This is a genomic window from Erwinia sp. S43 (assembly GCF_016624745.1).
GTDB lineage: Bacteria > Pseudomonadota > Gammaproteobacteria > Enterobacterales > Enterobacteriaceae > Erwinia > Erwinia coffeiphila.
Map to the genome: position 1 here is coordinate 1 of NZ_JACVTX010000006.1, position 112,219 is coordinate 112,219.

Sequence of the window (112,219 nt, forward strand, 5' to 3'; positions counted from 1 at the left end):
GGCGAAGAAAGCCCGCCAGAAGGCTTATTGCGAAGGTTTGCGGAGGGGTTCGGCGTGTGGGACACCTTAATGAAAAGCCCTATCAGTGGGCAATTCATCACCAATATCCTCGATGCACTTCCGTTCGGCGTGTCATGGGCGACGCTGCCAGGCGCTCATATCCAGTACAGCAACAGGGCATTCGACGAGCTGTTCGGTTATCCGTCCGGCCATTTCCAGACTGCAGAGCAGCTAATTGAGGAAACCTACATCCACGAGAAACAACGCGTTTTGTTGGAGCAGCACTGGCAAGGTTTCGAACTTGTTTCGAATACCACAGACATCATCCTTGTGCCGGAAGTCGAAATAGATATTTTGGGCGGGGATGGGCAGATTCACTCTGTCCAGCATTTTGGTTTGATCATCCCCGAGCAGAAAATCGGCATCGCCTTCTACAAAGATGTCTCTCATACCAAGCGTTACAATAAAACGCTCAAGGAGTATGCGTTTCTCGATCCATTGACGGGGGTGGGCAACCGCCGGGCGCTGCAGGAGCGCTGGCGTGACGTGCAGACCCTGAACCCGTCGTTGCCACTGGCACTGCTGATGATAGACCTGGATGGCTTCAAGCCTGTCAATGACACTTATGGCCATCAGGTTGGGGACGCGGTGTTGTGCGTGATCGCCAGCCGCCTGAAGGAAGTCATTCGGAAGTCAGATGCGGTCTACAGGTTGGGCGGCGATGAGTTTTGCCTGCTGCTGGAGGTGCATGATGAGAACCCCGATGTTATATACGATATTTGCCAGCGCATCATCGAAACAATCAAACAGCAAATCATCGTCGAAGGTCATTCGATATACGTCTCTGCCAGCGTGGGTGGCTGTTTCTATCCGGACCAAGCCGTGAGCAAACAGGAGTTATTGCGGCGTGCGGACATCGCGTTATATCAAGCCAAAAGAGCAGGCAGAGGAATTTGGAAGTGGTGGGACATGTCTATCAAGACCGGCTCAACTCATCTTCCAGGCGGAACGAGAGAGCATCGTCGTTGCGCCGGGGAAAATCAAATCGGCAGATGAGTGGGAAGCAGGCGATGTATTAGCTGACGTAGCAAGAGGCTCGGAAAAAATCTCGCCGCCCAGGATATCAGTGAACACGGGCGGCGGCACTCATCCGATTGGCATGCAACACGATCGTAGACCATAGTTCCTGGTCAGCGAATCAGCTTACGACCATCTGATTGAGCATGCGTGCTCGTCTGATCAGGCGTTCTGCGGGCAAGGAAGGTGCGATCTGTGTGCGAAGCAGATAGATATTGAGTTCTTTCGGTGGGCCAGCTAATGGACGCATAACGATGCCCAGACTACGTGCGGCGTAAATGCGTTGTTTCCCCGCAAAACCAATCCCATAACCCGCTGCAACCAGAACGGCCATCAATTCAAATGATTTCACGTAATCAACAACGTTAATCGCTGAATTCGCCAAATCCAACAGATCCATGACCTGTTGGCCGAGGGGGTCACAGTGTTCTGTCGACCAAAGGATCACCGGGTATTCCATGACCTTCTGCAACGGAATTTCTGCGAACTCCAGTAGCGGCGAACGAACAGGAAGCGCTACGGCGATCTGGTCGCGCCATAGAACCTCTGCATGCAGCGTTGCCCTCGCAGCCGGACCGATAGCAAACGCCAGGTCGTAGCGGCCATCTTCCAGGCCTTGAGCTTGGTCAAAAAAGGACGTCTCGGTCAGATGGATCTCTGTACCAGGCTCTTCGGCGCGTTGCTTTGCCAACAGATCTGCAAATGGTGCGCTGAACGCCCCGAAGGACACGGCAATCCTCAACGAAGCAGGGGCGTGTTGGCAGATCATGGCTGGTTCTCCCGGCAAGAAAAACACGATGTGACAGTGTTCAATCATAGCAGCCCGCGTTTAATTAAGCGTGGTTTAATTTGTGGCCATACTTCACGCTTTTGTAGATGCAAAAGCGTGAAATAAGGCGAGGCCGGCCAACAGGCAGTAAAAGTTATGAAGCGGAGCCAGCCAAGGCATTTGGCATGGCGGTTAAGGCGTTGAGAATGGAACGCGGGACGGCACAGGAAGCTTTGGGAAATTTAGCCGGTATCGAACGGGCGCACATGGGAAGGATCGAGCGGGGTGAGCACATGCCAACCTTGGCACTGATACTACGGATTGCGAATGCCCTGGAGTGCAGTGCGGCTCTTCTTATCGCAGAGACAGAGAGCAGCCTGGAGCTTGTCCGGGCAGGTATCCTGGCAGACGGAAACAATTCCAGCGCATCTGAATAGAGCGTCTTCAGGCGCCCAAAAGAAGGTTGGGAGTGAGTTACCCATACATTCAACGCCAGGAATGGCTCTGCGTATCTAGCTTAGGTTTTCCATGCTGACGCAGGCACTTTGCCCCACAATTTCCCATGGCTAATTTGTATTAGATCATACTGGACCTGACAGTTTTATAGAACAACGCGCAATCAAATCGGACAGTCTGACTTAAGCGAGAATCGGACATACATCTGCTGCTATAATATTGGCTTCCATTCTTTTTTGAGAAGGGCGTAGACAAAGGTATCGTCGTATTTTTTTTCACCTTTTTCCGTCATGAAAGAGACAAACTCTTTAAAGCAGCCTTCCTGACGCATATGAAGGCGGGCACAAAGCTTCTGAGAACTCAGGTTGTAATCTTCAACGTAGGCATAAATGCGTCTGGCTTGTTTTTCCGAAAACAAATATTGAAACAGGGCCGCGACGGATTCTGTAGCATAACCCTGACCTCCGTATCGCTGGTTAAAGTGCCAGCCCACTGACCAAGTGCTACGGTCTGGTTCATCACTATTGTCTGCAAATAGATGACCAATCAACCCATCAGTCTCTTTAAGGCATACCGCAAACTGGCTGGTATCACGGGCTCTTTTGTAGACATCTTTTTTTGCCTCTGCCAATGAATTGAGTTTCTCATCATAAAAGCAAGGTGTGCGCGGTGAAGACAGGTACTCGAACAATGCAGAAGCATCTTTATCGTTGAATGCGCGAATAATCAGACGCGCTGTTGTGATGACGATCATGAAACCCTCATTTTATCTGGCGAGTATTGCCACATTCTAAAAAACACCCTGATATCACGCCAAATTTGTCTCGGCCGCCTTTCAACGCCAGGAGTGGCTCTGCCTATCTAGCTTACGTTTCTCCATGCTGACGCAGGCACTTTGTCCCACAATTTCCCATGGATAATTTCCGCGCGGCGATGGTCGCATGCTCCTTCGAATTCACCAAGTTCGGAAGATGGGATATGGCCCTGCATATGTTCATAAACCTGTTCCAGCGTACGCAAGGTTTGGCACTTTCGAAATTTCAGCAGATATTTCTTTCTTATCATCAATTTTCACCTTCTGATCTGCCGCATAAGAACTGGCAATGACGGACTTCCAAATAACAGAAGGTCAATAACTGAGACTTCCTGTTGCCGTTATCAAATGACCAGAACTGGTAATTTTTAACTCATAATAAGAATATATTCTTATGTTGTTGGTGCGCAAGAGGTATTGAGTTGAAGTAAATAGTGTTTTTATTTGCGGTGGGGTAATTATAGGGAGAGGAAAGCCGTCCTGCAGATCGCAGCTTCGTCATCTACGGCGATCAGGCTACCCATTTACTGAGTGTTGCAAGCCTGCCTGATGAGTTGTCATGAATAGCAGAGATTGCTGCCCTGCTGTATACCGTCACCGAAACAGCTGCGGCTCTCACGGTTAAATGGAGTGAGTCGCATTGGTTCTGCTCAATCATCCCACGGTGCCTGTTGCCATCGCTTGAGCAGGAAGTCGCTAAATGCAGTCAATCTGTGTGGCACGGGTTCCCTGCGTGCTCGCACAAGGCTGATTTTTGATGCTACACCCTCCCATTCGGGCAGTATGCGAACCAGATGGCCGTTACGTAGCTCTTCGTGGATATCCCAGGTTTCACGCATCGAGATTCCCAACCCGGCAAGGCACCACTCATGTAGAACATCGCCATTGTCGCTACAGAGCGTGCCACCGATCAGCACGGACTTCTCGTGCCGCCCCTTTCGAAGCGGCCACGTGTTTTGCAGTAGTCCGGGATAGGTGAACACCAGGCAGTTGTGATGTTCCAGGTCCTCCGGCCGCGCGGGATTTCCATGCGCTTCAACGAAGGCTGGTGAAGCCACCAGGATACGGCGATTGTCCGCCACCCTGCGAGCGAGAAGCCTTGAATCGGCCAGTTCACCCATACGTATAGCCAGATCCAAATCGCCGCTATAGAGGTCCTGGACCTGGTCGGAGAGGCGCAGATCAAACCCAACCCTGGGATGTAGCCGGCAAAAGTCAGTGATTGCTGATGCCACAAATTTGCGCCCGAACGGTGCTGGTGCGGTCAGTCGTATGTTGCCGGTCAGTTCCTGGCTCCCTCCTCTGGCTAGCTCTTTCACCTCAGCGAGGACAGACAGGGCGACGCGCGCCCTCTCGGCGATGGCGCGTCCCTCGTCGGTGATACGCAGGTTACGCGTGTTCCGTTCGAACAAGGTGGTTCCGAGAGCACTTTCCAGCCTTGCGATCTGCTTGCTGACAGCTTTGGGAGCGACTTGAAGGTCCCTCGCCGCAGCCGAAAAGCTGTGACGGTCAACCACATGCAGAAAGACGGCGAGATCATCGTTGCGCACTTGATTTGGTCCTTTCTGGGGAAAGTGTTTGTCAATTTTAGGCACTTTGAAGGTTAAAGTAAATTGTCCAGAATGAGTGTCGAGCATGCTCATCCAGCCATGCTGTCCGAGGCTGCAATGGATGCCATATGCACTTTCAAATCTTCAAAGGAGCCAGAAAATGTCACAGCGCGTACTCTTTGTGTTGACCAGTCATGACAGGAAAGGTCTCGCAGACGCACCGGATGCCGCGCCCAGCGGCTTCTATCTGTCAGAGGTGAGTCATCCATACAAAGTTCTTGTGGAAGCGGGTTTCACCGTCGATTTCGTAAGCCCGAAGGGTGGAAAAACCCATGTCGACGGGTTGAACCTGGATGATCCGATCAATGCTGAATTCTGGAATGATGCGACGCTTCGCGGAGCTACGGAAAACACGTTGGCGCCGTCACAGATCGACCCTGACGTTTATGCCGCAATCTTCTATGCCGGTGGTCACGCGACGATGTGGGACTTTCCCGACAACGCTGAACTGGCAGCCATCGCAGCACGAATTTACGAGCGTGGTGGCGTGGTTTCGGCAGTTTGCCACGGGCCAGCTGGATTGGTGAACATCAAACTCTCTGATGGTAGCTATCTGGTAGCTGGTAAGGAGGTCTCGGCTTTCACCAACGATGAGGAGCGTGCAGTCGGTTTATATGACACCGTACCATTCTTGCTTGCCGACGTTCTGCAGAACCGAGGGGCCAACCATCTGCCGGCGGCAAACTTTGAGGCTCAGGTCGTGGTGAGCGAGCGGCTGGTGACGGGCCAGAATCCTGCATCGGCCAAAGGCGTAGCTGAAGCGATGCTGCCGCTATTGACGTCCAGTGTTGATGAGCGAGCATAAATCATGAGCGAGCGCATGCCATTTGTTATCTACGTTTTCGCGCTCTGCGCCTTTGCACTAGGTTTCACTGAGTTTGTCACCATCGGTCTGGTGTCGAACATTTCCACGGACTTGCACACCAGCGTCAGTCAGGTGGGAACGGCGGTGACGGCCTATGCGCTGGGAGCGGTGATCGGTGCACCAGGATTGACCGCTCTTGCAACGCGTTGGCCCCGTAAACGTCTGCTGTTGGTGGCCATGGGATTGTTCACTGTTGGCAATGCAATAGTGAGCCTCTCGGATGCATTGATGCCGATGTTGGCGGCACGTTTCGCTTCGGGACTCGGCCATGGGGTATTCCTTGCTGTTGCATCGAGTGTTGCCACCCAACTGGTCGGGCGCAATCGTGCTGGAGCCGCCGTCGCTGTTGTATTCGGTGGGTTGACTCTCGCCCTGGCTCTTGGGGTGCCGCTGGGAACTTACCTCGGCAGTATCCTGAATTGGCAGGTGATTTTCATGGCGGTGGCAGCCAGTGGTGCGATCGGTTTCTTAGGGTTGCTCATCTTGATGCCAACCGACCATAACGATGCCTCGGCCCAGGCCAACGCAATGGACGGTCTCAAGGCTATGTTCAATCCGCGGCTGTTGGCTGGTGCTGGTATCACTGTTCTGGCCTATGCCGGTTCGTTTGCACTGTATACATACATTTCTCCGATCCTCTTGCAGGTCACGTTGGTCACTGAAAGCACCAGCAGTTTGCTGATGCTCGGGTACGGCGTTATGGCCGCTATTGGCAACATCTGGGGCGGCCGTCTGACCGACAGCAAAGGTGCAAACTATGCAGTTATGGTGGTATTGGTTGGATTGGCCGTGGTATTGCTTGCAATGTGGGCATCGGCATCTTCGCTCGTACTGATGGCAATGCTAATTGGCTTGCTGGGTGCTCTGACCTATGCTGCTGTTCCTGCGCTTCAGGCTAGGGTGATAGGCCTGTCTCATGACTACGCACCACAGGCGCCGGCAGTAGCGGCTGGTTTGAATATCGCGGGTTTCAATGGCGGTATTGCCCTGGGCTCGATTTTGGGCGGTGTTGCTCTGGAGATTACCGGCCTTGTGAGCACTGCATGGGTGGGGGCGGCTGTCGTTGTCCTGGGCATACTCTGGATGCTCATACAAATGGCTGAGTCCAGGAGAAGAACGGCCCAAGGGGCTTCATCGAACTGATTTCAACCTCATACGCAGTATTCTTTGGAGCCAGCGGTATCTTCGACCGTTGGCTTCCCTATTTTTACGTCAACTTATATCGGCGTTCGAAATGTCCATATTGTTATTTTCACGGAACCAATACTGCCCTCTGGATATGGCTGGCTAAAAAACATTATTTATTCTTATCTTTCTGGTGTTTATCGCTTTTGAATACTAAAACTTTACTGCGGGCTTGATTGAATTTTCGGCCTTGAATATGGACTTCAGCGCTCTTGGGGGTGTGCAGTATGAGTTATCTCATTCAGATAAGAAGTTTTGTTGATGTATACAGAGCGGGTTCAATATCGAAAGCGGCGACACGATTGGGAATAAGCCAGCCCGCCGTTTCCTCTCATATCCATTCACTGGAGTCCTTTACTGGGACTACTCTGTTTAAACGCAGCTCTCATGGCGTCGTGCCGACAGCCGAAGGGGATGAATTGGCGAGGTTAATAGCTCACGATCTGGACACGATCGAGTCCAAGCTGGCAACGCTAAGAGGATATGCCAAAAGGGCATCAGGCACGATATCAATCGTTGGCCCCGCAGAACTACTGTGGGCTACGTTGGCATCGGTGATCAAGCCGATTATTTCGGATGATCTTCGCTTTCAGGTGGTTACTGGAAACAGGAAGAAAATATACGCGAGCCTAATTGAAGGTACTAGCCAGATCGGTTTCACGACGTCACGACCAGATCAGCAACGATTCGGTTATGAGGAGATTGGAAAGGAGAAATTGGTAATCGTCGCATCTGCTTCCGCTGCACGTGAAATATCGCAAAGCAAAAATGTCTTGGATGCGCTGTGTAAACTGCCATTGATAACGTACGACGAGCAATTACCTCTGATCCGCGAGGTATTCCAGGGGATGCCTCAAATTTTAGCGGCACTTCGTCCATTTCTGACTGTGCCGGATCTCCGGATTCTGGAGCGGATGATAAAACAAGATGTCGGTTGGACTGTAATGCCTGAGTATCTCTGTGCGCAGAGTATCAAGGATGAGCAAATATTGGAGGTGAGCCTGTTCAACGATTTTCCGATGAACTCAATTTATTTGGTGTGGAATGAGAGCGCATTGCGCAATCCACTCGTTATGTATGTGAAGAACAGAATAGTCGAGATAGCAAAACGAGGTGATTTTGGTGGTCAAACGGCATGATTTCGCCCATAGAACCAAAGACCCTGAGGATAGCGAAAAGGCAGCCATCTGGCTGCCAGAAAATATTATACCTTCCGTGGTGAGCGCTTCGCAAAGTCATCAGCGATATCATTTAGCTTCATAAATTTTACGCCGGGATGCCCGAGCATATGGGTCAGCAAGCGCTCAAGCATCATTAGCACATGCGGCCGGCCCGAAACATCTGGGTGAATCGTGAAGGTGAAGATCGCATAATCGTGTTCGCGGTATACCCAGTCGAATTGATCCCGCCATAGCTGCTCGATGTCACGTGGGTTCATAAAACCCTGGCTGTTAGGCTTTGTCTTCATGAACATGAACGGGGGGATGTCGTCGATGGTCCAGCTTGCCGGCAATTCAATCAGATCCGTTTCTTCTCCCCTGACAAGCGGTTTCATCCAGTCTGTTGGAGTTTTGCTATAGTCGATCTTGGTCCAAGTATCGCCTTTTCTTACATAGTAAGGTTGGTGATCATGATGCATCAATGAATGGTCGTACTTGATGCCATTCTCAAGTAAGAGATCCGTCGTCACCGGAGAGAACTCCCACCATGGTGCAACATACCCCGTGGGTCGTCTTCCGCTGAGTTGAGTGACCATTTCAATGCCTTTCAGAAGAACTTCCCGCTCCTGTTCGGGGGACATCGATATGGGATTCTCGTGACTATAGTTGTGTACACCGACCTCATGACCGGCTTTCACGACCGCCTCCATCTGGCGTGGGAATGTCTCGATTGAGTGTCCCGGCATAAACCAGGTTGTCGGAATAGCGAACTGATCAAACAGGTTGAGAAGTCGTGGTGTTCCAACTTCGCCAGCAAACATGCCGCGTGAAATATCGCTGGGCGAGTCTTCGCCTCCGTATGAGGAAAGCCAGCCAGCAACCGCGTCAACGCCCACCCCAAAACCGCAGAGTATTTCTTTCGCCATGAGTTACTCCTTATCTACAAGGTTAGATGGATCTTGATTCAATCCGAGGTTCTCAGAAAATCGAACAGGCTGTCAGCGGTGACTTCTGTTACCGCGTTAGCTAACGCCACGGCCTGATGGTCTGGGCTTCGGCAGCCCCAGTTTGCCCAGAGGGCATTGATCCCGATTCCGAGCTGTTTTGCTTCAACTACATTTTCGATGTTGTCATCCAGGAAGGTCATGCTCTGACCTTTGTCGTCTGCCTCTTTTTTAAGTTGTGCGAGTACCTCTCTTTTATCCGTCATCCTGCCAAAAACATGGGCTTCTGCGAGATTTACGCCATGTTGTCGTAGGATCGAACAGATCGATGGTGTGTCTTTTCCAGATACGATTCTCACCTCATGCCCGACAGAAAAAAGGCGCTCTATGTCGATAAGCGGTACATGCAGTTCTGCCCAGAATGCGGGATGGGACCGACGAGCTGCCTCCCTGTACGCCACGAATGCTTGCCTGAACTCGTGCCGGATATCTGATGGTATCGTTTCGTAAGATTCAGCAAAGCTACGGCTGTTGGTCGGCGCAGCGCCGCCGCCATGGAATGGGACAATAAAATGTCCGTCATGCCTGACATAGCTTCGAAGTAGTTTGAATCCGTCCTTAAATTTCTCTGGAATCGACCGTAGTGTTTCACGATTGAAATAATCGGCTGGGTTGTCGTGAAATACATTCCAGGCGACCAGAAGGCATTCATCTATTCCGTCAACCACAACTCCATCAAAGTCCAATGCAAGTAGCATAGCGTCAGACCACGCGAGGTTCGGGCAGGCTTTCACCGTTTTTCAGCCGTGCAACGGCATCAAACGCTTCGCGCATAAACTTGCCGCATTCTGCGTAGTAGGAGCATGTGATTATGTTGCCGTCGACAACGACGTCGGCTTCTATCACCTTTGCTCCGCAGTTGATCATGTCGTCTTTTAGTCCAACATATGCACAAGCGAGTTTGTCCTTGAGGACGCCCGCAGAGATCATGATCCAAGGACCATGGCAAAGACCCGCTACGATCCGGCCCTGCAGTGCCATTTGCAGAACGAAATCTTTTACTCGCTGATCCTGTCTGACTCGATCAGGTGCCTCGTGTCCGCCGGTAAGAATGACCAGATCAAAGTCATTTGGTTTTAGTTCGTCAAAGCTGATGTTCGCCTTTGAGCGTTTGTCCATCGGGACTGTGATCCCGTATTTTCCCGTTACCGGCTCGCCATTTTTTGTAGCGACGGAGATATCTATGCCTTCTTCTTTAGCTCGATAGTAGGAGTAAACAACGTCATGATCCTGAAAGCCTGGTCCGGTAATAATTACTGCGCGTGTTTGGTTGATCATAAATATATTCTCCGGTAAGTTATTTCAGTTTTTAACTATCAATAAAACATTCTGGCCGTGGTAATTACCTGCGAGTGTGTCGTTTGTGTTTAATATGTGTATTTTTCCGCTCAAGTGATGCCTAATGTCGAGGGCTATGAATAATGAGTTTTTGTTCGAGCGCACTTCATCGTTATTCAATTTCAATATTTTGAAAGAAACGTTTTTATGGATGTCGTGTGGTCTGATGAAAATACCCGGACCAATTTTCTCAAGTGGGGCCAACAGGTCATGGTCCTGGGATTTTTTCTCATATGCAGTGTTTTGCCTGCCGTATTTGTCCTGAAGCCTGAGTAAATCGAATTTATTTCGAGGGTTTTCAATCTCCAGCAACTCAACGCCCGACTTGCCAGCGGTTGTCTGGTGAAATACGCCTTTATTGATATAAATGCTTTCGCCTGGCTGGAGTGGATATTTGCTTCCATCCAAGAACTGGGTCAGGCCACTCCCCTTCAGGCAAATTAGAACGGTGTCTTTCTGAATATGGCAATGCATCGACGTTGATTCATCCGGAGATATATGGAGTTTCCAAGCATCGAAGATTGAATCGCAATATATCCGATACTCGAATCCCCATGGCTTCTCGATAAAGCCATTTAGATGAACATCTTTTTCAAAAGACTCCCCGTTATTTGGGGTTGATAGAAGTATTCTGCTTATTTCTGACTCGTCAGATGCATCTGGTGTCCTGCTGCGTATTTCCATAGCTTTCCCTCCCGGGGAATCTAGTCATGCATACATAGTTAGGTCACATCATGTCTTTGGATATTCAGTCTATCTTTCAATATTTCAAATCGTGAAATATTAAAATTTAAGTTGTGCCATATTAAAATTTGCGATCACAAGGCAGCGATGCGTAGATTGATAAATAAGTCGTTGATCCATTTGGTGTGTTTCTGGTTTCGATTCCAAACTCTCTTCGAGGAAATAGTAGATAAATATAGTAATTTGTTATTTATGAAGGTTTTGACCCTTCGAAAAATGGGGTGGACTACTTAAAAAGTCGTCGCTCATGATCGCGGAGACCTTTATGGATGCTGAAGTGAACTCGTAACGCTCCTTGGCGTTACACCGTCGTAGTTGGTGTATTCAACACCGTCAGGTAGGGATTGTTTATTGGGACTTCATCGAACAAGTGCCGAGGATCAAGCAGCAGATATCCATGCAGTCGGCGCGATTTCCGCGGCCCAGTGACTTCACAGGTCCAGATGTTCAGGCCGCTGTCCTGTTTGCGGTGCAACTGCAATTTCTCGAAGCGCTTCTGCACCCACTGCCAGTCTGAGATCTGTTCCTGCCTGGCCAGGAACGCCGTCTGCGGGTGCTCCTGAGCGTAGCGCTGGAATACGCCGGGACTGACCAGATACACCGTATCGGCCACCGTATGTACCAGGGCTTTGGCATCGTTGATGATCAGCTTGCGGGCTTCGATATGCCGCCGTAGCCAGGCAATGAAATGCTCCCCGGATGGAGACGTTCGGGCATCTTCCGCCTCGATCTTCGGCTGCGGCGCTGCAGGTTTGGGCGCGCTCGGCTCAGGAGCCTGAGCGGGCGCGGTTAGCTCGTTCAATGGTGCCGCGATAGGCGGTGGCTCGATGTCTGGCGTTCCGAGCAAATCGAGCAAGGCGTCGACGCCATCATTGCCGACTGCTTGTGCCGCAGGCGCAAGCGGTGAGAGCGCGGGAGTGGGTGTCACGCTGGCAGTCGAAGGCGGCTCCGCGGTGGTCGATGTAGCGGGGGATGCTGCTGCGTCCTCTTCCTGGACCACCTCCACGGTTCCCTGAAACGCCGGCGGACGCTCGCTGCCTTCCCATATCAGCGCCGGTGCAAGCCGAAGCAGCGTGAACGTGTGCGTCCAGCCTGCCTCGCTGGTGACGATCGCTTTCCAGATGGCTTTGTCGTCAGGTGTGGCCTGCAGCATGCCGTGGTCTTGCAGGATGTTGAAGACGGCCGTGTTGTTGGCCGGAATCCCCTCGATCCCCTGCGACAGCAAATGCGCGCGCAGTTTGTCCGAAACCGTCTTGGAGACGAGCCACAAGGAATCCTGTGTCAGCCAGCCATCCGATGCCTGCGGCTGGTTCAGCTTCAGCTCTTCCTTGAGCAGATAGCGAAGCCCCTCCAGCAATTTACGCTGCAAAGCGTGCTTCGGCGCGGCCATTGCCTTGGCGGGATCACCGCCCAGTTCCTGCGCGACTGAGGCGCGGTCAGCTTGCGTGACCAGCTCGCCCAGCACGCCGGCGTGCTCGTACTGTCCGGCCAGCACATAAAGCAGTGCCGCCCATAGTTCACGGTAGCCACTGAGCCAGTCGAGGATGTCGCGATCGAGCAATCGGTTGTAGAGCAATCCGCTCGCTGCACTGTGCAGGCGGTATTCGCGGTCCTTGCGGTAGCGGAAGCGGTACGGATGCAGCAACGGTCCGTGCCAGGGGTGCCACACGCTGCCATCGCCCATCTCGACATGCAGGTCGACGGCGATCTTGCCAATATCATGGAGCAGCGCGGCATAGGCCGTTGCAGCCGTCCAGGCTTCGGCTTGTGCGGCCTGGTCCTCGGGTGTCGTTCCCGCCGGAAGAAGGTGGGACTGCCTTAGCTTGAGTGCATAAGCGACGATCTCAAGCCCGTGATCGAGCAAGCCCCCTGGATAGGCGTGATGATGCGATTCCGATGCTGGGAACTGCTGGACCAGCTCGGCGTACCGTTCGAGTGGAGCAAGGTACAGGGCCGCGAACTGCGCACGTGAAAGCGATGTCCGTTGCCAGATGTGTTCCAGCAGCTTCTGTCGGCGGGGCGTGGCCAGCAGAGACGCGGCCGGCTCCGGCCGCGTCAGCCCTTTGCCTTTTGTTGCAGTAGCAGGCGATACGGTAGCGGCCTGCACTGGTCGTTTTCGTTGGAACAGCGCGAACATGTAAGCACCTGTAATTGCGGTCGCAGGAGAGCCTTTTCCTTTTCAGGTAGGCCCATTTCCCTTGGGCACCATTCCCTTGCCCCTTGCCGACCTTTTGCCCTTGCCAAGCCCTTTTATATGGCCCGCGGGCTAGTGCCAGCGAGCAAGAATGCGGCACTGGATGCGTCCCTTTGTCGTCCTGCGCTAATGGTCAGGCTCGTGCATTCCTCGCTGAGGCAACGGGGTTGTGACGGAGTTATCTATCGGAAAAAGCTGAACTTTTGATTGATCCAGCAAATTGCGATGTGCAATCCTTGCTGTGCGCCGCTCATCGGCGCCGGGTGTGAGAACCCGAATTGATACCAGCGGGTCGCTTTATGGCGATCCGTAGGGCAGACGCATGCGTCTGGCCGGTCTGGTATCAGCCGGTTTCTCACCCCTGCGGGTCGCCGCCATCTGTCGGATTCCATTCCGAATGGCGCGGAAATTAAAGCCATGGAGGGGACGGTATGGATCAGTCGGACAGCAATAAGAAAACCAGCATTCATGCGCAGCGTGCGTACGCACTCATTTTGTCGGGCGTAGCCGAATGCGATACGGCGCTGGACCAGCGCCTGTTACTCGATTCCCTCATCTGTCAGTGTGCGATGTTCACTCGTATTCTCGGCGGGGAGCAGGAGTTCTACGATTTGCTGGAGAAGTTGAAGCGCGTTGATCTTGATGTGGCCGGCGATGTGATGCTGGCAACGCAGCACTAGGGTTTGACTTCATTGGGTGCGGCGACACATGGCAGGGTCTTGCATTTTTGAATCTTGGATATACAATGAGAACGTATATCCATATAGGAGGTTCAGGATGCAAGTCGCAAAATGGGGCAACAGTCTCGCCGTTCGTCTCCCGGCCACGCTGGTGGAAGCGCTGGAACTGCGTGAAGGGGACGATATCGAGATCATCGTGGATGATCCGCGCACCTTCGCGGTTCGCAAGAAGCCCGGTGCTGATGCCTTGTTGGAGCGCCTGCGCGCTTTCCGCGGCAAGCTGCCGGCAGATTTCCGCTTCAGCCGTGACGAAGCCAACGCCCGTGGCTAAGTTCAAGCACTTCCTCGACAGCAATGTAGTGCTTTACCTTCTGTCCAGCGATTCCGACAAAGCGGACAACGCGGAGGCGTTGCTGAAGGCTTCCCCGGTCATCAGCGTGCAGGTGCTCAACGAAGTGACGAACGTGTGCTTGCGCAAGCTACAGATGAGCTGGGACGAGATCGCTCAGTTCCTGGAACTGGTGCGCAGCTTTTGCCGGGTCGTTCCGCTCACGGAGACGATTCACGATCAAGCCCGATGGGTGGCCGAGCTGCATCGCCTGTCGTTCTACGACGCCTGTATCGTTGCGGCCGCAGCAGCAGCCAATTGCAGCACGCTCTACAGTGAGGACATGAACCACGGGCAGATACTGGAAGACAGTTTGACCATCAGAAATCCGTTCGTAGTGAAATGAATGCAGCAGGCAAGAAGGAACCAACTGGAGCAACTGTGTGACGTAGACAACAGGTGATCAACATGAACACGACAACCCGCAGCAGTACCGCAGAACGTTTCGGCCGCAGGCTCGGCCGCATCTGGCATGCGTATAAGCACCAGGAGCGTAGGGCTGTCGCGTGGCTGGTTTCGGTTGGCGCACCAAGTGCTGTCGCAACCGCTCTGGTGTGGGCCGTCAAGCTCGTTCTGCTGGGCGTTCTTCTCTACGCCACCTTCTGGCTGGCCTTGTTGCTCCTGTTCGCTGTCGCAGCCGTGTGGGCGACTGGGCGTGGTGACGCCCCAGAAGAGAAGATGTGGGTGTTTACCACGCAGGAAGATCTCCGAGAGACACCAGGGTACGATCCGGTGCCCTACAACGATACTGATCATCCTGACTTTCCCGATGAAAAGGACCTCTGAACGCCAGCTACTTCAGCTTGCTTGAGATGACGGCAGGTCCTTTCCCTCCAGCCGATGCTGCGTCTTTGGTGCTGTTTGAAAAGGCGGAAACTATTCCAGCCGCGCGCACGCCAACCCATGTCAACGCGGCGAGCCAGAACCCAGGCAACACCAGGAACATTGTTGCCATGACGAAGTTCAACAGCAGATCCCCGAACGCGTTGTTCAGCCCCATCACCGGGTCGAAATTGGTCATCGGACGGTTGTAGCCCCATCCCCAGCCATAGAGTGCGTCGAGGATCGTGGAGTCGACCCAGCGCGCCAGTTGGAACCAGAAGTCGACGAAGAACAGTGCGAACTGCACCACGCTCACCGTCACGAGGGTTTTCAGGTCGTAGGTGCCGATCACCAACACGAGCGGAATGCAGATCACCAGCGCCATCTTGAGCAGCGATAACGTCATGGGCAACGCCTGGCGCATGACATCCATCGCCGGGAACAGCCCGATCGCGCCGACCGCCATTCCCACATCGCCCGCGGCTCGCGTAACGACATTCGGCAGGGTCTTGTCGATCTGTCCGCCGTAATCGGTGTAGACGGCGCCCTGATTCAGCTTCTGTTGCCGAGGCGCGGCGATGGCGCGGATCACGGAATTGTCCAGTTCGGTCCTGGAGATGAAGCCGGCCCAGTTCGCCATGCGCGTAAGCAGATTGGGATCGACCTGAGCCAGCAGGCGCGCGCGCAGGCCGGTTGAGCCATCCGACCACCATTCCCGGCAGTTCGGGTATCCGGCCCCACTCGGCACTTCGGTCAACCCCGCATCCCGGCTCTCATCGTAAGGCCAGGACTCGCGAGGTGTACTAGAGCGATAGGTGTCATAGAAGCCAGGCGTGTCGACAAAGTAGTTGGAGCCGATCCAGCTGACATCCGCCATCTGCTCCTCGCTGAGGGTCGGCCGGTTCATGAACAGCTTGGCCCGCGCCGGGCCGTAGCAGTTGAGCGCGAAATCCGTCACCTCCTGAGCCAGCAGTGGATCGTCGATGCGGGTGTTGTCGATGTCCATCCTCATTTGCCGCAGGTCGGTTCCGCACGGGATCGCCGCGACGGCGGCGCTGGTAACGGCCTTGGAAATCGAGTGCATAAAGAACCACCAGACCGGCACCTTGGCGGACTGGTTGTTGAGCGTGGTGAATGACTGCCCCCAGCCGGTATCACTGGGCGCGGGAACGTTCACCTGGCACTGCCTGGAACGGGACTGGTCGAAATTGATGGTGTTGAGATCCACGTCGATGAAGGGAATGCCGGCGAACATGATCACGACGATGGCGACGAACACCCTGTTTTCTATCCGCATCGAGGAGAGCACGCCCTTGTTGCCTTCGTCGGCCCCTTCCGCGCGCGCTTTCAGCCATTCCTGAATCACGATGGCGAGAAACGGCAGCGCGAACAGGCCGCTGGCAACCAGAACCGACCAGATGCCGTTGTGGACGATCCACCCGACGAGGGTGAGGTAATACTCCAGATAGTCGGACGTGTAGAGCGTCATCGTGTCCTCCGCCCTAAATGGATTGCAGCAACAAGCTGCCTTCGAGAACGGCCAGAGCCGCCACACCGGCGATTTCGACACGGATGAGGCGTTCATGCGATTCCGTGTCGGGTTCGCGCGCCAGAACCCGTTTGCGCATCCATCGCCATCCGCAGGCGATGCCCAGGTAGAGCAGCAGGCGCCAGGCCAGGAAATAGCCGCTATGGTCGTCCATCCAGCGCTCCCAGCTCTCGATGCTGCCCAGCACACGGATGCCAACCACATTGATGGCGATCGCCACAAACAGCAGCAGGGCCGTCCAGAGCAGTGCGTAACCGACACGGCGATTGAACAGCCACCGCATGCGAAGCCAGACCGGGATCATGGATTGCTTCCTCCCGATTGCGAACGCTGCAACTCATCAAGGCGATTGGGAATAGGATCGCCCTGGTAGACGCCGCGCGAACCTGCGGCCCGGGTGCTGTGGCGCTGGATGATCTGCATCGGGGAGTTGTTGGCCAACTCACGGCGCAGTTCGAGCTCGGTCTTGAGGTTGTTGATCTCGCGGTCGAGAATGTCGCTCTCCTGCGTGACCGCCTCCTGGGCCATTTCGTTCGCTGCCACATTCGGCTCCATCCGTCCGGTCAGCAGCGTGCGCTGAAGCAGCAAGGCTTTTTCCAGCACGCTGGCGAGAGCCACCTCGGAAGCGAGGCGCCTTGCGAGGATGTCCTGATCCGGCTCATCCCGCAGCGCTTCGATCACGCCGCGGGTGATCGGCAGGGACGTGCTGCTTGCTTTCTGCAGATTGTCGAAGCTCATCGACTGGCTGCCTGAGATCAGTTCCTGCAGGCTTTCCAGCTTGGTCTCGTACTCTTCCTGGATGAGCGGGGTCAGCCCGACGCCCGGCGTGGTCTGCGTCTTGGTGCAGCTTTCGCAGGTGCGCTGCTCCTGCTCGCCCAGGACCCGAGTGGCCCAGGTGACCGCAGCCTGCGGAGAACTCCAGGTCTGGCACGTCAGCCGGTCGCCGCAACTGCCGGAGTCGATGGACGAGGTGTCATCGACGCTGCGGCCGTTGACAAGGTTGTAGCCGGCGCGTGTCACGTCAGCGACCACCCGGATAGGCGCCTGGCCCGAACCGCCGGCATTGTCGCCACCGACCCACGGCACGCCCTCATTGCCCTTGCTGCTCTCCGCCTCTTCGATCGCGGAAACCGCATCGGTGCTGGCAACCGCCTTCTTGAGCGCCATTCCTTCCGCGAGCTGGTCCCAGCCGAGCTGACCACCGGCCATGTCGGCCATCCTGTTCGCGATCGCCCTGCAGGTGAGTTTCGAGCGGTCGAAATCGAGCCTGGCTTGCAGGACACCGTTGGTGAGCAGGTTATAGAGACCGGGATCGGCGCGCTGGATGATCAGCGCAGGCAGCGAAGCCACCGCGCTGGTGGCGTTCTGGATCACGTTCGACATGATGGTCTGGAACCCGTTGGTGATGCCGTTCAACTGGTTCTGCAGCGTAGTGGTGAGGCTCATATCGCCGCAAATGAGATTGCTGTTCCAGCCAACGCCAACGCCGATCGAGCGCATGTTGGCCGCGCCCGTCATCGATACGGCCCGGCCGCCGCCGATGCTGTACAGCACATCGTCGCCAATCACGCTGCCACGATGTTGCAGGCCATATTCGTTGACGCTCGTCTGGGCGACGGCGCCGGAGCATGCCGCCGTCAGGGCGCAAACGAGCAGGCTCCGGCGCAGATGTTTGTGGACGGCAGGAGCAGGAGAACGTGAAGTCATCTCAGGAGCCTCCACCGAAGTCGACGCTGCCAAGGAAGATCTGACCCCGGCGCTGGCAGCAGCTGTAGGGCCGCCAGAGCGCCCAGGCATAGTCACCCTGCTGGGCCTGGACGCGCTGGTTCGAATGCGGGAAGACGGCGCACGAACTGGACATCGTGGGCGTCAGTTCCTGCCACTTGCCCGTGGAGGCATCGCCTTCGACAAGCTCGCCTGCGGGCCAGTAGCCGTCGCGAGCGGTGGCAAGCAGGGGCTGGTAGATGTGGATCTGGCCACGGCGGGTGACGATATCGCCGGCGCGCTGCGCGACAACGGCACCGCTCTTGTAGTCGTCGGTCTGGTGCAGGAATCCGCCGCGCGGATAGACCGCACCCCAAAGGTTCACAGAGGTTCGTGCCCCGATTTCGCGCATGCCGGGGACCAGAGCCTCCGGATAGACCGCCTCCGGCACGTTGTAGCGCCAGGCCACCGTGTCGAGCGTGCTCAGCAGGTATGGCATGAAGGCCGTACCGGCACCTTCGCAGGAATAGCCCGAAGCGCTGGCGAGCCTCCCCAGGACCGCGCCGCCGGGGTGGCCGATCACGTCAGCGTTCTTGAACTTCGACAGGTTGTTTTCGTGATCCTGGTTGGTCGTGCCATCACCGCCGGCCTGCGCAGTGGTGTTCGGCATGCTCATGGCCCGCACGTCGAGCCACGGGTTCTCACCCGTATTGGCGTAGCTGGACACCACGGCATCCGGCACGTAGTGGCGCACTTTCACCGATGTCCGCACCGAGCAACCGAATGTGGTGCAAAAGAGCCAGTAGCAGATCCCGACAACCCTGTATTCGAGGCAATCAGGGGATAGAGCCGAAGCCGTGATCGTTGCCGTGTTGAGCGCAAAGGCCGACGAAGCTGACCCAAGCATGAGGGCCGCGATGGCGGCGCGGAGGCGACGGGAGCGCTTCATGGCTGGGCCCTCCGGTATGCCTCGATGCGAGCAACCGCCCTGGCTACGTCCGGCTCGCCGTAGATGACGTAGCGCCGGTCGACCACGACAGCGGGAACGGTGGAAACGCTAAGGCCCCAAGCATCGGCCACGCCCTGCCAGGCGGAAGCGAGATCGCGTTGCAGCCGGGCGCCGCCCTGTTTGAGGCGTTCCTGGACGATGGCCTGGGCCCGATGCGGATCAGCGGGTAGATTGGCCGCGAGACTGGCCTCGATTTCCTGTGCTGCGTCGAGGTGGACGACGGTGGCGCTATCCACCGATTTAAGCGTGATGGATCGGTCGGTGAATACCGTTACCTCGGCAGCGCTGGCCGCCTGGCTGGCCAGGCCTAACGCCACGCACAAGGTGCTGGCTACCGCCGATGGAAAGCGCATCGGCCCGGATTGGGTGCGAAACGGGGTGAGCATGTCCGGACTCCTGAAGCATGTTGCCGTTGTGGAGTCTCAGAGTTCACCCTGAACCAGTCTGCAGGTCAGTCAACAATCGGAATCGCGGAGTGCCCGTATTCACGGCTCTATCCCAAAAGGGTGCAGCAGTGTCTCGTTTTCAAAAAAAGCCGTCATCGATATTATTTCTGATGAAAATGTAAATCATTACCATTAAAGTCAGGTTTTAGATATTATTCGAAATATCATCGTTGATGTCAGCCACACGGTGACAGCGTGCCGGCATTACTTAGAGAATTGATCATATGGTACGCGCCTACGCCATAATTCGCCGATGGAGGTCCGCTTTTTTGATCGATGCCAGCGCACGTAGCGTTAGCGCTTGCTCAGCGTCAGAAGTGGTGCATCAGAAATTGACAAAGAGGTTTCGCTGATGTGGAACCCAAAAACTCTTTTTGAAAAGCACGCTCGGGAAATTCAGCGTTTCCTCCAGCAACGAGGGCATCGGCCTGACGTTGCGGCCGATCTGACCCAGGATGTCTTCGTTCGGATATTGAATCAGACGACAATTCGCGGTTGCGATAATCCGAAAGCCTATCTCCATAGAATAGCAAGGAACCTGTCCGTTGATCTTCATCGACGTGAACAGATCGTTGCAGTTTCAGAACTGCCCGTGGATGAATATGGCGAAATTCCTGATCCACTCCCTGGTGCGGAAAGGGCGCTCAGCGCGAGGCAGGAACTCGAGATCCTTCATGGCGCACTCATGGAATTGCCCGAACAGACGCGGCGCGCTTTTGAGCTTTACCGTTTGAGTGATATGACAATCAGCGAAGTGGCTGATGATCTGGGTCTGTCCATCTCTCGCACCTGGACATTGATCAGACGCTCGTACCTGCATCTCCGCTCAAAGCTGAATGACGATATGTCGCAGAATTGATTTTTGATAACGAGTCTGGCCTCTCATTCGCTATAGTACGCATACAGGGCGTGTTAGCTTATTTCAACATACAGAAACGTGTGCTGAGTATCTGTAATTGCGCATGTCGTCATTCCGAACAGGCTCTGCCATTCGGGCGAACTGCTTGATTTCTAGCCTTTAGCCATGGTTGAGCCGGATTAATATATCTATGATCGATGAAACGTCGAAAGACGACCAGATATTTGAAGAGGCATTTGACCTCATTATCCGGCAGCATTCTGACCGGAAGAACCCGGTTACGCGAGAATTGATTCGCAGCTGGCGGTCCCGCAGCGCTGCACACGAAGCTGCCTGGAGGGAAGCAATGCATATCCACTCCATGTCAGGAGAAGCCGTCAGGGCCCGGCAAGCGGTGACTGTGGCCAAGCCGGACTTATCGCGGCGTCGTTTCGTGCTTGGTGGTGGCGTTGCCTTCGCGACCCTTGGTGTCGGCTTACTCGCCGGCCCGGAACTGCTTTTGCGCATCAAGGCCGACGATAAGACGTCGACCGCTGAGTTGCGACACGTTTCACTTGAGGACGGCACGCTCGTGTCACTGGGCCCTGACAGCGCGATATCCTCGACCTTCACATCCGCCCGCCGGCGTGTCGAACTGCTGGAGGGAATGGCCTATTTCAACGTAGCAGCAGATGAAACTCGTCCATTCCAGGCCGTCGCTGATAAATTTGAAGTGTCCTCGTTCAGCGGTGGCTTTGACCTGAGTATGGATGCCGGCCTCATCAATATCGCTGTTGAAAGAGGCGATGCCGATGTCCTGATAGGTAGTTCAACGAGACAGGGCTTGAACCTGGTCACTGGAGACTGGCTCTCCATTGACGGGGAGACCCTGAACGTCGAACGAGGCCGGCGTACGCCCGAACAAATTGCTGCATGGCGTAGCGGAATGCTTGTGGTTGAGCAGGAAACGATTTTCTCAGTCATCGCGCGCATAGCCCGCTGGAAGCGAGGCAAGATCGTGATTGCCGACCGCAGCCTTGGCGCCCAGAAGATTAGTGGCGTTTACAACCTGCATAATCCCCTTCGTGCGCTTGCAGCTGCTGTCCAGCCACGGGGTGGAACCGTGCGGGAATTGACGCCCTGGCTCACCGTCATTACAAAAATCTAGAATTTTTTTCTGCCTGGGGGAGAAAATTTTCGACCGCCGTTCGTTTTAATAATTAGTTAGGACTTGCGCTACCGCCAAAGGCCAAAGCCATTCCTATCAGATTTTAAAACTATACGGGGGTCTGATGAGTTCTTCCAATGGAGTTGATGGTGCTCGCCGCTTTACTCGCAAGCATGTCGTGGCGGCTGCCCTTTGGGGATCTGTTGTTATCCCCGCAGCGGTGGTTGCGTCATCAAAGACTGTCTACGCTCAAACGTCACAGAATGTAACCTTCAGCATTCCTCCTGGGGCGCTATCGGGAGCATTGGCGGAATTCGGGCGTCAGTCCGGCATTCAGGTTACGTATCCTCCGGAGGTTGCTACCGGTAAGAGGTCGTCCGGTATATCGGGTGCAGTGCCTCCGGGCGTCGCTCTTGATCAGATACTCCGAGGCTCGGGCCTGTCCTACAACTTCACGAGTACAGATACCGTCACGATCAATGATCTGGTGTCGTCAGCCCATGCACCACTGGCGGATGATGGCTCCATGATGCTCGACACCATCACTGTTACTGCAGCCAAAGGTGTCAGCCCGGCCGATGCGCCTTATACGACAGCTGGGTCCAGCGCCTACATCTCCGGTGAGCAGATCGAGCGGTTTCGGGGCACCTCGGTCGGTGATTTTCTCTCGGGCGTGCCCGGCGTGCTGAACGGCGACAGCCGCAACTCGGGCGCGGTGGACGTCAACATCCGCGGCATGCAGGGCCAAGGGCGCGTGCCGGTCCTTGTCGATGGCGCTTCCAATGAGACGTCAGTTTACCAAGGGTATAACGGCTCGACTTCCCGTAGCTATATCGATCCTGATTTCATTGGGTCTGTGTCGATTGAAAAAGGGCCGAGTATGGGAGCTGATGCCACCGGTGCAACTGGTGGCGTGGTTCGCATGAGTACGATTGGCATTAACGACATTCTTCTTCCGGGTAAGAGCGTCGGTGTGCGACTTAAAGGTAGCTTTAATACCAACAGTTCATCCGTGCCCGCAGCGGGAACAGCGACTGAATTGGTGAACCGACCATCGTTTCTCGACCCCACAGGAGGCGCTGGTAGCATCGCAATCGCCGGCACAACCGAGCTTGTAGATGTGGTCGCCGCATACGCTCGCCGAAAGAGTGGCAATTATCATTCGGGGAAAAATGGGTATGACGGAGACTTGTCGCAGTACAAGCCAAAGCAGGAAGTTTTCAATACCTCGCTTGACAATGAGTCTTGGCTTTTGAAGGGCAAGTTAAAGTTTGAGGATGGCCATTCGCTTGAGCTCGGGTATACACGATATCTGAGTGATTATGGCCATATCTTAGGGTCTCAGGCGTGGGGGTTGAGTTCTTTGTTGCCTTATCAAGGGTATCGGAGCTCCATTGACTTGGCTACATACACCGCACGTTATCGATTGAGGCCGGATGACAGTAATTTTATTGACCTCAAGGTTGATTCTTTTTTTTCAAAAGTTGACAACAGGGTGAATTCGGCGACCCTCTCAGGAGGCATTCTGAATCCCCAGTACTTCTGGGTCGGCTCAGAGAGGTGGGGGGTGAATGCCTCCAATACATCTCGTTTCTATACGGATGTCGGTGATTTCAAACTGGAATATGGTGGGGCATTCACTCGCGAAACTGTGGGGCTGCCAGATGGAGTTGACAAGGACTGGTATACATCGACTCAGTTTTTGCCTCGTGATGGCTGGCGAAAAGAAACCAGTGGCTTTACGACGTTGGAGTGGAAGCCGCTCGACTGGTTAACTTTAAATGGAAGCACTCGCTATTCCCATTTTGAAACGATGGATAAAAGCACCACGCTCACGGAGCCATTCGAACGCAAGGATGGGGGCTGGTCACCGGTTGGTAGCGTGACTGTTGAGCCGCTTGCAGGATTCCAGGTTTATGGCAAATACGGTAGCGTTCTGCGTTCGCCTAGTGTGTTTGAGTCACTGACGAGCCCATCTTTCATTTATCCGGTCGAGGAGAATCCGGTTTCGCCTGAGAGAGCCAAGACTTTTGAATTAGGGGCTAACTATCTAAAAGATGGTTTGTTGCTTCCTGATGACAAGCTACGTCTGCATGCGGCTTATTTTGATAGTCATATCGATAATTATATAACGAGAGCAAATATCGCTCGCGAAAGGCCTACCCGGCCTGGTACGTATTCATATGTGCTTGGGCGCTTGAATCTGGATTATGCCAAGATGCGCGGAATTGAGATGTCAGCGGAATACGACGCGGGGAGATATTTCGGGGGCATCGCATGGAATCATTATATCGATGTAATGTTCTGTGCGCCAGAAGGCGTGCTTGCCGCTACAGCGCAACGGTGCTCCGCAAGTGGAATCTCCAACAGTTTTTCCGTTCAACAGGTGCCGCCGAAAGACACCGTGACGCTTAATCTCGGGGCACGCTTCTTTAATGAGAATCTCACAGTCGGTTCGCGACTCACCTATGTTGGAAAGCGATATGTAAAAGACGACGGCGCAGGTGCAACAGCGTCTTCAGGCGTGAGTTACGTTCATGCATCAAACTGGAATCCCTACACGTTGGTTGATCTCTATGCAAGCTACAAGATCAACGACAACGCTACGTTCGATTTCGCAGTCGATAACCTGACAGATCGTTATTACGTCGATGCACTTAACGCTGTTCCGGTGCCAGCTCCTGGTCGTACCGTGCGCGGAAGCCTGACTGTCAAATTCTAGATATTGCAGACGACCGCTGCGAGCGTGCCGTGCTGAGAGGTGTTTTATGTACGAAGAACTTCTGCGGGAAGAGCTGTTGAGCCGTTGCAAACGGTTGAAAGCGGCCACCCATGAAGCACACGACCGACTCGACAAGCGGATCATGGCTGGCGACCCCTTTGCCGACCGCGAACGCTATGGACGCTTTCTGGACGTGCAGTACCGTTTCCATCACCAGGTCGATCGGCTCTACTGCCACGATGAACTAGACGCCATCATTCCTGACCACCAGGGCCGGCGGCGTCTGGGCCTGATACGCAAGGACATGCAAGACATTGGCGCGGATATCCCGGATTTGCGCGAAAGCGATGCAGATCCGATCGACTTGCCGAGCGCCTTGGGGTGGCTTTATGTTGCCGAGGGCTCCAATCTTGGCGCCGCATTCCTGCTGAAAGAGGCGGCCAAGCTCGGCCTCTCCGAAGACTTTGGTGCGCGGCATCTGGCTGGAGCGCCGGAGGGGCGCGGTCGGCATTGGCGCGCTTTTACGACGGCACTCGATGGAATGGAGCTGGATGGGGCGGCGGAAGACCGCCTCATCCAGGGCGCACGCGCAGCCTTCGCTTGTGTCCGCTCGCTTGTCGATTTGCGCTTCGGCGGCTGAATGAACGGACAAGATGCCGTGTTCTATCGGCCAGAGGAAGCGATAGCAGCGGCCATTCCAGGCCACAGGGCTAAGCGGTGGATTGGCGCGGGCGTGGTGGCGGTCGCGCTGCATGGCGGAGGCCTGCTGTGGCTCTTGTACCAGCCACCGTTGGCCGCCGCCGACAATGCACCGCCGCCGGCCATCATGATTGAGCTGGCTGATATGTCCGAAGCCGTCATAGTCAACCAGAATGAAATCTCGGCTGACCAGAAAACGGCCACGGAGAGCCAGCCGACCGAAAAGGTGGACAGGACCGAGAACAGACCAGTTGAGCACCAGCGTAAAAAAGTCGCGAAAACCAGGCCTAAGCCTGTCGAGAAACCGTCCGAAACGGCGGGTCTGGTGCGGGAGGAGATGGTGAAACCGCTCGAAAGCGCCGAAGCGACGCAGCCGGTGTCGCACCCTGCGCCGCCTGAGCAGAAACGTGAAGAGGCCAAAACGGAACTCGCACAGGCCATGCCGAGCCAACCGCAGGCAGCGTCGGAACAAGCGGTCGAGGCGAAAGCCCAGGTTCTTCAGTCGAACCGCGACGCGGCCCGGCAGTCGACATCCGGGTTGTTCTCGTCGTCGGTGACTCCGGCGACATGGCAGGCGCGGCTGATGGCCCATCTTGAGCGCCGCAAGCGATATCCGGCGGATGCGCGCTCACGCGGCGAGACCGGCACGGTCTACGTCCGGTTCAGCATCGACGATGCTGGCAACGTTCTGTCCATCACGCTTGCACGTTCTTCAGGGCACGGCGAACTGGATGACGAAGTCTTGTCGCTGGTGCGGCGCGCGTCGCCGGTGCCTGCTCCGCCATCGGGTGCGAACAGGACCATTACCGCGCCCGTGCAATTCTCCGTGAAAGGATGAGCACAGCAATAATTACATTTATGTTAATAACGCAAGTAATTATGAGTGGGTAAGTTAAATGATTTTCGCCATTGACCAGATATGACAACCAGCTTCGCTGATTGCGATTGACGGGACAAGGCAGCTAGGCATTCGGAGTGGTTTTTGTCATCCAAAACGGCTCCGTCATGCGGTGTGTTGTAAATCAATCCATTAAGGAGATTTCTATGATTCAGATCATGAAGAAAACAGTCCTGGCTGTCGCGGTTTTAGGTGTAATCGGAACGGCTCAGGCTGCTGTAGTTGGAAATCAGAGCTACACTGAAACTGGGGGGCTTCGCGTTACTAAAACCACTGCAACCACGCCGGTGACCGCAGCTTATGTTGATGGGCAACTGGGTAGTATACCTGTTGCAACTACTCATTTTGCGTTATCAAGTTATCAAGACTCTACGGGTGTCTATAAATGGAGTGGCCGTGAAATTGTTGCAAATGGCGATGCGCCCGGTCCTGAGATTCCTGCGGCTAATCATTCCGGTCTTGGCGTTTGGTCCTTTGCCCAGGTCGGCAGTCAGGATGTCTGGTTTGGCGAATGGGATGCAGAATCTACCACCGCTGCCATCGGCACCAAGGTGGCCGGTACCCATACTGTCTGGTACAACGGCGAAAATGGTGATGTAGCCACCACGTTGCCAACCGCCGCACCTGTCAGCTATACCGTGCGGTCGATCAACAACTACTCCGGTTCCACGCTTCCAACCAGTACGTTGACGGCTAACTTCGCCACTGGCGCGGCCAGCTCAACGGGCGATATCGGCTTCACGAGCGGCACGATCAGCACCGTAGGCTCCGATGTCCAGCTCGCGGCTAACAACGTCAGCGTCGCCAGCGCCAGTGGTACGGGCGGTACGCTGGATGGCAAGTTCTACGGAACCGGCGCTTCAGCCGTCGCAGGTATTGTCACTTTCTCTGACCGGACCAAGGACACCGCCTTCGGTGGTTCCAAAAATCCATGAGTAAAACGCCGTTGACAATGGCGCTCCGGACTCATTGGCAGTCGTAACTTTGCAGGAAATGTTCGTCAATGAATTCCGATAGTGCTTGTACCTTGAGCAAGGGCAGGTTTCCTCACGCCCTTGCTCTTTTCAGCGCCGGCCCTGACGCCCCGGTTTCGCTGCCGGAAATGTTGAGGAGGCTTGCGCGCTCGATTTCCGGAAAATTTGCCTATGCGACATCCACTGGCTTCATCCGCGGTTTCCAGTCCAGAACAGCGGCAGTCCCTGTCTCAACAGCACCAATCACAGCGGCTGTCCCAGAATGTTTCGTTGGGCCTGCTTCTCATGCAAGGCCTGCTCCCGCTCATGTTCGGCGTGATGCCGACTGCATCCTTCGCGGCACAGGATCGTGATGACACACGTCGCTTTCTTGAACAAAACGTCGAGCGCCAGGCGGCGGATCGTGAACGCGAACTTCTGAAAGACGAGGTCAGCCCGCCCCAGGGACAACGGCCGACGCTGACCATCAACGGCCAGTCTTACAAGGTAGAGCGAACTGCCAGCGCGCTTGGGCGAGCCCTTTACCTGTCGCTTCAATACCATCAATGGAGCGCGGCGAAACAATTCCTGGCCGAGTATCTGACATTGCCGGACCGCGACCCCTTGCTGGTGCACTATGCGCAAGGAACGCTGGCGCGCGTGCATGGGCAGATGAAGCAGGCGGAAGCGGAGTTCCGCACATTGTTGGAATTACGGCCCGGCTTCCTGCCAGGGCGCCTTGAGCTGGCACGCGTCTTGTTCGAGAATGGGCAGGAGCGCGAAGCCGAAGAGAATTTCTCGCATATCCTTTCGTCCATCGATGCCTCAGACCCCAAGACCGCCGGCGTCCGCAAAACGATTGAGACCTATCGCGATGCGCTGAGACAGCGTCAGGCCTGGACGGGGTCGTTCTCGTTCGGCCCTTCCTGGTCTGATAACGTCAACCGCACGTCCGCGAGTCGGACCTGCCTGTTGGCCGACAACACTGGCTTCTGTTACTACGAGCGCACGCTTCCCAAGGCGATCAGGGCCAGCGGTACGGATTTCGACGCCAGCCTGCAGAAGCGGATTCCGCTGCGCGGGCATCATGGCCTCTATACGCGTTCGCTGCTTTACGGCACCCAGTATCGTCAACACGGCGACTATAACGAAACCACGTTCACGACCCAGGCTGGCTATAGCTATCGTGATGACCGACAGCAGATTTCCCTGGGTCCATCATTTGAATATTACGAGTGGGGCAACGACGGCTTGTATGGCGCGTGGGGGCTGCACGGCGAGTGGAGCTATACGCTCTCGCCGGCGTCACTCGTCAAGCTGGAGGGAGATTACAAGGATCTGCACTATCGCCGCGAACTCTACGCGCGGAACTTCAATGGCGCGCAGCATTCGCTGTATGCGACGTACTTCAGGGATGTCGGCGCAGGCTGGACGCTTTTTGGGGGAGTTGATTTTGTCGACAGCGATGCCAGGGCGGAGGCCAATTCCTATCAGCAGAAAGGGATGCGGGCGGGGGCGTCGGTACGGGTTGCCGGATTCCAGGGAACCTTGTTCGCGGCCTACCGAATGCGCGATTATGATATTTACAGCCCCTTGCTGGAGGCGAGGCGCAAGGACGAAGAGCAGAATTATACCTTCGTGCTGAAAGCCGAGCGCTGGCAGGTGGCGGGTTTCGTTCCAAGCCTCACCTACCGGTACAACAAAGTGAAAAGTAACGTTGACTGGCTCTATTCTTACAACCGCAATGATGTCAGCCTGAAAATGGAGTACACGTTCTGAACGGGTACTTCCTCCTCGCCGTAGCAAAGGTTATCGCAGTGCAGGCGTAGCGCGCCACCACGACGGGATGAGCCCTGTCATGCCAGGCACCGCATGCAGGTGCCTGGTGAAAAGAAAGCCTCCGGGAGCCCTGCGCATCGAGCTGGTTCCCAGCCCATTCGTAAACGAATTGTCCCAGGAGTTCGCCGCGTGTAAAGCTGCTGACGCGCGGCAATACTTCGTAGGCGTCAGTGTCGTGGTTTCTCGATGGTGAGCATGAAAGTTCATGTGGTCAGGGAACTAACATTCCCTGTTCATTCGAAACTCTACGAATACAGGCTTTTCTTCGTGGAAAGAACCAATAATAAAGCATAAAAATCGAGTTAAAGATTAATTTATACATGCGGTATACAGGATTGCCGTAAGTTTGCTTATGTTTACATTTGGTTTACTGAACTATAAATAGAATGATTTTTATTTGCACTATCAAATTATTCTGCGGTGACCTTATGTATAGAAATTTTTCAAAAAACCTGCTCGTCTCCGCCTTGCTCTGCGCATCATTCAGCAGCCTGGCAACGCAATATCCCCTCACCGTGACGGATCTGGACGGGCGCAGCGTGACGCTCCCACATGAGCCGCAGCGCATCATCCTGCAGGACGGCCGCGACATCATGGCGCTGGCGCTACTGGACCGGGACAACCCCTTCAAGCGTGTGGTCGCATGGAACAACCTGGCGAAGCGGCAGGACGTCGCCACCTGGCAGCTGCTGAAGGAGAAATGGCCGCAATCTGCCCAGATCCTGGACATGGGTTTCAGCGACAAGGGGAACGTGAACCTTGAGAGCGTCATCGCCCGACAACCTGATCTGATGGTTGCGCAGTTGCGCGCCAAACCCGCGCTGCAGGAAAGCGGCGTGATCGATAGACTGAGCGCGCTGCACATCCCGGTGATCTTCGTCGACTATGAAGTGAACCCGCTCAAGGACACCGCGCCCAGCATCGACTTGCTGGGGCAGATCATCAACCAGGAAAGCAACGCCAAGGCCTACACCGACTATTACCGTCAGCGGCTGCAGGCGATTCATCAGAAGACCGACGCCATCACGCCCAAGCCCCGTGTATTCGTCGAAGCGCTGGCCGGCAACAGCGACGCCTGCTGCTTCACCCACAGCCACAGCGGCTGGGGTGGACTGGTTGAAGCGGTCGGCGCCAGCAACATTGGCTCGCAACTGCTGCCCGGCGCCTCCGGCTTCGTATCGCTGGAAAAAATCATCAGCCTCCAGCCTGACGCCTACATCATGACCGGCTCCAGACGCGGCAACAGCCAGGTTCTGCCACTGGGCTACCAGGTCACCCCGCAACAGGTTGACGCGCAGGCGCAGACGCTGCTGGCGCGCACTGGCATCGGCGAAATTTCGGCGGTGAAGAACCAGCGCTCTTATGGCGTCTATCACCACTTCTACAACCATCCGTGGAACATCGTCGGCATAGAATACCTGGCCAAGGATATCTATCCCCAGGCGTTCAGCAATCTGGCCCCGGACGAGACTTACCGCTACATCGTGCGCCACTTCACCACTTTGCCCGACCAGCCGTTCGTGTTTTCCTGGCGCCAGGGAGAGTAAACCCGCATGAAGACCTTTGCTGAGCCGCACACAGCGGTTCGGTCAGCAGACGATCGGCGCTTGGTGGCAGACTATCGCCAGATCGTGCGCCGCCGCCTGGCAATGATCCTGCTGCTGATCCTGCTGATCCTCGCCTCCCTGCTGCTGGACTTCGTGATGGGGCCGTCCGGGCTGTCGCTGCACACGCTATGGCAGACCCTGGTGCTCCCCGCCAGCGCCAGCGACGGCATCCGCGCAATCGTCTGGGACATCCGCCTGCCGTTCGCGCTGATGGCCATCATCGTGGGCCTGGCGCTCGGCCTGGCCGGCGCCGAGATGCAGACCATCCTCAACAACCCCCTCGCCAGCCCGTTCACGCTCGGCGTGTCGTCGGCGGCCGCCTTCGGCGCGGCGCTGGCCATCGTGCTGGGGCTGGGCATTCCGGGCCTCCCGGCGCAATGGCTGGTCCCGGCGAACGCCTTTGTCTTCGCCCTGCTGGCCGCTCTGCTGCTCGATGGCATCACGCGCTGGACGCGGGTCGCCACATCCGGGGTGGTCCTGTTCGGCATCGCTCTGGTCTTCACCTTCAACGCACTGGTGGCAATGCTGCAATTCGTGGCCAACGAAGACACCTTGCAGGGCCTGGTGTTCTGGACCATGGGCAGCATTGACCGCGCCTCCTGGCCGAAGGTGGGGATACTGTTGGGCGTGCTGGCGGTGGTGATGCCGCTGTCGGTCGCCAGTTCCTGGAAGCTGACCGCGCTGCGCCTGGGCGAGGACCGCGCCATCAGCTTCGGCATCAACGTCCGACGTCTGCGTTTGAGCACGCTGCTGCGCATCAGCATCCTGTCGGCCATCTCAGTGGCATTCGTGGGGCCGATCGGTTTTATCGGCCTGGTCGCGCCCCATATCGCCCGACTGATATTCGGCGAGGACCATCGCTTTTACCTGCCCGCCAGTGCGTTGATCGGTGCTCTGGTCCTCTCGCTGGCTTCGGTGGCATCGAAGAATCTGATACCCGGCGCCATCATCCCGGTCGGGATTGTCACCTCGCTGATCGGCGTGCCGTTCTTCCTGAGCATCATCCTGCGCCACAAGGGGAATATATGAGTCAGCAGACAGCCGGCCTTGCCTTGCGCCGGTTCAGCGCCGGCTACCCCAGGCGCCCGGTGATCGAGGATCTGAACGTCCCCCAGCTGGCGCGCGGCCAGATCATTGCCCTGCTGGGACCCAACGGCAGCGGCAAATCCACCTTGATGCGGGCGATGGCGGGGCTCGGATCATCGTCGGGGGAATTGTTGCTCGATGGTGCAAACCTGCTCGCGCAGCCCTTCGCTCAACGCGCCGAGAAAGTGGTCTATCTGCCGCAGACCTTGCCGTCGGGCGTGCATTTGCATGTGCTTGAATCGGTAATCGTCGCCGCCCAGGCCGGCGCGGGCCTGCGCGTCCCGGACAAACAGCAGGAGGTCATGGCGCTGCTGCACCAGCTGGGCATCGGGCATCTGGCGCTGCAGTATCTCGATCAGCTCTCGGGCGGGCAGAAACAGCTCGTCGGACTCGCGCAGTCGCTGATCCGTCAGCCCGACCTTCTGCTGCTGGACGAGCCGCTCAGCGCGCTGGACCTGAATTACCAGTTCCACGTGATGGAGCTGGTGCGCCGTGAAACCCGGCGGCGCAACATCGTCACCCTGGTGGTGGTGCACGACATCAATATCGCGCTGCGCCACGCCGATCACGTGCTGATGCTCAAGCGCGGCCAACTGCTGGCCGATGGTGCGCCCGCCGCAGTCATCACCCCACAGACGCTGGCCAGCGTCTACGGCGTGCGGGGCCGCGTTGAGCCCTGCTCGCGAGGCGTGCTGCAGGTCATGATCGATGGGCTGGTCGGGCCATGAGGCATGCCTCTAGGGCAATCGGGGGAACTCCTCCGATTGCCCAGAACATTCAGCCTGATTGCGACAGGCAACCGGGCTTTATCTTTGCAAATTGACAGGTCAATGAATTATGAAAAAGCTGATCACCTGCGTCATCATGAGCGGAACCTTGGCGCCCACATGGGCTTTTGCCAATTTTTTGAACGACAGTCATGTCGATCTGACTGCCCGTACAATGTATTACAACAACGACAGCAGAAACACGTCCTCCAGCCAGCCGACCGGCGAGCAACTCGGTCAAGGTTTCATCATCAACGGGCGTTCCGGATATACGGATGGTCCTGTTGGTTTCGGAGTAGATGCCATTGGCCTGCTCGGGCTGAAGATTAACGGCGCTGATGGACACAACACCGCTACCGGAATGTTTCCCCAGCACGCTGACAATAGCGCGCCGGGCAGCTTTGCTTCAGCCCGTCTGGCGCTGAAGGCGAAAGTCAGCAAGACCAATGCCAGAGCTGGCTTCCAGAAATTGAACCTTCCGGTCATCAAAACCAATGACGGAAGATTGCTCCCGTCGCTCTACCGTGGCTACACCCTGACGTCATCCGACTTTGACAACCTGACGCTGGATGCCGGTTTCATCGATCGGGCGCAGGGGCGCAACCAGACGCATTTTCAGAAGCTGAAATCTTCTGGCAAAGCGAGCGGATATAGCTCCGGGTTCAGCTACGCAGGTGGGCGTTATACGCCGGTGAAGCAGCTTGCGTTGAGCTATTATTACGCGCGGCTCAATGACTTCTACCAACAGCACTATGTCGGTGCGATGAAGACCTTCACGATTGCGCAGGACAACAAGCTGAAGGTGGATCTTCGCTATTTCAACAGCCGCAACGATGGGCGCCGATACGGCGGCAACGTTGACAATGATGCGTTCGGCGGGATGCTCTGGTGGTCGAACCCCGTGAATACTTTTGGTCTGGGCTACCAAAAGCTGACAGGGTCCAGCAATTTCCCATATCTCGATCCAGGGCAAAGCGTCGATGGAATTTCCACCAATACAACCGGCGGTGCGACGGGACTGATCAGCGATTCGCCGCTTTCCAAATTCAGGACGGCCCATGAACAGGCGATTGTCCTGCGCTACAGTGCCAATCTGTCGAGCCTTGGGTTGACCGGTCTCCACTTCAACAGCAGCTATGTTTCAGGAAGCCACGCGCAGGCGACGAAGAAAAGCGGAGACCAGAACGAGTGGGTCCGCACCCTGGGGCTTAGCTATGATGTGCCCGAGGATGTCGTGAAGGGCGTTACGATCGCCTGGAAGAATGTGGCATACCGTACCAACATCACAGGCACACACAGCCAGGATCAGAACATTCTGTTGGTCAGCTGGAACTACGGGGTACTTTAATAAAAAATGGAGGAGTCGGCTGGTTCGGCATCACCGAACGCCACCAAGAGGTTTCGCAGCGGTAGTCAGCCATTGGCAGGCGTTATTTCCTTTTCATTCCACCTGCTTAATGCTCTGGTCGGCGGATAGCAAATCGAGGGCGGACAACAGCGTATCGCCTTCGACCGGTCCGGACAATACGAGCGTCCGGCCGCTCTTCCCGTCGATCAGTTTCACGGTCGGCGTGGCGGTGATACGCTCATTTGAGGCCTCGCTGGCTTGTGCCTGAATGATTGCCTGTGGTCGGAGACTGTTCAGGCAGGTTTGGATAGCTGGCGTAAGCGATGGGTACGCGATGTTATCAGGGATGCCCGCGCCGTCGCTGCGGGTGTGTTGATAGATCCAGGTGACTGCTTGCCAGAATCCCGTATGACCTCCGGCTTCGCCGACGCATTCGGCCAGGCGCGCTTGTTGTGACGCCGCCGGTTCATGCATGGGGAGTGGCAGGTGGTGCCATTGCAGGTTCGTCTCAGTGTGTTGATCAATCCATGTCTTGAGCGTCGGGTAGTAGCTCTTGCAATACGGGCATTCCAGATCGGCGTACAAAACCAAGGTAAAACGTGCGTCGGCCCTGCCGTAGCGCCATGGTGGTCCCGCCTGAAAATGTTGGCTGACGGCGTTATCGGCGCCGATCTTTGGTGAAGAGCCGGACGGGTTCGCCAAGTACCAAATACCCAGGGCCACCAGTAGGGCCGCAAGAGCCACCACGGGGCCCAGCCTGCGGCTAAGGATAAAACGTGAGAAAGGAGAAGATTGCATGACAGGTTCCCGATTGCCCGCCGAAAGGTCGGTATGTTAGACGCCGGTTCTTCATCACAGTCGAACACAAGGGGCTTGTTCCGGATGCAAACAAAGCGCATTTCCCCCGATCCGGGTTGTTGGCGGCTCTTCGATTTTTAAAGCTGGCATCTGGTTACATGTCGAGGTGCTCATGTCGTCAGAAACGACATGAAGCTTCAACGTGTCGTTATTTCATCAAAAAAAGAACATGTTCCGTTGACGTGTCGTCGGCAGCGACATAAGCTACGAACATGTCGCTGAAATGAGATTTTTGCATTATGAATGACGCTTCACTTGCCTGGCGCCCGGAGCACCCCCACAACCAACTGCTGGCGCTGCCACCGGCGCATGAACTGGAAACCCGGACCGTGCTCAAGGCCTGCATCGAGGCGCGCGCCGCGCTGGCCGAGCTCAAGCAGGCGGCCGAACTCATCCCCAACCAGGCGATGCTGATCAACACCATTCCGCTGCTGGAGGCCAAGGACAGCTCGGAGATCGAGAACATCGTCACCACGACCGATCAGCTGTTCCAGTATGCGCAGGGTCAAGACAATGCCGACCCCGCCACCAAAGAGGCGCTGCGCTACCGCACCGCGCTGCACCAGGGGTTTCGGTCGCTCAAGACGCGGCCGCTGTGCACCGCCACCGCCGTGGACGTCTGCCGCACCCTGAAAGGGGTGGACATGGACATCCGCCGCACGCCGGGCACCCAGCTCTCCAACGACCGCACCGGCGAGGTGGTCTACACCCCACCGGAAGGCGAAGCCCGCTTGCGCGACATGCTGGCCAACTGGGAGCGCTTTCTGCATAACGAGACTGGACTAGATCCGCTGATCCGAATGGCCGTGGGTCACTATCAGTTCGAAGCCATCCACCCCTTCACCGACGGCAATGGCCGCACTGGCCGCGTGCTCAACATCCTCTACCTCATTCAGGAAGATCTGTTGAACCTGCCCATCCTTTACCTCAGCCGTCATGTGATTGCCCACAAGGCCGATTACTACCGCCTGCTGCTTGGCGTGACGCGGGATGAGGCCTGGGAACCCTGGTTGATCTTCATGCTGCAAGCCGTGGCCGAGACGTCCAAATGGACCACCGGGAAGATTGCGGCCATCCGCAGACTGGCCGAACACACCACCGAGTACGTGCGCACGCGTCTGCCCAAGGTCTACACCCGTGAACTGGTGGATGTCATCTTTGAGCAGCCCTATTGCCGCATCGGCAACCTGGTGGACAAGGGGATTGCCCAGCGCCAGGCCGCCTCGCGCTATCTGCATGACCTGGCCGACCTGGGGGTACTGCATGAGATGCCGCTTGGTAAAGAAAAGCTGTTCATACATCCCAGGCTGATGCAGTTGCTCAACCGGGACAGCAACCACTTCCAGCCTTACGCCTGATGAACGTACCAGCCGTGCGACCCGGCGCATCGCAAACGGGCTGGCCTGGCCGGTTTTACACGCAAAAGCGGTAGGCCAATTCTCCGGTCAGTCCAGTGCGTCCAGCGGCAACGAGTTGATGCCGCGAGCCCGGTCGATCTTTTCCGCGACCTTGAAGGCAGCATCGAGCTCGCTAATGCCCAACTCTTGCATCAGCTGGTAGCGCTCCGCCTTCTCTTCCGGCTCGGTCATGGCAAGCGCCAGGTACAGGCTTGGCGGGACGGCGCGGAACAGTAATTCCATCGACTTCGAGAGGATCACACCTTCGGTGAATTTGCCGGCCTCTTTCCTCGCCGAGAGCATCAGGGCTTTCTGCGATGGGTTGAGTTCGCGGAAGCGGGCGATCTTCTCCACTTCATCGGGCGGCATGCTGAGGCACACCCACCATTCGATCATGTTGAGCATGGGTTCGGCCGCTTTCGGCAGGTCGTCGAGGTTTTGTGTAGCAAGCCAGTACCAGGCCCCCAGCTTCCTCCACATTTTCGTGATTTTTACAACATAGGGTGCGAGTAGCGGGTTTTTGGTGATGATGTGGCCTTCATCTGTCACATTGATGATGGGACGGCCGAGGAACTGATCGCGTTCGGCAATGTTGTTCACCGTGTTGATCAGGCTGATATAGGCGATGGAGAGCTGTGCGTTGTAGCCTTCCCGCGCGAAGGTCGCCAGATCAACGATGGTGATGTCCGCCTCCGGCCACGGTGTACCGGGCCTGTCGAACATTTCACCGTCGATCCCCTGGCAGAACATATCCATCGCATCCGACATTTCCAGCAGACGCGTACGGCGCGTTTCAGGCAAGGTTGGATCGCGGCCGCGTTCGCGCAGCGCATCGCGGACGTCGCGGGTCAACACCGTACGCTTCTCCGACACGCAGCGCTGTGCGGCCTCAAGGATGCATTGACGGATCAGGCTGCGGTCGGCCCGCGTCATTCGGGCTTCCTCTTTGTCCTCGCCGCCAGTGATCATCAGCCGGGCGGTAATTTCCAGTTCGCCCAGCACGTCACGCTGCTCGTCACCTTCAGTTGATTCCTCTTCTGCGCTGTCCTCGTCCAGCGCATCGGCATCGAGCGTCTGTACCTGGCTCGGCGTATCGACGAGGCGCCAGGCATCGGCAAACGGTGCGAGGCTCACGCCGGCGCCGGGTGACAGCTTGACGCGATGCACAGTGAGGCCCAACCGCGCCGCAAAATCACCGAACAACCCGAAGCTGTTACCCGCTTCCACGATGAACATTCGCGGACGGTAAATTGCGGTGATCTGGTTGAGGATGTTGTTCAGGGTCGCGCTCTTGCCCGAGCCGGTGGGTCCGAACAGGAACAGGTGCGCGTTCATCTGTCGATCAAGGCGGTTCAGGGGATCGAAAGTGATCGTGCCGCCGCCACGGTTGAAGAAGGTGATGCCCGGATGGCCGGTTCCCTGGCTGCGTCCCCAGACCGGCGCCAGATTGGCCGCGTGCTGGGCAAACATGAGCTGGGTGTACCACTGCCGTTTGTCCTTGCCGGGATCGTAGACGCAGGGAAGCCAGCGCAGGTAGCTGTTGAGCGGCGCCACTTCGTCTTCCTCGCGCACCGGCTGCAGGCCGGCATTGAGCAGGACATTGCCGAGCTGAAGGCCGCGCATATCGAGATCGGCGAGATCGCGCCCGCGCAGGTAGAACGCCAGCGAAGCGCGATAGAGCTTGTGCGAACTGCCAATCAGCCCGCGCGCCTGCTGCACATCTTTGAGCGCCTGTTCCGATGCCAGGGTTTCGCCGACCGCTTTCTTCGCCAGATGGTTCAGATGGGCTTCGAGAATGTCCTGGGGGGTGATCACAAGGGTGAGGCACATGGTCGTGTCCTCGGGCATCTGGTCGAACAGGGCATTGATGGCGTCACCGCCTTTGCGGGTTTCGCCGGTCAGATGGCCGGTTGCCGGCGGGTTGCGCAGGCGGTCGAGCACGATGGTGCGATGGGGCATGCCGTCGAAGAACCAGAGGCCGTTGTCGACATCGGATCTCGGCTGGCCGAAAAACAGCCGCTGCGCGAAATCGGCGCCGCTGGCAAGTTCCAGTTCGTCCTCTCCGGTCGCTTCCGGATAGGACGCCAGACGATAGAACCGCTCACGGTCTTCGTCTGTCGGACCCAGCAGGGCGGGACCGGGATTGAACCAGGGCAGCAACCAGGCATGGATAGCGGCGGCATCCAGGCGGTGCGCCTGCACGCCGGCATTAGCGAGGCCGCCGGCCAGGCGTTCGCAGACGATATTCAGCGCCTGCTCGGGCGATTGCCCGCGTCGGGCCGGCGTATTGCCGACGCGCCGGTAGACGACCAGCCGAACACGCCGCGTCTGCCCGCGCCAGGGCAGACGTGTGACCGTGCGGTCCTCGAACAGCCCTCCCTGCCTGGAGACGGCGCGCAGATGGTGGCCGAAGAAGCGCAGGTAGAACTCCGTGAACGCGCTTTCCCTGGCCCGGGGCTGAAGGTAGTTTTCAAGGGTGGAAAGATAGCGGTTCCAGTCGGCGTCATCCTGGGCATACAACTGGAGCACCCAGGGGGACTCGTCCAGTTCATCGAAACTGTCCTGGATCGCGTTTTCCAGCGCATCACGGACCTGTGCCAGCCATGAGGATTCCCGGCCTTCCGTACCGATCGGCATCAGCTCGAAGAATGCGGCGACAGAAGCTCCGTCCTCCAGCAGCATGCACCTGGACTCCGGCAGGTACTCTACCCACGGCAGCAGATCGGCAAAGGACGGCGAAACGTCGTACAGCGCCTGCTCGTCGGCCAGCGTCGCGGACCTGCGCCTGGTGTCCCGCTTGCCGGGTTCAGGGATGCCGTGCGCCTGCAACTGCGCGAGGTAGCGCTCCCATGCGTCCGGTGGAGCATCTGGCGAGGAGCCGCTATCGGTATTGGGCGACGAAGCACGGCGCTTGAAGAACGGCCAGTCCATCAGTAATCCTCGGTCCGTTCGCCCGGCATGGCGTATTGCACGCGCTGGTACAGTGGGAAGACGGTGGTGTAGCCGGGGACAGGCACCGGATCGGTCCCCGCGAGATGGGGAAACACGTACATCACCAGATCGGGATTCGGCAGGCGCTGGAACTGCCGGTATATCTCGTTTTGCGCCGTGCGGGTGTAGCTGGCATTGACCGCCGGCGCGGCCTTCACATCGACTTCGGTCAGCGGGCGGCGCAGCGACTGTCTTGCATCGAGCAGTTGCCGGGCGGTCTGGCCGCCGCGGGCGTTGCCGCCGGTTTCCTCGTTCCAGATATCCAGCATGCTCTGCCCATCGTGAGGCAGCAGCTTTTCCTTGCTGGTCGAGCAACCGCCAAGCGCCACGGCGATGACCAGCACCGCCAGGCCGTTAATCCAGATCCTGTGCATCAGAAGCACCTCCGAGACGATGATCGACCTTGCGCCCCTTCGGGTCGTAATCGATGGTGAGGGGTTGTTCGAGATGAACCGCGACCCTGGCGCCGGGCTTGACGTACACGGCCGCGAACGCCTGGCCGTAGAGCTTGTTCACCCACTGCGACATGTCCTGGACGCCACCGGCCAGGATGCGGCCCATCGCTTCGTTGCCGGAAATGCCGACCGTGCCAAGCGAGCCGTTGTTGTTGGCGACGACCGCCACGCTGCCGTTGTCCGACTTGATCAGCGACGCCGCACCCGCTCCGGCCGCGGTGATCAGCGCCTGGGTGCCCAGGTATTGCTGAGCGTTGCTGCGCCGTTCACCGCTCACGCAAGGAATGCCATAGGGATCGCTGATCCAGCCGAGGCCATCCTGCGTACTGCTGCTATTGCCGTTGCTGTTCTGCTGGCGGTTGCCGCCACGATCGCCGTCCTCCGGCAGCGTGCGGATGGTGCCGTCATGGAACACGAACGTGACCGAGCGGATCTGCCCGCGCACGCAAGAGAGCGTCCAGTCGCCCGATGCCGTACCGCTGACGACCGCGCCGGCGACATCGGGAATGTCGATGCCGTTTGCGGTGAGATTGTCCGGGCCGATCAGGACTTTGAAGGGGTACGGATCGTTCACGGTCCCATCGATCGGGACGCGCCCGATCAATGCCGTCATCGAAATCGAACCCATCAGCGTGGCGTTGGTCGGTACGGTATAGACCGGCCTGGCGGTGGAGATGCCGGCCGCCTTGGCTCCCGCATCCGCGACCGTCTCCCGGGTGGTGTCCAGCGTCTTCTGTGCCGGGCCGAAGCTGTTCGGGAATGTGAAGCTCCCCGCAGTGCCGGGGCTGCGGCTCTTGCCATCGCTGCGCGCATCTTCCGGCTCGATCCAGCGCACACCATCGGCTCCGAGCCCGGCGCCATCGCCGGGTTCAAGGCCAAGCCCGACGGGCAGATCGGCATGGCCGTTCTTGCTGCTCAGGTTTTCGAACTGGCGCTGCAGGTCTTGCAGCAGGCCCTGGGTCTGTTGGCGTTCGCTGGCGACCTGTTCGCGGTCATTCTTCAACTGGTTGCGCTCGGTCTCCAGGGCGCTCTGGATACGGCGATCGATGGCGCCCTCGCGCTGACGCAGGCGTTCGTTCTCAGCCTTCTGGGTCTTGTTGTCGGTCAGCGCCGTCTGCAGTTCGGTGCGCAACTGCCGGACCTGGCCGACCAGGGTCGCCACGGTGTCGCGCGGCGTGTCGCCTTCGATGCCAAGCGCCCTTGCTTCTTCGGGCGTGAGCTGGGTCCCACCGTCCCGGCCAGGCTGGCTACCTCCGCCGGAAAACAGCTTCACACCGACGAACACCAGCAGCAGCGCCATCGGAATCATCAACCACTTGAGCAGGCCATTACCTTTCATGACGGCCTCCATCCTTGCGAGCCGGTGTTTTCGGTTCCGGCAGGTTCAGCGCGGCATTGACCGGGCTAATCGTCGGCAACAGCGACTCACCCAGACCGTGCCCCTTTGTCACCAGATAGACGACCGAGGTGTCATCGGGCGTGCCGGCCGGACCCAGCGTGTTGTGCTGGAACGCCCCGGTCATGAAGTCGCCTTGCAGGTCGCGAGGGTCGAGGGAGAGCCAGCGCTTCGAGGTGTTGTTCAGCCGTACCGCCGTCACCCACAAACCATCGAGGCGCCAGGCGGCGAGCGCACGCGCGCGCACCGGCAGGGTTGGCAGCAAGGTATCCAGTGGCAGGTTGCGTTTCAGATTGACGCGCGTGATGCCGGATACGGGCTCGACGGTACGCAGCGGCGCATAAAGGTTCTGGGCCGCATAGCGCGTCAGCACCACCGGAACAGGTGTTTCGCGAGCCGTGCGGGAGATCGCTTGCTGCGTGCCGTTGTCGTCGATCTTTGCCGCCGCCGCGAGGTCACCGTAACGGGTCGGCGCGCCTTCGGCTTCGACGATGCGCACCGGCTCCAGCGGCGCCTGTCCGGCCGGTGCCGGTTCGGCGGCAATGTCCAGCAGGATCAAGGCACCGCTGTCAGCATCCTGCAATTGCAGCCGGGTGGGCTCAATCGGCTCGCTGGCACGCAGGTAGATTGCGCCGCCGGCGCTCTGGACACGCAGGCGGCTGGCCAGCGATGCGGGGACGCCGACGCGGACATTGCGGTCGATGAAGACGACGCGCTCCTGGTCAACATGCAGGGACACCGCCAGCGGCAACCGCTCCCAGCGCAGGATTTCCAGCGCCTGGACCGTGGTAGGCAAACTCGTGGTCACCAGCAGTCCAAGGGCATAAAGGACATGTTTCATGGTGTCTCTCCCAAAGCGCCGCCGAGTCCGCCGGATGTCGTACCGGTCGGTGTCACGGGGTCGGGGGTGGTGATGCGCTGCGGCGCACCGCTGTAGCAGTCGATGGCCAGGCCGAATGGATTACGTTCCGGATCGACGTCCGAACGCACGACCTTGAGGGGGTAGCGCACCAGCGCACGCTTGACCTGTTCGGAGCCGTAGTATTCGTCCGCCGTGACATCGAGCGTGACGATCCAGTCGCGGTCCGAGACCGCCTTTACCCGCAACGTGGGGTCTTCGCCGTAGCCCCGGCCGGGGATCTCGTAGATCCCGCGCACGCGCTGACGCAGCTCGCCGGCCGTGCGGCGGTACTCGTAGTCGTGGCGCAGGAAGCTCTGGCAGGATGGCGTGAAGTAAGGCGACAGCACATGGATGTTGCGGGAATAGTCCTCATCGCCGTTGACGGGCCAGCGCTGGAGTTGCTGCCAGATATAAAACGAGAAGGAATAAACCGACTCAGGCGGAACCTCCCACCATTTTCTTGTGCTGCCCGAGCGCAGGTCCGGCGGGACGTGGATGGTCAGGTCGCGCGGTGCGTTCCACCAGCCGATCCCCATCACCAGGGCCACCAGGAGCAAGGCGCCCGCGCCGAGGCGCAGGGTCTTGATGTGCGCCTGCAAGTGGGTGATCTCATTCTTGAAGCGGCTCACGAGGCGGTCCTCCGTCTGGTGGTCCAGTAGCCCGAACGGGTCACCAGATCGCGGCCGCCGATGAACTGAGCCACGCCAGGATGCCGCCGCGCGATCCACCACTGGATCTGCCGGTACAGCCAGGTGTCGGGCCTGCCGCGCTTCTGGCGGCGCAGCATGCCGCCGCCGGCGAAGACGCCGGCGGCGATGCCGAGTACGATGGCGGTGGGCGCGATGGCGATCATCGAGAAGACGATCGCCAGCGGGATGCCCACTGACAGGCCAGCCGCGCCCGACAGGCCTGCGCACACCCACAACTCATCCGCCGTGAGGCCGCGCACGACCACGGGATGGCGATTGAGGCGATGCGGCAGGAACGCTACCGTTCCGTCAGGCCGGACGTCCTGATGCTCAGGCATGTTTGACCCTCACAGAACGCCGGTGGCTTCGGTGAGCAGCCAGATGCCGACGACCAGGAGGACGGCGCCAACCGCAACGGTCAGGCCGAATTGTCCCCACGTTTTACGGCCTGTGTGGATTTCGGCATACGTGCCGTAGGCGTGGTAGCACACGCCCACGAACATCGACGCGACCACCAGCAAGGCGATCAGCATCACGATGTCGTAGCCGTAGTTGCGCAGCGTATCCATGATGCCCGAGCCCGTGCCGCGCGACGGGTCTTCAAGCGTGGGCAGGCCCTGGGCCTGAGCGAGTGAACTCAGCATGGCAAACGCCGGCAGGGACGCCAGGGCTGCGATGCGCGTGGAGCGGAAGGGATGCGAAACCGGATTCATGATGTGAGCCTTTGCGTTACGAGAGGAGGAAAAAAGTCAGCACGACGTACATCGCGACAAAACGCACCGCGACGCCGAGGAACTGACGCTGGGAAATCCGCTGCTCCGACCAGCCGACATAAGCAGTGCGCAGCGCCCACACGCCCCACAGCAGCAGGACCGCGAACACCGCGCCGACCAGCACGACGGACACGGCGGATGGGGTGAAGCCGCCGTTGGCCTGGAAGGCGGTTATCTGGCTGGCATTCATTTCTTCGGCTCCTGTTCGGAGTCCTGTCGGTAATCGCCCTGCAACGCCGCGGGGTCGCGCGGCTGGGCGCGCTGCGGCGTGAGGTAGTCGTTGATGCCGGCCCGCATGCGCTGCAGGTCAGCAGCAAGGCGCGTGTAGTCGAAGTGATAGCGGGCGCGCTCCTGCGATGCGGTCGCGGCGGACTGCTTCGCGAGGCGATCGAGCAGGTCCAGCTGGCGAACGACTGCCGCCAGATGTTCCTTCTCATTGCTGTCGTCGGCCGCAGTCGCCGGCAAAGCCGTCGACAGGCCGGCAATCAGCAGCGCCGCGAGCGCGCTGCGCTTTGCAAGTGCCGAGCGATTGGACCGTGCCATCGTGCATTCCCCGTTGATGCGTAATGGCTTGATGCTGCGGCGGAGAGCGTGTGAAAGCCGCAAACAATGAGAACTGGCGGCTCACCACATTCTTGGGATGCCGGGGGGGGTGTGCGTCTGGAGGCGCACATGATGTATCGGCTACGGTCGGTTCTGGGCGCCCTGCAAGGTGTCGGAGCACGGTGTGAACGCAAATGCGGCTTGTATGCTTGCATTGGAAACAGGTACGCAGGAGACGCAAAAAAGCATCCTGATGAGAGTGCTAATCTGCTCATTTCGCTCTGTTGGGAGCGGTTATTGAAAGTTTTGGCGAGGAGTGCAATAATCTATCTCATGAAGACAGATAATGAAGATAGGCGCTCCCGTGAGAGCGATAAATTAGATGCGCCACTGCCACTGCCACTGCCATTGCCGGTCGAGCGAGCGATCCGCAAGCTTGGCAGCGACGTCGCGCTGGCGCGCAGGCGCCGCCGGATTTCGCAGGCCTCGCTGGCCGAGCGGATGGGCGCATCCGTGTCTACCGTTCGGCGCATGGAAAAAGGCGATGTGCGCGTGCCTATCCACTTCTTCGCCCGCGCCCTGCATGTCTTCGGCGAGATACAGGCCCTGGCCGGGCTGCTGGATACCGCGCGCGACGACATTGGCCTGACCTTGATGGACGAACACCTTCCCAAACGCGTGCGCAGCAAGCCGCCAACATCGGGGGCACTATGAAATCCGCAGTTTCGATACGCCAGCAGATCCAGGTCTGCATCGGCAAGGCCGGCACGCCTGTCGGCACCCTCGTCTATGTCAAGCAGGGGCGTCGCGAAAACACCACCTTCGCCTACGACCAGAGCTGGCTGGCAAACCCGGACGGGTTCAATGTGTCTGCCGACCTCGCGCTTCACTCTGGCTATCAGCCACGCCGCGCGCCGTCAGCGCACGATTCGGTCTTTCACTTCGCCATTGCCGATACGGCGCCGGATGCCTGGGGGCGCAGGGTCATCGCGCGGGACCACGCCAAGCGCCGCAAGGAAAACGCGGAACTCGCACCCTTGACCGAACTGGACTATCTGCTGGCGGTTGATGATTTCAGCCGGGTGGGCGCGTTGCGTCTGCGTGATCAGGATGGGCGCTATTGCAGGACGGTCGACGAAGGCCGGCGCAGCACGCCGCCGCTTCTGGAACTGCAGCGCATCTACCAGGCGAGCCGCGCGGTCGAGCAGGGTCAGGAAAGCACCGAGGATCTGCGCTACCTGCAAGGCAAGGGCACATCGCTTGGCGGCATGCGTCCCAAGAGCACGGTGGTCGATGAGGATGGCGCGCTGGCGATCGGAAAACTCCCGAGCGTGGGGGATACGCGCAGCGTGACGCGTGGCGAGGTCCTGGCCCTGTGCCTGGCACAGCGAGCCGGCATTGATGCCGCGCCTGCCCGCATCGTCGAGATCGAGGGCACGCCGGTCGCGGTCATTCGCCGCTTCGATCGCGATGGGGTCGATGGACGCATTCCGTACCAGTCCGCTGCATCCTTGCTCCAGGCTTCACGTGAAGAGGACCGGAGCTATACCGAGATCGCCGACGCTGTCCGTTCTGTGGGGCATTCACCAACTGCGGATGTGCAGCAATTGTGGCGGCGGCTGGTCTTCAACCTGCTGATCACCAATGTGGATGACCACCTGCAGAACCATGGTTTTCTGCACGTCGACAAAGGACTTTGGCGGTTGGCGCCGGCCTTCGACATCAATCCCTTCCCTGACAAGGATCGCGAATCGAAGACCTGGCTGTCGGAGCAGGATGGGCCGATCACCGACCTTGAGATGCTGCTGGCCCGAAGCGCATATTTCTCATTGAGCAGAAACGATGCGCTGGCAGTGCTGGCGGAGGTGTATGCCGCCGTGCTGGACTGGCGAAAGGTTGCGTTGTGTGCGGCAGTGGGGCTACGCTTGAACGAATTGGATGACTTTGCGCCGGCGTTTGAGCATGAGCAGATGTCACTTGCGAAAGCGTTGCTCGGCTGATTCAATCTGGAGGGTATGGGCGCTAACAGCGCCCGCTTTCACTGCTTCTAGTAAGGGTAATCGCCTTCGAACTTCGAAGCACTTCCGGGATGAATTCGCTCGTAGATTTCCTGCCGATGAACATCAACGTCCCTCGGCGCAGTCGTTCCGAATTTCACCTGCATGCCGTTGATGCCAAGAATGGTGACGGTGATGTCATCGCCAATATGGATGGTCTCGCCAATGCGGCGTGTCAAAATAAGCATCTAGCCCTCCTTGCTGGAAATTCATGCTTTTCAATGGAAGATCGCCTGCGACTAAAGGGAAAGGCCCGGCTAGAAAAGCACGGGCGGGGTTTTCCATGGTGTTGGTCGCTATTCCACTCCGGGCTTCCTCATCATGAAGTACCGGGCGGAATTCCATCATGGCAGAAGTATTTCGTTTTTCATAAATGTTTTCACAGATCAATAATTGAAAATTGATCGTTATTGCCGATCAATAATTCGGTGGCGCCCGGCAATGTCATGCGTGCAGTCGAATTGACCGCCTTTCCTTAACAGTCATGAAAAGGGAAACATATTCAGCACCAGCGGAATGGTTGCAAGGGCGAGGAGCAGCGACACGATGATGGACAGAGAAATGACGTCCTGCTGATAGTCGTATTTCTTGGCGAAGACATACACGCCCGCACCGATCGGCTGAGCCGCCATCACTACGGCCGCTGCCAACCAGAGGCCCTGGTCTTCACGCAGGCCGAAAACGTAGAAGGCTGCTGCGAAGGTAATGGCTGGCTGCACGAAGAGCTTCAGCATCACCATCGGCAGAACCGTCTTGCCCACCGTGACGTTGAAATGCTCCTTGAAGTTGAGCCGTGCCAGTCCAAGGCCAAGCGCGAACAATGCTGTGGGGCCAGCGGCATTGCCAAGGAAGCTCGCGAACGACTCGATGAAGGCGGGCACCTTGATATCGAGCAGGACGAACAACAGCCCTGCCAGAACCGAGAGTGTCAGAGGATTCTTGATGGTGGTCAGTGCGGCGCGCCACACGCTTCGAAGAACAGGTATCTGTTCCCCGGATGAGCGTTTGGAGAACACATCCCAACTGATGATCACGGCCATAATCGCCGGTATGTTGTGCAGGATCGTTGCGATGGCGGCCGGCAGTGCGGCCTGTTGACCATACACGGAAATCAGGATCGGCACGCCCATATACCCGGTCGTGCCATAGCAGGCGCCCATGCTCAGGATGGATGATTGCGGCAGTCCGATCTTCATCGCTTTCGCAATCAGGCTGGCAATCACATACGAAACGGCGATTCCGAACAATGTGGACAGAATGAAGCCCCATTGCTTCAATTCGCCGATGTCGGCACGAGCAATGGCAAGAAAGAGCAACGCAGGCAGGGCGACATACAGAACATAGTCGTTGATCAGTTTGTCTGCGCCGCCGCTATCGGGCTTGAATCGCCCATAGCAATAACCCACGAGTATGACCAGAAAGATGGGGGCGACGATCATGAACATTTTATTTCCTTGTTTTCTTTCTTGTTCAAAAAAGGCCCCGGAGGTCATTCCAGGGCTTCCGGGAGTTATCTGACAAGGTGCCTCACGAGCTGCCCCACGGTCGATGCATAGACGACATCAGACGCATAGAACTGGACCAATTCTTCGCGCATCCGCTCAAACTCGTGATGCTTCCTAGGGTACGTCGCAGTCAGGATCGCATCGAGCTCTTTCTTGACCTCTTGCACGATAGCGGGGTCATCGGATTCGTCTTGAAGACCCTCGTCCAGCAATATCCGTTGCACGGTCGCATCATGGAGGCCCGTGCTGTTCAGGAAATACGGAATCTCGCGCGCGGCCCCCAGGAAGGCTGGGATGTTGGCGACGCCCATGTTCTCCTGGTTGACGATGTGGCCGCTGACCGGTCGATAAAGGTCAGGCATGGAAAGAAAGGTTCTTTCCGATAAGCGAGCGGCGTCAATGACGGCATCCGTATCCAGTGAGTGCCCGTTGATAAGGATGTTTCGCTCGCGAAATATCAGCTCCAGAATTTCGATCGCCGGAAGGCCGGAACGATTACCTGTTCCAGCAAAGCCACCTTCGATGATGTTGAAGCCGTGATACAGCGAAGTCAGCGCATTTTGCAGGCCCAGCCCGCGGTCGTTGTGAGCGTGCAAGCAAAAATCGGTTCGTGGATACTGATGACGCAAATTGGCAGCAAGGACGGCCATTGCTTCCGGATAAAGGGTTCCGAGCGAGTCATTGATGCGAACGGTCTGTATATCCATCGCGAGAGAGCGATCGATGTCTCCGGTGATCTTTTCGTAAGAGCCCTCATCGATTCCGGTGCTGAAATTATTCAGCAGACTGACCCTGAAGCTTTCGAAACCCCAACTTCGTAGCCGGTCGGTCGTGCGCTCGAATAGTCTCTCGTCCGCCTTGTGGGAAACCATGCCAAAGCTGATCGTCACGTACTGTTTGAGGGCATCCGGAAATGACTCGAATTGCGCCATGATCGGCTCATGGCAATTCAGCAGCATGATGAAGGAAAATCGCGCGTCTGCCGGCAGCGCATCCTTCTCGATCAGATCATTGATGGTTTGAAAAAGGTGCGTGGGGTCGTTCGGGCCGGAGCCATAGACAACATCTCGAACCCCGGATTCAAGTATTTTTGAGATGAGAGGAATTTTATCTTCGGCCGGGACGGAGAAAGCGCAGCGTTCAGCGCCTTCTCTGAGCGTTTCGTCCAGAATGCCGTCAATACTGAAATCGGAATAACGTGGTTTGTGATTATCCGGAAACTTTAGTAGGGCCATCTTCATCTACTCCTCTAAGGGGGCATGTTTCACCTGTGTCGTATCGATCTTGAATTTGATGCTTCGACAGTGTGTTGGATGGCTGGTGATCTGTTAAATGAATTATGGCGCTGCTATAATCGACTGAAGCGATAGCGGAAGGAGGCGGAGATGAAGCTGGCGGCGCAGTTGGGTCGGATGGAGGGGCGCGGCATCACGCTGGAGCAACTGCGTGCGTTCGTGTTTATTGCCGAGTTCGGGGGTTTCGGCCGCGCCGGAGAGGAACTGGGGCGGACGCAATCAACGTTGAGCGCTGGTCTTCGACGGCTGGAAGAGGATGTTGGTTGTCGCCTCATCGAGCGACGTCAGGGACATATCCTCGGCCTCACGGAGGAAGGCAGGCAGCTACTGCCGGCTGCTCGCGACATCCTGCAGCGGACCAACAGGGCGATCGGAGCCCTCAAGAAGCATCATCTGAAGGGGCGGGTCGCCCTCGGCGTTCCAGATGATTTCCAGGTGAGGAATCTCCACGGCATCATCTCGATGTGTCTGGAGGAGAATCCGGGACTTCGGGTTGAGATCACCGCGGCTTCATCGACGGTTCTCTCGGCCATGGCCGCGCAACAGCAGCTGGATGTCGTTATTCTCAAGGGAATGGCCGGACAGCCCCTGGTATCTGAAACCGAACGGATCTTGCGTGTCGAATCGCTGCACTGGGTGGGCTCGGGAGCGTCGCATTTCGGCGACATGGACGAAGTCCCCCTGGTCACCTTCCCGGATGGCTGCGTCATCCGCAAATGCGCGATCGCGGCACTGGAGCATGTCGGTCGCCGCTACTTCTTTTCTTATGTGAGTGGCTCCTTCGACAATATCCGCAGTGCGGCAGCGAGTGGGCTGGGCATAGGGCTGCTGCCACAAAGCGCACTGTCAGAAGATCTGTATGTTCTTACACAGGAAGATGGCGCGCCCAGTGTCCCGGCCATTCAACTCGTGTTGAGCGTGACGCGACCGGGCAAGCTCTACAAGCTCTTTACCAGCTACATCGACCGGGGATTGGGCTCGACAGCATGATCCCACCGCCGCAAATTCTCCCCTGTAAGGCGTGCGTAAGTCGCACACAGTCGTCCCGGGACGCCGGGGTAATTTCATGTTGAGGGACAGCCCGATGAACAACTATCAATTTGCCTCGACTGAACGGCTCGACGTCGCCTACCTCGAATGGAACTCGCAGGGAGCACAAACCGCCATTCTGCTGCATGGCTGGCCGGATAGCCCCGAGTGCTGGAAGGCTGTTGCCCCGGCTCTTGCCGATGCCGGCTACCGCGTGCTGGCGCCTGCGTTGCGCGGCTTCGCACCGACCCGGTTCCGGGAGGATGCCACACCGCGCAGTGGCCAGTTGTCCGCCCTTGGTCGTGACCTGCTGGATTTCATTAATGTGCTCGGATTGCCCCGTCCCGCGCTGATCGGCCATGACTGGGGTGCGCGTGCCGCCGCAAACGCCTGTGCTCTGCAGGCCGGTATCGCCTCGCACCTGGTGCTGCTGTCGGTGGGTTATGGCACCAACACACCGGACCAGCCGCTGGCGTTGCAGCAAGCACGTGACTATTGGTATCACTGGTACATGGCCACTCCGCGCGGCGCGCAGGCATTGCGCGATGAGCGTGAAGCCTTCGCCCGCATGATGTGGGACACATGGGCGCCGACCGGTTGGTTCGACCCGGCCGACTTCGATGAGGCAGCGCGTGCATTCCAGGGGAAGGATTGGGTTGAGATCGTGCTGCACTCCTATCGCCACCGCTGGGGCTTCGCCGAGGGCGATCCGGCCTATTCCGAGGATGAAGCGCGTCTGCATCCTGCGCCCGTTCTGACTGTGCCGACGCTGGTGCTGCATGGCGGTGCGGATACCTGCAATCACCCCGACGTTTCCAAGGGGCGGGAAAAGTTCTTTCAGGGCGGTTATGAGCGGCAGGTGCTCGATGGTGTGGGGCATTTCCCGCCACGGGAGGCACCCCAGCGTGTTGCTGAGGCCATCTTGCGGTTCTGCCGGAAATGAGAGGCCGTGATCAGGTCGGATGTGCGAACGAATGCGCAGAGCTACAAATATTTCTTGAAGCTCCCGGCGGCGATATCCGTCGCCAATCCCAGCAGCACCGCGCTGGGCAACAGGATGAGCAAGGGACTGATGCTGACAGGAAGCGCCAGATAGATCACCCAGGGCAGCACAGCAAGCGGCATCAGGCTGGCTTTAGCCCGGTGGTAAATGAAGCCGGATTCGCGTCCGGCGCCGAAACGGCGGATGTCGCGGCGCACCAGGCCGTCGACCAACCCCACGAAGGCGGCCATCAGGAACAGCGGCAATGTCAGCACCAGCACCATCAGGCGCACGATGAACACCAGGGTCGTGAACGCCGCGGCGATCAGGTAGCTTTCTATCCAGACATATGCCTGGCTGATGTAGTACCGGAAATCGCGCGTTCCGCTGTGGCTGGGAGCGCTGGCCTGGTTCGCGGCGTTGCGCATCCACTCCAGGAAGCCTGTCTTGACGAAGATCCATTCATAGGCCTGTTCGACCAGCCAATGCGCGGTGCGTCCCGGCTCCTGCACCAGAGCGCTGCGGGTGAAATGGCCGGAGAGCTGGGCCAGTTCATAGTCGAGCATGCCCTGTGCGTGCCGCCATCCCTGGTTCGGCCAGAACAGGTGCATGCCCACGCATTCGATGATGATGCAAAGGAGCAGCGAGCCGCACAGAACGCCGAACAGGCGAAACGGCATCGTGATGATGCTGGCGATCAGCCCTTGCTGACGGTTCTGCTGGCGTTGCGCGGTGGCGGCCGGATCGCTCATATAACGGCCTCGCCATCGGCCGATGCCGCGGTGATGTGCCGAAAGTCGTCCAGCAGGTCGTCCGGCAGCGGTTCATCCTGCAGGCCGGGAAGCCCCTGGTTCTCCCACCAGTCTCCAGCCTCTACGTAGTGCTGACGCATGTAGCCCGCCAGCTGTTGCAGATCCCTGGGCATCGCCTCGTCGGGGTCCGGCGCTGGCAACGGCATGCGTACCTTCCAGAGATTTCCGCCTTCCAGCAATGCGAAGGCCTGTCCTTTCGGTAGCGCCACCACGTGCGCCGGCTCGATCAACGGGACGCTCGTCGTGGTGATGCGGTCCTGGGTGTTGCTGGTGAAATCGGTCTGCCCGCGAATATCGGAACTGTCGGTGGCACCGCTCATCAACGATGTGGTGTAGACCTCGACCTTTGGAAGCTGCTTGGTGAGTAACTCTGCCGTGGCTGTTTCGCGCACGCGCAGCATGAAAAGATTATTGAAGTTGCCGACCACCTGGCCGGCCTTGGCACGGTTGCCGATCCTCGCCTCGATATCGCTGAGGGTCTGGGTATAGGCCGTGACTTGCAGACCGGCGCCGCCGCCCTTGTTGACCATGGGGATGAATTCATCGCCCATGAGCTCATTGAATTCATCGGCATGGACGTTGATCGGCAATTTCACCCCGGAGGCTGCACCGGGAAGCCCGTCGTCGATCCCGAATTTGTAGATGTGCCCGGCCACGGATACCAGATCGCTGAACATCGAGTTGCCGACCGCTGCGGCGACCTCGGCATCCGACAGCGCATCCAGGCCAACGTAGACGACCGCCCTCTTGCGGATGATCTGCATCCAGTCGAAGATCGGCCGCGGATCGTTCAGGTCGGAATAGTTGGGCGCGAGCAACTGCGCGGTTTTGCCGGTCGTGAGCTTTTCGAGCAACGGCAGTAACGACGCGACGATCTTGTCGAAATAGGTGCGGTCATAACGCACTGCCGAACGCAGGCCATCTAGGACAGGATCGTACACACGGACCTGGGAGAGATATTGCTCCAGCGCCACCACGCGCTTCTCTCTGCCCATCATGTGACGGGGCGTGTTCTTGTCGTTGATGCGGCCTTCGAGCTGGACGATGACCTCCCACGCCTTCGGCTCATGGCTGGCGAAGTAGTGTTGGGCGTATTCGATGAACAGGGCATCGATGTTCACCACATGGCGCTGGATCAGCAGGTAGTCCGGCCGCTGCCCCAGTTCCACCAGGGCCCTTGCGATGATGTTGACGAAACGCCATGCGAATTCGCGGAATGCCGCACTGTTGCCTTCGCCCGAAAGCTGACCCGCGATGCGGGTCGCCACTTCACTGATGCGGCCGAAGCGCCCCACGGCGTTGTAGCGCGCCGAAATGTCGGGCCATCCGAGATGAAACACATAGAACTCGCCCTCGCGCCCGGCGCGTTTGGCCTCGACGTACATCCGTTTCAAGAGGTCTGCATCACCTTTGGGGTCGAAAACGATCACGACCTCATGCTCGCCGGCGGCGTTCTTGCGGCGGATGTCCTGCGTGATGAACAACTCGGCCAGCCGGGTTTTGCCGACGCGTGTCGTGCCCAGCACAAGCGAGTGGCCGACCCGTTCGCCGAGCGGCAGCGTGACGTCGATCTCGTGCGGTTCGATACCGTGCAGGCGTGGCATGCCTCCCACTGGCGGCAGCGGCCGCGCGGGATTCAACGGGTTGTCCCATGCAACCACCCTGGCGAGCTTCGAAAGCGGAAACGGTGCGAACTCCAGGCGCTCTTCAACGCGCCGGGCAATGCGGTAGACAGGTGTCGGCTCGACGTAGCGCCGGAATTCTGGCCGATAGGTCTGCATCAGCCGGTGCGTGTGGCGCTGATCCCAGCGAAAGCCTCGGCCGATGAACAGGCGCTGCCGGCTGACCGGCACCTGGCGACTGGTCATGACATAACGAGGCAGGCGGCGGATATTGCGGCGGTATCGCAGAATGGCCATCGCGTCGCGCAGGCGGATGCCGCCAAATACGAGGAATGCCAGAGCGCTGCCGAATCCCAGCAGCGGGCTTAACGCGAGCGACCAGGGTGCCACCATGCACACCAACGCGGCGCCGGCGCAAACCGCAACGGTGTATAGCTCCACCACTGGCCGCAGTAGCACTTCGACTGCATGAGGCTGGGCCATGACGGCTTGCTCACTGCTCGATGCCGCTGGTGGTGATCAGGACCGGGTAGTGCCGCAGTCCGAGCCGCTGAGCGAGGTCGTCACCCGATACGGGAGACAAGGTGAGCTCGGGGGCCAGCTTGCGCAGTCCCGCCAGTGCCTCTGCCGATCCGACATTGACCACGAGACCGATGGCGCTGATTTCGGTCAACGCCGCCTTGCGCTCAAGCAGCCAGGCGCGTGAGCGTTCGTCATCACCGATGAGGAAGACTGGCGTCAGGCCCGGAGCCTGGATCACCCGGCGAGGCTCATCGCCGGGCGACAACCGTTCCGAGCGCACGGGCAGCATGTCGGCTTCGCTGAACGTCTTGCCTCCGGACGGCGGTGCGGAGATCCGTGGCGGACCTGGTTGATCCCTGCGTGGTGGCAGGTCCAGCGCCTGGTAGTAAGGCAAGGCGGAGGTGCCTCCATGGTCTTCGACCACGATGAGAGGCGGCTGGCCCGCAGCCAGGGCAGGCAGACCAGCGGCGCACAACAGAGCGCAAAGAATCGGCCTCACGGCGCCAACGGCGAAGGCAGGTTTCATGGTGTATTCCTCGTTGTAGAAACGTCAGCACGGGAAGGGCCGACCACGCGCGCCAGGTGCTGGCTGACGCTGCGCCGGTAGCGCGCAGCAGGTGCGCCGCCGGCAGGACGGTGATAACGGCCGATGGCAAGCAACCAGTCCTCGCCGGGTGTGTGTTGTTCGCGCAGGATTTCGGCCGCGATGGCGAGGTTGCGATATGGGTCGAGCAGATCGCAGGGCTGGCTGTAGCGGTGCTTCTGGTAGCCCAGGTTGATCTGAGCCAGCCCTACGTCGATCCGGGTTGGCGGAACTTCGCGCAACGCCTTACGTACCCCCTCGCAGGCTTCGGCGTGGCTGCTGAAGCGGCGGGACGCGCCAGCCACGTTCAGCGTCCAGGGCCAGGGAACCAGCCGACCGCCACGCCGCAGGCCACTCTCCTGCAAGGCCACTGCATAGAGAACTGGGGACGGAATATCGGCGCGTTGCGCTGCGACCTGATAGGCGGGTGGCGGTATCTCCTGAGCGTTGGCCTGGGCGTTTCCAGCCATGAAGCCGGCTAGCAGCGCGAGCAGGCGTGCGTAGCGGTTCACTGCCGTTGCCATTGATCGCCAATCTGCCGCACGACGGCTGGCAGATCTCCCTGCAGACCCAGTGACAACCAGCGGCCTGCGTCATGGTTGAGGGTGATGGAGCCGTTGCGAACACGTGAGGGGTCGATATGTGCCCGCTTCGCCCAATCGCGGATGCGGGCATCATCCTGGCGGCTTCCGACCATGTAGAGATCGAATTCGGTTCCCGATGCCTGCAATTGCTGGACAAGCTGACCGCACGGGGCGCATTCATCCTTGACGAATACGGCCATACGGCGCGCATCGCTTGATGCGGCATTCGCACTGGATGCGGCGTTGGCACCAGGCAGATTGACGCGCTGCATGCCCGGATTCAGGCGTTGCCAGGCGGCGTCGTAGGCACGCTGGTACGCGAGTGTTTTCTCGACGCGGCGGGCTTCGACCTGCACCTGCAATTCGGCGTAGCGGCGACGTTCGTCGTCCGAACGCGCCTCGATACCAAGTGCTGTCAACGGGTCGAGATTGGGCGAGAAGATCCCCAGAGGCCCCCGCATCACTTCCCGGTAGCGCGTCCATTCCTCCGGGCGAAGTCCCCAGTCGCGAGCGTTCTGTTCATCGCTGTTGGCCGTGATTGCCGGCTGTTCCTGGCTGGGAACAACCGGAGAAGTGGCTGTTCGTGCGTTCTGCGCCGTTGCCGCGGAGACGGCACCGACGGTAAAGCTGGTCGCCAACGCAAGCGAAATGATCCTGCGGTTCATCTGGCCCTCCTATGGCGCGACCACGCGAAGAACCTGGCCGCCGTTCTGGAACACCGCGGTGTGGTCTTCGATGGTTTCCAGCCGCCAGCCAGCCTCCGTTTCGCCGGGCCGCAGAACGCCTGTCAGGGGAGCGGCGGCTCCCGTAGGCAGGATCGACAAAAAGCGTTCGCCGCCGCGCATTTCGAGGCCGATGACCTTGAATGGAGGCGCCGCCACCTTGGGCTTGGTGGCCTGGTTCTTCCGCGTCCGGGTTGGGGTGGGAGCGACCTGGGCGGCTTTCGACAGTCGGGCCTCCAACTGCTCGATACGGCTATGCAATGGAGAGAGGCTTTCGGCCGTCAGCCGTTCGCCGAGCGCCTGCTCGATCCTGGAAACCCGTTGTTCGATGGCCTGACGCTCGGTTTCAAACTGCGCGGTCGTCAACGTGTCGGGCTGTTGACGCTGCGCTTTGAGCTGCTGTCCTAGTTCTGCCAACCGGGTTTCCAGGGCAGCGACTTGCGTGCTTTGTGCGCTGCCGTCGGCCTGTGTGGCGAGGTTGGACAGCGTCACATGGTTCACGACAGCTCCCGCGCTGATCAGCAAGCCCCAGGTGATGGTGGCTACGCGCAGCAGCGGTACGCGCGAGCGGCGGCCGGAGCCGGGGATGATGGTCATGGCCGGACCTCCGTGGTGAGCGGGCGTTTTTCAACGTGTCCGGCCGCCTTCGAGGCCGGTTGGCTCAGGGCAGAAGCTGGCTGGGCAGCGCGGGTGAAGCAGATCCGGCGGGCGCCATCGTCGACTTTCATATCCCAGGCAGGGCCGGCCAGTGTCAGCAGGGCATCGCGCAGAAGCATTGGCCCCAAGCGATAGTGGGAGGCTGGCAGCGGCAGTGAATTGAGGGCGGAGATCTCTCCTACTGAGCAGAGCTGGTAGCCAGAACGCAGCAGGACGTGCCGCAACGCATCACCCACGGTCGCGGTGCGCGTGTCGGGTATGGCGACATCGACCACCTGCAACAACAGGTCTTGCTGTGCCGATGCCGGAGCCAGTTCGACCAGGGTGTAGCGGCCATAGCGAACGACAGGAACGAATTCTGGCTTCTGCTTTGCCGGTGCAATCGCCGGCTTCGCGATGGGGGCAGCCTTCGGCGGAGGTGTCGTCGTGGCGCAGCCGGACATCAGTGCGGCTGCGATCAGCAGGCCGCAGCCCGCCAGATGGCGATGGAAGTGGCTGAATGGTTGCATGTGTCGGTTCTCTGAAGCGTTGAACCGTCACAATCGCCGTTCATGGCGGAGGCAGCAGCAAACAAAGGGAACCGCTACCAACCCGTATTTTCCTATGCGTGAAGAAATGAAGAAAATGTCATGCCTGATACAAGTTAATAACAATAATTCCCCATTCTTTAAGTGTGTTTCAATTTGGCTTACATTTTTGGTGTTTTTATTACGGTGTGGCAACAATAGTGGTGATGAATATAACAATCTGGATACGGTTTTCACGACTGATTGGTCGCGATGGGAAAATTTCGTTTATCGTTTATTTATATTTCCGCCTTCTTATTTAAATAATAACAAAACAATTGTGTGATGTTTATGTTTAATTTGTTGGTGTAATTTTAATTATTTGATTTTTTTGAATGCTTGCTAAGTGTCTATGGATGCCGATAAGTGGCGCATTTCTAAGTGTTATTTTTCTTTGTTTAATATTGTTATACAGAATGGCTTGCACGACGCTCATGATATTTCACTCAGAAAAATAACTATTGGTGATGACGTTGGTCTGATTGTAGAATGACCCCATTGAAACATACTGTGAAATTTTATGAATATTTGGCGTTGTTATGATTTGTTCTTCTCAAGTGAAAGAAGGGTGCGCAAAACATTACCTCTCGCGTGACCAACTTCTTAAAAGACTTAGTGGCTTTAACTTTATCGAAATTTATGAAGCGACGAGGTTTCTAAAAGTTTTTTGTGATGCAAGTCTCGGTATTTGCGAGCAAGTTTACCTGCGTGACAAGCTTTTTATTTGCCTTCAATCGCATGACGATGGAAGCAATGCTTTCATAAAATTGAGGGAGCTGGCGTGTGAACTTGATTTAATGTGCATGACACTATCCAAATAACATTGTTGTTCCTCCGGGAGACTCCTCGCGGATGAATGTTAACGTCGAATGCTATATTTCAATCAACTTATTCATGCCGGTTTATTTGGACTTATGCGCGGGGTTTAGTGGTATGTCAGTTTGTTATCGTCTTGCTAAAATAGTTTCTTATCCTGTACTTATCGGGTTCTGTGTATGTATAACCGCGCCTTCAGTCTTGGCTGAAGGAGGGATATCGATTCACGGTACGCGAGTAGTTTATCCACAAAATGCAAAACAACGGAATTTGTCGGTAAGTAACTCTAGTGAAACTGATTCATTTCTGGTGCAGTCCTGGATAGAAGACGCTTCTGGGCATAAAACCAACGACTTTGTCGTAACGCCACCTTTGTATCTCAGTGGGCCAAAAAATGAAAATACTCTACGCCTGATATATACGGGTGGAGAACTTCCCCATGATCGGGAAAGTCTTTACTACTTTACTTCAAAAGCAATTCCATCAATTGATGAAAGTAAAAGCGCTGGGAAAAATGTCATAAGAATTGCACTGGCCAGCAGAATAAAAGTTTTTGTTCGGCCGAATGATCTGAATATTTCGCCTGATGATGCACCTAACTCATTGGAGTTTCATCAGAATGGTGATCGTTTAAATATAAAAAACCCGACGCCTTACTATATCACTCTTACAGATATGAAAATCGCAGGTAAAAATTTGGAAGATACTATGGTTCCGCCGAAAGGAATGGCCTCAGAGACTGTTCATTGGAGCCATGGCGGGAAAATTGCTTTCCGCACTTTGAATGACTTCGGAGCCAAGACGAAAGAAGTGATCGCTGACGTGAACTAATTTCTTATACCTGTGGGTGTGGGTGTGGGTGTGGGTGTGGGTGTGGGTGTGGGTGTTATGGCGAGTTTTAGATTATTACCTCTATGCATTTTGGTTAGTTTATCCTTGCAAGGAAGCGCATATGCGGCGCTGCATTTTGATCCGGCAATGCTGGGTGGGACCAATGAAGTTGCTGACCTGTCGCGGTTTGAATCCGGTCATTCTCAGATTCCTGGGAATTACTCGGTCGACATTTTTCTGAACGGGAAATTTCTCGAATCTCGCAACGTTCGTTTTGTCGATGCATCTGGTAATGATCGCCGGAATGATATTCATGACGAAACTGGATTGATGGCCTGCCTGACTCGTACCGAACTAGACAACATGGGGGTCAATACATCTGCATTTTCAGGAATAAACGCGCTGGCAGATGGGCAATGTGTATCCCCTGGTCAGTACATCCCGCAGGCCTATATGTCCTTCGATTTTCAGAAAATGCATCTGGAAGTCAGCATACCGCAGGCAGCTCTGCAAAACAGGCCTCGCGGCTGGATACCCCCAGAACGATGGGATGAAGGAATAAAGGCCGCCCTGCTAAGCTATCAGTTTAGCGGCAGCGAGAACCGAGGCAGCTATGGTAACAGCCGAAGCCATTACTTGAGTCTTACCAGCGGGCTGAACCTGGGGCCGTGGCGACTGCGTGATAACAGCACCTGGAGCGATTACGAAAGCAGGTATGGTAGCCGTCGGAGCTGGCAGCACGTTAAAACCTACGTGGAGCGGGCCATTATTCCATGGCGAAGTGAGCTTACTGCTGGGGACAGCACGACGAAAGGCGACGTTTTTGATTCCCTGTTCTTCCGAGGCATACAGCTTGCCACGGACGACAGCATGTATCCGGACACCATGCGTGGCTATGCACCACTTATTCAGGGCACTGCGAACAGTAATGCTCAGGTCAGCGTTCGTCAGAACGGACATGAGGTTTATCGGAGCTTTGTGGCGCCGGGTGCATTTATCATCAGGGATCTCTATCCGGTTTCATCCGGCGGTGACTTGGATGTGATCATCACAGAAGCTGATGGGACCAATCGTATGTTCACTGTGCCATATTCATCCCTTCCGGTGCTGCAGCGTCAGGATCATATCCGTTACAGCCTCGTTGCGGGACGCTACCGCGGTTCCAGTGATCGCTACGAAACGCCGTCATTTGCACAGGGAACCATGTTATGGGGGCTACCTCACAGCTTTACGGCCTACGGTGGTGCCCAACTGGCTGATAACTACGATGCACTGGCTGTGGGGGCCGGTTTGAACATGGGCATATGGGGGGCAGTGTCTGCGGATATCACCCACGCGAACAGTACGCTGGCGGACGGCTCTCGTCATGAAGGGCAGTCCCTGCGGTTTATGTATGGTCGTTCGATGGTGGCAACCGGTACCACGGTCCAGCTAGCAGGTTACCGTTATTCCACTCAGGGATTTCACACTCTGGATGAAACTGCGCTGAAAAGCATGTCCGGGTGGATGTATGACGGGACGGTGGTTGATGCGGCTGGCCGACCTGTAAAACGCAACTGGGCAAATTACTACAACATGTACAGCAATAAGCGCGAGCGAATTCAGGTCAGTGTTTCTCAGCGTCTCGGGGGATTGGGAACGCTTTACCTGAACGGTAGTCACCAGACCTACTGGCGGGACACAGCGAAAACCAACACGCTCCAGACCGGATTCAGTGGCACTCTGGGGACGCTAAATTACCAACTATCCTGGGCATACAGTCATGTTGGCGGCCAGTCTGGCGCAGATCGGTCAGTCTGGCTGAACATGTCAGTGCCCCTTGATGCATGGCTGTCGCCCGGTGGTATCACCGACCACCGTAACCATCTAATGGCCACTTACAGTGCAGGGCGGAGCGAGGATGGTCGTGTCAGCCATCAAGCTGGCCTCAGCGGAACGGCGCTGGAGGGTGACAACCTTGACTGGAATGTATCTCAGGGATACGGGCGCGATGAGGGCAACAGTGGTAACACCAGTTTAGGGTATCAGGGAGGATTCGGGAATGCCTCACTGGCCTACAGCTATAGCCGCAACTACCGACAAATTCGGTATGGAGGCTCAGGGGGGGCGATTCTTCACGGGGCAGGCCTGACACTCAGCCAGCAGTTGGGTGAAACCAACGTGTTGGTTGCAGCTCCCTGCGCGGTAAATGTGCCGGTCGAGAATGGTACGGGAATTCATACCGACTGGCGTGGCTATACCGTGGTGCCGTATGCCGGTTCATATCGGGAAAATCGGGTGGCGCTAGACGTCAGTCAACTGGATGACCACACGGACATTGATAATCCGGTCACCCGGGTTGTGCCAACGCGAGGTGCGGTTGTCAGGGCTGAGTTTGCGGCACATACCGGTGTTCATAGCCTAATGACGTTGACGCACAACGGTTTGCCTCTGCCATTCGGCACGACGGTCAGTGTTGAAGGCAGTAACGGTGGTTTAGTCGGTGACAACGGGCAGGTATGGCTGACGGGCCTCCCGCCACATGGAGCTCTGAAAGCTCAGTGGGGAAAAGGCCCAGAGCAGCAGTGCACGGTGCATTACACCTTGCCTAAGGAAGCGCTAAATATAGCAATTTTCAGGGGGCAGGAATCCTGTCGTTAAGCAAGTCGGACATTTTTTAATACCCGGGATTGAAAATCCCATTTTTGTTGAAACTAAAAAGAAGGAAATAATATGTCGTTCCAGAATATGCGCTCTGCTTGTGCCATTGCAGTGGCTTTGTTTGCTGCTTCAAATGGCGTTTATGCAGCAACTGCCGATGCGACGAGCGCGACTATCAATATCACGGCTGAAGTGACAGGTGCTACCTGTACTCCGAGCTGGAATGGTAGCACGCCGGTTTCAATCGATCTGGGTCAGGTGTCAGCTGCTGACATGGCGGCGAAGGGGGATGTAGGTTCACTGAAGCCGTTTACCCTGAAGCTGAGTAACTGCGATACAAGTGTATCAAAAGTAGCCATTATCGCTGCGGGAACAGCTGATGCCGCTGACCCTACCTCATTCGCGAATACACTAACCGGAGACTCCGCTGCAAAGGGTGTGGCAGTGGCTCTGTTTGGTGGAGACGACCAGACAACGCAGATTCAGCCGGGTAGCACTACCCCTGTTGAGTACTCGGTGACCGGTGGGGCAGCAGAGATGACATTTATGGCGAAACTCCTACGTACCGCCGCTGATGCCAAAGATGTAACAAAAGGGAAGGTGAACAGCACCGCTACTCTATATATGTCTTACGAGTAAGGTCAGTATGCCGGGAAGAGAAATCTTCCCGGCAGTTCTGTATGACAGAGCCTGATGCTATGTGGCGATCTGCAGTGGACTGGCTGCAGCAGCGGAAACGAACCACCATAGCAACACGGGTACCATCGTGAACGGAGCGCGCAGCTTTATGAGCAGGCCTTACGAAGAGGGCAGTTACATGACGAAGCCTCTGAGCAGGTGCGTGCATACGAGAAACGATGGAAATCTTGGGCTGAAGGATTGTTGGCAGCGTGTGACAAATCCTAAGCCTGCTTCTTTAACGAATATATGACAGGTGCCTATGAAATATATGCACGTACTCGCACTCATGGTAGTAATCGAGCCTCAAGCCTACTGCATGCAAACGCTAACGGTGGAACCAGCTGGAAACGCAACCATAGCTCAATTCTGGTCCGAAGCATCTTGGGACGGCCACGTGAACACGCAAAGCATGCCGATAATAAATGTGCTTAGTACAAGCGCCGAGATGGGAGTTCTTTGTTTGTCTGGTTACGCCGACGTAACATGGGCATACGGTAGTGGGAAATATGAATTAAACTCATCGACAACTATCAGCACCAATGAAGGCGAAATAGGGGGAGGGACTGTGATCTGGCACCTTCACAACGATTGCTCGAAAAGCGCATCCGCGATCGTTTCCTTAGTCGTCAGCGAACACTACAAATACACCCTAACAGCTACTGTATCGGGACATACTAAATGCACCGCGACAGTTCCGTCTTATATAGACTTTGGATCAGTAGAAACTGGTAAAACCTACACATATAACACCCCTTTTACCTTGCAATCATGTGGACGACTGAAGTTGACAGGCTCGAATATGCACTCGGGGCCGAAATTCTGGGTGGGCGACACATCCGACGTGTATATGACATTGCAAGGTGACGTGACGTACGACGCCTCGAACTATGTATACTCAATAATAAGCGGGGCGGCGTACCCCGTCCTGCACGTCGGGGAATCCGCAAAATCCGGAGCCAAACAGTCGGTACTAACTGTAACACTGGATGCATCTTGAAACAAACACAAACCAATAATCGCCATAACCGTCTCACGAAACACTGGGTGGGGGCGTGGCAACGACGAAATTCAATGCAAATAAACGCTGTTGACAACTCGTCCGTAGGGGATCTGCTGGTTGATTGAGCACCTGCGCGCGTACGAGAAACTGTTGCAAACACGAACAGAAGCCCCTGACTTTGCCAGAGTCATGCCGCACGAAATCCTCCTGGGCTGACAGGACGAAAGGTTGGAACTCGATTCTGTTTATTTTAGAGGTCAGAAAGTTAAGCTCAAAACGCCCGTTTCTGGACTCTCTGAACGGGAGCGTCGGATCGGCCCCCAGGTTGTTGCTAACAGCCTTCAGGCCGTCAAAGTCCTCATCCGTCGCCCCCATCTCCCGTAGTATTCCTTCCATCAACTCGCCGCTGATGAATATGAATTTGTCGTTGATGTATTTGTCTTTTATCTCAAATAAGACCTCATGAATATTGAGTGTCGGCATATCAAATCTCTCCATTTCTCAATCATTTTTTTCTACAAAATCCCACACCTAACAGCGCAAGCCCAAAGCCGAGCATCTGCAGCGGCATGAGCTTGTCGCCAAACAACAACCAGGCCTCCAATGCGGCCAGCGGTGGGGCAAGCAGCATCAGGGATGTCGTTTTCGTCGCGCTCCCGCCGCGAACCAACAAGACAAGAAGATAGGTTCCGAGCCCGGACAGAATGAGAACTGCCCACGAGAGCGCAAATAGGAACTCTGCGTTAGGCGATAGTCGGGACTCGCCAAGCAGCAATGCCAGCGCAATGGCAGTGACCGCGGCCGATGCGTTCTGAATCGCCAGGGACGGCAATAGCTCAGATTTCGCGATAGACATTTTCTGCATGATGGTTCCCCACGTTATGGACAACACGGAGACCAGTGCGATGAGCGGAACCACGAAGGTGTAGCTTTGTGTTCCTTGCAGGCCGATGGTTGGAAAAAGCACCATCGCAACGCCAGCCAGACCGACAAGGATGCCCGTAGCCTGGATGGGCCTGACGTTTTCGCGCATGAACGCGATGCCGATCACCATGGTGAATGCTGGCTGCAAGGCCCCTAGCAGCGCCATGAGCGCCGCAGGAAAGCCCTGTGATATGGCCCAATAGCTTCCACCAAGGTAGATGCCGTTGATGAACACGCCCGCCAGCGCATGTTTGTGCCACTCGGCAACAGGGGGGAACTTCCTCCTGAGTACCAACGCGATGAGCGCGAAAAGCAGAAATGAAAGAAAGAACCTGATCGCCAGGAATATGTTTGGAGAGGCTGAATCTACGATCAGCCTTCCAACGATAAACCCTGTGGACCAGAGCAGCACAAAGAGGCCGGGAATCAGCAAAGCGGCGCCTTCATTTTTATTGTTTGTCATGCATACATTCTCTGTGTGTCAGCGCGTACGATCGGTCATGAAGTACACGGCGGCGGCGAGAACGAACGCAATTCCGGCCATTGAGACGCCGTGCCATCCATAGTGCGCAAACAGCCATCCGCCTAGCGCTGACCCTATGGCGCCACCGCAGAAGAACGTGGTCATGTACAAGCCATTCAGGCGACCGCGGATTTCCGGTGCCAACGAGAAGATCACGCGCTGGCCGAGGACCAGATTGGCGGATACTGCGAAGTCCAGAACAACGCCCGCGATGACGAACATCGCCAGGGACAGATGCGTTCCGATGTCGCCGATGTAGGTGATGGCGAACGCACCGATGCCCAGTAGCATCGCTGCCGCAGTGGCGGACCTGATCCAACCCCGATCGGCAATTCTTCCAGCGATAGGTGCCGCGATCGCTCCGGCGACGCCGGCAAGGGCAAACAATGCGATGCCTTTCTGGCTTAACCCGAATTGTGGCCCGGCCAGCAGGAGTGGTGTCGTTGTCCAGAACAGGCTGAAAGCCCCGAACATGCTGGCGTGGTAAAGCGCCCTTCGGCGTAGCGCTGGCGTAGTCCTCACCAGATGCGCCATGGACGCCAGCATCTGGTGGTATCTCAACCGTGCCACCACCGGCCTCGCCGGCAACGCGAACCGCAAGACGCCAGCCAGCAATACCATGCCGATGAAGGAGAGGAAGAACACCACTCGCCAGCTCGTGAAATACGTAATCATGCTGGCCAGCGGCCGGGCCAGCATGATCCCCAGCATCAAGCCGCTCATGACATTGCCGACGACCCGGCCGCGGGTGGCGTCGGGAGCCAGGTGGGCGGCATAGGGCACCAGAATCTGAACGGTGACGGAGCCCAGACCGACCAGAAACGATGCCGCAAGAAACGGTTCCACCGAGCCTGCGAAGCCTGAGATCAAAAGTCCGATGGCGCCGACCGCCAGAATGGAAATAGCCAACCGGCGGTTCTCGAACAGGTCCCCAAGAGGAACGACCAGCAGCAGACCCAGCCCGTAACCAAGCTGTGTCAGCGTGACGATCAGACCGGAGGCCTGCTCTGACAGGTTGAGCTGGGCGCTGATCGGCCCAATCAGGGGCTGAGCATAGTAAATGTTGGCCGCAATCAGGCCGCACGCACACGCAAGCAGCAGGGTCAGCCAGCGGGATATGGATGGATTGTGGGGGCTGCTTGTCGTGCCAGTTGTTGTTAAATTCGCCATTTTGGATTGATTCGTTTCCTATATGTTCAAATTAAAGCCGCACATGTGCGGCGGTGGTTCAGGTAGCTTTGAGAAGGCCGGTCAATCGAGAAGTTTCATCGCGGTATCCACAACGGCCATCATGGCCTTGCGGTTTTGCCCAACCTTACCGAGGACACGCATTCCCTGCAGCAGGGCCAACATCAGTTTGGCCGTTGTACCAGGTTCCGCGGTCCTGGAAATCGAGCCATCTTGCTGTCCCTGCTCGATGATAGCCTTGAGGCGTCGTTCATTCGCACTCAGAGCAGAAGCGACTTTGGCGGCAATCGCCTCGTCCGTACTGGAAAGTTCGACGGCACCGACAACGACCAGACAGCCATACCTTCCTTCGGCCGCATGCGACGACTCTGCGTAGAACACAAGAAGCCTGCGTAGTTTTTCGCGTCCCGATTCGGCGCTTGCCGTGATCTCTGCAATCTGTTGGCCGCGCAGGACCATATATCTGTCCAGCGCAGCGGTAAACAAGCCATGCTTGCTGTGAAAGGCCTTGTAGATGCTCCCTGCCGACAGTTTCAGTGCCTGCGAGAGGTCCGCGATGGACACGCCGTTGTAACCGTGTTCCCGAAAGTAAAGGATGGCACGATCCAGGGCGGTGTCGATATCGAATTCCCGTGGGCGGCCCCGTTCCCGGGAAATATGATGCGGTGCTGCGGCTGATGTACTCATCCATTCATATTAGGATATGAATCAATCCAAATCAAGTATACCAGCCTCGCGCCTCATCAAGGCGCGTATCAGGTGCGGCCGAGAACAGCCATCACCCCCTGTCGCAGGACATCGTACGCGGCGGTCATATCCAGCCCCTCCCATGCGACATAGCCGTCCGGCCGAACCAGCAAGCAGGCCTGTTCTCCACGGTTCCAGACGCGCGCCAGATCCCCATACGCATCTTGCACATCCTGGCCGGGTCCGATCTGGATGACCTCGAGCACTACATTGGCGTCTTCGGAGAGCTTTCTGGCGGCATAGGCCCATGGCTGGCCTTGGAGCCAGCACAACAGCGTGAAGCGCCCGCTGCCTATCAGATCCAGCGTGGAGAGCTTGTTGCCCTTGCGGACCATCCAGCCATGCGGCAGCTTGTGGCCCGGCACGCAGGAGGGGAAATAGTGCAGATCTTCGTCCCGGTCGGATGATGGCTGCAACGGTTGTGTCGGTGCGATTGCCGTCGACTGATAGCGAACATTCGTTTCCACGCCCAGCGCAGCGAATTCATAGGATTTGAATTCGATGGCGTCCCGCAGCCTGGCGCGCCTGTCGGCCCCCGCTTGATCGGTATCCTTCAACGAATCGATACGGGTCCGCATGTCTTTCGCACTGTACCGGCCATCCAGGCCAAGCGCCTCGAATACCGGGCCAAAGTCTCGAACGCTCTGGTTGGCCCGCTTCACGATCCGTTCGCCTACCGGAGCACGCTCCTGATTGTAGGTTTCCAGAAGTGTCGGCGCTGCTTGTCCCCGCAACACGAACGCAAGTTTCCAGCACAAATTGTAGGCGTCCTGGATCGACGTATTCGACCCCAGTCCGTTGGACGGTGGGTGCCGATGCACCGCGTCGCCCATGCAGAATACGCGGCCGTTCGCGTATTGCGTGGCGTACATTTCATTGACGGTCCACAAGGATTTGCTGCGTATGCTGATCTCGATATCAGGGTCGCCAATCAGTTGGCGGCAGACGGCAATGGCTTCGTCGGTCGTCAGTTCCGGCGCGGGTTGGTCAATATCGTAGCCCCACACGATTTGCCATTCGTTCCAGGGCCTGACCATTCGCAATAGCCCCAGGCCTATGCCGCCAATATTGGCGCCGGGCTGAACGATCCACCAAAGATAGCCGGGCCTGTGGGCGATGTACGTGCTGAGATCGGCATCGAAGATGATGCTCATGCTCCCGCTTTTTCCCATTTGCCCGGCCATTGGCAAATTCAGGTCGCGAACGACTTTGCTGCCGGCGCCGTCTGCACCGATGAGATATTTGCAACGGATCTCATAAGTCGCTCCGGTCAGGCGATCCCGCACCTCGACGGTCACGCCTTCCGGGTCCTGCCGATGTGACAGATACTCGGTGTCGAACCGCGCATGGGAGCCGCGGGCAGCCGCATTGGAAAGCAAGATCGGCTCGAAGAGGTGTTGCGGCAAATCGCACTGTTCGCTGGGGCTTGCCTCCAGATACTCGGTTGCGCGCCGAGGGCTGTTCATGCCATAGGGCAATCGGCCGAGCTCATCGCCTGTCAAGGACGTGCAGAACACCACGTCTCCCATGACTTCTTTCGGGGAAGCCTTGGCGATGACCTCGCTCTCTATGCCGAGGTCCCGGACGATCTCCATCGTCCGCTGGCTAACGTAATGGGCGCGCGGTGAATCCGCCAGCCACCTGTATTTCGTGATGACGACATTCTTTATTCCATAGGAACTGAGCATCAAGGCAGCCGACGATCCCGCAGGGCCGCTGCCGATGATCACAACATCGGTTTCCAACATAATTCCATCCTGTTCAGTTAATTCAGTGGGCGTGCTGCCCGAGCAAAGGGACGTTCCAGGCGTCCGACGCAAACAGCCAGGTCGGATCGGGAGTGGTTCGCATCCAGCTGTTTTCGCTGGAGATACCCTGAACCCGTTCCACCCGCTCATGTCGGGCCTGCTGGTACAGCTCGTAAGCGAGAGGCCAATTCTTCAAGCCTGCGGCCATCAAGCACCTCACGAGCACCGCGCCGTCCTCGATCGCCATCGCGGCTCCCTGGGCCATATGAGGGCGCATGGGATGGCAGGCATCTCCAAGCAGGACAACGCGCCCCTTGCTCCACGCGGCTTCGGCCGGCCGTTCGTACAGTGGCCATTTCCGGACTTCTCGCGAGGCGGCCAGCACGTGACGGGCGGTGGGATGAAAGTCGGCGAAGCGCTCCATCATTTCCTCGCGCGACGCAGGAAGAGACTGCACGCCGACAGGCCACGATTCCTCCGGATATCCCGCGACGAAGTAGTATTGATCGCGGTTTGCGTTCATGTAGTAGGCAATGATGAACCGGTCATCGCTCCACCATTTCGTGAGGTCGTTCAGTTGGGCGCAGTGCTCGCCGAGCTGGTCCACATCGACCAGAGCGCGGAATGCGACCTGCCCGGAGAAGTGCGGCGGAGCGTTCTCACAAACCGTGCTTCTCACCACTGAAGAAAGGCCATCGGCGCCGATCACGATATCCGCGACCACCTCGCTGCCGTCTTCAAATCCAAGCCGTATGCCGTCGCCGTCCTCGCGGACCGATTGGAGGCGTTTGTCGAACTGCACGGTTCCTGGCTGCAGGGCGTCAACCATCAGGGCGTGGAAGTCGCCTCGGTGGACGGTCAGATACGGGGCGCCGAATTGCTCGGTGACCGTGTGCCCGAGGGGCAGTTCGGCGATCACATCCCCCGTGAAAGCGTCCCGGCTGACGAAGGCCGCAGGCTTGCAGGCCATCGCAACGAGGGGCGATACGATATCGGGCCATGCCAGCGCCTTGACGACATTGGGCGTGAGGTGAATGCCTGCACCCAACCTCGTGAAGGCTGGCGCCTGCTCGTAGGCGGTCACCTGGAACCCCGTCCTCTGTAGCATCAGAGTCGTGGCCGCACCGCCCAGGCCACAACCGATGACGGCCACGCGCTTCATTTGGCTGCCCCCCCCATCAGCCCGGCAATCATTCTTGCTGGCGAGCAGTTCGAGCAACTTCTCGCGGTTATCCGGCATGTGGTGGCCATGGTCGATTTCGACGACCTTCTCGACGTATTGCCAGAAGCTGGCACTTTGATTGATGCCGTAATCCGGGGCCATGGAGACTAGCCGGATACTGGACATGAAGTCCGGCCTCTGATCTGGTTTGTTCGGATCGCGGATGGTGCCGGCTTTCAGGAAATAGGGAAGGATGGAGACATCCGGCGTGTCGGGCGTCCACACCAGGTACAGTTCCTGAGGCTCATCGGTGACGTTGCTGAAGCCATGCACGATGTAGCGCTCGCCATAGAAGAGCTCCTTTGGCCGCATCTTCACGATATGCAATGTGTCCTTCGGCGCGCCTTCTCCCGGTGCGTGCGCTACATCAGGATATCGGTTCTGTCCCATGTAAATGACGAAACCACCATTGGGTGCATAGAACCATTCGTCCGTCCAGTGATGAACATGCGGCGGCGGACCGACATGCGCCGGCACGACCAGTTTGGCAAAGAGGTACTTGCCGCAAGTCTGCTTGCCGGTGCGGATGAAGTCGAAGGTCTCGCCCGCCGGGCCGAGCACAACCGGTTCATTCGCGGTCTTCGATAGTTCGGGGAAGTCGAACGGAGTGTAGGTGTCGCTTGCTTGTGCAGCAGTTCCAGCAAGAGCAAACAATCCCACCATCAACCATGTGCGTGCATGGCCTCGTTTTCTTCGGCGCATAAGAAATGAACTCCTTGTAAGTTGTTGTGACACGTCCACTTGACGGGACTTGCTCTTGATTTTGGATCAAATCATTTCCAAAATCAACTTGAACACAATCGGGCAAGAAAAAACGGCCCCGAAGGGCCGTTGAGTTGCAGTATTGCCATCAGGCGGCAACAAGTTGCCTTGCCATCGCCACTTCCACCGAATCGCCGTCCGTGTTGAGTGCGTCCAACCCGGACTCCGGCACATCTCCGGATGTGCTTTGCGAAACGAGGATCTTCTTCGCCATGAGCGACAGGCACGTCATCTGGGACGTGGCTGCGTAGCCGAGATAGATGACCTTCACGGGAAGCTTCTGGCCGATCCTCCATGACCGACGCGAGGCTTGCTGGAGCGTATACACGTTCCAGCCCGACTGGAGGAACACGATCGTCGGAAACTCCAGCAGATCCAGCCCGGTCTTGACCAGCTCCGGATTGGTCAGCAGCACATCTATGCCTCGGTCGAGCTGCTCGGCGATCCAGTCTTCGCGCCGTGAGGTGTCCACGCTAGCGCGCAGCACCGCGACCTTCAGACCTTCCTGCTCCAGCAGAACCTTCAGCCTCGACGTGGTGTCCCGCGTCCCGGTATAGACGGTATAGGCCAGGACCTTGCGGCCTTCGGCTTTCTCTGCCTTGCAGATGTCGATCAACTCACGCTCTTTCGGCGTGATTTCCAGCTCGTTGAACTGCGACGGTGTGAACGCCAGCAGCTCGCGTGTGCGGGGATGCGTTACCGTTTCGGGACGGAAGCACGTGTCCGGCCAGGCCAGAAGCACGTTGAGGACCACACCAAGAAGCGTCGTATCCCGCTTGCGCAGGGCTTCCTTGAGAGCCGATGTGAGACGTCCGGCCAGATCACGATAGGCGCTGGCCTGATCGGCCTCCATCGCGACCTCACGAAACTCCTCCTCGTAGGGAGGAAGCACGTTGCCGCCAATGTCCCTGAGTTTCAGGAACACGGTGAACGGCAGCACGCAGCGCAGGATGCCTTTTGGCCCGAAACCCGGCGCCTTGACGGTGCGCACCGTGATCTTGGTGCCCCTGGCCGTCTTGTGCGCGGTTCCGGTGCTCTCGGAATAGATGTCTTTCAACACGCCATGTTCGCGCATGAAGGCCATCGCAGCCGACGTCATGCTGCCGGTCCTGGAGGGCCGGTAGCCGTCTTCGATCATTCGCCCGGTCAGCGTCCGGAACAGCAGCGCGAACAAATCGTCCGCGTAGCCGCCCATCAGCGTTCCGGTCAGCAACAGGGTCCTGCGAGCCTTTGAAGCAAGCACGCCCATCGCCTGTCCCTGTGCGGAGCCCGACCCTTTGTACTCATGGCCTTCATCACACACGAGGAGATCGAAAAAGCCCTGTGGAAGATAGCGTTTGATGAACTCACTGGCTTGATAGCCACCTTCACCAAAGCCAAATTCCATGGAGGCCATTGCACGTTCCATGCGCTGAGCCTGCCGGTCGCTGAAGACAAGATTGCCGCGCTCGTCCATCAGGTTGATGAACTCGAACAGGTTGTCGCCCAGAAGAGATACCAGGAACGACTCGCCGAACTTTTTCATCAGCCGTTGGGCCGTGGCTTCGCCGATGGTGGGAATACGCTTGAGCGCTTTGATCACTGCCGAGGACTGGTCGGTGGCCGAGAGCGAACGCGGCCGCATCAGCGTCCATAGCGCGGATGCGCAGTGGCTGCATTTGCGCCGCGACTCTTCGGCTTCGAGCTCGACCGTATTCACGGGCTCGCCATCGAGGTCGGTGATGACGTGACCGCAATGCGGGCACGCGCCGACGAAACCGCCGCGTGTGCGGCGACGGGTGAACACGGGCTTCCAGTGGAACCCCATGCGCATCCTGACCCTGCCAAGAACAAAGAACTCCTGACCGGTGGCCGGCACGCCAAGCTGCTCGCGCAACTTCAGCAGTTTGACAAGGGTGTCGGGGCCGTTAAGCACCCACACCTTTGCGCCAGGAATGGTTTCGAGGATTTCCCTGCGCCACTTGTAGACAAGGTGCGGCGGCGAGAGGACCAGCGTGCGACGGTAGCCTTCGGCGTTGAGCACGGCCGCGACGGCAATTGCCATCAGCGTTTTGCCCGTGCCCATTTCTGCGTTGATGATCGCGGCGCGTTCACCGCGGTCGACCAGCAACTCGCTGACCGCGTGGATGACTTCGGCTTGCGCCGGGAACGGCTGCCGCTTGAGACGTGACAGAACCCGTTGCCGGTGTGGGCGCGCTTCCCCGGTATAGACCGGAGGATTGGCGCGGTTGAGGCTGTCCAGCAACTCGTCACCGAATTCGGAAACGAAGTCGTTGAGGCTGATGGTCAGCGGCGAGGAATCCGTTTCGAGCAGATCGCCCTGCACGGCGGAATCGGGGATGGTTTCAAGATCGAGGGACATGGTGATGCTCCAATAAAAACGGGGCATGCACCTCCCCCTGTGGGGCGATGGACATGCCCCAGGGTTGGGAAGATATGAAGCGGCGACCGCCGCCGGATGAAGATCAGTATTCGCTTGGCAACAGCAGCGTGGTGACGCTGCGATTCCACTCGGTGATGATCCAGAGATTCAGGTCAGGCTCGACCTGGTAGGACGAAAACAGGCGATCCTCGCCGGTGCGCAAGGCGGTGTCATTGGACTGCCAATCGCTATCGGAGAGATCGCCCCAATCGGCGCTGAGATGACGCGCGAGATATCGGCCTGGATTGAGCCGGCCCTGTTGGACCAGTTCATCGACGCCGCACGTCATGACCAGCTGCCCGGTCAGGAATCGCGGTTGCGTGACTACGCTGAGGAAAAGCGCTTCGTGTGCCATGGTGGTGACTCCATAAAATGAAGGGCCATGGCACCCGGTCGGGGTGAATGGCCCCGATGGGTGGATGATGCGCACGACAGTAGTTACTGGGCTGTCGCGGTGGAAAAAGCACGCGTTGGTGCGTCAGAATTCGGATGGCAGCAGGACATGCGTCGCGCTGCGATCTGCCTCGGTGAAGATGCGAATGTTCAGTTCGCGAGTGACCGCGTAGAGTGAGTCGAGTTGCCCGTCGTTCTTCAGCGCCACGTTATTGGCGTACCAGGCTTCGTCGGAGACGTCGCCCCAGTCACCACGTGCATGCCGTTGAAAGAACGGCATAGGATCAAGACGGCCTTCACGCATCAGGCGATCGACGCCTTCGCTGAAAATCAACGCCCCAATCGAAAACAGCGGCATGGAATGGAAACGGTGGTAATCGGATGAATGTGCCATGAGAATCTTCCTGATTGAGGGGCACAGCCCCACGGGGGATGCGCCTCCGAAACGCGGATACACCGAAAATGCGCGCGCTCAGTGCGCCACGGCCTCCTCGGGCAGTTGAATGACCGTAAGACTGCGTTGCTCGTCGGTGATAACCTCTAACGCCAGCCGTGGCGTAACCTGATAGCGTGAGGCCAGTGGCCCCCCGGATTCAAGTGCCGCCCTATTTGCACGGCGTTCTGGCTCATCAAGGTCGCCCCAGTCACCGCGCAAATGGCGATGCAGGAAACGATGGGGATCAACCAACCCCTTGCTGTCCAGCCATTGCACCCTGGCGCTGAGCGTCAGGGCACCGCTAGAGAACAGAGGGATGGAAGCCGGCGTGGTGCGCTGGCGTGGGAACAGTTTGAAGGACATGGTTGTAGCTCCTGTTGCGTTGATGAAAAACGAAGCCAGCGCCTGGACCAGGCGCTGGTTTTCGGGGGATGGATGAAGCATCAGCGGATAGTCAGCACTTCTCCCCGCGTGGGGGAGCCCGGCGTCATGTCCCATGCGCGAATGATCGGTACGAACTTGTCGGTGAGGATGCGTGTTTCAGCGATCGAGCCGTCGTCGCGTTCGTTGTATTCGACCGCAGCGGACTTCTCTTTGTGGGTATCGCCTTTGACGACCATCACCCTGCCGGATTTGGATCGAACGACACCTGAAATCGCACCGGCGGCGAGCGCCAGGGCGAGGTGCCAGTGAGACAAGGCACGAGCCGGCGGCCGCAGCGATTGCTGCGAAGCGCCGAGATGCGTATCGAGGAAAGGCCACAGCCCTTGCAGGCGATGAACTTCGGACGCGAATTGCTCCGGCTCCATGGTGACCCGGTAGAACTGCTCCGGCTCGGCCTGTACGGCCGGGACGGAATACGGGAGGAACGGCCATTCGACCGGCAGTTCTTCCGCTTCGATATCACCTGTGCCGATCTGCAGCAGCCGGTTGCGGATGGATTTAGCATCGCTGGCCAGATCGCGCTGGCGTGAGCGGGTGCCGAAGATCACCACCTGCTTGAACTGCTGTTCGACCGCACGGTAGATACGCAGTCCGGTGAAATGGCGTGTCAGCCAGCCCACCAGTTCCGCATCCAGCGTGTAGCTGGGAATGATGAAGACCAGCACGCCACCGTACTGCAGCAACGGCAGGACGCGCTGATAGAACAGCTTCTCCAGCCTGGCGCGGCCCTGTCCTTGGTAGCCGACGTTGCCATCGGCATCCCTGGGCAGATCCCCATAGGGAGGATTGAGCCACATCAGTCCGAAGCTTTGCCGGCTGATCAGCGTATCCATCAGGTCGCTGTGCAGGCAATGGTCGACAAGACCTCGGGCATGTCTGGCGCGCTCTTCGTCGAATTCGACTGCATAGGCTGACACCAGATCACGGCCAAGCGCATGTGCGGCTTCAGCGATGGCAACGCCTTCGCCCGCGCAGGGATCGATGATGGTGACTTGACCGGCGGCCGGCGCCAGCGCTTTGAGCGCCCGCTCCAGCGTGGGTTCGTCGGTTGGGTAGTACCCGTTTTTCGCAAAATTCCGGGCAAGCCGGGGGAACATGAGAGCCATGTGAATCTCCTGATTCTGGTTGGGAAAATGAGGGGCATGCGGCTTGCGCATGCCCTTGCGAGACTTCAGGCGACGCGCCGCAAAGGCATGCCGGAAGCCAGTTCATGCGCCGTGGCGCTGAGGGTGCCGTTGCGGATCAGATCGCCGAGTGACTTTGTGAGCACAGGAACATCCAGCGCCAGGCTGTGCCCTTCCAGTGGCCCGTAAGCCATGGGAAGACGCGCCAGCATGGATTGCTCCATCAGCAGGTCCAGCACGATGTCGCGCCAGTGATCGAGGAGTGGTAGAGGGCACGTTTCCTGTACCAGCGTCCACAAGCGATCAAGCCGATGGTCTGAGTCCCTGGGCAGCAGCGTCAGCGCGCTGGCGTTGGCCTTGTCGGGCTTGACGCAGCGCTGGTCAAAGAGCCACAGGTTGACCATCGAACCGAACAGAGTGCGGCGGAAAAGGCGCGTGGAGCGCTTCTCCAGCCTGTCGACGTTTCCGATGAAAACCGGAATGGAGCCGCCTGCGTCGGTGATGAGGTGGAACTGATCCAGGCCATCGTCGTCACGACTCAGCGTGAGCCGGGCCAGAAACTGTTGAATGGCCGTATCTCGTGCCCAAACGGACAGGAAGATCAGGTTGCCGCTTTCGTCGCCGATGTAGCCGTCGGCCATCAGGTCGGAGCATTCATCAATGCGAAGAAGCGGTTGCGAAGATGTTGTATCGGGCATGGTTGTGTCCTTTGGAAAGTCCAGGGACAGCACCGGCCCGTGAGGCTGATACAGCCCCTGGGGGGGAGGAATGCTCCGTCAGGAGCGGTGGGTGAAAACCGCGGGCATTGCCCGAAACGGGCACAGTCCGCGTCAGATCAGTTTTTCAGTTGCCGCAGGCCTTCGGCCAGCAGCCACAGCGCCCGATTGAGGCGGACGTTCTGATCGATGCCTTGCACAGGGCGCGTGCGTAGATGGCGGCCATTGGCAGTCCGACCGGACAGACCTCCTTTGACGAGGTTTTCCTGCACCCGGTTGAACACCGACCACAGATCCGGCCGGTTGTCATCGAGCCGACGTGTTGCCAGAACCTGGCTTTCAGTTATCGGCAGCACCTTGGTGTCGCTGTCGTACTTGAGCGTCAGGGCCGAGCGTGCAAAGACTTCCGCTTCGCCATCATCGAGCGTGACCGCTCGCATGGCTTCGCGGGAATCCTGCACCTGGTCGAAACCACTCAGGACCTCATACGCGCCTTCGATCACATGGTCCGTGACATTGCCCTTGTGGGGCACACGAACGTCTCCGACGATATCGCCGCACACCAGACCGTTCTGGCACACGAAACGGAACATGCCGGCCAGCATCTGGTAGCTGCTGGTGCCATCATGGGAATTCAGAAGCACTATCTCATTTGCCTCTTTGCCGTTGATCTGGCTTGCATGGCGAAGGCGGAGCATGTGTTTTGTGAACTCGCGACGGTCTTCATGACGTACGCGGGTCTGGCACACCATGAAGGGCTCGAACCCTTCATTGCGTAGCTTCGCCAGAACGGCGGAGGTCGGTATGTAGCTATACCGTTCGGAGCGGCTATCGTGCGGTGTATCCGCAAAGATGGAAGGAGCGACTGCGCGGATCTGGTCATCCGACAGGGGATGATCTGCACGCAGGATCGGGGAACGTGATGCGAAACGAGATGCGAGTTGCATGTCTATCTCCTTGAGGATTGGGCAAGCGATATCGACGGCTGACATAAGGCCAGACGCGCACGCGTGCGTGGAAAACCTGCGATGCAGGGTCAGTCCGAAGACGGGTGGACGGAAAATTCAGACGACTGGAACGGCGGATGCCGAACACGCTGTGCGTCTGTGAGAACGTGGGCCTTTCAGAGACCCAGTTCGGTGAATGAACCATCCGCCTGATGCCTGGTGAGGCGGTTGCCGACATTCCTTTCGGCGTCGGATTGCGCCTCTCTGAACAGGCTCTCGGGCACGATGATCTGAAAATGCCGCAAGACCTCGCGGTAGTAGTCCAGGTCATGACCGAATGGATCGGTCTCGTGCAGATTGCTGTACAGGAAGTGGTCGTCCTCGACCTGCATGGCGTCGTCGATCAGCTCGGCAGGCTTTTCGATGGTCAGGAAAAAATATCGCATCGGCCGGTCCCAGCCGAGCACGACGATGATGGGAAATCCCTTGTGGGACGTGTCGAAGTAGTGCCGACTCATGATGAAGCTCCTCGTTAGAAATCATCGGGAGCCTTCCCATCGGGGAAGTGCCCCGATGGGTGATGGATCAAGGCCGGTCAGGCGCTGGCGAGGTGCCAGTCCTGGGACAGAGGTTCAAACCGATAGCCCATCGCATCGAGACGGTCGCGCTGCTGACGCAGGACGCGGCGGTCGACGGTTGCGTCGAGTTTCACGATTTCGCTCAACGGCCAGAGCATGCCGAACAGTGCCGCGTCGTCATCTTCAGCCGAGGCGTCGGAGGGCGATGCTGCCGCTGGTTCGCTGCCGAATGGCGTGGTATCGACCAGTGGATCGCGCGTGCTGCGTGCCTTGGTCCTGACTGGAGGCCTGGCCGCGGCAGGAGCCTGCGCTTCCTCATCAATGGGATCGATCTCCTGCGGGCTGAGCCGCTGGGCATCGTCCTTGCTCAGGCGATCGATGTTCGAGAGGGTCATCCCGCCCAGGTGGGCGCGGATTTCGATGACCATCCGCCCACTGGTGTTGTAGGTGGAGGGTCGGATTTCGGCGATGACGAAATCACCGTCGTATTTGCCTTCGTCGTACTGGTCCAGCTCGGCATTCTTGATGACGAACTCACCAATGCTGGTCGAAAGGCGGCCGACATTGAAGTCGCCATTCCTGCCGTGGATTGTCTTGATGGCCAACTGGCCTGGTAGGGTGATCATGGATTGCTCCTGGTGATGATGAAAAGAACAAGGCCCCTGTGAGGGGGCCTTGCGGATCAGAACGACTCGGCCAGTGCCGGTGCTTGCGCATCAGCGGCTTCGTCGGCAGGTTCAGCGACCGGCTCGGATACTTCCGATGCCGGTTCTTCCTGCGGAGCAGGTGCAGGTGCAGCGGATTGCTCCGCAGCATCCTGTTCGGACTCGGCCGGCTTGGGTTCGGCCTTGTACTTCAGCACGCCATCGACCTTGATCCAGCTGACAAACAGCAGGCGGGCCTTCAGGCTGACGCCCTGTTCACCGGCGCGCTTCCCCTTGGAATAGGTGAAGGTGTCGGTCCACAGGTCGCCCAAACGGAATCCGATCATCACTTTCTTCTCTGCCTCGACGGCATCGATGCAGCGACGGATCAGATGCTGAGCATCGGTGCCCGAAACGCGCGTATCGAAACGCACGTACGAAACATCGTCGCTCGGACCATTGAGTGCTGCGATATCGCAGGCAAGAAAGGGATCACCTTTCTTCGGCTTCACTTCGCGGATGCGATTGAGGTAGCCGAGGCCGGTGATGTGCAGGTCGAAAAAAGACTTTTCGGTAGAAGTGGTCATGGTGAATCTCCAGACTTGAGGACAAGAATGCGGAGACACACCGACCCCGTACGGGAGGTGTGTAACCCCCGCGCGGGTTGATGGATCGTGAGATCCGGCAATAACTAGGTTGGCATCACCGCCGATTGCTCGACGGTCGTTCGCGCTGGGATGCCGAGTGCGAACTGGTGTGATCACGCGGACGGAACCGCGCCGTAGCCTTGAAGATCGTGGCTACCTGGGCATGTTGCTGACCGGGGTCAGCGCAACATGGCGGTAGCGTGGCATCTGCTATTCCGACCGGCTATCCGGAATCGGTACTGGTTCGTAGCCCTATTGTTCGGTCAACTCACTTGAGCGGGGCTCGCGTGCGGAACTCCACACGAAAAAGCCCCCTATCAGGGGGCTTTGCTGGATCAGAATTGTTTTATGAACCGCAACCGGCCGGGCAACAACCCAGCTCGATTCCGTGCGAGCAGTAGCCATGCTCGGAATTCCAGTCGTGGGTTTCCTGCCTCTCGGCAGGTGTCGCGTAGTCCCAGTCCTGGGCGATCTGCAGAGCCTGTGCCCGCTGGCGTTCGGGCAATCGATCAATGTGTCGTTCAATCTCCGAACTGAAGCGTTCGACGTAGTAGTCGTGAGACAGTCCGCAGCCGTTGTGGGCTTGTACGGCAACCTTTTCGCAGACGTCCCGCCAGGCGATTTCATCAAACGCGAGACAGGTATCTCCGATAGATTGTGAGGAAGAGTTGCAGGCGATTGCTGACATGATGGAAGAACCTCCAGATTGAAACCGGAGCCCTCCCACATCGGGGCGAGACCCCGGCGGGTGGATGTAACGCCGCGACTGCGGTGAAAGAGATCAGTTCGTTTTGCTGTCGTCGCCCTGTGTGGGGGAAACGACTTGCAGGAACAGTTGTGTCGGCGTGGCGGATAGTTCGAGATCGTCCTCGCTGCTCAGGATGCGTGCGAACACGCTGTCCCGCAGTTCGAAATGTTCTGCGAAATCATCGCCTCCCAACTCGGTTCGGGCGCGTTCCCACCAGTCATCGAACGGGTCGGTGTCAGGGTTGCAGCCGATGGCGTAGGCCAGCAGCTTCTGACGTCCCTCTGACGTTCGCTCACCTCGCTCGGCAAGGAAGTAGACGCCGTGGTCCTTTACCAGAACGACGCGGCATTTGTTCGCCTCGGCTTCTGCGAGCACGGGGCGCAGGTCGGCACCTTTGAAACGTAGTGACATGGACGGAATCTCCTGTGTGGAATAGAGAAGGCTCCCCAACCTTCTGGATGGGGAGCCGCTGCGGTACATGACCGGTTGATGGAAGGACTGGCGGTCTTGAGGTCAGCCGTAGAACTGTTGAGCCTCAAACCAGGGAACGAGCCGCGCGTCGTGGCCTACTGATATCGGAAGCACCGCGTCACGGGCTTCGTCGGTCGTGAAACACGTTGCCTGGTCGAGCAGGCCCCAGCCGAGCTCGTTGGACCAGAAGCCGGCGCTGTCGCTGACGGCTGACTCGTTGGGTGAATACACCACCCAAGAGTCGCTTACCGTGGACGTCACGCCGACACCGCCTGACGTCGCCGTGAAGCCTTGGCGTCGATCACGCTCACGTCGATCCGGCGCCAGTCCCCGTCGTCGATGAGCCGCTCCAGCACTTCGCCGAGCATGTCGAAATAGACCTCGTCATGCCGATCGACCAGTTCTCCATCCCGACGCAGTTCCACCACGTAGGTGTCGCCGCAGCGGTCGTAGAGGATCGTCACTTGGCCCTCGAACTTCGCGGTCGAGACCGTGAAGCTGATTGCCGGAGGCGTCTCGATGATCATGGACGGCTTGGGATCGACCCAGGTGAAGTCGCGGGCGCCCGCATCGACCAGCATGTGGGTGATGCGCCGGAACCCGTCGGGCGCTGGCATTTCCTCCAACTGCTGGATGAGCTGGCCCAGTTCCATGCACTGTGGCTCGGGGATGGGGAGCTTGGCCGGAGCCGAGCCGAGGATGTGCGTCTTGATGGTGTAGGGTCTGCCATCCGACGTGTACTCGGTGCGCTCTTCCGGCGTGTCCGCGCGCAGGCCGTCGAAACGGCGCCGTGCGTAGGGCTGGACATGCACCTTGGCGCCCTCGCTGGGAACGGTGGTGACCAGGTTGGGATCGAGCACCGCGAACTCGCTGGGCTTGAGCTTGACGACGATGGCGTCATCGTTGGCTGCGACCACCTTGCCGTCGAAGGGCTGGGGATCGATGGTAAAGCCCAGCGTCGAGGACTGCGGCTGATCGTCGAACACGCGGTACTTGAACGACCGCACGTTGCGGGGCACATGGCCTGCGACAAGCGAAGGCATCAGGGACTTGATGAGGGAACGGTCCATGGGAACTCCTTGAGAAAAGGCAAGGGATTCCCGCCACAAGGGAGGGTGTCCCTTGTGGGTTGAGTGATTGGCGCGGAATGCGCCGGTAGAACAGACCAACCAGTGCAACGAGGCACCGCAGTCTTGAAGGTCTCGACTGCCTGGGCATGCAGCCGGCAACGCCAGCAAACATGTGGTCAGGTTGATCCATGACGGTAGAAATTGTTAGCGCCTATCGGGGCCAACACTTCACCGTATTCGGGTGTCCGATGCCATCGTCGCAAAGTCGTCCTGAAAACAGGAACTAATTGACCCCAACTATAAGAAAAAGAGCCTCACTTGGAGGCTCAAAATTCAACTCGTACTTACTCTTCATATTGAGGCAGGTCGTCCAGGGCCGGAGCATCAGCATCAAAGATCAGGATACGAATGTCCGCCAGTGCGGCCAGATGAATGATGTCGGCCAGGGATTCTGGCATACGCTTTTCCAGATGTTCCTGCCGCAATTGTGCTGCGGTTATGCCCTCCACGTGCAGCAGGTTTTCATCTGTCCATGGTGTCGCAATCAGTTTGATGCCGATCGCCGGGCTGTATGGGATGCGGAATGCAATGAACCGGAATCCGGTCGGCGTGGCGATATCTGCCAACTCGGCCAGATAATGGAAAGCTTCTTCGGTAATATGCATCGTGCTGATCTCCCAGCACCTGCTATAAAATCCGGTATCGAAACTCAGTCGGTGGATCACTTCCTGCGCGGCTTCCCGAGAATAGCAGTCGCCTACGTGAACAGGTTGGCCGAAGTCATCGCCGGTCACTGCGTAGACCACGGTTCGTACCAGGCCGAAGGTCTGGCATTGGCTTTCCAGTACCTCCGGGATTTCCTGACCTTCGGTGATGAGCGCAAAGTCGTTGCACACAAGGCACGGAAATTGCGCGATCTGTTCGTCAGGCAGATGCGCCTGGCTGGGATGCAGTGGCCGCCAGACTGGCGGACTGTTGTCTGCGTGGGTGATGCAAAGCGTGCGGACGAAATGCAGGTGCTGATAGCCGCGGATGAAGGGATTGATAGTCTTGGACATGAGATTTCTCCAGCGAGTTAGGCGGAGCGCCCCCTCCAGGGATAACGCCCCGGTGGGTGGATAAAATGCGCAGCCTTGGTAGAAAGCTCAGTCCTGATTTTGGAGCAGACCCTCGGCTATGCGTTGCCGCAGTTCCTGGCGGCTATTCTGATCTTGAACCCCGGCAAGCAATCGTGCCGCTTCAAGTGTTATGCGGGCGGCTGCTATAGTCAGATCGCCCTCTCGCAGCGCGCTATGCAGATCAGTTGCGAGTTCTCGCGCCTGAGCGGAGTTCCCGAAAAGCGTGATCTCCCGACTGATGAAGCAAGTGTGACCACCGAACTCAAACAGCCTTGGTTTGCTGCAGTACCAGCAACCCTCGAACTGAATAGCGACAAGGTTATGACCATCGTTGAAGCAAGAGGCGATCAGGAACAAGGCTTCGAGGTCTGCGTTACCTTCAAACGGATGATGTTCGATAAGGTTTTCGAGATCTTCGTCCTGATCGGCATGGAAAAGCCTGGCGAGTGCTTCAAGAACCACATCGATTGTCGTCTCGGGTTCGTCACCTGGTGAAATGTTGAGCTTAGTAGATAGCGCCGTCAGGCCGTCCAGAACGTCACTCCATTGCGGATCATTGGTTTCGGCGATCGTGGCGATGAATGCCCGCCCGTTCCCTGGATAGTCGGCGTCGAGATTGAAGGCGCCGAACAGTGCGGAGATAACAGGCGTAACGCGGTCCAGAATGAGAACACCAGTTGCTTCGTAGTAATTGTTCGCCATGATAATGGCTCCTTTCGATAGATGAGCGGAGCCTCGTCCCTGCGGACATAAGCATCCGCATGGGTAATTAAAAGAATATGCCCGAAATAAAGTCGACGCGTCGTGGATGGGCACCTGGGGAACGGTGGAACCCGTTCACCAGCCGCTGTAGTTGAGCACCAGTTGTGCGATCACTTTCCTGCGTTCCAGGTCGAGGCCGCCGAGATCGGCGAGACCCTCGAAGCCGATACGCTTGAGCATCGACGAGCCCTCGCGGGCGTTGTAGAAGCTGACCATTGTAGAAAGGAAGAGCCGCTGTCCGCCGCTCAGGACACCCAGGGCATCGTTGAGCAGCAGCAAGTTGGGACGTAGATCCCATTTGCTGGCCGCACTCAGAAATCCTTCGCGGGTGCCGTCGCCAAACCACTCGACACCGGCAATTTCCACCCCGCGTTTCCAGGCACGGAAGAACGCGGATGGCGCCAATGCGAAATGCGCTTCTTCAAGCGCGATCTGATCGACGACCTCTTGGGGGAGAGATATTTTCAGGTTCATCGCTATGACTCCTGTGGCTGTACGATCAGGGGTGCGAACGCTGCTGCCACTCACCGTTTTCGAGAGCGGTCGCTGCAGCTTCGCTACTGGGGAAATATTCGATGGACTCGCGTGAGACCGGGCCTTCTTCATCGGTCGTGCCGATGTAGTAGCCTGCTGCGCTTCTCAGCACTCGCAGGGGCAGACGCTTGCCGACCCAGAACAAGGCCAGATGGCCGATCCGGGGTTGGGGATGTGAAACAATGGACATGGTGTTCTCCTGACAATGGCGGGAGGCGCCACATCCCGACGGAAGTGGAAGCGTCCCGTGGGTTGATGGAAATGCATCGACGCCGCGATGGCGTGCGTCCGCGAAGGTGATGCGTGGCGGACTGGTGGGTCGGCGCGGAGAACTCCGCGGCACAGCCGGAACGACCCTGGCTGCTGGCATGGCGCTGACAACATCAGCAACACATGTGGCCAAGCATCAAGCAGGCGGCGGCGATCGTCATGCCGAAATGAGATACCGGCCAGCCCCCGATTGAGATACGTGAGCGCCAAAAAGCCCCGCAAAAAATGCGAGGCTTTTTGATGGTGTCTCGCCAGCGGGCGATCAAGATGCGTCGTCGTTGCCGGTGTGCTGTTTCCAGAGGGCAAAGGCTGCATCGGGAGCGAGCTCGGCGAGGATGGTGATTGGCTGCTTTTGCGAGGCACGTAGCCTGGTGAAGTACGCGGACCTGTCGGTGATGCTCCTGAGCTTGACGCCCTTGAGGAACAGTAATTTGCCGTCCTTGATGAACAGCACCTTGTTGCCGATGTCACGATTGAAGGCGGCACGGATCTTTTTGTCCGCGTGCATCGTGTTGGCGAGGTCATCGACCACGTAGTCCAGCGTGATTTCGATGGTGAACTTGCGCGAACTATCCTGGGGGTCGTCGTACGTGGTGACCTCTGGTGGCAGGCTTGCCGCGAACTGCTCCGCTTCAGCGAGCTTCGGCTGTTTGCCGTCACGGGCGCGGACGAAGGTCATGCCACCGTGACCGTCATTATTGGCGTCGGCGATGGGCTCGCCGTCGAACAACACGGTAGCAGTGAAGCAAAGCGTTTCTTCGCTGGCGAAATCGGCAACCTTGAGGTTTTTCAGGCTGACGCGCTGTTGCTGAATGCTCATGGGAACTCCTGGGAAATGAGGCGGGAACGGCCTCATCCCGACAGGACGTGGCGTGTGTCCCGCAGGGGTTAGGGAAGAAATTGCATCGACGCCAGCTATGGCGTGCATCCGCGGAATTGATGCGATGCGGACTGGTTCGGTCGGCGCGTGGGAGCCGCGGCGCAGCCTGGAAGACCGTAGCTGCTGGCATGGTGCTGAATCATCAGCAACGCATGGGAATGAGCATGGCGTTCCGGTGCTGCTTCGTCCTGCGTCAATCGGAATGCAGACCTGGCCCTATTGCCAAAAAAACGCTCCCGAAGGAGCGCTGTGAGGTGGATCAATTGGTGATCCTATTTAGCTTGCCTTCATCATCGAAGACCAGCCGCACCGTCGCGCCTGCCAATTTGGGCTGAGGCGTATAGCGCAGCATGTCTGGCAGCAAGGCGCTGATGACGCGAACCGGGTCCTGCGAGGAGCCGATGGCGATGAAGGTACTGATGGTCCTCTCGTCCTCGGCCTCGCGGGCTTCGTCGTAATAACGATCATCGAACATATAGTCCGAAATCAGCCGGGTGACGGAGCCCACGTCTACGGTGAGGTAGAGCGTGTCGACGCTGCGCACGGCATGTACCGGATACTCGCCAGGCTCGCCTTCCAGGCTGACGTGCAGGCCTTCGACCAGAAGCAGCGAGAGCGCGCCGTCCGCCAGGCTGGGGTGATTGTCTTCATACAGCCTGTTGGCATGCTGGACGACAATCTGCTCGGGCCTGATCGTTCGGACCATGGACATCAGCCAATGCTCAGAATCCAGCCGTGTTTCCTCCAGCAGAAACCCTTTGCGAGCGCTAAGGTAGGCCTCGGCAGTCCACTGATCATCGTCCTCGCTGTCGATGCACCAAACGCCGACCTCCTTCAGAGCCTCACTGGCCGATATTCCGGTGCGGTGATAGCGTTCCCAGAAGCGCCAATGTCCTGGAGGTGTGTCGTGCCAGTCGCGGAACCATGCCAACGGAACAAAGGGGATATCGTTGAGCAGGTCTGCATTGGAAGAGGTAAGGCACCTTTCGGCGTAGTGCTCCACGAATTCGCTGCCCGACAACTGCTGCCGGGATTCGATCAAGACCTGACGGTAGGCTTGATTGATCGCGGCCTGGATACGAATGTAATCGTCAGCCTCATTGAGCAGATGCTGCCGATCGGGAAGCCGGGCGATCATGTCATCGCGCAGTACGACCACGTGATAATTCGATGCGCTGGGAGGAAGACCGATGGGAAGCCCCTGCAGGAAGCACTGCCACTGGACGCATGAAGCCTCCAGGTTGAGCAGAATCCGGCCGACAGGCGTTTCGCGCCATTGCAAGGCAGGATTGGCCAACGGTCGGACCAGTTCATTGCCATTGAGGAAGACAGGCACCGGAAAGGCCTCGCATAGCCTCTTGAGTTGCTGTCCCACCCAGGTCGGCAGATTGACGCCGGCGGTTGGAGATTGCACGCCATCGAGACGAATCTCCGTGCCGATACGTGCTTCTTCAGCATGGACCTCAATGCCATCACCGCGGATGATGGTCGTGGTGCTGGCACTGAACGCCTGCGCACCCGAATGCACCGACAGGTGCGTGGAAAAATACAAGGTCGACAGCACGCCCATGCCGAAGGCGTTCTCGCGCGCCTGCAGTTCCGGGTCCCAGCCGGATTCGGCGATATGAATCAGGGATTGCATGTCGGCGATGCCGGCGCCGTCATCGCTGACGGTGATTGAGGTGTCGTCCACCATGATGTGGATCTGGTTTGCACCGGCTCGCCGTGCATTCTGCAGCAGTTCACCGAGCATGGACTGCGGATTGAAGGCATGTCGAAGGTTGGAAATCAGACGGTGCTGATTGGTTTTGAGACGGATAGTGCTGCCCATTGGGGGCCTCCTGAAAGTCGTGCGCCGCAGTGGACGCGATGGATGAAAGCGCGAGCAAAGACGCGCCGCGGCTGGTCGCTTGGCGCCGGGCGTGAACTGGAAGAGCGGTGATCGCGCGGGGACGAAGTGCATCGACGCCGGCTGTGGCGTGCGTCCGCGAAAACGATGCGAGGCGGACTGGATCGGTCTACGTGGTCTTTCCACGGCGCAGCCTCAAGACCTGGCTGCTGGCATGGCGCTGATCGGGATCAGCAACACATGCCGCAAGACTGGCAGCGGAACATACTGCCGTCCCGCGCCAATCCGCGTTCAGGGTCAACCTTGTTGTCCTCCTTGGCGGGGCTGGATTTTGTACGCCTGTTGTGCTAACGTGTCGTACAAAATGCAACTTTCGGAGATGCTCCTATGGGTACTTCAGCAACGAAAACCGCGCGCTTCGGGCTGCGCGCAACGCAGCAGCAGGAAGCCGTGTTGCGACGGGCGGCCGACGTCGCTCACAAGTCGATGACAGACTTCATCCTCGACAGCGCCTATCAGGCGGCTGAACAGACATTGCTTGACCAGCGCCTGTTCGTGGTCTCGGGCAGCCAGTCGCATGCGCTCCTGGATCTGCTGGATCGCCCGGCACAGGACAATGCCGGGCTGAAGGATCTGTTCTCGCGTCCCACACCGTGGAGTAGCTGATGGCATTGACGGAGCCGTCAGCGCTCGCCGCAGGTCATGCGCTCGACGAATTCGATTGCGGCAAAGCCAGTTTGAACGACTGGCTGGTGCGGCATGCCCGGCAGTCACAGTCCAGCGGCTCAGCCAAAACCTATGTCGTGGCCGACGAACAGCGGGTCGTTGGGTATTTCAGCCTGACAGTGGGCCAGATCGATACCCTCGAAGCGCCTGATCGTGTGCGAAAGGGAATGGGCGGGTATCCCGTCCCCGTTGTCATCCTGGCGCGGTTGGCTGTCGACCAGCGTATGCACGGGCGCGGTATTGGCGTGGGGCTGCTGCAGGAAGCAATCCGGCGCACGGTCATCATCTCCGAGCAAGCTGGCGTGCGGGCCATGCTGACGCATCCGATCGATGATGAGGCCGCACGCTTCTACCAGCGCTTCGGTTTCGAGGCATCACCCGTACGGGAGCAGCAGCTACTGCTGTTGTTGAAGGATGCACGCAAGCTCCTGTTGCCCCAGAGTGCGCAAACCCGATCGATTTCATAGTGTCGGCGTCGACCCTGCCGCCTGCCGTGCGACGCCACTGAATGCCCTGGAAGCGCATCTGTCGCGATCAATCAGAGCAATTTCTTGCTGCCCGGATCAGCAATTTTGTACAAAAAAAAGGAGAGCCCGGATGGCAGAAAAAAAACGGCCCAAGGAACAAGCCCGATATCGTTACCTTAGCGAGCTGGGTGGTCTGGAGATGCTTCAGGCCCGTTACGTTCGCCAGCGCTTTCCGCGGCACGTGCATGAAACCTATTGCATCGGCGTGATCGAGGAAGGAGCCCAGCGGTTCTATCGCTCCGGAGGGGAACATGTGGCCCCCAGAGGGGACATCATTCTTGTCAATGCCGATGACGTGCATACCGGTTGCTCCGAGCTGGAAAACGGCTGGGCTTACAGGGCCATTTATCCTCATCCCGATTTGTTCAAGTCCATTTCCAGGGACATTCGCCAATCGGAGGGAAGTGTGCCGTGGTTCCCTGACGCGGTGCTGCACGACCCGGGACTGGCGCAGCAGCTCATGATGACCTTTACGTTGCTTGCGCAGCCGGGAAATACGCTGTTCAAGGAAACGTTGTTGATGTCGTCACTGACCTGGCTGATGATGCGCCACGGCAAGACGCGGCTATCCCCGCGCGAGCTACCGTCCGCAGAGCAGCGCGTCATGATGATCAAGGAAATCATCGACAGTTGCCCTGAAAGGGATTTGTCCCTAGTGGAGCTTGCTGAAATCGCCGGGCTGAGCCCGTGGCATTTCCTGCGGCAGTTCAAATCGGCGGTCGGTATTCCGCCTCACGCGTACCTGGTTCAGGCCCGAGTCCGGAAGGCAAAAGAGTTGCTGCTAAAAGGGCACCCCATTGCAACCGTATCCACGCTATGCGGCTTTACGGATCAGAGCCATCTCAGCCGCCACTTCAAGGGATCGGTAGGCATCACGCCGGGCGAGTTTGTCCGAGGCGTCTCGTAAGTTTCCGGCCGGGCACGATCATATCGGCCCGAAAATCAGATTCCCGAAGAACAGCCCGGTAGCTTCGGAACTCACCACCGCCTCGGTGTGTGGCAGCAAGCCTCCCGCCCACCATCGCGCCGGGAACATCCGGCCGCGTGTCTGCTTGCGCTGAAATCTGTGGCCATGTAGCCCGCCACCACTCTCGCCAGAAGTCCAGGCATTACCGCCGATGTGATGAGCAAATTCATCCAATACACCGGCATTCCACGTTGTTAGCCTCAGTCAACTTCTAACTTTCAGACTGACAAGCCAACAATGGAAAAAACAATACCTGATGAGCATTCATCAAGGCATCAGCATACATGGCGACGGGAGTTCTTTAGCGGTGTCATAGAGATGCTGCCGCTTTGTGTGTCCGTGATTCCATGGGGAATACTCGCGGGCTCGATGGCGGTTCAATCCGGTCTCGATTTTTGGCAGAGCGTCGGCATGTCGGCGATTTTCTTTGCGGGCGCCGCTCAGCTGGTCACCCTGGGGCTGCTGATGTCGGGAGCAAATGCCCTCACGATCATCATTTCGGTGTTCTTCATCACCTCGCAGCACCTCATTTACGGATTGAACCTTCGGAAATTCGTTTCAACGCTGCATCTTCGATTCCGGGTGCCGATCGGCTTTTTGCTGACCGACGAACTGTTCGCGTTGAGCAGCAAGGAGGATCGGAAGCGCGATCTGTCGTTCAGTTATTTGCTGGGCGCAGGGATTACGTTCTATATCGGATGGGTTGCGTTCAGCCTGATGGGTATCGCGATGGCGACGTCCATCCCGAACCTCGATCAATACCACCTGGATTTCTCGATCATCGCGACCTTCATCACGATTGTCGTGCCAATGATCAAGAACATCAGCACGCTCGTCGGCGTCATCTCCTCGCTCCTGCTTTCCATGCTGCTCACGTATCTGGACGTGGAAGGCGCGATTGTGATCGCGGGCTGCGCGAGCATGATGATTTCAGTCTTTGTATCCCGTATCGCGAAGGAGCGGCAATGACCTGGGCTCTCTTGTTGACGTTGGCCGCGGTTGTCTTTGTCAATCGCTACGTTTTTCTCGACCCGAACACGCCGGTGAAGATGCCGCAGGTATTCCACGATGCATTGCGGTATTCCGCGCCGTGTCTGCTCACCGCCATTTGCGGCCCGATCATTCTTATGGAGAACGGCATCGTAAGGGCGTTCCCGGGGAACCCATATTTTCTGGGCGCGATCTGCGCCGTGGTGATCGCCATATTCGTCCGGCAGATGGTGGTCTCGGTACTCGCGAGCCTGTTGGTGTTCTACATGCTCGTTTATGTGTTGTAGCTGAAGGAATACAAGGGAGGCGCCATGGAGACATTAACAAAGGGATACGATGAATCTACGGAAATAAGAGAATCATACGAAATACTTCCCCTTCAAGGGGTGTGGACATGGTTGACGGGCAAGGAAATTCTTAATCGGGACCAGCTCTGGCGGTCCAGTTCGGCGGAAATGGTTGCGTGGTCGCTGGTTTGGGTAGCCGTAGGTGTTCTGCTGACCGTGTTGGCGGTTTACTACAGTGAAAACATTGTCGTCTCCGTCACGGCGTACGTAATCGGGGTGATATTTTCTGCATCAGGCGCGCGCTATGTGGTCGCGACGATCATTCACCACGGGGTTCACGGGCATCTGTTCAGGAACAAGCTTGTAAACAAGGTTCTGTGTGAAATCCTGTCGACGGTGTTCATCGTGCAGCCGTATGAGCCATATCGCAGATTTCATGTCTACGAGCACCACGGCAAGGATTTCTCTACATTCCAGGACAAGGACCTGGCCGCCATCTACAAGCTCGGCTTCACTCCGGGGAAAAGCAAGAAGGCGCTATACAGAAATCTCCTTCTCACGCTGATAAATCCATCCTTCCATCTGTCATATCTGTGGGGACGGCTTCGGTCCAACTACGTGGGTGTGGCTCTTTATCGGCGCATCATGTCGTTGGTCTGGATGGGTTTCCTGGTCGGTGTCGGGATGAAATATGGAGCGCTGTTCTTCAGTCTCATCATCGCCGTTCCTTTTGTCATCGTGTACCAGATGGCGTCATTGCTGCACCTTCTTACCGAGCATGTATGGCTGCTGCGTCGTTCGGGCGAGACTGTTCGCGATAGCCATGTGAAGAATTGTCTGGCACGTTTTTGCGGTTCCCGATGCCCGGCGGATTTTTCTCTGCGCAATAGCGGTCGCTGGTTGAAATGGGGCATCGCGCACCTGTTCTTCCATTTGCCCTGCAGAATGCTGGTCGTCCAGGGATCGCTGGTCTGTCATGACTGGCATCACCGCTTCGGGAGTGCTCGTGAGTGGTATGCATACGCGCAGTTGAGAGAGAAGGATGCCCGGAAAATGGCGCTCCGTGGCACCTATGACTATGTGGATATCTGGGGACTGCATAACTGTCTCGATTACGTATTTACGATGATCAGCAATGCAGACCCGGTAGATATCCATAATCTGGAATACCGTCTCAACTAATGTCGGCGTCCGATGGAACCCTGAGTGCCACGATCCTTGTGGCATGAGGCTATGCGTTCATGAAGATGGAAAGCCGTTGGCCAAGCCAGGCTACACAGGGGACGGCCATCGAATTACCGATCGCCTTGTAGCGCGGCGCGTCGGCGGCAGGCTTGCCGCGATACGGCACCAGGGTGTAGTTGTCTGGCATTCCCTGAAGACGCTCGCACTCGACAGGCATCAACCGCCTGACGCGCCAGCAAGCCCATTGCGACCAGCCGCTTTCGTCTGGCGGGAGCAATTCGCCACGGAAATATGCCTCGAATGAGGGCAGCAGGACATGGGCCTTGTCGCTGCCGCCCCCGCTTGCGCGCAGAGCGTCAGCGACCGCACCGCCCAGCTCGGCCGTTGCGCCGCCCTCCCGCCCACGCACCGCGACGGAGCGTGCGATCAGATCCGGCCCGAGGATCGTGTCCGCATTCTCCTGCCTCTTGCTGTAGTGGCTGATCAGCGTGCCGGAGATATCGTAGTTGAAGGTGCCCCGAAGCGTCTTGAAGACGATCGCCGGCACGACGCCAGCATTGGCATGGCTGTCGGCGTGCCCGCCGGCGCGAAGGGTTGGAGCAAGGTTTTCGAGAACATCCGCCCCGCTGCCCTGGGCGGTGAAGCCCAGCATTGGCGTCTTCTCATCGCCCTGGTCCTCCGATGCGGCGTTCCGGGCAGGAACATAGGCGATGGCAGGCAGTCCCTGGCCTGGCTTGCCGCCGCCCACCGACAGCGCACCAACGATCTGGCCATCGCCGGCTTCAAGGCGAACCTCGTTGCGGCTGTTCTGGGCGAAAGCCACGGGCATTGCGGACCAGGGCGTGAGCTGGGTGACGATGGGTACACCGCGGCCGGTTCCGTCCTCACTACTGCCTTTGCCGCCGTTGGCAGTGTTCAGGGCATGGGTTTGCTGTCCCGTGACCGACTGAGCTGCAAAGGTTTCGACCTCGAAATCGCATTTGTGCCCGCGTGCGGTCAGGCAGGCCGCTTTGTCGATCGGCCCTTGCCGGTTTCCGCCGCCGAAGCAGACGGTGACGGAGACCCGTTGGTAGGCTCCGGCCAGAGATCCGGGAAAGCTGCCTGCGCCATCAGGGCTGCCTGCAAAAGGTCCGGCAGCGATTTGCCACGTTTGCTCGCCCGGCGAAGAATCCCCGTGCAGGCAATCGGGCTCAAAAAGTACCGCTGCGGGATCGAATCCGTCACGACCACTTGCCACAAGAAACACGCGCTTGCGGCGTTGGGCGACACCGAAATATTGGGCGTCGAGTACCCGCCACGCGATGCTGCGGCGGGGTCCAGACACACAACCCGCGTTCGTCCATTTGGCCCCTGCTGGTTGCAGTTCGCGGCTTTCGCCGGCCAGTGCTCCCAGAAGGCATCCAAAAGCATTGGATTTGTCGGAGAGGACGCCGGGGACGTTTTCCCAGACGATGACCGAGGGCTGTTGATGCTGTTGCTGACGGGTTTGGTCGATCGCATTTGCAAGCTCCGTGTATTTGAGGGTCAGGGCGCCACGGGGATCGGACAGGCCACCACGCGCGCCGGCTACGCTGAACGCCTGGCATGGCGTGCCCCCGACCAGAATGTCGGGCGCCGGAACGGTGCCGGCGAGGATCTGATCGGCGATCCCCGTCATGTCGCCGAGGTTGGGGACATCGGGGTAATGGTGGGCAAGTACGGCATTCGGGAACGGATCGATTTCCGAAAACCAGGCCGGATGCCAGCCGAGCGGTTTCCAGGCCAGGCTGACGGCCTCGATGCCGCTGCAGACGCTGCCGTATTGAAGGTTGGGATGGTTCATGTCGCATCTCCTGTTCTGGTTGGGGCGCAATGGCCCATGGCCGCGCGACCGATGGGTCGGCGGTGGTGCAAAGCGAGGAAGGAGAGGAACAGGGCGCCGGAGGCTGAATGCCTCCAGCGACTGAAAAGGAAACCACCTGTGGGCTGTCGCAGGGACCTGGCCGTCGTCATGAGCCTGTCGCTGTGTCAGCGGTCGCACCCGACCCGTTTCGTGGCTGGGGCCGGCATCTCTGGGCGCACATCCGCGCACAAAAGGAACCCGTTGTTTCACCGGCGGGCACCGGAATCGAACACCGTCGTCCCCGAAGGGTCTCCTGGCGCCTCGCATCCAAGGCGCCAGGAGACCCTTCGGATCGGATGCAGAAATCGCTGATCAACAGGCTGCGTTTACGCAACCGGGCAGGAAAACACCTTCACCCCTCCCGGCGACACGAACCGCTGGAGGGGAACATGCCTTTGCAGAAGGCGGAGACATGCTCGGGATACCCCGCCGTTGGCGGGGCAATGCCTGACAACCGCTGGAAATCGCGGTATGGGCAGGACGTGTCTGACGTCAGGAAGTCTTGCGGGGCGCGCGCCGCTTGCGGGCGGGCGGGCGCTTTCCACCGGACGATTCGATCGCCACGGTGCCCTTGCAGTCGGGGTAGCGGCTACATGACCAGAAGACGCCGGTCTTGCCGGTGCGCTGCCGGGTCGCGGCGCCGCACACAGGACAGGCCGGCCCCTCGGGAACCTTGATGGACAAGCTGGTTCTTCCGTATTGCCGGACCAACTGCGTGATCCAGATGGATTGTTTTTCGATGAACGTGTCCAGCGTCAGCTGGCCAGCTTCAATCATGTCCAGGGCCTGCTCCCACACAGCGGTCGTACCCGGGTCGGCAATGGCGGACGGCACAGCGTCAATGAGCGTGAACGCGGCATCCGAAGCGCGAATGGAACGGCCTTTCTTGACCAGATAGCTCCGGCCGAGCAAGCCGTTGATGATGCTGGCGCGCGTGGCTTCGGTGCCGATGCCCGTCGTCTCCTTGAGTTTCTGCTTCAGCCGCGGGTCGGTCACCAGTTTGGCGACGCCTTTCATGGCCTTGATCAATTCGCCTTGGGTATAGGGCTTGGGCGGCATCGTTTTCAGCGCCTTCAACTCGACCTGTTCGACACCGCAGCGGGTGCCGTTGCTCAGAGGCGGCAGGATCTGGCTCCGCTGAGCGGGTTCGTCGTCCTTGCCGTCTTGTGTCTCGGGTTCGCTGTTGATCAGCGCGAGCCGCCAGCCCGGAACGATCACCTGTTTGCCATTCGCCTGCAGCGATTGGCCGTTCGCCGACAATCGCGCGACCGTCCGATCGAACTCGTGGTGGGGCATGAACTGCGCAATGAAGTGCGCACGGATCAGTCCATACACCGCCCGTTCCTTCTCCGACATTGCCGAAAGATTGCTGGGCTCCAGCGTCGGGATGATGCCGTGGTGCGCCGTCACTTTCGCGTCGTTCCAGGCGCGTGAACGCTGATTGCGGTCGAGCCGGTCGATCAGCGGGCGCAGGCTCGGATCGGTGGCAACAATGGCGTCGAGCACTGCCGGCACTTCGGCAAACATGCTTTCCGGAAGATAGCCGGAGTCGCTGCGCGGATAGGTCGTCGCCTTGTGCGTCTCGTATAAGGCCTGGGCAATGTCCAGCGTTTCCTGGACGTCGAGGCCGAACTGCCTGGAGCACGTTTCCTGCAGCGTGCCGAGATCGAACGGCAGTGGCGGTGCTTCGCGCACGCGCTCGGTTTCCACCGATTGCACCAGCGCCTCACGGCCATCGCGTATCTGATCTGCCGCATGCAATGCCACGGATTGTTGCAGGCATCTTCCAGCCTCATCGCTGGCACCTTCGGGTGGCACCCAACTGGCGGAGAATGACTGGCCCGAATGGGACAACTGCACTTCGACAGCCCAGAACGGCACGGAAACAAAACGCGCAATCTCGCGATCGCGGTCGACAACCAGCTTCAGCGTCGGGGTCTGCACACGGCCGACCGACAGCACGCCCTGATAGCCGGCCTGCCGACCGAGAACGGTGAACAGGCGGCTGAGGTTCATGCCGATCAGCCAGTCCGCGCGCGAACGGGCGAGCGCCGAGTAGTACATCGGCAATGTCTCGCTCGACGGCTTCAGGGCATCCAGCGCCTTACGGATGGACGCATCGTTGAGCGCCGACAACCAGAGCCGCTGAATGGAGCCACGGTAGCCGCACAGGTCGATGATCTCGCGGGCGATCATCTCGCCCTCACGGTCTGCGTCGGTTGCAATCACCAGTTCGGTGGCTTGTCCGATCAGCTGTTTGACCGCTTTGAATTGCGTGGCAGTTGAGGACTTCACCTCGTTGCGCCAGCGCTCTGGAAGAATCGGAAGCTGTTCGATGGACCAGCGCTTGTACTGCTCCCCGTAAGCTTCCGGTGGCGCCGCTTCGACCAGATGGCCGATGCACCAGGTCACGACGATACCGGGTCCGTTGTAGCAGCCGTTACCACGCTGCCTGGCGCCCAGCACTCGGGCGATGTCCTTACCTTGCGAAGGCTTCTCGCACAGATACAGTCGCATGCAGCCTCCCCGGAAATGGCATGGTGATCGTTGAATGAGCACCAGAATGCCGGGGAGATCAGCGGCAGGCAGCAAACAAGGTGGACTACATGCTGACCGGCTTTTTGCACGCCCGGAGCATCGTTGCGGCAGTGCGTAACGGTCGTCGGAGAAGAACGATGTACGGAGGCTTCGCCATCGGTGCGCGCGTGGAACTCAGTGGAACACAGAGGACAATTGAAAGCGTGATTCAGGTGCAGGCCATGAATCACACGAGTCATGCACGGCATTGGCGCATAGAGGGCGTCTGTTCTCTGCTACAGCCGCCCTCAAGCGGCAGACATCACGTTCACCGTGGACGTCCGACCGGGGAACTGATACAGACCGAATGCAACTTAGACATCCGTCTCCGAACGCCACTTCAGGTAATCATCTACGCGGAAGAATCCCGCCGCCGCCGCATTGCGCTCCAGCGTCCAGGTGGTCTCGCCGGGATGAATCAGAGGCTGTAGGTCTGCGGATAAGTGCGCTGTCGACTCGGTAAGCGAGCCATCTGAACATTCAATGCCCGGATCGAAGTTTTCATCCCTGTAGTCACCAAAGTCGCCGTCATCGGAAGGAGGGGCATCGTCAGCCTCCCAGGGCTTTTCCAGCCACATGGCATGGAGCTGGTCGTCATCAAAGTCCTCAAGCATCAGATAGTACAGCGCTTCGACGTGCACCTCTGCCGGTGGCACATTGAACAACGTTGCGAAGCGTTGGCGCGCGGTAGTCTCGGCCGCGATCTCATCGTGCTCGGATTGCTCGATCTCAGCCCACCAGGCGGCACCGTCCTCAACAGCCTGGCTCAACTCAGCAGCGCGCTGTTCAGAAGCAACACGAAGGTCTTCCACGATAAGGTTCTGGTCGGCTTGAGCACGCACCAGAACATCAGCCCAGTCAGTAGGGGCAGGGCAAATGCCTGCGTTGATGAAGAGCATGTTCTGGTAGTTGATGATATTCTCGTTTTCGTCGGGAACAACGCCGAGAACCACGGGATCATCGCGCACATCTTCGATCGCTGGAGCAAGACCGCGCTTTGTGCGACCGCTGCCTGCCCGATCAACCAGATAGCGTTCACGCCAGGCCTCACCGCGGGCCCGTTTGCCTTCGCCCTCCATGCTCATGGTGTATTTCATCAGCCACATGTGCATGTAGCGTTGACGCTGCTCGATATGACGCAATGCCAAGTCGTGGAAACGCTGATAGAACGCTTCATCATGGCCGCAATCGAGGCTATCTCCTTCATGGGAGATCTCATGCTCGACAAGGGTAAAGATGTAAGCTGCAGTTTGGAGTGGGGAGGATTTGAGACGTTGCGCGATGGTGAGATGGATCGCGATATAGCTACTGCCGTCCGTCCATGCCTCGGCTCTGTTGGACTCGCCGAGAAAGATGTGAAGTGATTTGCCGCCATGCACCTGACCGCCATACGTGAGGCGTCCGCCAGTGCACAAAGCCGCGTAGTGATGCAGACACCAGCGCAGGGCGACCCACGCACGCCGCGTTTCGCGATCGAGCGCGTCTTTCTCGGTCACGATACGGGTTCGCTCGATGAATGCATCCCGCAGCGTTGAGAACGCGACCAGATCAGGCACGTAGAGACTGTTCAAACCCCAGAAATGCGTGCCGTTTTGCTCGACATCATGACGCAGATTGGCATTGATCCGAATGATGCAGTCAACGAAATCCTGAGCGTTGTAGCAGCCGAAGCGGTCGAGTGTGTCGGGATGTACGATCAAGGCGATGCCCTCGCGGGCAATTGCCTCACCCTTCGGTACGTCGAAGGCGTCCTCCACTACAGCGAATCTGCCATCCTGCCGCTTGTTGTGGCTGTATCGGCATTTGCGGAGAAAATCCTCCAGTGACACGTGCCTCTTGCCAGGCAGAAGAGTGACGACTTCCTCCCTTGAATAAATCTGAACGATATTCGCATCGCATGAGAGCAGCGCCCGCGCGGACTTCTCACGCCGAGCCTCGGTCTTGCGATGGTCGCCAAGCCGGGAAGCCATCTGGTCAGCCATCCGACCGAACTGACTGGCAATCGACTTCCACACCGGACAGGTCTTGCGCAGGATCTCCGTGCGGGAGACGTTCAGAGCAATCGCCTTCTTGGAAACGACAAGTCCGCCAGCACCCCACATGTGAGCAGGATCGTGCCGCACGAGTACACCCTGGTTATAGATAGAGACGGCACCATCCGCTTTCACGCGATACCATGCGAATTCGTCCTCCGCATCCCAATGTTCGGTGCGAGGATCACGGGCAATCCTGTGACCATTCAACTCGACGCTGATGGGCGTGTAACGTACCAGATCCCGAATCTCCTGAATGGCGGACATCAGCTCGGCATCGCTCAGCGCCTCGTACCAGTAACCTGAGATCGAGCATCCCTGCACGGCATCCTGGATTTCGTCGAGATCATAGTGATAACCCATGGCACGAGTGTCGACGGTCATCATCCATGCGTTGGAACGCCAGACAGTCGTCGCATGGGCCATGATCTGGCCGCGGCCGAGCCGGAACCGCCCGTAGGTCGCATCGCCTTCATCGTGCGGAGTGCCGAAACGACCGAAGTAGCGAACGACGTCCTCCCTGCTGACAAAGCCCTGTCCGTCGTCGCTGCAGGTGAAGCCCGTGTGGCTCAGAGAAAGAAACACGGTGCCGGCCTTCGCATCTACCGAGTTCATCAGCAATTCGATGATGGCTTTGCCGATGGAGCCGGCCTGGCTGTAGATGATGTGGTGGATGATTTGGGGATCAAGTTCGAATGGTAGTCGCATAGGTAGGCCCTCCTGCAACATCGGCCAAAATTCCGGCTAACACAACCCGACGAGCAATGGGGAGCCATCCACTCGCCGGGTGTCGCCACGAGTGAAGGTTACGGGCTTTCGTTGGTCTCGGATGACGCAGGCTTCGTCCCCAGCACGACCGATTCGACCCGATAGGGAAGGATGCCGATCCGCCGCGCCTCGATCTTGAAGGTGACGCGCTCGTTCTCTTCCGCATCCTCCCACTCGTCGCGAACGGCGCGTCCTTCGACCAGAACGCGCATGCCCTTCTGGTACAGGCCCTTCCAGTGCTCGGCGTCGCGGTGCCAGATTTCCACGGGGGCCCAAAAGCCGCCGCGATCCTCGAAACCATCCTTGGTGGGCACCGGGTTGTCGAAGTAGACATTCAGGCGCAGCAGCCTGCGCGGTTCGTCGTTCCCGTTTGGAAACTCCCGATATTCCGGCACAGAACCGATATTGCCTTCGCCGTAGTAGTGCGTGCTCATAGTCAAAACTCCTCGCTGGTGAGAAATACCTGAACCGATGGGCATCAGTGCAGGCGTTGTAGGTCGATGAACGACCGGTTCAATTCGCAGCCGATGAAATGCCGTTGCAGGCGTAGTGCTGCCACGGCGGTCGTGCCACTGCCCATGAATGGATCGAGTACTGTGTCGCCAGCGCGGGAGCTGGCGAGAATGCACGGCGTCACGAGGGTGTCGGGGAACACAGCGAAATGGCCCCGGCGGAATGGCTTGCTCGCGATGGTCCAGACATCCCGCCTGTTGCGGTTGCTGCGCGCGCCGATCTTGTGCAGGCTGCCGCACCCCGATGCCGACCCACAACGTGCCGTCATCGGCTAGCAGCTGGCGCACCGCGCGGAACACGTCAACCAGGTCGCGGATGTATTGCCGAACGGTGATCTGCCGTCCGATCTCCAGGCGCTTGTCCGGATGTCCTGCGGGCAGGTAGCTGCGCAGGCCGAAGTACGGAGGGCTGGTCACGCACATCTGCACTTGTACGCCGTCCTGGTACATCCGTTCCAACAACTGGCGGCAATCGCCAGCATGGGAGCGATCGAGCCAGCGACCCACATCATTGACGGGCCTGCTCATGACGAAGACCCGCCATTCGATGGGCCAGTCCCGGTCCCGCCGACGGCCCGGCGTTGGTGAACTGCCTGCGCCGAAACCACCTTGCTGGCGCATTCCATCCCCAGCCGGGCAATGGTGTGGCACAGGCTGATCTGCATGTTCAGCACGATGCGCTGCTGTTCCAGCGCAAGGAGGTCGTCAATGAGGCCGATCGGTGTGGAGGGGCTGGCAATCAGTCCTTCCCACAGCGCCACGCCCATGCTGGAACGGTCGAGGTTGCGCCAGCGAAGAAAGGTTGTCCCTGCGCCAGTGGTCTGCTGGGCCAGTTGAACGGGTAGCAGGTTGAAGGGATGGCTGCGGGCCTGCGCCAGCACCTTACGCTGCGCCAGTCCAATCAGGTCGTCCCGCAGCGCTTCGCACTGGCTGGCCCAGGTCGCAAGCTCCCCATTACCTTTAAAGGGTCTTAAAAGGCCTTTTAGGTAGGCAGCGTGTTCCAGCTTCTGGAAGTCCGCCTGTTCCAGCGCCTCGAAGCGGCTTGGCGCGTTCATGCTGATGCATCCTCTTCGTCCGAAGACGCGGATGCTTCACCCTCGGCTTCTTCGTCGGAATCGGCTGGCGCAGTCTGGTCGGCGTCACTGGCCGGCACGACAGCCGATGTTCCGGACCGGCTGGTCGCAGAGGCCAGTGGTGAACGCCGGATAAGCGGCGGCGCGAAGCGGGAGCGACGTTCGCCTTCGAGCACGTCCTGCGGCAACTCGCCATATTTCTCCACGGCTGCACGTGCAGCGGCGTTGTTGGCTGCGAAGTCGTCGCGCTTCGTGCCGGAGTAGCGATACTGCTGCGCCAGGCTGAACAGACTGCGCAAGGAATGCGCGCCTTCGCCCAGCCAGCGTTCGAGCGTGCTGCGGTCGATGAGGGCCGTGTGATGCGCCAGGATCAAACGCCGGGCAAGATCGTCATAGTCGGCCAGGAGGTACACGGCCATGAAGCCGAGCTGGGAGGAAACGAACAGCGGCAACTTGACCGGCTGGACATTGAGGTTTTCACCAAGGCTGAGCGCCTGCGGGATGTCGGCGAGCGCCTGGTCCACCTGCTCGCGCAGGGTCTGAAGCTGCTCCTTGGTCGTGCTGAGCTTGTCTTCGATGCGCAGCATCCACCAGTCCGAATAGGGATCGTCCTGCTCAGCGCCGCGCTTCAGCTTGTTCATGATGGCGACAAAGCCGTTGAGGCCGATGATGCCGGGCTTGCCTTCGGATGGAGTACGCCCGTGCCAGATGCGCGAGGCATGATGGGTGTGCAGCGTCAGCGACATCGCGCTGCGCAGGGAACCCAGGTTCAATTGCAGAGATTCTGTTTCGTTGGCCATGTTGACGACTCCCGATAGTGGAACGAGAGGTCAGCATCGCCATTGGCCGGAAGGCCGTCAGTCATCAAACCGCACCGGAGCAGCGCCTGTTTGTGAGCAAACGGCGGGACGGCTGCCTCGGCATCAAAACCCGGGAATCTATTCGTGGGAGCGAGGTTCACGAAATCTACCCGGATCGGGAAGGCAGCCTGTTCTTCTATACCAGTGGTATAGGCGCCCATGGCCTTCGGTGGACACTCGAATTCCCTGTTGGGCCAGCGCATAGCTATCCAGGGCCGGAAGGCTGTGTGTTGCGCTATACCCCGGGTATAGGCGTCCATGGCTCTCGGTGGACGCTCAGCCCGTCAACCACGATAAGCGCTTGGTGCCCCGTGGCTGGAAGGCCTCATGTTTCGCTATACCCGGGGTATAGGCGACTATGGAACTGTATGGAATCTCTCGTCATGCTCGATAGCGGTGAATTGCCAGACATCGCCACGACTATTCGTCGATAGAGGCAAGCTCTACCGCAAGCGAAGCATCGAGCGCAGCCGGGCGATATGAGCCTGAGCGACTTCAGGATCTACAGGTTGCCGTGGTTCCTGGGGCGGTGGGGTCGTTCTATCGGGCGGCGTCCTCTGTCCAGCCCAGGCACGGAACTCACCGCGCATGGCTTTCTGGATAATGCCAAACAGGTAACCGGCCGGATTGCGCACGTTGCTTGCTCGGCAGCGGGCATCCCACTCATCGAGAACGGCCTGATGCAGGTCGGGATCAATCGGCTGCAACGCGGCCAATGCGCCCGACTGCTGTTCTGCCTTTAGCGACATGAAGCGATCGGGAAGGCGAAGCATGCCTGGCCCGCGCGGTACTGTACGTACTTCTTTTATTTCTTTTTCTTTATGTACTGTACTATCGGTCTTCGGAATACGAAGTGAGCCGGTTTCCCGGGTTTTTTCGCCCACTTCGGATTCCGAAGAAGGTTTGTCACGATTCCGAAGAAGGCCGTTTTCTCCGTCTTCGGAATCATAATTATCCACAGGCTGTGTATAAGTCGCGGACTTCGTCCATCCTTGTGCTGCCAGACGCTGCGATATCACCTGCAGCCGGCTCGGCAGTTCCCTGCCGCTGAGCATCGGGTCATCGTTCATTTCCTTGAGCGTGTGGACGCCGACGCGCTGGATGGATTTGCTGGCATGTGCCAGTGACTGGCTGACCAGCCCCAGATAATCGGCGTCGAGCTGAATGGCTTCGTAGGGAGTGAGTGGCTCGTCATGCAGGACATAAAGGTTGCCCTGGATGCGCCCTGTCCTGGGGTCACGCCGGCGTCGTACCAGGCTTATCCAGCGTGTGAGGCGTAGCAAAGTCAGCGCACGCGCTACGGTTTCATGCGAGGCTCGGGTGGCGCATGGCATCGAGGCCAGCCAGGGGGCGAGTTGGTCGTAGGTCGGCAGAGCCGAGATGCCGTCGTCGTTGAGCAACAATCGGAACACTTGCCAGGCGTTGCGTTCCAGCGGCGTAAGGCGATTGTCCGTGAGTAGAGCGCGAGGCACGGAGTCATGGCGATTACCGCTGAAAATGAAGCCGTCAGTCTGGTGAGGCGGGGCTGATTGGGCCGGTGTTGGCGGCGGTTGCTGAGCCTGAATTCGTTGAAACGCCTGTTCGAACAGGTCGCCCAGCGATACGGGACCGCTTGAACGGCGTGAGCGGTCCATGCTCAAACCAGCCCTTCATCGATCCACCTGCCGATGGCGCTCCAGATGACTGAGATGGGCAAATTCATGCTTTCGGCAAGGTCTGCGGCAATGTCGAGCATCGCCGTTTCGTTGGTCAGCGCCACACCGCGCTCTTTGACGGTTTCAGACCAGCGGTTCCATAGATCACAATCCTGCTCTTCTGTCAGGACAGGGTGACGCCCCTTGCGCTTCGGCAGGCCAATGATACTGCGGCGCAAGGCGATCTCCTGGTGGGTCAGGCCGAAGAACTTGCTGATCAGTTCCGTGCTGGCGCCCAGGCGCAGCAACCGGTCGATCCTGACCACTTCCTGGCTTACGTCCTCGGCCTGATGCAGCAAACGTTGCACGACGTCTCGATTGACCGTTACGCAGCACCAGGAGACCAGCGCATTGGCCAGCACGCTGGCCAATGCGGGATGTTTGAGTGCATCGAGATCCGCGTCCTCAAATCCCATGGACTTGGCGCGACGCAACTGACCGTTGCGCAAATCGTGGAGCGCCTGCGCGATCACTGCCTGATTGAGAGGATGAGGATTCGACATGGCGCCTCCCCTCATGACCCTGGCATGGCGCTATCGCCATCCATGGTGCCTGCCTCAATCTCCAGCAGTCGCCGAGAGAGCCGCATCAGCCGGAAGAGTTTCACCAGGCCGTTGTCGGTCAGAACATAGGACTGGCCCCGAGAAGGAGTAGCCCGCTGTGCCATTCCCACCAGCAGGACGGCCAAATCTCCTGCCAGGCGCGAAGTGTCGATACGCGCCGGGGAGGCGCTGGCCGACAGATAAGGCGCGCTCAGAACGTGCAGCAGCGTCAGGGTTGCACCGGGAAGCGCCAGCGCGTCGGCAGTGCCCGTGCGCTCGACATGTGCCGCGCATGAGAAACCGATGCCGTCATCGGACGGGACGATATGGTCTCCCACGCCAGCTTCACTGGCAATTTCCAGTGCGAACTGCGCAATATGAGTACGCAAACGGTCGGGTTCGTCCAGGCCGGGATCGATGTGCCATACATCCGAGATCGGATACAGGCCGCCGACCTGCACGGGGATAGCCTGAAGGACGTTGCTTTCAAAGTCGTTGTGCGCCTCGCCAGTGTGATCGGCAATCAGGCGCTGGATCGATTGGAGGCGGTCAGTCGTTGGAGCAGGTGAGACGATGTGCTCCTGGAGCAACGCAGACCGCTGGCTTTCATCTTCCGGCTGATCGTCCGATGTGGAAGGCTGCGTCGAGGATGGCTTCGTCTGCAGGCTGGACGCTGTTGCCGCGACTGGCGCTTCACGCGGCGGTGGCGCCGGGGGTGCGGGCGCGGCCTGCGGCGATGTCGCCACGGTAGGCGCGGCCGGCGGTGCCGCGGCGGGTTCACTGGTCAGAACTTGCCAGCGCTTCTCGGAGTCGACGATTTCGAGAGCGAGCGTGTCATACACCACACCGAGCAGGTCGGCCATCTGGCCGATGAGTTCGTCCTGAACGCGCTGGATGTTGAAGCTGCCGGGCGTCCCATCGAAGACGGCAAGAACGTCCTGGAACAGCGTGGCGAAATCAACATCCACCTGTTTGGTCGCGGCGCGTGCCTCCCAGATTCTGGCGCCGGCCCGGCGCAAGCCGGTCAGTTGCTCGACCTGATGGCGACCCAGCCCTCCGTAGAGGACGTTCGGAATCGCCGGCAGCAGGTATTGGATGGCCTCCTGCATGCGGCTGATATGGGGCTGTGGAACAGGATAGCCGTCGGCCTTGAGGCGTCGGGCAAGCTCCGATTGCGACAGCGACTTGCCATCTTCCTGCTCGTAGAGTTCGCGAACTTTTTCGACGCCAAGTGCGCGCTCGATGAACGAAAGACTGCCATGCAATTCGTTCTCTGCGAGGTGCCCGGTCAGGGCGACAATCTCGCCGCGCTCAGGCCAGGGGCGGAACAGGCAACCGATACGGAAGAAACGTTCATCCCTGGTCTCGGTCCACAACTCACGCAGTATGGCCAGCCGGGTGTTGCCTCCATTGCGAATGATGTAGTGGGCTGAGCCAGGCCTGCGGGTGATTGGCGGTGGTGCGTCCAGGCCGCGTTCGCGGATCGAGGCCTTGATTTCGTCATAGAGCGGGTTGCGGGTAAGACGCGGATCAAGCTCGTACGGACGCAGCTCATCAAGCGTTACGACCATCGGGGTATCCGCGACCGGATCGGTCAATGCGCCGGCCACCGGGCCTGAGCGGCCGAAGCCATCGCTCATCAGCTTCGCAGCCATTTCCTGTTCGGAGATATCAGCCATGGCCGGTCTCCTTTCCATCAGGACGTGTTTCGGTGCTCTGGCGGTTCGCGCGGCGCAACATGGCACGGGCGTTGCGCCCGGCGCGGTGATCGCTGGCTGTCGAGCTCGTGAATATCGGCGGCAATCCCGGCTTGATGAATTTGAGGTGGCCGCCCGACGTGCGCGAAACGGCCCAGCCTTCGCTCAATGCAAATTCAATAAGAGGCAGGAGTTGCTTGTGGCCTCGCGCAAGCTCATGGGCGTTCGACATGAGAATGCCTCCTCCCGATCTTGCCGGTGACCAGGTTAAAACGCTCACGCCATTGCGGGCATAACTCGATGGCCAGGGAGCGGATGATGTCGAGTGCGGCAGGGGCGAGCCTGCCTGTCGGGCGCCGATGCTCGACACGGTGAGCCGGAAGGCTCTGCGTTGCCGCACGCGGAAATGCTTCTATCGCGGGGACTTCGGTCTCCAGAACCTGGACGCCAGTCTGCTCACGGAAGATCATCCGCATTGTTTGCCGGATCAGGCGGGCATTGGATGATACGGCTGGCACCCGGTTGATTAGCAACTGCAAGGGAGGTGGCTCAATGCCTAGATGGCGATACGGGCCGATATCCTGGATGAGTTGGACGGTGCCACGCCGCATTTCGCGAGCGGCAAGGATTTCAGGCGTGACCGGCGAAACAGCAGACCCGGATGCCAGTACCGCCATTTCGAGAAGCACGCTGCGGGAGCCCTGAGTGTCGATCAAAATCAGGTCGTAGTGCGACTCGAACGCCGGCAAGAGGTTTCGCAACCGTAATCGGCCATCAGGGGCATGTAACAGAAGCGTGTTCAATTGCCGGTGCTGGTCGTTGGACAGAATGATGTCCATGCGCTCGATCGCCGTGCGCGAGGCCAACTGCGAAATGTCGCGCACATTGAACGCCAGCAGCTCATAGACGCCACCGGGTGCGCGGTCGGCCAGTTCATAGTACGACGAGAGTGTGGGCTGTATGTCGAGATCGAGAAGCAGCACCCGCAGTCCCGCGTCGGCGATGAAGCCGCCGAGGTTTGCGGCGATCGTCGTCTTGCCAACGCCGCCTTTGGTAGAGATGACTGAAATCACCTGCATGACTTGCTCCTCTTCGTTAAGGAAATGGGGAGCAGGGTCAGACGCGCTCTTTAAGGCGGTCGGTGATCCATTGGTCGATCTCGGCGGAGTCCCAGCCCACGGCGCGAACGCCAAGTCGCATGGCCTTGGGAAACTTGCCCTCTTTCATGAGGCTGTAGATGTGGGCGCGTTTGAAGCCCGTCTTTGCCTCAACCTCTGCACGGCGCAGTATGCGCCGCTCCGGTGCCGGAGCGGGGTTCTGTTGAAACATGATGGTCACTCCTTGATGCTCGGTGGATCTTCTTGGGTCTGAACCGCATTAGAAGAGCGTCACCGTCAGAACACATCAAACAATAGGATCGTGCTGACCACCGCATTCATGGGTTGTAATTAACCTGGTGATATTTCAGAACTCATCGCCGCCAACTCGATCCCTGGAAATGCCAATATTCTGAAATGTGGCAGCGCGATAAAGGGGAAGGACAGCGGATGTCACTCTGCTTATTTAATTTGCAGGGGAGTTCTGGGGTTTTTCGTCTTGGGGTCGACCAAAAAAGTCCGACAAAATGTCTAGGCCGGTATTGACATATCGGTTCTGCGCTTGAGCCGCTGAAATGACTTGGCTTATGTCATGAGCCTGTCTTGCTCCTGGCTTTCTGCTACAGACGGAAGTGACTTTTTTGGTCCGATAGCGGACAAAAAAAGCATGACGCCATTGATGGTGCCATGCCTTACGGTGCGGTCCTGAACATCAGCTGATGCCGCTTCGGCCAATTTCCTGCGCACGCTTTACGAAGCGCTCCAGTTCCTTGGACGCGGGCTTCTCGGGTACAACAATGAACGTCGCTGTGTTGGGAACATCATCCGCAACCGGTCTGATGATGACATCCGGGTGGCTGTAAAGCGCAATCTGCGACTCCAGTCCTATCCCAATGCCGTATCCCGCTGCGACTAGCATGATCATCGGTTCGTGACCTGAAACATACTCTGCAACAGACGGTGAGGGCAATGCGCCATCATTAAACCAGCGACGAATGACATTATGTCCACCTGCGCATCGTTCTGGATGGCAAAGAATTAAGGGATAGCGGAAGGCTTCTCCAAGGGGGACCTTATCGAAGGAGAGCAACGGATGGTGGGTAGGTATGGCAATCGCAGGGCGCTCGGCCCAGACCATCTCCTTCACGCATCCATCGGTGGCTTCGCCGTCTACCGTGAAGCCAACGTCAATCTGATCATGACGAAGGGCCTGGAGCATCTCGTTGACCGTCATCTCGGCAATCCGGATCTCGGTACGAGGCTCTTCCTCACGGCAGCGGGCGAGCAATTGTGTGAGACGCGGTTGGGCGAGGCTATCAGCCAGGCCTATTCGCAGTCTGCCGCGATAACCCTGTGAGGCTGAGTTAACGCGTGTCTGGGCGTTGTCCATGAACGCGAGCATACGGCGCGCCTCTTCACGGAAAACCTCTCCAGGCCATGTCAGTCGTATCCGCCCTTTGGCGCGGTCGAGAAGCCTGACGCCAAGCTGGGTCTCCAACTCCTTGATGGCGCGCGACAGCGGCGAAGGTTCGATGTGGACCCTTGCTGCAGCGCGAGTGAAGCTCTGCTCTTCGGCGACGATCAGAAAATAGTGCAGGTGTCGTATCCTCATGGTGTATCTTCCTTTGGTTGTTGGAATGCTTCTCCGGCAGCGGACAGAACACTCTTTCGAGCTTGAAAACGATCCGGAAAGAACACCATGTCGTGAAGGTCTCCCATGCTTGGGTGCTTCCATCATTGACGCCCGATCGTTGCTCATGCCTGCACGTAGGACCAACGAATCGGCCTGCCTCATGGGGTGATCGTACGACGGTTGATCGTCGTTGCCACGAGGCGAAAGTTCACGTGCATGCGCGGTCACCAGTCGACCACTGATCTGGTGCCCACGAACGGCAAGGCTCGTGCAAACGGCCTGTCTTGGACGGGCCACGCGTCGCGTTCAGAAGCGCGGTTTTGCGGGCGGGCGGGCGCTTGCCTGGCTTGTGCTCTGCCCGGTTGATATCGAACCGGGCTGGTAGTATGAGCGTAGCTCGTGCTAGGCGTTCCTGGCATGGTCACCCCTGATTGGTGCTGAAGGCTGAGGGGAACACCAGATGTTGATGGACGTCAGCAGCCTACGGTAGAAAAAAAAGTTGGCACAACACTTGCCATCGCGAAAGAATAAGTCCATAATCATGTCCATTCCTGTTGCGGGGAAAACGAAAACTCTTTTTCAATCAAAGAGTTACGGACAAGGTTCTAGTCCCGTTTCCCGCTCCAGTTTAAGTCAGCAGAGAATTTCTCTGAAGGCAAAAAAGAATAAAGGCGCGTTGGCAGAGTGGCCATGCTACGGATTGCAAATCCGTCTACCTCGGTTCGACTCCGGGACGCGCCTCCAATCTTACATCCAGGCCCGGATGGTGAAATCGGTAGACACAAGGGATTTAAAATCCCTCGGCTTATGGCTGTGTGGGTTCAAGTCCCACTCCGGGCACCAAATAAGTAATGTCGAAAAGCACTTTACAATCAAAGTATTATAATGCTGTGTAGCTACTTTACTACCGCCGGTGAGGCGGTTTTTTTTCGTCCGTATTTTGGCAGTGGCGATGGAATGGCGATGGGTTGGCGATGCTGTTTTAGCACTCACCCTAAAATAAACCCCGCACATGGCGGGGCTGGGCTTTTTTACAAAGCAAGATTCAGTTGATCACGCCCATAATGCACTGACGGAAAATCGTTGGGGATAAAATCGGGTGGTAAGGGTTCGCGGCGAGTTCGCCTGGTCAGCGTCTTTTCTACGCTGTTTAGCGTCGTAAAGGCTTCGCTGCATTCTAAATTTCTGCACTGATGATACTGGCGTATTGTCAGTTCACTAAGACGACGGCTGGTAATGGTGCGGGCGTTAGCGCCGCAGAAAGGGCAAATAAACATGATGGCTCCCTCATGGGAGTTGAACTCGCTGTTATTATGGCCGCTATGCTGTCGTTTCTGCAATCCACTCCGGTATTTTTGCTTCCAGTTCCAGTCGGGTTTTAAATCCGCCGTCATCAATCGTGTGGCTCACGCGCGATAGTACCCAGTCCTGATTATCAATATCGGTTTTAAAGCCTGACACGGTGCCGTGCATTTCCGGGTACAGATCAGCACGGCCCTCGGACAGGGTAAGCGAAAACTCTGCGGCACCGCGTTTAAGCTGCTGCCACTTTGCGGCAGCTGCGCGACGAGCTGCTGTCTCGTTGCTGTACGTTGAGCGCAGCACAAATAAATTCCCGTCTTCACCGGCAATATAATCCCCCTCACGGCTGCTGCTTTTTGCGGGTTTCTCCGGTTTAGGCTTTGTCGCGCGCTTCTTAACTGTGACTGTTTTCTTTTTGCCGTAATCCAGATCCAGCCAGTTTGCCTGTACACCGGTGTAAGCATCCCTGTCCGCGATGCGAAACGAATGCCGGTCACCACTGGAACGGGTAAGGGCAAACTGCGGCAGGGCAATGCCGCTGGCACTGACGCCACCGCCGGGCAGGATAAACAGCAACGATCCGTTCTTCACCGTAGCGATGGCCCCTAACAGCTCCGCCATGCGCGTCAGAAATGACATGTCGCTTTCCTGCGTCTGGTCGGCGTGGTCGATTTCCGCTTTCATCAGCTGTTCTGAAATCACCGGCGTCAGCTTGTAGCGCCTGGCGATAGCAGACACGATGCGCTCAACCGTCACGTCATGCCATGACACCTCACGTTTGACGTTAAATTCATCCCGAAAATCAGCGCTGCGGGCGGTGATATCGATCCTGTCCGGCGGCCCTGAATAAGCCACCTCGTCAACGGTGTAAACCCCTTTGTAAACCAGTGGTTCGCCATCCCAGCCAAGCGACAGGGAAAGTTCGGCACCGCGCGGGGGTAACTGGAGGTTGCCATCAGTATCATCAATCGAAATAGCCAATTCATCGGCTTCAAATCCGCGGTTGTCGGTTAGTTCCAGGGAGATGATGCGCGGGTCCAGCTGCGTCAGCGCCTTGCCGCCCATCATGACGCTGAAAGCCGGTACCCGTGAAAGGCTGGACTGGTACTCTTTCAGGTTTTTCAGGCCATCATCCAGCAGTGTTTTTGCCTTGTCGATCGTGTCTGTAGTCAGTGCCATTTTCGTTCCTCCGGCGCTGATGTTTTCATGCGCGCGCGATGGCGGAAACCGCCCGTTGTTGTCGGCGAACGGTGAGAGCAGGCAGGGCGTGTGCAGGGCGCTTAATTCAGCGAACATCACTCCCGAACTCAACAAACATGATGGCGGTACAGTATGACCGACAACTTTTTCCACGGGGCACGCGTCCAGGAAAACACCGATCTCCAAAAGGCAATCAATGATATTGATTCGACCGTAATTGGCCTGGTTGCTGTTGCCGACGACGCCGACCCGTTAGCTTTTCCACTTAACACGCCGGTACTGGTCACGCGGGTTATCAGCGTGCTCGGCAAAGCCGGTAAAACCGGTTCGTTGTACAAGTCCCTCAAGGCGATTTCCGATCAGGTCAGCACCCGTGTGATTGTGGTACGCGTGGCAGCGGCTGGTACGGCTGAAGGTGCGCCAACGCAGTCACAGCTGATTATCGGCGGCACGCAGTCGGATGGCAGTTACACCGGGATGTTTGCGCTGCTGACGGCGGAGCAGAAAACCGGGTACCGCCCGCGCATTCTCGGCGTTCCTGAGTACGACACTGAAGAAGTGACCGCGCAGCTCCGCGTTATCGCGAAGCAGCTGCGGGCATTCTCTTACAGCTATTGCGACGGCTGCGAAACTATCGCGGAGGCCAAAACCTACCGCGAAACGTTTGCAGAGCGTGAAGGTATGCTTATCTGGCCGAACTTCATCGCCTTTAACCCGCTGACCGGCGTTAACGAAGAGTTCCCGGCGGTGGCCTATGCACTCGGTCTGCGTGCGCTGATCGACAGTGAGCAGGGCTGGCATAAGTCGCTGTCCAATGTCGCGGTTAAAAACGTGCTGGGGATTTCAAAGGACGTGTTCTGGGCGTTGCAGGCGGAAGACTCCGATGCTAACGAACTCAACGCGCATGAGGTAACCACGCTGATTAAGCGCGACGGGTTCCGCTTCTGGGGTAACCGCAGCACCGACACCGAAGAGTTTATTTTCGAGGTATACACGCGAACGGCGCAAATCCTGGCTGACACCATCGCAGAGGCTCAGTTCACCACCGTAGATACCCCGCTGACACCGGCCAACGTGAAAGACGTGGTGAGCGGCATCAATGCCAAACTCCAGGGGCTGGTTACCGCCGGTAAGTTAATTGGAGCGGCGTGTTGGTTCGATATCGTCGATAACCCTACACCCGGCATTCGCCAGGGTAAGGTAGTCGTGCGCTATAACTACAGCCCGGTGCCGCCACTGGAAGACCTGACGATGGTTCAGACGTTCACCGACCAGTATTACGAAGCGGCGTTTGCGTCGCTGGGGAGCGCGTAAATGGCTATTCCAAAAAAACTCCGCCTCTTCACGCTGTTTGTTGATGGCACCAACCATGTCGGCAAGATCCCCAGCGTCACGCTGCCTAAAATCACCCGTAAAACGGAAGATTTTCAGGGCGGCGGTATGCTCGGTGCAGTAGCTGTCGATCTCGGTCTGGATTCCGGGGCGCTCGATGCGTCAATGATTGTCGGCGGCGTAGAGCAGGAACTTATCCTGAAATACGGCGGCGACATTGACGGGCTGCGCCTGCGCTTTGTCGGTGAAATTTACAGCGGTGGTGTCAGCTCGTTGATGGAAGTCGAGATGCGCGGTCGTATGACGGAAATTGACCAGGGTGAGTCAAAACAGGGTGATGATACCAACCACACCTACGCGCTCAAAAACACCTATTACAAGCTGTCCATTGACGACAAGCCGCTGCTGGAAATCGACCTGCTGAACTTCATCTACAAGCGCAACGGCGAAAACCTGTACCCGGATCGCATTTCGTCTGCGCTGGGCCTCGGCAGCTGATAACCCCTTAACGTAACCCTTTATGGCGGCCTGTCGGCCGCCCGGAGAATATTATGTCCGTAACGCTGAATACCCCGATTGTTCGTGGCAACCAGACCATTACCAGCATCACCATCAACGACACCATCAAGCAGGCAGGATCCCTCCGCGGCCTGCGCCTGGTGGATGTGCTGAACTTTGATTTTGACGCGGTTTCCACGCTTCTGACCCGCGTTGCTTCACCTTCACTCACCACAGCGGATATTGCTTCGCTTGAAACCGGTGACTTTGTGGCGCTGTGCGAAGAAATTACGCCTTTTTTAACGAAAGCGGCGCCGTCAGCACCGAATGCGGTGGCAGTGGCGAAAGAGTAAGAGAAGCACGTTTTGCCGATGTCGATGATCTGATCGCCGACATCGCTGTTATTTTTCACTGGCCGCCCTCTGCCATGTACGGCATGGAGTTGCGCGAACTGATGGCCTGGCGCGATAAGGCGGCCATCAGAAGCGGCAACAACGAGGAGGATGACGACGATGGATCTTAGTATTCGCGTTGCGTTCAGTGCAATTGACAGGCTATCCCGCCCCGTAAATGCGGCCAGCGCTGCGGCTGGCCGTCTTTCTGAATCACTCAAATCCACACAGAACGCCGTCAGAGAGGTGGAGCGCCAGTCCGTGGCGTTTAACCGACTGCGTGACAATGTCCAGAAGACCTCCCGCAAGATTGATGAAACCAGCGCCACGCTGGAGGGGTTGCAGCGCGCACAGCAATCCGGCGTTGCACTGACGGATAAACAGCGGCGGCAGATGACGAATCTGGCAGCGCAGCTGGACAGGCTCAAGGCTAAGCGTGACTCAGAGGTAAACGGCCTGCGCCTGGCCTCTGAGGCGCTACGCCGCCACGGTGTGTCCCTGGCTGGCGGCGCGGCGACAACGGAAAGCGCACGACGACGGCTGGAGCAGTTTAACCAGACGCTGGAACGGGAGCGACGACAGCTGGCCGCTGTGACGCAGGCACGACTGCGCTATGACCGTGCGCAGCAGGT

Annotated in this window: 114 protein-coding genes and 2 tRNA genes (1 of these 116 cut by a window edge); 41 read left to right on the forward strand and 75 right to left on the reverse strand. The window is 58.0% G+C overall.

Annotated features, from left to right (window positions below; all coding sequences use genetic code 11):
- A partial coding sequence (locus tag IBT47_RS09745; RefSeq protein ID WP_234471821.1) for a GGDEF domain-containing protein occupies nt 1-1,056 on the forward strand: 1,056 nt, incomplete at its 5' end.
- Between the two features lie 142 nt (nt 1,057-1,198).
- Here the strand turns inward: IBT47_RS09745 and IBT47_RS09750 are convergent.
- A complete protein-coding gene (locus tag IBT47_RS09750) occupies nt 1,199-1,894 on the reverse strand; it encodes a LysR family substrate-binding domain-containing protein (RefSeq protein WP_200560278.1) in 696 nt (231 codons plus the stop codon).
- A gap of 59 nt (nt 1,895-1,953) precedes the next feature.
- On the opposite strand from IBT47_RS09750, the gene IBT47_RS09755 reads away from it, so the two are divergent.
- On the forward strand, nt 1,954-2,283 hold the full coding sequence (locus IBT47_RS09755; RefSeq protein ID WP_200560279.1) for a helix-turn-helix domain-containing protein: 330 nt from the start codon (nt 1,954-1,956) through the stop codon (nt 2,281-2,283).
- A 230-nt stretch (nt 2,284-2,513) separates the two neighbouring features.
- Here IBT47_RS09755 and IBT47_RS09760 read toward each other — a convergent pair whose 3' ends face one another.
- The 3 genes from IBT47_RS09760 to IBT47_RS09770 all read right to left on the reverse strand — a co-directional run bounded on the left by IBT47_RS09760 (nt 2,514) and on the right by IBT47_RS09770 (nt 4,666).
- Nucleotides 2,514-3,056, reverse strand: a complete 543-nt coding sequence (locus IBT47_RS09760) for a GNAT family N-acetyltransferase (protein ID WP_200560280.1) — start codon at nt 3,054-3,056, stop codon at nt 2,514-2,516.
- A 107-nt stretch (nt 3,057-3,163) separates the two neighbouring features.
- Complete coding sequence (locus tag IBT47_RS27350; RefSeq protein WP_200560281.1) at nt 3,164-3,367, reverse strand: Hha/YmoA family nucleoid-associated regulatory protein; 204 nt, start codon at nt 3,365-3,367, stop codon at nt 3,164-3,166.
- Between the two features lie 399 nt (nt 3,368-3,766).
- On the reverse strand, nt 3,767-4,666 hold the full coding sequence (locus IBT47_RS09770; protein WP_370569884.1) for a LysR family transcriptional regulator: 900 nt from the start codon (nt 4,664-4,666) through the stop codon (nt 3,767-3,769).
- A 160-nt stretch (nt 4,667-4,826) separates the two neighbouring features.
- Here IBT47_RS09770 and IBT47_RS09775 point away from each other — a divergent pair, with 160 nt between their 5' ends.
- The 3 genes from IBT47_RS09775 (at nt 4,827) to IBT47_RS09785 (ending at nt 7,915) form a co-directional block, all read left to right on the forward strand.
- Nucleotides 4,827-5,531, forward strand: coding sequence for a type 1 glutamine amidotransferase domain-containing protein (locus IBT47_RS09775; protein WP_200560283.1), 705 nt, complete (start codon nt 4,827-4,829; stop codon nt 5,529-5,531).
- 3 nt (nt 5,532-5,534) lie between these two features.
- Nucleotides 5,535-6,734, forward strand: a complete 1,200-nt coding sequence (locus IBT47_RS09780) for an MFS transporter (RefSeq protein WP_200560284.1) — start codon at nt 5,535-5,537, stop codon at nt 6,732-6,734.
- A 269-nt stretch (nt 6,735-7,003) separates the two neighbouring features.
- Nucleotides 7,004-7,915, forward strand: a complete 912-nt coding sequence (locus IBT47_RS09785) for a LysR family transcriptional regulator (RefSeq protein ID WP_200560285.1) — start codon at nt 7,004-7,006, stop codon at nt 7,913-7,915.
- A gap of 65 nt (nt 7,916-7,980) precedes the next feature.
- Here the strand turns inward: IBT47_RS09785 and IBT47_RS09790 are convergent, their stop codons facing one another.
- From IBT47_RS09790 to mobH, 5 genes are all read right to left on the reverse strand, one after another.
- Complete coding sequence (locus IBT47_RS09790; RefSeq protein WP_200560286.1) at nt 7,981-8,862, reverse strand: polysaccharide deacetylase; 882 nt, start codon at nt 8,860-8,862, stop codon at nt 7,981-7,983.
- A gap of 38 nt (nt 8,863-8,900) precedes the next feature.
- Nucleotides 8,901-9,638, reverse strand: a complete 738-nt coding sequence (locus tag IBT47_RS09795; RefSeq protein WP_200560287.1) for a hypothetical protein — start codon at nt 9,636-9,638, stop codon at nt 8,901-8,903.
- Nucleotides 9,639-9,642: 4 nt separating this feature from the next.
- Nucleotides 9,643-10,218, reverse strand: a complete 576-nt coding sequence (locus tag IBT47_RS09800) for a DJ-1/PfpI family protein (protein ID WP_200560288.1) — start codon at nt 10,216-10,218, stop codon at nt 9,643-9,645.
- 24 nt (nt 10,219-10,242) lie between these two features.
- Entirely contained in the window at nt 10,243-10,962 is a 720-nt protein-coding gene (locus tag IBT47_RS09805) for a cupin domain-containing protein (protein ID WP_200560289.1), read from the reverse strand.
- Nucleotides 10,963-11,323: 361 nt separating this feature from the next.
- Complete coding sequence (gene mobH, locus IBT47_RS09810; RefSeq protein ID WP_200560290.1) at nt 11,324-13,159, reverse strand: MobH family relaxase; 1,836 nt, start codon at nt 13,157-13,159, stop codon at nt 11,324-11,326.
- Nucleotides 13,160-13,647: 488 nt separating this feature from the next.
- Here mobH and IBT47_RS09815 point away from each other — a divergent pair, with 488 nt between their 5' ends.
- The 4 genes from IBT47_RS09815 (at nt 13,648) to IBT47_RS09830 (ending at nt 15,070) form a co-directional block, all read left to right on the forward strand.
- Nucleotides 13,648-13,896, forward strand: a complete 249-nt coding sequence (locus tag IBT47_RS09815) for a hypothetical protein (protein ID WP_200560291.1) — start codon at nt 13,648-13,650, stop codon at nt 13,894-13,896.
- 97 nt (nt 13,897-13,993) lie between these two features.
- The gene (locus tag IBT47_RS09820; protein WP_041862774.1) at nt 13,994-14,227 is read left to right on the forward strand and encodes an AbrB/MazE/SpoVT family DNA-binding domain-containing protein; all 234 of its coding nucleotides are present in this window, start codon (nt 13,994-13,996) and stop codon (nt 14,225-14,227) included.
- Entirely contained in the window at nt 14,220-14,630 is a 411-nt protein-coding gene (locus tag IBT47_RS09825; RefSeq protein WP_370569879.1) for a PIN domain-containing protein, read from the forward strand. The genes IBT47_RS09820 and IBT47_RS09825 overlap by 8 nt, the downstream gene beginning before the upstream one ends.
- Before the next feature lie 62 nt (nt 14,631-14,692).
- Complete coding sequence (locus tag IBT47_RS09830; RefSeq protein ID WP_200560293.1) at nt 14,693-15,070, forward strand: DUF3742 family protein; 378 nt, start codon at nt 14,693-14,695, stop codon at nt 15,068-15,070.
- 7 nt (nt 15,071-15,077) lie between these two features.
- On the opposite strand, the gene IBT47_RS09835 is transcribed toward IBT47_RS09830, so the two are convergent.
- From IBT47_RS09835 to IBT47_RS09855, 5 genes are read right to left on the reverse strand one after another with little or no spacing between them, the layout of a single operon-like run.
- The gene (locus IBT47_RS09835) at nt 15,078-16,595 is read right to left on the reverse strand and encodes a conjugal transfer protein TraG N-terminal domain-containing protein (protein ID WP_200560294.1); all 1,518 of its coding nucleotides are present in this window, start codon (nt 16,593-16,595) and stop codon (nt 15,078-15,080) included.
- Nucleotides 16,596-16,608: 13 nt separating this feature from the next.
- Nucleotides 16,609-16,959: a hypothetical protein gene (locus IBT47_RS09840; protein ID WP_200560295.1), complete on the reverse strand. Its 351-nt coding sequence runs from the start codon at nt 16,957-16,959 to the stop codon at nt 16,609-16,611.
- Nucleotides 16,956-18,362, reverse strand: a complete 1,407-nt coding sequence (locus IBT47_RS09845) for an integrating conjugative element protein (RefSeq protein WP_200560296.1) — start codon at nt 18,360-18,362, stop codon at nt 16,956-16,958. Before IBT47_RS09845 ends, IBT47_RS09840 begins: the two co-directional genes overlap by 4 nt.
- Nucleotide 18,363: 1 nt before the next feature.
- Complete coding sequence (locus IBT47_RS09850; RefSeq protein WP_200560297.1) at nt 18,364-19,308, reverse strand: TIGR03756 family integrating conjugative element protein; 945 nt, start codon at nt 19,306-19,308, stop codon at nt 18,364-18,366.
- Nucleotides 19,305-19,754 (reverse strand): TIGR03757 family integrating conjugative element protein, encoded by a 450-nt coding sequence (locus IBT47_RS09855; RefSeq protein WP_200560298.1) that lies wholly within the window; start codon nt 19,752-19,754, stop codon nt 19,305-19,307. The genes IBT47_RS09850 and IBT47_RS09855 overlap by 4 nt, the downstream gene beginning before the upstream one ends.
- A gap of 412 nt (nt 19,755-20,166) precedes the next feature.
- Between IBT47_RS09855 and IBT47_RS09860 the strand changes: the two genes are divergently transcribed.
- The 11 genes from IBT47_RS09860 (at nt 20,167) to IBT47_RS09910 (ending at nt 33,739) form a co-directional block, all read left to right on the forward strand.
- The gene (locus IBT47_RS09860) at nt 20,167-20,673 is read left to right on the forward strand and encodes an RNA polymerase sigma factor (protein WP_200560299.1); all 507 of its coding nucleotides are present in this window, start codon (nt 20,167-20,169) and stop codon (nt 20,671-20,673) included.
- A gap of 190 nt (nt 20,674-20,863) precedes the next feature.
- The gene (locus tag IBT47_RS09865; RefSeq protein ID WP_200560300.1) at nt 20,864-21,820 is read left to right on the forward strand and encodes a FecR domain-containing protein; all 957 of its coding nucleotides are present in this window, start codon (nt 20,864-20,866) and stop codon (nt 21,818-21,820) included.
- Between the two features lie 124 nt (nt 21,821-21,944).
- The gene (locus IBT47_RS09870) at nt 21,945-24,542 is read left to right on the forward strand and encodes a TonB-dependent receptor (RefSeq protein ID WP_200560301.1); all 2,598 of its coding nucleotides are present in this window, start codon (nt 21,945-21,947) and stop codon (nt 24,540-24,542) included.
- Nucleotides 24,543-24,588: 46 nt separating this feature from the next.
- Entirely contained in the window at nt 24,589-25,182 is a 594-nt protein-coding gene (locus IBT47_RS09875; protein WP_200560302.1) for a biliverdin-producing heme oxygenase, read from the forward strand.
- On the forward strand, nt 25,183-26,079 hold the full coding sequence (locus IBT47_RS09880) for an energy transducer TonB (protein WP_200560303.1): 897 nt from the start codon (nt 25,183-25,185) through the stop codon (nt 26,077-26,079).
- Between the two features lie 206 nt (nt 26,080-26,285).
- Complete coding sequence (locus IBT47_RS09885) at nt 26,286-27,074, forward strand: Slam-dependent surface lipoprotein (protein ID WP_200560304.1); 789 nt, start codon at nt 26,286-26,288, stop codon at nt 27,072-27,074.
- A 210-nt stretch (nt 27,075-27,284) separates the two neighbouring features.
- Nucleotides 27,285-28,871: a surface lipoprotein assembly modifier gene (locus IBT47_RS09890; RefSeq protein WP_234471823.1), complete on the forward strand. Its 1,587-nt coding sequence runs from the start codon at nt 27,285-27,287 to the stop codon at nt 28,869-28,871.
- Between the two features lie 488 nt (nt 28,872-29,359).
- Complete coding sequence (locus IBT47_RS09895; RefSeq protein WP_200560305.1) at nt 29,360-30,478, forward strand: ABC transporter substrate-binding protein; 1,119 nt, start codon at nt 29,360-29,362, stop codon at nt 30,476-30,478.
- Between the two features lie 60 nt (nt 30,479-30,538).
- Complete coding sequence (locus tag IBT47_RS09900) at nt 30,539-31,567, forward strand: iron ABC transporter permease (protein WP_200560484.1); 1,029 nt, start codon at nt 30,539-30,541, stop codon at nt 31,565-31,567.
- Nucleotides 31,564-32,352, forward strand: a complete 789-nt coding sequence (locus IBT47_RS09905) for an ABC transporter ATP-binding protein (RefSeq protein WP_200560306.1) — start codon at nt 31,564-31,566, stop codon at nt 32,350-32,352. The genes IBT47_RS09900 and IBT47_RS09905 overlap by 4 nt, the downstream gene beginning before the upstream one ends.
- A 109-nt stretch (nt 32,353-32,461) precedes the next feature.
- Nucleotides 32,462-33,739 (forward strand): OprD family outer membrane porin, encoded by a 1,278-nt coding sequence (locus tag IBT47_RS09910; RefSeq protein WP_200560307.1) that lies wholly within the window; start codon nt 32,462-32,464, stop codon nt 33,737-33,739.
- 93 nt (nt 33,740-33,832) lie between these two features.
- Here the strand turns inward: IBT47_RS09910 and IBT47_RS09915 are convergent, their stop codons facing one another.
- Nucleotides 33,833-34,537 carry a DsbA family protein gene (locus IBT47_RS09915; protein WP_200560308.1) on the reverse strand — a complete coding sequence of 235 codons (705 nt, stop codon included), beginning with the start codon at nt 34,535-34,537 and terminating at the stop codon, nt 33,833-33,835.
- A gap of 299 nt (nt 34,538-34,836) precedes the next feature.
- On the opposite strand from IBT47_RS09915, the gene fic reads away from it, so the two are divergent.
- Nucleotides 34,837-35,955 (forward strand): protein adenylyltransferase Fic, encoded by a 1,119-nt coding sequence (gene fic / locus IBT47_RS09920; protein WP_200560309.1) that lies wholly within the window; start codon nt 34,837-34,839, stop codon nt 35,953-35,955.
- 87 nt (nt 35,956-36,042) lie between these two features.
- Here fic and IBT47_RS09925 read toward each other — a convergent pair whose 3' ends face one another.
- The 9 genes from IBT47_RS09925 to IBT47_RS09965 form a co-directional block, all read right to left on the reverse strand.
- On the reverse strand, nt 36,043-38,925 hold the full coding sequence (locus IBT47_RS09925; RefSeq protein WP_200560310.1) for a conjugative transfer ATPase: 2,883 nt from the start codon (nt 38,923-38,925) through the stop codon (nt 36,043-36,045).
- Nucleotides 38,925-39,359 (reverse strand): TIGR03751 family conjugal transfer lipoprotein, encoded by a 435-nt coding sequence (locus IBT47_RS09930; RefSeq protein WP_195314625.1) that lies wholly within the window; start codon nt 39,357-39,359, stop codon nt 38,925-38,927. Before IBT47_RS09930 ends, IBT47_RS09925 begins: the two co-directional genes overlap by 1 nt.
- A complete protein-coding gene (locus IBT47_RS09935; RefSeq protein ID WP_200560311.1) occupies nt 39,340-40,779 on the reverse strand; it encodes a TIGR03752 family integrating conjugative element protein in 1,440 nt (479 codons plus the stop codon). The genes IBT47_RS09930 and IBT47_RS09935 overlap by 20 nt, the downstream gene beginning before the upstream one ends.
- A complete protein-coding gene (locus IBT47_RS09940; RefSeq protein ID WP_200560312.1) occupies nt 40,769-41,677 on the reverse strand; it encodes a TIGR03749 family integrating conjugative element protein in 909 nt (302 codons plus the stop codon). Before IBT47_RS09940 ends, IBT47_RS09935 begins: the two co-directional genes overlap by 11 nt.
- The gene (locus tag IBT47_RS09945) at nt 41,674-42,366 is read right to left on the reverse strand and encodes a PFL_4703 family integrating conjugative element protein (RefSeq protein WP_200560313.1); all 693 of its coding nucleotides are present in this window, start codon (nt 42,364-42,366) and stop codon (nt 41,674-41,676) included. Before IBT47_RS09945 ends, IBT47_RS09940 begins: the two co-directional genes overlap by 4 nt.
- Nucleotides 42,363-42,764 (reverse strand): TIGR03750 family conjugal transfer protein, encoded by a 402-nt coding sequence (locus IBT47_RS09950; RefSeq protein ID WP_200560314.1) that lies wholly within the window; start codon nt 42,762-42,764, stop codon nt 42,363-42,365. Before IBT47_RS09950 ends, IBT47_RS09945 begins: the two co-directional genes overlap by 4 nt.
- Before the next feature lie 9 nt (nt 42,765-42,773).
- Entirely contained in the window at nt 42,774-43,070 is a 297-nt protein-coding gene (locus IBT47_RS09955) for a TIGR03745 family integrating conjugative element membrane protein (protein ID WP_227507244.1), read from the reverse strand.
- 85 nt (nt 43,071-43,155) lie between these two features.
- Nucleotides 43,156-43,389: a TIGR03758 family integrating conjugative element protein gene (locus IBT47_RS09960; RefSeq protein WP_023100970.1), complete on the reverse strand. Its 234-nt coding sequence runs from the start codon at nt 43,387-43,389 to the stop codon at nt 43,156-43,158.
- Nucleotides 43,386-43,742, reverse strand: coding sequence for an RAQPRD family integrative conjugative element protein (locus tag IBT47_RS09965; RefSeq protein ID WP_200560315.1), 357 nt, complete (start codon nt 43,740-43,742; stop codon nt 43,386-43,388). The genes IBT47_RS09960 and IBT47_RS09965 overlap by 4 nt, the downstream gene beginning before the upstream one ends.
- Before the next feature lie 333 nt (nt 43,743-44,075).
- Here IBT47_RS09965 and IBT47_RS09970 point away from each other — a divergent pair, with 333 nt between their 5' ends.
- Nucleotides 44,076-44,456 carry a helix-turn-helix transcriptional regulator gene (locus IBT47_RS09970; RefSeq protein WP_200560316.1) on the forward strand — a complete coding sequence of 127 codons (381 nt, stop codon included), beginning with the start codon at nt 44,076-44,078 and terminating at the stop codon, nt 44,454-44,456.
- Nucleotides 44,453-45,742, forward strand: a complete 1,290-nt coding sequence (locus IBT47_RS09975) for a type II toxin-antitoxin system HipA family toxin (protein ID WP_200560317.1) — start codon at nt 44,453-44,455, stop codon at nt 45,740-45,742. The genes IBT47_RS09970 and IBT47_RS09975 overlap by 4 nt, the downstream gene beginning before the upstream one ends.
- Before the next feature lie 47 nt (nt 45,743-45,789).
- Here IBT47_RS09975 and csrA read toward each other — a convergent pair whose 3' ends face one another.
- From csrA to IBT47_RS09990, 3 genes are all read right to left on the reverse strand, one after another.
- Entirely contained in the window at nt 45,790-45,987 is a 198-nt protein-coding gene (gene csrA, locus IBT47_RS09980) for a carbon storage regulator CsrA (RefSeq protein WP_200560318.1), read from the reverse strand.
- A gap of 294 nt (nt 45,988-46,281) precedes the next feature.
- On the reverse strand, nt 46,282-47,292 hold the full coding sequence (locus IBT47_RS09985) for an AEC family transporter (RefSeq protein WP_234471824.1): 1,011 nt from the start codon (nt 47,290-47,292) through the stop codon (nt 46,282-46,284).
- 17 nt (nt 47,293-47,309) lie between these two features.
- Complete coding sequence (locus IBT47_RS09990; protein ID WP_200560319.1) at nt 47,310-48,539, reverse strand: isopropylmalate synthase; 1,230 nt, start codon at nt 48,537-48,539, stop codon at nt 47,310-47,312.
- Nucleotides 48,540-48,689: 150 nt separating this feature from the next.
- On the opposite strand from IBT47_RS09990, the gene IBT47_RS09995 reads away from it, so the two are divergent.
- Both IBT47_RS09995 and IBT47_RS10000 read left to right on the forward strand, forming a co-directional pair.
- Nucleotides 48,690-49,589: a LysR family transcriptional regulator gene (locus tag IBT47_RS09995; protein WP_234471825.1), complete on the forward strand. Its 900-nt coding sequence runs from the start codon at nt 48,690-48,692 to the stop codon at nt 49,587-49,589.
- Between the two features lie 94 nt (nt 49,590-49,683).
- On the forward strand, nt 49,684-50,571 hold the full coding sequence (locus IBT47_RS10000; protein ID WP_200560320.1) for an alpha/beta fold hydrolase: 888 nt from the start codon (nt 49,684-49,686) through the stop codon (nt 50,569-50,571).
- Nucleotides 50,572-50,612: 41 nt separating this feature from the next.
- On the opposite strand, the gene IBT47_RS10005 is transcribed toward IBT47_RS10000, so the two are convergent.
- Genes IBT47_RS10005 through IBT47_RS10035 form a run of 7 tightly spaced genes read right to left on the reverse strand, consistent with a single transcriptional unit; the run spans nt 50,613 to nt 56,621 of the window.
- On the reverse strand, nt 50,613-51,362 hold the full coding sequence (locus IBT47_RS10005) for a TIGR03747 family integrating conjugative element membrane protein (protein ID WP_200560321.1): 750 nt from the start codon (nt 51,360-51,362) through the stop codon (nt 50,613-50,615).
- Nucleotides 51,359-53,527, reverse strand: coding sequence for a type IV conjugative transfer system coupling protein TraD (gene traD / locus IBT47_RS10010; protein WP_200560322.1), 2,169 nt, complete (start codon nt 53,525-53,527; stop codon nt 51,359-51,361). The genes IBT47_RS10005 and traD overlap by 4 nt, the downstream gene beginning before the upstream one ends.
- 10 nt (nt 53,528-53,537) lie before the next feature.
- Nucleotides 53,538-54,092 (reverse strand): integrating conjugative element protein, encoded by a 555-nt coding sequence (locus IBT47_RS10015; protein WP_200560323.1) that lies wholly within the window; start codon nt 54,090-54,092, stop codon nt 53,538-53,540.
- Nucleotides 54,089-54,673, reverse strand: a complete 585-nt coding sequence (locus IBT47_RS10020) for a transglycosylase SLT domain-containing protein (protein ID WP_200560324.1) — start codon at nt 54,671-54,673, stop codon at nt 54,089-54,091. The genes IBT47_RS10015 and IBT47_RS10020 overlap by 4 nt, the downstream gene beginning before the upstream one ends.
- Nucleotides 54,658-55,398, reverse strand: a complete 741-nt coding sequence (locus tag IBT47_RS10025) for a TIGR03759 family integrating conjugative element protein (protein WP_200560325.1) — start codon at nt 55,396-55,398, stop codon at nt 54,658-54,660. Before IBT47_RS10025 ends, IBT47_RS10020 begins: the two co-directional genes overlap by 16 nt.
- Nucleotides 55,399-55,407: 9 nt before the next feature.
- Nucleotides 55,408-56,052, reverse strand: coding sequence for a hypothetical protein (locus IBT47_RS10030; protein ID WP_200560326.1), 645 nt, complete (start codon nt 56,050-56,052; stop codon nt 55,408-55,410).
- Nucleotides 56,049-56,621 (reverse strand): PilL N-terminal domain-containing protein, encoded by a 573-nt coding sequence (locus IBT47_RS10035; RefSeq protein WP_200560327.1) that lies wholly within the window; start codon nt 56,619-56,621, stop codon nt 56,049-56,051. The genes IBT47_RS10030 and IBT47_RS10035 overlap by 4 nt, the downstream gene beginning before the upstream one ends.
- A gap of 909 nt (nt 56,622-57,530) precedes the next feature.
- Here IBT47_RS10035 and IBT47_RS10040 point away from each other — a divergent pair.
- From IBT47_RS10040 to IBT47_RS10050, 3 genes are all read left to right on the forward strand, one after another.
- Nucleotides 57,531-58,325 (forward strand): fimbria/pilus periplasmic chaperone, encoded by a 795-nt coding sequence (locus IBT47_RS10040; RefSeq protein ID WP_234471826.1) that lies wholly within the window; start codon nt 57,531-57,533, stop codon nt 58,323-58,325.
- 57 nt (nt 58,326-58,382) lie between these two features.
- On the forward strand, nt 58,383-60,965 hold the full coding sequence (locus IBT47_RS10045; RefSeq protein WP_200560328.1) for a fimbrial biogenesis usher protein: 2,583 nt from the start codon (nt 58,383-58,385) through the stop codon (nt 60,963-60,965).
- A 72-nt stretch (nt 60,966-61,037) separates the two neighbouring features.
- Nucleotides 61,038-61,604 carry a fimbrial protein gene (locus IBT47_RS10050; RefSeq protein WP_200560329.1) on the forward strand — a complete coding sequence of 189 codons (567 nt, stop codon included), beginning with the start codon at nt 61,038-61,040 and terminating at the stop codon, nt 61,602-61,604.
- Nucleotides 61,605-62,676: 1,072 nt separating this feature from the next.
- Here IBT47_RS10050 and IBT47_RS10055 read toward each other — a convergent pair.
- The 25 genes from IBT47_RS10055 to IBT47_RS10175 all read right to left on the reverse strand — a co-directional run bounded on the left by IBT47_RS10055 (nt 62,677) and on the right by IBT47_RS10175 (nt 85,795).
- Complete coding sequence (locus IBT47_RS10055; protein WP_234471827.1) at nt 62,677-63,129, reverse strand: 2OG-Fe dioxygenase family protein; 453 nt, start codon at nt 63,127-63,129, stop codon at nt 62,677-62,679.
- Between the two features lie 22 nt (nt 63,130-63,151).
- Nucleotides 63,152-64,033 carry a DMT family transporter gene (locus IBT47_RS10060; RefSeq protein ID WP_200560330.1) on the reverse strand — a complete coding sequence of 294 codons (882 nt, stop codon included), beginning with the start codon at nt 64,031-64,033 and terminating at the stop codon, nt 63,152-63,154.
- 18 nt (nt 64,034-64,051) lie between these two features.
- On the reverse strand, nt 64,052-65,263 hold the full coding sequence (locus IBT47_RS10065; RefSeq protein ID WP_200560331.1) for an MFS transporter: 1,212 nt from the start codon (nt 65,261-65,263) through the stop codon (nt 64,052-64,054).
- 81 nt (nt 65,264-65,344) lie between these two features.
- Complete coding sequence (locus IBT47_RS10070) at nt 65,345-65,968, reverse strand: TetR/AcrR family transcriptional regulator (RefSeq protein ID WP_200560332.1); 624 nt, start codon at nt 65,966-65,968, stop codon at nt 65,345-65,347.
- Between the two features lie 68 nt (nt 65,969-66,036).
- Entirely contained in the window at nt 66,037-67,776 is a 1,740-nt protein-coding gene (locus tag IBT47_RS10075) for an FAD-dependent monooxygenase (RefSeq protein WP_200560333.1), read from the reverse strand.
- Between the two features lie 22 nt (nt 67,777-67,798).
- On the reverse strand, nt 67,799-69,700 hold the full coding sequence (locus IBT47_RS27045) for an FAD-dependent monooxygenase (RefSeq protein ID WP_234471828.1): 1,902 nt from the start codon (nt 69,698-69,700) through the stop codon (nt 67,799-67,801).
- A gap of 148 nt (nt 69,701-69,848) precedes the next feature.
- Nucleotides 69,849-72,122 (reverse strand): DEAD/DEAH box helicase family protein, encoded by a 2,274-nt coding sequence (locus tag IBT47_RS10085; protein ID WP_200560334.1) that lies wholly within the window; start codon nt 72,120-72,122, stop codon nt 69,849-69,851.
- Between the two features lie 103 nt (nt 72,123-72,225).
- Nucleotides 72,226-72,537: a hypothetical protein gene (locus IBT47_RS10090; protein ID WP_200560335.1), complete on the reverse strand. Its 312-nt coding sequence runs from the start codon at nt 72,535-72,537 to the stop codon at nt 72,226-72,228.
- A 123-nt stretch (nt 72,538-72,660) separates the two neighbouring features.
- Nucleotides 72,661-72,969, reverse strand: a complete 309-nt coding sequence (locus tag IBT47_RS10095; protein WP_234471829.1) for a hypothetical protein — start codon at nt 72,967-72,969, stop codon at nt 72,661-72,663.
- 78 nt (nt 72,970-73,047) lie between these two features.
- The gene (locus tag IBT47_RS10100; RefSeq protein WP_200560336.1) at nt 73,048-73,374 is read right to left on the reverse strand and encodes a methyltransferase; all 327 of its coding nucleotides are present in this window, start codon (nt 73,372-73,374) and stop codon (nt 73,048-73,050) included.
- A gap of 80 nt (nt 73,375-73,454) precedes the next feature.
- Nucleotides 73,455-74,612: a DUF6094 domain-containing protein gene (locus tag IBT47_RS10105; RefSeq protein ID WP_255569895.1), complete on the reverse strand. Its 1,158-nt coding sequence runs from the start codon at nt 74,610-74,612 to the stop codon at nt 73,455-73,457.
- A gap of 14 nt (nt 74,613-74,626) precedes the next feature.
- On the reverse strand, nt 74,627-75,277 hold the full coding sequence (locus IBT47_RS10110; RefSeq protein ID WP_200560338.1) for a hypothetical protein: 651 nt from the start codon (nt 75,275-75,277) through the stop codon (nt 74,627-74,629).
- Nucleotides 75,278-75,414: 137 nt separating this feature from the next.
- Entirely contained in the window at nt 75,415-76,242 is an 828-nt protein-coding gene (locus tag IBT47_RS10115; protein ID WP_200560339.1) for a DUF932 domain-containing protein, read from the reverse strand.
- Between the two features lie 176 nt (nt 76,243-76,418).
- Nucleotides 76,419-76,760, reverse strand: coding sequence for a hypothetical protein (locus IBT47_RS10120; protein WP_200560340.1), 342 nt, complete (start codon nt 76,758-76,760; stop codon nt 76,419-76,421).
- A gap of 77 nt (nt 76,761-76,837) precedes the next feature.
- Nucleotides 76,838-77,446 (reverse strand): DUF3275 family protein, encoded by a 609-nt coding sequence (locus IBT47_RS10125; protein ID WP_200560341.1) that lies wholly within the window; start codon nt 77,444-77,446, stop codon nt 76,838-76,840.
- Nucleotides 77,447-77,502: 56 nt separating this feature from the next.
- Nucleotides 77,503-78,051: an STY4534 family ICE replication protein gene (locus IBT47_RS10130; protein ID WP_200560342.1), complete on the reverse strand. Its 549-nt coding sequence runs from the start codon at nt 78,049-78,051 to the stop codon at nt 77,503-77,505.
- Nucleotides 78,052-78,457: 406 nt separating this feature from the next.
- Nucleotides 78,458-78,799: a hypothetical protein gene (locus IBT47_RS10135; RefSeq protein ID WP_200560343.1), complete on the reverse strand. Its 342-nt coding sequence runs from the start codon at nt 78,797-78,799 to the stop codon at nt 78,458-78,460.
- 93 nt (nt 78,800-78,892) lie between these two features.
- Nucleotides 78,893-79,270 (reverse strand): DUF3085 domain-containing protein, encoded by a 378-nt coding sequence (locus IBT47_RS10140; protein ID WP_200560344.1) that lies wholly within the window; start codon nt 79,268-79,270, stop codon nt 78,893-78,895.
- 317 nt (nt 79,271-79,587) lie between these two features.
- Nucleotides 79,588-80,400 (reverse strand): GTPase, encoded by an 813-nt coding sequence (locus IBT47_RS10145; protein ID WP_200560345.1) that lies wholly within the window; start codon nt 80,398-80,400, stop codon nt 79,588-79,590.
- A 344-nt stretch (nt 80,401-80,744) separates the two neighbouring features.
- Nucleotides 80,745-81,458, reverse strand: a complete 714-nt coding sequence (locus IBT47_RS10150; protein ID WP_200560346.1) for an ABC transporter substrate-binding protein — start codon at nt 81,456-81,458, stop codon at nt 80,745-80,747.
- 87 nt (nt 81,459-81,545) lie between these two features.
- Nucleotides 81,546-82,220: a hypothetical protein gene (locus IBT47_RS10155; RefSeq protein ID WP_200560347.1), complete on the reverse strand. Its 675-nt coding sequence runs from the start codon at nt 82,218-82,220 to the stop codon at nt 81,546-81,548.
- A gap of 135 nt (nt 82,221-82,355) precedes the next feature.
- Entirely contained in the window at nt 82,356-82,754 is a 399-nt protein-coding gene (locus tag IBT47_RS10160) for a hypothetical protein (RefSeq protein ID WP_370569882.1), read from the reverse strand.
- Nucleotides 82,755-82,779: 25 nt separating this feature from the next.
- On the reverse strand, nt 82,780-83,004 hold the full coding sequence (locus tag IBT47_RS10165; RefSeq protein WP_200560348.1) for a hypothetical protein: 225 nt from the start codon (nt 83,002-83,004) through the stop codon (nt 82,780-82,782).
- Nucleotides 83,005-83,346: 342 nt separating this feature from the next.
- Nucleotides 83,347-83,904: a hypothetical protein gene (locus IBT47_RS10170; protein ID WP_200560349.1), complete on the reverse strand. Its 558-nt coding sequence runs from the start codon at nt 83,902-83,904 to the stop codon at nt 83,347-83,349.
- Nucleotides 83,905-84,223: 319 nt separating this feature from the next.
- Nucleotides 84,224-85,795 carry an ATP-binding protein gene (locus IBT47_RS10175; protein ID WP_200560350.1) on the reverse strand — a complete coding sequence of 524 codons (1,572 nt, stop codon included), beginning with the start codon at nt 85,793-85,795 and terminating at the stop codon, nt 84,224-84,226.
- Between the two features lie 405 nt (nt 85,796-86,200).
- On the opposite strand from IBT47_RS10175, the gene IBT47_RS10180 reads away from it, so the two are divergent.
- From IBT47_RS10180 to IBT47_RS10205, 6 genes are all read left to right on the forward strand, one after another.
- On the forward strand, nt 86,201-86,479 hold the full coding sequence (locus IBT47_RS10180; RefSeq protein WP_200560351.1) for a DUF1778 domain-containing protein: 279 nt from the start codon (nt 86,201-86,203) through the stop codon (nt 86,477-86,479).
- The gene (locus IBT47_RS10185) at nt 86,479-87,006 is read left to right on the forward strand and encodes a GNAT family N-acetyltransferase (protein WP_200560352.1); all 528 of its coding nucleotides are present in this window, start codon (nt 86,479-86,481) and stop codon (nt 87,004-87,006) included. Before IBT47_RS10180 ends, IBT47_RS10185 begins: the two co-directional genes overlap by 1 nt.
- 130 nt (nt 87,007-87,136) lie before the next feature.
- Entirely contained in the window at nt 87,137-87,973 is an 837-nt protein-coding gene (locus tag IBT47_RS10190) for an AraC family transcriptional regulator (protein WP_200560353.1), read from the forward strand.
- A gap of 297 nt (nt 87,974-88,270) precedes the next feature.
- Entirely contained in the window at nt 88,271-89,002 is a 732-nt protein-coding gene (locus tag IBT47_RS10195; RefSeq protein ID WP_200560354.1) for an AzlC family ABC transporter permease, read from the forward strand.
- Entirely contained in the window at nt 88,999-89,310 is a 312-nt protein-coding gene (locus tag IBT47_RS10200; protein ID WP_195314583.1) for an AzlD domain-containing protein, read from the forward strand. Before IBT47_RS10195 ends, IBT47_RS10200 begins: the two co-directional genes overlap by 4 nt.
- Before the next feature lie 24 nt (nt 89,311-89,334).
- Nucleotides 89,335-90,492, forward strand: coding sequence for a hypothetical protein (locus tag IBT47_RS10205; protein ID WP_200560355.1), 1,158 nt, complete (start codon nt 89,335-89,337; stop codon nt 90,490-90,492).
- 49 nt (nt 90,493-90,541) lie between these two features.
- Here IBT47_RS10205 and IBT47_RS10210 read toward each other — a convergent pair whose 3' ends face one another.
- The 14 genes from IBT47_RS10210 to IBT47_RS10280 all read right to left on the reverse strand — a co-directional run bounded on the left by IBT47_RS10210 (nt 90,542) and on the right by IBT47_RS10280 (nt 106,842).
- Entirely contained in the window at nt 90,542-92,317 is a 1,776-nt protein-coding gene (locus tag IBT47_RS10210) for a DNA cytosine methyltransferase (protein WP_234471830.1), read from the reverse strand.
- A gap of 552 nt (nt 92,318-92,869) precedes the next feature.
- Complete coding sequence (locus tag IBT47_RS10215; RefSeq protein ID WP_200560356.1) at nt 92,870-94,894, reverse strand: DNA topoisomerase III; 2,025 nt, start codon at nt 94,892-94,894, stop codon at nt 92,870-92,872.
- A 374-nt stretch (nt 94,895-95,268) separates the two neighbouring features.
- On the reverse strand, nt 95,269-97,695 hold the full coding sequence (locus IBT47_RS10220; RefSeq protein WP_200560357.1) for an ATP-binding protein: 2,427 nt from the start codon (nt 97,693-97,695) through the stop codon (nt 95,269-95,271).
- 98 nt (nt 97,696-97,793) lie between these two features.
- The gene (locus IBT47_RS10225) at nt 97,794-98,189 is read right to left on the reverse strand and encodes a single-stranded DNA-binding protein (protein ID WP_200560492.1); all 396 of its coding nucleotides are present in this window, start codon (nt 98,187-98,189) and stop codon (nt 97,794-97,796) included.
- A 44-nt stretch (nt 98,190-98,233) separates the two neighbouring features.
- Nucleotides 98,234-98,536, reverse strand: coding sequence for a site-specific DNA-methyltransferase (locus tag IBT47_RS10230; RefSeq protein WP_200560493.1), 303 nt, complete (start codon nt 98,534-98,536; stop codon nt 98,234-98,236).
- A 255-nt stretch (nt 98,537-98,791) separates the two neighbouring features.
- Nucleotides 98,792-99,322 (reverse strand): DUF3158 family protein, encoded by a 531-nt coding sequence (locus IBT47_RS10240; protein ID WP_200560358.1) that lies wholly within the window; start codon nt 99,320-99,322, stop codon nt 98,792-98,794.
- On the reverse strand, nt 99,319-100,140 hold the full coding sequence (locus IBT47_RS10245) for a PFL_4669 family integrating conjugative element protein (RefSeq protein ID WP_200560359.1): 822 nt from the start codon (nt 100,138-100,140) through the stop codon (nt 99,319-99,321). The genes IBT47_RS10240 and IBT47_RS10245 overlap by 4 nt, the downstream gene beginning before the upstream one ends.
- A 503-nt stretch (nt 100,141-100,643) precedes the next feature.
- Nucleotides 100,644-101,834, reverse strand: a complete 1,191-nt coding sequence (locus IBT47_RS10250) for an STY4528 family pathogenicity island replication protein (RefSeq protein ID WP_200560360.1) — start codon at nt 101,832-101,834, stop codon at nt 100,644-100,646.
- Nucleotides 101,835-101,836: 2 nt separating this feature from the next.
- Nucleotides 101,837-102,397 (reverse strand): DUF2857 domain-containing protein, encoded by a 561-nt coding sequence (locus tag IBT47_RS10255; protein ID WP_200560361.1) that lies wholly within the window; start codon nt 102,395-102,397, stop codon nt 101,837-101,839.
- Nucleotides 102,398-102,408: 11 nt separating this feature from the next.
- Nucleotides 102,409-104,115 carry a ParB family protein gene (locus IBT47_RS10260; protein ID WP_200560362.1) on the reverse strand — a complete coding sequence of 569 codons (1,707 nt, stop codon included), beginning with the start codon at nt 104,113-104,115 and terminating at the stop codon, nt 102,409-102,411.
- Nucleotides 104,108-104,365 (reverse strand): type II toxin-antitoxin system HicA family toxin, encoded by a 258-nt coding sequence (locus IBT47_RS10265; protein WP_200560363.1) that lies wholly within the window; start codon nt 104,363-104,365, stop codon nt 104,108-104,110. The genes IBT47_RS10260 and IBT47_RS10265 overlap by 8 nt, the downstream gene beginning before the upstream one ends.
- Nucleotides 104,349-105,212: a ParA family protein gene (locus tag IBT47_RS10270; protein WP_200560364.1), complete on the reverse strand. Its 864-nt coding sequence runs from the start codon at nt 105,210-105,212 to the stop codon at nt 104,349-104,351. The genes IBT47_RS10265 and IBT47_RS10270 overlap by 17 nt, the downstream gene beginning before the upstream one ends.
- A gap of 37 nt (nt 105,213-105,249) precedes the next feature.
- A complete protein-coding gene (locus tag IBT47_RS10275; protein ID WP_012248278.1) occupies nt 105,250-105,462 on the reverse strand; it encodes an AlpA family transcriptional regulator in 213 nt (70 codons plus the stop codon).
- A gap of 480 nt (nt 105,463-105,942) precedes the next feature.
- Nucleotides 105,943-106,842, reverse strand: a complete 900-nt coding sequence (locus tag IBT47_RS10280) for a LysR family transcriptional regulator (protein ID WP_200560365.1) — start codon at nt 106,840-106,842, stop codon at nt 105,943-105,945.
- A gap of 691 nt (nt 106,843-107,533) precedes the next feature.
- Here IBT47_RS10280 and IBT47_RS10285 point away from each other — a divergent pair.
- Together IBT47_RS10285 and IBT47_RS10290 are read left to right on the forward strand one after the other, a co-directional pair.
- Nucleotides 107,534-107,607 (forward strand) — tRNA-Cys (locus IBT47_RS10285).
- A 13-nt stretch (nt 107,608-107,620) separates the two neighbouring features.
- Nucleotides 107,621-107,706, forward strand: a tRNA-Leu gene (locus IBT47_RS10290).
- A 188-nt stretch (nt 107,707-107,894) separates the two neighbouring features.
- On the opposite strand, the gene IBT47_RS10295 is transcribed toward IBT47_RS10290, so the two are convergent.
- Nucleotides 107,895-108,140 (reverse strand): ogr/Delta-like zinc finger family protein, encoded by a 246-nt coding sequence (locus tag IBT47_RS10295; RefSeq protein WP_200560366.1) that lies wholly within the window; start codon nt 108,138-108,140, stop codon nt 107,895-107,897.
- Nucleotides 108,141-108,183: 43 nt separating this feature from the next.
- On the reverse strand, nt 108,184-109,344 hold the full coding sequence (locus IBT47_RS10300; protein WP_200560367.1) for a phage late control D family protein: 1,161 nt from the start codon (nt 109,342-109,344) through the stop codon (nt 108,184-108,186).
- A 153-nt stretch (nt 109,345-109,497) separates the two neighbouring features.
- Between IBT47_RS10300 and IBT47_RS10305 the strand changes: the two genes are divergently transcribed.
- The 5 genes in view from IBT47_RS10305 to IBT47_RS10325 are tightly spaced (at most 53 nt apart) and all read left to right on the forward strand, a layout consistent with a single transcriptional unit that may run on beyond the window.
- Nucleotides 109,498-110,679: a phage tail sheath subtilisin-like domain-containing protein gene (locus tag IBT47_RS10305; protein ID WP_200560368.1), complete on the forward strand. Its 1,182-nt coding sequence runs from the start codon at nt 109,498-109,500 to the stop codon at nt 110,677-110,679.
- A complete protein-coding gene (locus IBT47_RS10310; protein ID WP_200560369.1) occupies nt 110,680-111,195 on the forward strand; it encodes a phage major tail tube protein in 516 nt (171 codons plus the stop codon).
- Nucleotides 111,196-111,248: 53 nt separating this feature from the next.
- Nucleotides 111,249-111,548 carry a phage tail assembly protein gene (locus IBT47_RS10315; RefSeq protein WP_200560370.1) on the forward strand — a complete coding sequence of 100 codons (300 nt, stop codon included), beginning with the start codon at nt 111,249-111,251 and terminating at the stop codon, nt 111,546-111,548.
- 29 nt (nt 111,549-111,577) lie between these two features.
- The gene (locus tag IBT47_RS27055) at nt 111,578-111,718 is read left to right on the forward strand and encodes a GpE family phage tail protein (protein WP_234471842.1); all 141 of its coding nucleotides are present in this window, start codon (nt 111,578-111,580) and stop codon (nt 111,716-111,718) included.
- On the forward strand, nt 111,708-112,219 hold the 5' end (the start) of the coding sequence (locus tag IBT47_RS10325; RefSeq protein ID WP_200560372.1) for a phage tail tape measure protein. 2,233 nt of this gene lie beyond the right edge of the window; only the first 512 of its 2,745 coding nucleotides appear in the window; its start codon is at nt 111,708-111,710; its stop codon lies off the right edge, out of view. Before IBT47_RS27055 ends, IBT47_RS10325 begins: the two co-directional genes overlap by 11 nt.

Excerpts from the sequence above, each read along its gene's own strand:
- IBT47_RS09750 (WP_200560278.1), bottom strand. The coding sequence starts at position 1,894 with ATGATTGAACACTGTCACATCGTGTTTTTCTTGCCGGGAGAACCAGCC.
- IBT47_RS09755 (WP_200560279.1), top strand. The coding sequence starts at position 1,954 with ATGCAAAAGCGTGAAATAAGGCGAGGCCGGCCAACAGGCAGTAAAAGT.
- IBT47_RS09760 (WP_200560280.1), bottom strand. The coding sequence starts at position 3,056 with ATGATCGTCATCACAACAGCGCGTCTGATTATTCGCGCATTCAACGAT.
- IBT47_RS27350 (WP_200560281.1), bottom strand. The coding sequence starts at position 3,367 with ATGATAAGAAAGAAATATCTGCTGAAATTTCGAAAGTGCCAAACCTTG.
- IBT47_RS09775 (WP_200560283.1), top strand. The coding sequence starts at position 4,827 with ATGTCACAGCGCGTACTCTTTGTGTTGACCAGTCATGACAGGAAAGGT.
- IBT47_RS09780 (WP_200560284.1), top strand. The coding sequence starts at position 5,535 with ATGAGCGAGCGCATGCCATTTGTTATCTACGTTTTCGCGCTCTGCGCC.
- IBT47_RS09785 (WP_200560285.1), top strand. The coding sequence starts at position 7,004 with ATGAGTTATCTCATTCAGATAAGAAGTTTTGTTGATGTATACAGAGCG.
- IBT47_RS09790 (WP_200560286.1), bottom strand. The coding sequence starts at position 8,862 with ATGGCGAAAGAAATACTCTGCGGTTTTGGGGTGGGCGTTGACGCGGTT.
- IBT47_RS09795 (WP_200560287.1), bottom strand. The coding sequence starts at position 9,638 with ATGCTACTTGCATTGGACTTTGATGGAGTTGTGGTTGACGGAATAGAT.
- IBT47_RS09800 (WP_200560288.1), bottom strand. The coding sequence starts at position 10,218 with ATGATCAACCAAACACGCGCAGTAATTATTACCGGACCAGGCTTTCAG.
- IBT47_RS09805 (WP_200560289.1), bottom strand. The coding sequence starts at position 10,962 with ATGGAAATACGCAGCAGGACACCAGATGCATCTGACGAGTCAGAAATA.
- mobH (WP_200560290.1), bottom strand. The coding sequence starts at position 13,159 with ATGTTCGCGCTGTTCCAACGAAAACGACCAGTGCAGGCCGCTACCGTA.
- IBT47_RS09815 (WP_200560291.1), top strand. The coding sequence starts at position 13,648 with ATGGATCAGTCGGACAGCAATAAGAAAACCAGCATTCATGCGCAGCGT.
- IBT47_RS09820 (WP_041862774.1), top strand. The coding sequence starts at position 13,994 with ATGCAAGTCGCAAAATGGGGCAACAGTCTCGCCGTTCGTCTCCCGGCC.
- IBT47_RS09830 (WP_200560293.1), top strand. The coding sequence starts at position 14,693 with ATGAACACGACAACCCGCAGCAGTACCGCAGAACGTTTCGGCCGCAGG.
- IBT47_RS09835 (WP_200560294.1), bottom strand. The coding sequence starts at position 16,595 with ATGACGCTCTACACGTCCGACTATCTGGAGTATTACCTCACCCTCGTC.
- IBT47_RS09840 (WP_200560295.1), bottom strand. The coding sequence starts at position 16,959 with ATGATCCCGGTCTGGCTTCGCATGCGGTGGCTGTTCAATCGCCGTGTC.
- IBT47_RS09845 (WP_200560296.1), bottom strand. The coding sequence starts at position 18,362 with ATGACTTCACGTTCTCCTGCTCCTGCCGTCCACAAACATCTGCGCCGG.
- IBT47_RS09850 (WP_200560297.1), bottom strand. The coding sequence starts at position 19,308 with ATGAAGCGCTCCCGTCGCCTCCGCGCCGCCATCGCGGCCCTCATGCTT.
- IBT47_RS09855 (WP_200560298.1), bottom strand. The coding sequence starts at position 19,754 with ATGCTCACCCCGTTTCGCACCCAATCCGGGCCGATGCGCTTTCCATCG.
- IBT47_RS09860 (WP_200560299.1), top strand. The coding sequence starts at position 20,167 with ATGTGGAACCCAAAAACTCTTTTTGAAAAGCACGCTCGGGAAATTCAG.
- IBT47_RS09865 (WP_200560300.1), top strand. The coding sequence starts at position 20,864 with ATGATCGATGAAACGTCGAAAGACGACCAGATATTTGAAGAGGCATTT.
- IBT47_RS09870 (WP_200560301.1), top strand. The coding sequence starts at position 21,945 with ATGAGTTCTTCCAATGGAGTTGATGGTGCTCGCCGCTTTACTCGCAAG.
- IBT47_RS09875 (WP_200560302.1), top strand. The coding sequence starts at position 24,589 with ATGTACGAAGAACTTCTGCGGGAAGAGCTGTTGAGCCGTTGCAAACGG.
- IBT47_RS09880 (WP_200560303.1), top strand. The coding sequence starts at position 25,183 with ATGAACGGACAAGATGCCGTGTTCTATCGGCCAGAGGAAGCGATAGCA.
- IBT47_RS09885 (WP_200560304.1), top strand. The coding sequence starts at position 26,286 with ATGATTCAGATCATGAAGAAAACAGTCCTGGCTGTCGCGGTTTTAGGT.
- IBT47_RS09890 (WP_234471823.1), top strand. The coding sequence starts at position 27,285 with ATGCGACATCCACTGGCTTCATCCGCGGTTTCCAGTCCAGAACAGCGG.
- IBT47_RS09895 (WP_200560305.1), top strand. The coding sequence starts at position 29,360 with ATGTATAGAAATTTTTCAAAAAACCTGCTCGTCTCCGCCTTGCTCTGC.
- IBT47_RS09905 (WP_200560306.1), top strand. The coding sequence starts at position 31,564 with ATGAGTCAGCAGACAGCCGGCCTTGCCTTGCGCCGGTTCAGCGCCGGC.
- IBT47_RS09910 (WP_200560307.1), top strand. The coding sequence starts at position 32,462 with ATGAAAAAGCTGATCACCTGCGTCATCATGAGCGGAACCTTGGCGCCC.
- IBT47_RS09915 (WP_200560308.1), bottom strand. The coding sequence starts at position 34,537 with ATGCAATCTTCTCCTTTCTCACGTTTTATCCTTAGCCGCAGGCTGGGC.
- fic (WP_200560309.1), top strand. The coding sequence starts at position 34,837 with ATGAATGACGCTTCACTTGCCTGGCGCCCGGAGCACCCCCACAACCAA.
- IBT47_RS09925 (WP_200560310.1), bottom strand. The coding sequence starts at position 38,925 with ATGGACTGGCCGTTCTTCAAGCGCCGTGCTTCGTCGCCCAATACCGAT.
- IBT47_RS09930 (WP_195314625.1), bottom strand. The coding sequence starts at position 39,359 with ATGCACAGGATCTGGATTAACGGCCTGGCGGTGCTGGTCATCGCCGTG.
- IBT47_RS09935 (WP_200560311.1), bottom strand. The coding sequence starts at position 40,779 with ATGAAAGGTAATGGCCTGCTCAAGTGGTTGATGATTCCGATGGCGCTG.
- IBT47_RS09940 (WP_200560312.1), bottom strand. The coding sequence starts at position 41,677 with ATGAAACATGTCCTTTATGCCCTTGGACTGCTGGTGACCACGAGTTTG.
- IBT47_RS09950 (WP_200560314.1), bottom strand. The coding sequence starts at position 42,764 with ATGCCTGAGCATCAGGACGTCCGGCCTGACGGAACGGTAGCGTTCCTG.
- IBT47_RS09955 (WP_227507244.1), bottom strand. The coding sequence starts at position 43,070 with ATGCTGAGTTCACTCGCTCAGGCCCAGGGCCTGCCCACGCTTGAAGAC.
- IBT47_RS09960 (WP_023100970.1), bottom strand. The coding sequence starts at position 43,389 with ATGAATGCCAGCCAGATAACCGCCTTCCAGGCCAACGGCGGCTTCACC.
- IBT47_RS09965 (WP_200560315.1), bottom strand. The coding sequence starts at position 43,742 with ATGGCACGGTCCAATCGCTCGGCACTTGCAAAGCGCAGCGCGCTCGCG.
- IBT47_RS09970 (WP_200560316.1), top strand. The coding sequence starts at position 44,076 with ATGAAGACAGATAATGAAGATAGGCGCTCCCGTGAGAGCGATAAATTA.
- IBT47_RS09975 (WP_200560317.1), top strand. The coding sequence starts at position 44,453 with ATGAAATCCGCAGTTTCGATACGCCAGCAGATCCAGGTCTGCATCGGC.
- csrA (WP_200560318.1), bottom strand. The coding sequence starts at position 45,987 with ATGCTTATTTTGACACGCCGCATTGGCGAGACCATCCATATTGGCGAT.
- IBT47_RS09985 (WP_234471824.1), bottom strand. The coding sequence starts at position 47,292 with ATGACCTCCGGGGCCTTTTTTGAACAAGAAAGAAAACAAGGAAATAAA.
- IBT47_RS09990 (WP_200560319.1), bottom strand. The coding sequence starts at position 48,539 with ATGGCCCTACTAAAGTTTCCGGATAATCACAAACCACGTTATTCCGAT.
- IBT47_RS09995 (WP_234471825.1), top strand. The coding sequence starts at position 48,690 with ATGAAGCTGGCGGCGCAGTTGGGTCGGATGGAGGGGCGCGGCATCACG.
- IBT47_RS10000 (WP_200560320.1), top strand. The coding sequence starts at position 49,684 with ATGAACAACTATCAATTTGCCTCGACTGAACGGCTCGACGTCGCCTAC.
- IBT47_RS10005 (WP_200560321.1), bottom strand. The coding sequence starts at position 51,362 with ATGAGCGATCCGGCCGCCACCGCGCAACGCCAGCAGAACCGTCAGCAA.
- traD (WP_200560322.1), bottom strand. The coding sequence starts at position 53,527 with ATGGCCCAGCCTCATGCAGTCGAAGTGCTACTGCGGCCAGTGGTGGAG.
- IBT47_RS10015 (WP_200560323.1), bottom strand. The coding sequence starts at position 54,092 with ATGAAACCTGCCTTCGCCGTTGGCGCCGTGAGGCCGATTCTTTGCGCT.
- IBT47_RS10020 (WP_200560324.1), bottom strand. The coding sequence starts at position 54,673 with ATGGCAACGGCAGTGAACCGCTACGCACGCCTGCTCGCGCTGCTAGCC.
- IBT47_RS10025 (WP_200560325.1), bottom strand. The coding sequence starts at position 55,398 with ATGAACCGCAGGATCATTTCGCTTGCGTTGGCGACCAGCTTTACCGTC.
- IBT47_RS10030 (WP_200560326.1), bottom strand. The coding sequence starts at position 56,052 with ATGACCATCATCCCCGGCTCCGGCCGCCGCTCGCGCGTACCGCTGCTG.
- IBT47_RS10035 (WP_200560327.1), bottom strand. The coding sequence starts at position 56,621 with ATGCAACCATTCAGCCACTTCCATCGCCATCTGGCGGGCTGCGGCCTG.
- IBT47_RS10040 (WP_234471826.1), top strand. The coding sequence starts at position 57,531 with ATGAATGTTAACGTCGAATGCTATATTTCAATCAACTTATTCATGCCG.
- IBT47_RS10045 (WP_200560328.1), top strand. The coding sequence starts at position 58,383 with ATGGCGAGTTTTAGATTATTACCTCTATGCATTTTGGTTAGTTTATCC.
- IBT47_RS10050 (WP_200560329.1), top strand. The coding sequence starts at position 61,038 with ATGTCGTTCCAGAATATGCGCTCTGCTTGTGCCATTGCAGTGGCTTTG.
- IBT47_RS10055 (WP_234471827.1), bottom strand. The coding sequence starts at position 63,129 with ATGCCGACACTCAATATTCATGAGGTCTTATTTGAGATAAAAGACAAA.
- IBT47_RS10060 (WP_200560330.1), bottom strand. The coding sequence starts at position 64,033 with ATGACAAACAATAAAAATGAAGGCGCCGCTTTGCTGATTCCCGGCCTC.
- IBT47_RS10065 (WP_200560331.1), bottom strand. The coding sequence starts at position 65,263 with ATGGCGAATTTAACAACAACTGGCACGACAAGCAGCCCCCACAATCCA.
- IBT47_RS10070 (WP_200560332.1), bottom strand. The coding sequence starts at position 65,968 with ATGAGTACATCAGCCGCAGCACCGCATCATATTTCCCGGGAACGGGGC.
- IBT47_RS10075 (WP_200560333.1), bottom strand. The coding sequence starts at position 67,776 with ATGTTGGAAACCGATGTTGTGATCATCGGCAGCGGCCCTGCGGGATCG.
- IBT47_RS27045 (WP_234471828.1), bottom strand. The coding sequence starts at position 69,700 with ATGCGCCGAAGAAAACGAGGCCATGCACGCACATGGTTGATGGTGGGA.
- IBT47_RS10085 (WP_200560334.1), bottom strand. The coding sequence starts at position 72,122 with ATGTCCCTCGATCTTGAAACCATCCCCGATTCCGCCGTGCAGGGCGAT.
- IBT47_RS10090 (WP_200560335.1), bottom strand. The coding sequence starts at position 72,537 with ATGGCACACGAAGCGCTTTTCCTCAGCGTAGTCACGCAACCGCGATTC.
- IBT47_RS10095 (WP_234471829.1), bottom strand. The coding sequence starts at position 72,969 with ATGGCACATTCATCCGATTACCACCGTTTCCATTCCATGCCGCTGTTT.
- IBT47_RS10100 (WP_200560336.1), bottom strand. The coding sequence starts at position 73,374 with ATGTCCTTCAAACTGTTCCCACGCCAGCGCACCACGCCGGCTTCCATC.
- IBT47_RS10105 (WP_255569895.1), bottom strand. The coding sequence starts at position 74,612 with ATGCGCAAGCCGCATGCCCCTCATTTTCCCAACCAGAATCAGGAGATT.
- IBT47_RS10110 (WP_200560338.1), bottom strand. The coding sequence starts at position 75,277 with ATGCCCGATACAACATCTTCGCAACCGCTTCTTCGCATTGATGAATGC.
- IBT47_RS10115 (WP_200560339.1), bottom strand. The coding sequence starts at position 76,242 with ATGCAACTCGCATCTCGTTTCGCATCACGTTCCCCGATCCTGCGTGCA.
- IBT47_RS10120 (WP_200560340.1), bottom strand. The coding sequence starts at position 76,760 with ATGAGTCGGCACTACTTCGACACGTCCCACAAGGGATTTCCCATCATC.
- IBT47_RS10125 (WP_200560341.1), bottom strand. The coding sequence starts at position 77,446 with ATGATCACCCTACCAGGCCAGTTGGCCATCAAGACAATCCACGGCAGG.
- IBT47_RS10130 (WP_200560342.1), bottom strand. The coding sequence starts at position 78,051 with ATGACCACTTCTACCGAAAAGTCTTTTTTCGACCTGCACATCACCGGC.
- IBT47_RS10135 (WP_200560343.1), bottom strand. The coding sequence starts at position 78,799 with ATGTCAGCAATCGCCTGCAACTCTTCCTCACAATCTATCGGAGATACC.
- IBT47_RS10140 (WP_200560344.1), bottom strand. The coding sequence starts at position 79,270 with ATGTCACTACGTTTCAAAGGTGCCGACCTGCGCCCCGTGCTCGCAGAA.
- IBT47_RS10145 (WP_200560345.1), bottom strand. The coding sequence starts at position 80,400 with ATGGACCGTTCCCTCATCAAGTCCCTGATGCCTTCGCTTGTCGCAGGC.
- IBT47_RS10150 (WP_200560346.1), bottom strand. The coding sequence starts at position 81,458 with ATGTCCAAGACTATCAATCCCTTCATCCGCGGCTATCAGCACCTGCAT.
- IBT47_RS10155 (WP_200560347.1), bottom strand. The coding sequence starts at position 82,220 with ATGGCGAACAATTACTACGAAGCAACTGGTGTTCTCATTCTGGACCGC.
- IBT47_RS10160 (WP_370569882.1), bottom strand. The coding sequence starts at position 82,754 with ATGAACCTGAAAATATCTCTCCCCCAAGAGGTCGTCGATCAGATCGCG.
- IBT47_RS10165 (WP_200560348.1), bottom strand. The coding sequence starts at position 83,004 with ATGTCCATTGTTTCACATCCCCAACCCCGGATCGGCCATCTGGCCTTG.
- IBT47_RS10170 (WP_200560349.1), bottom strand. The coding sequence starts at position 83,904 with ATGAGCATTCAGCAACAGCGCGTCAGCCTGAAAAACCTCAAGGTTGCC.
- IBT47_RS10175 (WP_200560350.1), bottom strand. The coding sequence starts at position 85,795 with ATGGGCAGCACTATCCGTCTCAAAACCAATCAGCACCGTCTGATTTCC.
- IBT47_RS10180 (WP_200560351.1), top strand. The coding sequence starts at position 86,201 with ATGGGTACTTCAGCAACGAAAACCGCGCGCTTCGGGCTGCGCGCAACG.
- IBT47_RS10185 (WP_200560352.1), top strand. The coding sequence starts at position 86,479 with ATGGCATTGACGGAGCCGTCAGCGCTCGCCGCAGGTCATGCGCTCGAC.
- IBT47_RS10190 (WP_200560353.1), top strand. The coding sequence starts at position 87,137 with ATGGCAGAAAAAAAACGGCCCAAGGAACAAGCCCGATATCGTTACCTT.
- IBT47_RS10195 (WP_200560354.1), top strand. The coding sequence starts at position 88,271 with ATGGAAAAAACAATACCTGATGAGCATTCATCAAGGCATCAGCATACA.
- IBT47_RS10200 (WP_195314583.1), top strand. The coding sequence starts at position 88,999 with ATGACCTGGGCTCTCTTGTTGACGTTGGCCGCGGTTGTCTTTGTCAAT.
- IBT47_RS10205 (WP_200560355.1), top strand. The coding sequence starts at position 89,335 with ATGGAGACATTAACAAAGGGATACGATGAATCTACGGAAATAAGAGAA.
- IBT47_RS10210 (WP_234471830.1), bottom strand. The coding sequence starts at position 92,317 with ATGAACCATCCCAACCTTCAATACGGCAGCGTCTGCAGCGGCATCGAG.
- IBT47_RS10215 (WP_200560356.1), bottom strand. The coding sequence starts at position 94,894 with ATGCGACTGTATCTGTGCGAGAAGCCTTCGCAAGGTAAGGACATCGCC.
- IBT47_RS10220 (WP_200560357.1), bottom strand. The coding sequence starts at position 97,695 with ATGCGACTACCATTCGAACTTGATCCCCAAATCATCCACCACATCATC.
- IBT47_RS10225 (WP_200560492.1), bottom strand. The coding sequence starts at position 98,189 with ATGAGCACGCACTACTACGGCGAAGGCAATATCGGTTCTGTGCCGGAA.
- IBT47_RS10230 (WP_200560493.1), bottom strand. The coding sequence starts at position 98,536 with ATGACGGCACGTTGTGGGTCGGCATCGGGGTGCGGCAGCCTGCACAAG.
- IBT47_RS10240 (WP_200560358.1), bottom strand. The coding sequence starts at position 99,322 with ATGAACGCGCCAAGCCGCTTCGAGGCGCTGGAACAGGCGGACTTCCAG.
- IBT47_RS10245 (WP_200560359.1), bottom strand. The coding sequence starts at position 100,140 with ATGGCCAACGAAACAGAATCTCTGCAATTGAACCTGGGTTCCCTGCGC.
- IBT47_RS10250 (WP_200560360.1), bottom strand. The coding sequence starts at position 101,834 with ATGGACCGCTCACGCCGTTCAAGCGGTCCCGTATCGCTGGGCGACCTG.
- IBT47_RS10255 (WP_200560361.1), bottom strand. The coding sequence starts at position 102,397 with ATGTCGAATCCTCATCCTCTCAATCAGGCAGTGATCGCGCAGGCGCTC.
- IBT47_RS10260 (WP_200560362.1), bottom strand. The coding sequence starts at position 104,115 with ATGGCTGATATCTCCGAACAGGAAATGGCTGCGAAGCTGATGAGCGAT.
- IBT47_RS10265 (WP_200560363.1), bottom strand. The coding sequence starts at position 104,365 with ATGTCGAACGCCCATGAGCTTGCGCGAGGCCACAAGCAACTCCTGCCT.
- IBT47_RS10270 (WP_200560364.1), bottom strand. The coding sequence starts at position 105,212 with ATGCAGGTGATTTCAGTCATCTCTACCAAAGGCGGCGTTGGCAAGACG.
- IBT47_RS10275 (WP_012248278.1), bottom strand. The coding sequence starts at position 105,462 with ATGTTTCAACAGAACCCCGCTCCGGCACCGGAGCGGCGCATACTGCGC.
- IBT47_RS10280 (WP_200560365.1), bottom strand. The coding sequence starts at position 106,842 with ATGAGGATACGACACCTGCACTATTTTCTGATCGTCGCCGAAGAGCAG.
- IBT47_RS10295 (WP_200560366.1), bottom strand. The coding sequence starts at position 108,140 with ATGTTTATTTGCCCTTTCTGCGGCGCTAACGCCCGCACCATTACCAGC.
- IBT47_RS10300 (WP_200560367.1), bottom strand. The coding sequence starts at position 109,344 with ATGGCACTGACTACAGACACGATCGACAAGGCAAAAACACTGCTGGAT.
- IBT47_RS10305 (WP_200560368.1), top strand. The coding sequence starts at position 109,498 with ATGACCGACAACTTTTTCCACGGGGCACGCGTCCAGGAAAACACCGAT.
- IBT47_RS10310 (WP_200560369.1), top strand. The coding sequence starts at position 110,680 with ATGGCTATTCCAAAAAAACTCCGCCTCTTCACGCTGTTTGTTGATGGC.
- IBT47_RS10315 (WP_200560370.1), top strand. The coding sequence starts at position 111,249 with ATGTCCGTAACGCTGAATACCCCGATTGTTCGTGGCAACCAGACCATT.